This is a genomic window from Pseudoalteromonas sp. Z1A8, assembly GCF_011378855.1.
GTDB lineage: Bacteria > Pseudomonadota > Gammaproteobacteria > Enterobacterales > Alteromonadaceae > Pseudoalteromonas.
The window spans coordinates 57,672-173,014 of the sequence record NZ_WTLB01000002.1 but is presented as its reverse complement, the minus strand read 5'-3'; the positions used below and the strand labels follow the sequence as shown (position 1 = coordinate 173,014).

The following is a 115,343-nucleotide window of genomic DNA, read 5'->3' as shown; positions in this document are numbered from 1 at the left end:
ATCGCGAGCGGGCAATCCTGCACGCCATGTAGGTGGCACTGCTTTTAAACCTGCAATTGCGTAGTTATCTGGGCGTACAACCATATCTAAATTAAATGTTAAGTTTTTATTTTTACTTGCTGAAGCTTTAAAAATAGCTTCGCCGTAATAAGGAACTTCATGATTTAATTGGCATTGTAAGCGCGTTGTTTTAACGACTTCCCAGTTGGAGTTGTCTTGGGTTGCTGTGTATTGGCGCATAGCGGCTTGCGAGTGAGTACTGTAAAGCACCGCACTTATACTAAGGCTAATAAATAACAACTTATACTTCATGGTGCTCTCCAGCTATCCGGGAATGCCAATAATTTGGCAAATTAACGACTGCAATGATTAGTTTATTCTCTACGTAACTAACTTATAAGTTAAAGCAAGTTATGTGCCTACAATTTTAAAGCAATAAATACTTAAATCCCCTAGCCTAGGGGGCATCAATTTTGACATAATAGTCAGCTTACACGTATAAACAAAGAAGACTATGGCAAATACTGAGCAAACACCTTTCGCAAAACGCTTTCGTGGATTTTTTCCTGTTGTTATTGATGTTGAAACTGCAGGTTTTAACAAAGAAACAGACGCCTTACTAGAAATAGCAGCCTCTGTTTTAAAAATGGATGACGAAGGATTGCTCAGCATAGATCATACTGTTCATTTTCATGTTCAGCCATTCGAAGGCGCTAATATAGAACAAGCCGCCATCGACTTTAATGGTATAGACCCGTTTTCACCATTACGTGGCGCAGTACCTGAAGATGAAGTAATTAAAGAAATATGTAAAGTAGTACGCAAAGCGCAAAAGGCTGCTGGGTGCCAACGCTCAGTTATTGTGGCGCATAATGCCGCATTCGATCATGGCTTTTTAAATGCAGCAATAGAGCGTAATAACATTAAGCGTACGCCATTTCACCCGTTTGTAAGCTTCGATACAACGTCTTTAGCAGGTTTAGCGTTAGGGCAAACTGTATTAGCAAAAGCATGTAGAGCGGCTGGTATCGAGTTTGATAACAGCCAAGCGCATTCAGCGCTTTACGACACAGAACGTACAGCTGAGCTTTATTGTTTAATAGTAAACCGCTGGCAGCAATTAGGTGGTTGGCCATTAGCGCCGCTAGATGATTGCGACGCTGAAACTGAAACTGAAACTGAAACAAAAAATGACGAAGACGCTAAAACGTCTGAGTAATTTTACCCTCAGTTAGCTTAACTAGGTGGGGCGGGTAAATACGCGAAAATTGTTTAGAATCTTTCGCTATTTTAAGCTCCACACCAGGGTGCATTAATTCATTTACTTTTAAACGGCTACTGGCAAGTAATTGCACTATTTTTTGCTTAATAAGTAGTTTTTGACGATGAATATGCGCAGAGCGTATTTTTATATGCTTTTCATTTTCAGTTATTTTATTCATGAATTGCTGGCGCTGAGCAGCCCCCGCAATTTTACTCGCTTTTTCACGAGCCTGTTGTAAAGCGGTTACTTTAGTCGCAAGTACTTTTTCAAAATCGGTGATTTGTATTTGCTTTTGGCGAAGCTCAAACCAGAGCTGCGCTAAAAATACGCGTGTTTTAGTACCGGCTGGCGCGCCTAGTTCACCCGTTTCAATGCGCATAGCATCTAAAATATTACCGCCAATAATTTTACCTCGCGGGTCATTTGCTTTGCCTACACGTATTAATCGCCTAGCACTTAAATCACAATGCAGAGCTTGGCGTTCAATAAATAAATCTTGTTCGGATTTAATGTTGCAGTACTGGGCATAACCAATCGAAATAGTTCGCTGAGCGGTTATACAGCACGTAAATGCTTCCTCGCCTTCACGTTTTCGGCCAATTGCGCCAAGCATTATGGTTACCGCACTTTTACTTTCAACAGTTCCTGATTCTACAAAACCAAGTACCGTAATATCACCGTTGGCTTTTACACGCATGCCGTCTTTAATATCACCAGTAATAATTACGCTACCATCAAAATCAACATGGCCTGTACTTACATCTACGTTATCAAAGCATAAAACGTCATCTACACGCATACCACGGGGTAGGGCAACGGGCACACCTTTGCAGTCGGCAATAAGCATATTAGGATTATTAGGATCTACTTTTGTACCTTCGAAAGGCTGGAGTTGGTGATCTTTACCTGGTTTTGCACTAATTGAATCGCCAAATACCGTATAGCCTTCTTCTCCAGGTGTAGCTGCAATACGCTGCATTAAGGGAGTGCCAGGTTTTACGGTGATAATAGCGCCAAGGTTTTTCATATCAACCTTACCGCCTTCTTTAGCTTGTGGGCTAAGTACTCGGTCTTGAGCTGTTGAGCATAAACGTACAAATTTGGCATCGCTGCCTTCTTTTGGATTGCGCCCATGTGCAATTATGGCACTGTAAGAGCTTCCTGCTGGTTGCTCAAACTGCTGGCCCAAAAAGGTATCAAGCGCACGAGGACTTATTCCTTTTTTAACACCTGCATCAGCAAGTGCTTTTTGCGCGCCTTCCATAGACAAAAGTGCGCCACCTTTAGCGGTAGTTAATGTTGCTTCTGCGACCATGTTTTTTTCATCAATATTAATGATAAGCGACGCACCTACAGCTCTAGCAACGACAAGCGATACTTCCTGATAATTTTTAGTTGGCGCAAAAAGCTTTCCAATATTGGCAATGACAGCTTCGTACTCACTAAACTCAGATTGCTCTAGCATTTGCGTTAACTGAGTACTTGTAACAGGAAAACCACTATCAATAGGGTGACTTTCTAAAGAGACAAACCCTGTACTTTTATCAAATGAAAAAACCGACATTTATTAATTCCCTACTCTATGCCTGTTATTATTTTTATTTTTTACAACTAAAGGTTTAGAAATAGCAAAAACCTTAACTCCTCATTTGAACACAGGTTAAACACATTGTTAAGTAAATGTTTATATAGGCTTGCACAAACTAAATTTTGGTTACTTAATGCGCGATTGGCACATGCAATTAAAATAAAGCGTTACTAGGCCTTGAGTATCAGTACTTTACTCAGTTATACTGTTTGCACGCTCTGAATTGAGTTACTAATTCAGGGGCTGATTAGGATTCGACGGAATTCAAGAAGCCCAAGGTGCATGTCGAGGTGCGGTTTGCCTCGTTAAACAGCCGCAACCTAAAGTAATCGCAAACGACGATAACTACTCTCTAGCAGCTTAGGCTGGCTAGCGCTCCTTCCATGTATTCTTGTGGACTGGATTTTGGAGTGTCACCCTAACACCTGATCGCGACGGAAACCCTGGCCGGGGTTGAAGCGCTAAAACTAAGCGGCCTCGCCTTTATTTACCGTGTTTGTCCGGGACTTAAAGGTTAATTAAATGACAATACTAAACATGTAGTACCGACGGTCGAGGCTTTTCGGACGGGGGTTCAAATCCCCCCAGCTCCACCAATAAAGGTTTTTGAACTCGTTATTCGAAAACCATAAGAAACCCGCAAATTTGTTAATCCAAATTTGCGGGTTTTTTTATGGAATTTATAAAATAAAGTTTAAGAATGTCTTATAGCGCGTAGCTTCATTTTTATTGCAATCACAAACAGGCTAAATAACGACAGCATACTTATTAACAACGTTAGGTTAAGTATGGGGTTACTTGGCTCATCGGTGGTGACAGGAGAGTTGTTTGTAGTTTGCGAGTTTTGATGTTGCCTAATATAGCTTTGGCTGATCCAATCTACCGCGTTTATCCATTGTACTTTGGCGGGATCAGTATTGTTTAGCATCCCTATTGCGTGCTTATCGTTATCTAAGCTTTTTGAAAGTTGTATCAGTTGCTGCCAAAATTCATTTTTAGGGCCTAGGTCGTCTATTTCTTGTAGGTGCTGTTGTAATTTGTCACCCCCCATCGTTTTTATATCAGCTTGTCCTGTACTTTGCGCGTAGCTATTTATTAGCGATGAAAAGCGACTAAAGTATTCATTACTTTTTTGCTGTGTAGGGTTAGCTGTTCGCTCGTTTGTTACTTTTTGTGTTGGTTGATTTAGGCTATTTTGATCAATCAAATATTGTTTATAGTTTTGGTAACTTAAGTTGTTTGTAGTTGTGTTATTTAGAGTGCCAAAGTTGTTTTTAAGTGCATTAACACTGATCACTACGCCTACTAAGGTAATAATACAAAGTGCGCAATAGCAAAAGTACAATGCGCTTTTTAAAGTGTTACGCAGTAGTTTATATTTATTATAACTTTGCTTAATAGCTGCAGCTGTATTTGGGGCTTCGTCTGTATCTAGGCGTTCATTTTGTATTGAGATACTTTTGTCGTTAGTACTTTCACTAATGTGTTTATCTGTATTTTTACTGTGCTCAGTGAGTGCTATTTGATTATTTTGAGATTGAGAGATTACAGTAATGAGTTGAGGTTCTACTTTAGTAATCAAACCTAGCTTTTTAAGTGAGGATTCTGTTTTAACAGCATCAATACTCGATAAGTCTTTTTTTAAAGCGTAAGCTTTTCCATCAAATAACTGAACAACAATATTATGAGGAATATTAAGAAGTTGGCTGAGTTGTTCTTGGGCAGAGGTAAGGTCAGTATTTTGATATAACTGACCATTAAAAACAATTTTAAATGTAGCGCTCACGTTAGTACCTTGCTTGTGTAATTCCATTTTTGGAATTTTATTTTTATTATTTGATACACAAAGCTAACTTAACAGATAAAGGGTATGCTTTCTAATGATTTGCGATTAAAAAAGCCTTAACAAACAGCGTTAAGGCTTTGGCGTGTAGCTGTTACTTTATCGTTTAGCGAGTGATTTTACAGATTGCTTTTGATCACTTGCTGGTTGGGTTGCTTTGTCTATTAATGTTTCAAGTGGTTTATTTCGAACGCACATAAGTACTTTGTTCATTGCTTGGCATGTGCCTGTCGCTTTTCTATCATGGCTTGTGTAGCTGCAATCTTCATTAATGGCTTTTGCTTCACATGCTTCCCAAGGCGCATTTGAGCCGTGGCCTGCATGACTTAGCGCTGAGCATGAGGCAGCAATTAAAAAGCCAGTGGTTAGTGCTTTTATCACGTTAAATATTTTCATTAGTATCTCAGTTAATTGTTTGGCCAGAATGCGAGTTATCTTGCGGTAGCACCTTTAAAACAACCAATAAACATGTTTTCAGATACATCGGCTGCATGGTAGTGGTATCCGCGTGTATCGTCGGTGTGGCCTCTACATTCGTCTAAATCAGTGGGTTCTAATCCATCTTCGTTAAGCATGCCAAATATACCAAATCCATCGAGTGCATAACCCATCATGGCGGCATGACCGTCTGATTGAATTTGTGTTTGGCTACAACCTGCTTCACCGTGGTAGTGATAACCTGCTACTAAGTTAATATGGCCAGCGCAATCATCAAAGGCTGCAATAGTGTATGCGCCTAAAATAGCCTCAACAGGCGCGGGTGCAGCAAGTACAACACCATTGAGAGCAACACCTACATTGGCGTTACCAATACTGCTATTTTGAGTGGTTGCAACAGGCGTTATTGGAATTAAAAATGATTCTGATATACCGCCATCAACATAATCAATAGAGCATTCTACGCAGTGGTTTTGGTATTGTTCTTCTACGTTTGGACGTGCAGCGCCATCACACGATTCTTGTGTGTCGGTTACATTTACAAGGCCTGTACCTTCGTCGTATAGCTGCCAATGACTATCGTTATATAATGTAGGTAGATTTAAAATAAAGTCTCCGGTTATATCGTAAACCTCACCGGTGCCGTCAAACCAAATACCGGCTTCGTCAGCTGTTGAGGTGATATTTTGAGGGCAAAATACACCAATCTCGTAATTTGAAGGCGCACCGGCAATATCAATTTTGTAGCATGAGGCTTCATCGCCATTACTTAGCGTACATGTTTGAGTGGTAATTGATGAAATGAGCGCATCGCTTTCAAAGTTAAAAGGGTCGACTTCTACAACAAAATCGGTTGAAGTATCTGTTGTAGTTCCCTCATCGGTGGTTGTTTCAGTTACGACGGTACTTTCAGCATCGCTACCGTTACAGGCAGCTAAACCCAGTGCAAGTATACACACTGCAAGCGGTGTCAAAATTGGTGTGTTAATTCTTCTCATCAAAAATATCCGGTAATGAAGTTGAATGTATAATATTTGTTAAATGTGCAAACAAAGTGCAAAAACAACGCAACATAGTACATAGCACGAGATAGAGGCTGATAAAGTTGCTATAAATGTGTTTAGTACCTTTTTTACTATTAAATACTGCGACTTGAAAGTACTTAAATAGGCAGTGGAGTTTTATGGATTTTTTATTTCCTGACAGCATGTCTTTATTTTTGTTTTTATTGTTAATGATCACCGCTGGCTTTACTTCTTTTATATCTGCTGCATTTGGTGCTGGTGGCGGATTAATGCTGCTTGTTGTTATGGCGTCGTTTATGCCAATGGCAGTTGTTGTGCCTGTGCATGGTTTAGTACAGCTTGGCTCTAATGCAAATAGGTTTTTACTCAGCTTTAAGCATATTGATAAAAGCATGTTTGTATATTTTGCGTTAGGCGGCTTAGTAGGGGCGGGGTTATCTAGTTTTGTAATTAATGATATATCGCTTGATGCAATGAAGTTCGTGGTCGCTATTTTTGTTATTTATTTACTGTGGGGTAAAACGCCACCTATAAAATTAACCTCTAAGGTGTGGCGTATGGTCGCGGGTTGCATTACTACTTTTATTTCTATGTTTGTGGGGGCAAGTGGCCCATTAGTTGGTAGCTGTTTATATATAAATAACTATGAAAAGTTAAAATTTACGGCAACGTTTTCGAGCATTATGAGTGTGCAGCATTTATTAAAAGCGATAATTTATGGCGCTGTTGGCTTTAGTTTTTGGCAATGGATACCGCTTGTAATTGCCATGGTAATAAGTGGCGCAGTAGGAACTTGGTTCGGAATTAAATTACTTAAAAGGATGTCTGGGGATAAATTTAAGCATATTTTTAGGATAGTTTTAACGTTATTAACGCTACAACTTGGTTGGCAAGGTATAAAAATATTACTCCACTAATTTGCTTAGTGGAGTAAATTTAATTTTATTAAACATAAATTATTTAAGCGGATTAAATAATTCATTGCGCCAAAAAGTTACTGATATAGAGCGACTATACTGTAATTTTTTGCCTTATCGATGAATTACATATTCTTTGTAATAATTGTTCATATGTTTAATTAAATTGGTATTAAAGCTTATTTAACAGCGGCTTTAATTGGCTTGTCGCCATCAAATAACTCAAAAATTCGATTGCTAATAAATGAGTTAGTCGCAATATGTAATAAAGCATTGGCTACGTTTTCGCGGCTAATTTTAGCTTTTGAGCGGTCACTTGGTCGCTGCGTTGTTACTTGCATTGATGCGCTTTCGTCAGTCAATGTACCTGGGCGAACAATAGTGTAATTTAAGCCACTATTTATTAAGTGCTCGTCGGCCATGTGTTTTGCTACTAAGTAAGGTTTTAAATCACCTTGAATCGAATCTGGATCGTCTGCACCAATTGAACTGACCATAATAAAGTGATTAACGCCGTGCTCTTTTGCAAATGTAGCTGCTTTTGTTGCAGCCCATAAATCAATGAGTACAGTTTTATCATCGCCTGTACTTCCACCAGAACCAGCAGCAAAAATTACTTGGTCACAGCCTTTCATTGCATCGCCAAAATCGCCTTCAAGATCTTGCTCAACAATAGTTAAAAAAGAGCTGTTTAAATCGCTTAACTTATTTTTGTCGCGCACTAATGCCACAACATTTTGCTCATTTTCTAAAAGTAGCTCAGTTGTCATTTTACCTATTTGTCCGCTTGCGCCAATAATTAGGGTCTTACTCATAATTAACTCCTTCCAATAAATAGTAAAAGTAATGTGCTTACAAACAGACCTTGGGGTAGGGGATAATTTTTAAAGGGTAAAAATGAGTTTAAATGAGCTAATTTCAAAAAATACTTTAATAAAAATACGATGCTTAACTGAGCATTAAAATTAGTTGTTTTTATCGCGTTCTTTAGAACATTTTAGTCAATCATTATACTCACTTCGGTCACATAACTACGGCGGTATAGACTAATACGGACTTTACGTTCTTGGTAATTATAAAACAAAGTGCGATATGTACTATTGCCATTTGTTTTTAAAGGTTCACCTAATTTTTGCTGATAAAAGCGAGTGATATCAGAAATTGAATCGGTTAAATAACCAGTACGTACTATTGGGTATTCGCTTGCTACGTCCATCGTTGTAACAAACTCTTCAGGAAGTGGGATTTCAGTGACGTTTTGGCTGAGTACGTTAAACGATAGAGTGCATAGCAATATGATTAAACATGCTAAAGTTTTCATTAGAGTCCTTTGAGTAATAAATTCCTTTTATTGGTACTTATTTTACCTGAATAAGCACCAATGTCATTTAAATTTTATTACGAATTAAGTCTCGCACTATAAATCGTGCAGGATGAATCGCTTGGCTTACACGTTCGCTTAATGGGCGGGGTTCGTTATTTAAACAACTTACGAGGTGGTCTGCACTTAGCGGTGCGCTACACAACGCGCGAGCACCAAAACCGGTAAAGATATGCAGGCCTTGTTGTGGTTTATTAAGTTGCTCGTACCGATAGCGTTTACCTAAACGTAGATTAGCAAAAGCCATAGTGTAATCACTTTGCTCGCACCATTGCCCTGCCATTGGTAGGTGATCTATAAATGTGCAGCGAACAGCCGCTTTTGCCGAGGTTATATTGCCAAGAGTGGAGGCAAATTCACTTTGCTGATAAAAGCTAAGTAGTTGCTCTTGGTTTAATTGGTTGTCGAGCGCTGTAACCTGGCGGCTTTTAGTGTTTTTTTCAAATGTGGCACCCATACAGTGATGATCTAAATAAGCCGGTGTAAAATACCCTTTATGGCATAGCACTGTTTTAAGTTTGCGTGATTGCTCACTTGCCTCAATATGTGAAACCTGACCGCGAACGCCTACTATTGGCAGCGCTTTTGTTTGCTCAAATGCATCGCTGTGCTCGCCTGCACAAATAATTACATCGCTAAAAGGGCCTAACAGCTCATTATTCGTTAATAAAAACCAACCGCTATCAGTTTTTTTAAGCTGCTTTATATTGCAGTTAAATAGGCTTTTAAATGGGCTTATGCTATTTGCAGCGCTTAGCATAGCGTTTACTAATTGTGGCGGGTTAACCCAGCCGCCTTGTTCAAAAAACACGCCTGAATAACCTGTCGTTACGCCGGCTATTTCATCGCCTTGCTCTGCGGTTACGTTACGCATTAGCTGGGTTGGCCACAGTTGCTTTTGTGCTAAGTTTTCGTGCTTATCAGCGAGAGGTTTTTTTACTGCGTGTTGTAATACGCCGCACCAATCGTAATCAAAATTAAAACCGCTGCTAAGTAAATTGTTATATAGGCGTTTGGCGTATAAAAAACTATGTGCAAACAATTCGCTGTGCGGCGAGTTTTTAGCTTGTAGGTGAGGGTAAATAGCGCCTTGCACATTATGCGATGCACCCATAGCGGGCTTTTCATCTTGGCAGAATAATTGGCTTGTTATGCCACGTTTTGCCAAGCTATATAAAATACAGCTACTGGCAATACCGCCACCTATTACAGCTACGTTTTTTAATGCGCTGCTATCTTGATTGAAATAAGCGGGGGTTGATTGAGCGTTATTAGTCTGTTTAAGTTGGCCAATAAGCATATTTTCTTTTTGATTAAAATTTTTGGCTTTTTCAGCACTAAAGCCAGCTTCTATTAATCCTCGTTGAACAAAGTCAGCGGCAGTAAAAGTCGATAAGGTTGCATTAGCTCTTGTTATATCAGCCATGGAGTTAAATAAACTTTGCTGCCACATATCAGGATTTTTACTTGGCTCAAGCCCATTTAAATACCAGGCATCAACAATTCCTGTTTGCGGGTAGCTCATTGCCTGTATGGATTCTAAAGCATCCCCAAAATATAAATCGAGAACAACAGTGCCATTATTAAATTCGAGCCGGTGGCACCCCTCTAAGTTAATAGGGTAGTTTGCTGCTAATTGCTCGCTTAAATGACTTAAAGTAGGCCAAGCGGTTAATGCTTGTTTTAAGTCGTTCACGGTTAAAGGGTGTTTTTCAAACGAAATAAAGTGTAAGCGTTTTACACTTTTTTCACATTCATTTTGAACTTGCATCCGCTTAAGGTGGTCAGTAAAGCGTTGCCATGTATTTAAAAAGTTTAAACCTGTGCCAAAGCCGGTCTCGGCAATAACAAAATGTGCTTGGTCATGATTTTGTAATCGTGCATCTATATTATTTTGCTCATAGAACACATAATGCGATTGAGCTAAGCCATCGACATTAGAAAAATAAATATCACCGGAGTCATTAGTCAAAGGTTTACCTAAATTATTAAAGTGACTATGTGCGTTTTTAATCATGATTTTTTAAATTTATGGATATATTTTTTAATTATTTTACGGGTTTTCTTTGAAATAGTCTGGCGTTATTTATATGCTAGCAGTTCAGAGTACAAGTGTACGCTAGAAAGCTGACCACTTAGGTGATTAAATTCGCGTAAAATAGAATGCAATTAAGTATTAAGCTAAGGGAATTACCCATGAGAAGAGCTGTAATTACAGGTATCGGTGTTGTATCAAGTATCGGTAACAACAAAGAAGAAGTATTAGAATCGTTAAAAACGGGCAAAAGCGGTATCGCTTTTAACCAAGAATTTGCCGATTATAAGTTACGTAGTAACGTATCGGGTAAAATTGATATTGACGTTAAAGCACATGTTGACCGTAAAGCAATGCGCTTTATGGGTGATGCTGCTGCTTACTCTTATATTTCTATGACTCAAGCAATTGAAGACTCAGGTTTGACTGACGACCAAGTATCAAATGAGCGCACGGGTATTATTGTTGGCTCTGGCGGTGGTTCGTCTAAGTGGCAAGTAGAAGCAGCTGATATTTTACGTGAAAAAGGCGTAAAACGCGTAGGGCCTTATATGGTTCCACGTACTATGGCGAGCACTACATCTGCTTGTTTAGCAACACCCTTTAAAATTAAAGGTGTTAACTACTCGATTAGCTCTGCATGTGCAACATCTGCGCATTGTATTGGTAATGCAGTAGAACAAATTCAATTAGGTAAGCAAGATGTTGTTTTTGCTGGTGGCGGTGAAGAACTACACTGGACATTGGCAATGGAATTTGACGCTATGGGCGCACTTTCTACTAAGTACAACGAAACACCAGAAAAAGCGTCTCGTACATACGATGCAAACCGCGATGGTTTTGTTATCTCTGGCGGCGGCGGTATTGTTGTAGTTGAAGAACTTGAACATGCACTTGCACGTGGCGCGCACATTTACGCTGAAATTGTTGGCTACGGTGCAACATCAGATGGCTACGACATGGTTGCTCCATCTGGCGAAGGTGCAGCACGTTGTATGCGCCAAGCTATGCAAGATGTAGACAGCATTGATTACCTAAACACGCATGGTACATCTACACCTGTAGGCGACGTTAAAGAGCTTGGTGCGATTCAAGAAGTGTTTGGTGGTAAGTCACCAATGATCAGCGCAACTAAAGCAATGACGGGTCATGCTCTCGGTGCTGCAGGTGTTCACGAAGCTATCTTTTCATTATTAATGCTAGAGCACAGCTTTGTAGCGCCTTCAATTAATATTGATGAGCTAGATGAGCAAGCGGCAGGTTTAGATATTATTACTGAACGTCGTGATGTTGAGTTAAATACTGTAATGTCTAATAGCTTTGGCTTTGGTGGCACAAACGCGACTTTAGTTATGAGTAAGTACAAAGGTTAATTTGAGCTTATAAGCCCTAAATATGTAAACACATGTCAGGGCTAAACTGCTTAAAACAAAAAAGGAAAGCCGAGGCTTTCCTTTTTTATTATCGAAAGTTAAATTAACCTTCGTTATGTTCTTTACGCGCTTGCTCAATTTCGTCAGCAATTTCTTGCGCTTTCTGCTTAGTTTTTTCAGTTAACTCGCCAGCAGCTTCTTTGCTTTTAATCCATGCATCAACCGCAATCTCTTTGCCGTCGTCGTACATGTCTAAGCCCATTGTTTTACTTTGCTCTAATAGCTCGTTTAAAGACTCATCATTTTTAAGATCGTTAGTTGTCTCTTTAACGTCGTTCCATGCATCACCAAGCTTTTCTTGCATTTGTGCGCTTTTATCTTTTGCATCTTCTTTTACTTCGTTGGCATCTTCACAACCAGTTAATGTAATTAAAGTGCCTAATAAAGCTAAACCTGCTAATTTATTCATGTGCTATCTCCTTTAGAGACTGATAATTAATTCGAGGCAGACTATACAACAATGAAAATGAACGCCCCCGTAACAAAACGATTAAATTTTAAATTAATGAATGAGCACGATTGGCCTCAATTATTTGAACTCGACCAAGACCCCGCCGTAATGCAGTATTTAACGCGAGGTGTACCTACCTCTTTAGAACAAATAAAAAATGAGGGAGTGCCTCGTATGCTCGCATATCGAAATGAGCTAAAAGGCTGGGGGCTGTGGAGTATCACTCTAAAGCAAACCAATACATTTATTGGCTGGGTATTAATAAGACCTATGAATTTCTTTAGTGATGCACCAAATTACAGCGATATTGAAATAGGTTGGCGCTTTAAACAAGCGAGTTGGGGGCATGGTTATGCAACCGAGGCGGCTATAGCATTATGTGATGAACTCATTAAGCAAGATGACGTTAAGGCGATAAGCGCAACTGCACTAAAAGATAATACGGCCTCTATAACAATAATGAAAAAGTTAGGCCTGCAATTTATAAAAAATTATATACATACAGATGAGCAAGGCGACTTACCCGCGGTACTTTATTCAAAAAACGTTTGAAGATGATTAAATATCAACAGCATAAAGATTGACCTGTCCTTAAGTGACGTGCATTAATATGGGCAACAAAAATAATAAATTAAGGATGTTGTATGGGATTGTTTTTTTCACCACGTAAATTAATCGTCAAAAGTGTACTGGTTTTACAGTTCACTACTTTTAGTGTTTTGGCGCAGCCTTTAGCGCAAAGCGCGGTCGCAATGCCAGACTCGTTCAGTGCCGATGCTGCTAAAAGTATATTAGAGCAAGGCGGTAATGCTGTTGATGCAGCTATTACGGCACAATTTGTACTTGCAGTGACGCTTCCTGAAGCCGGAAATATTGGCGGCGGGGGATTTATGCTTATTCAAAAAGATGGCAAAGGCGATTTTATAGATTATCGCGAAACAGCGCCAACAGCGGCTCATCGTGATATGTATTTAGATGAGCAAGGTAATGTTATTGCAAACAAATCAATATACGGCATTCACGCAAGCGGTGTACCTGGCAGTGTAGCGGGTATGTGGCTTGCACATCAAAAGCATGGCACTTTAAAGTGGGAAACACTAGTACAGCCTGCTGTAACGTTGGCTGAGCAAGGGTTTGTAGTTCCGCCTAAGTTAGCAAAAGGTGTTAGCCATTATATAGCCCATCTAAAAGAGCAAAAAATAAATGTAAACTTCGAAAAATATTTTGCTGATGTAAAAGCCAATAAAGTCTTTAAGCAACCCGAGCTAGCGGCAACGCTAAAGCGTATTCGTGATAACGGCCAAGATGGATTTTATAAAGGCGAGACTGCAAATATTATTGCTAAATTTATGCACCTGCATGGTGGTATTATTAATCAAGATGATTTAAAAAATTATACCGCTAAATCACGTACACCCATTAAAGCAAGTTGGAATGGTTATGAAGTACTTACTTCGCCACCGCCGAGTTCAGGTGGTATTGCTATTTTACAGTGGCTCAAAATGTATGAGTTACAAAAACCAAATGCAGGCTTAGCGCATAACTCGACTCAGTATGTGCACTTACTTTCTGAAATAGGTAAACGTGTATTTGCAGATAGAGCAGAGTATTTAGGCGATCCTGATTTTTTTGATGTACCAGTAAACGCGTTAACTAATATTAACTACCTCAAAGAGCGCAGTAATGGCATTTCGTTAACCGCTATCTCGACTACCGAAAATATTAAACCGGGCCTTAAAGAAAGTGAGCAAACTACGCACTTTTCAATCGTTGATAAAATGGGTAACGCTGTCGCAAATACCACCACAATAAACTTAGGGTTTGGTAGCGGTGTAGTTGTTGAAGGTGCAGGGTTTATTTTAAATGATGAAATGGACGACTTTAGCGCCAAACCAGGCGTTATGAATGTGTTTGGTGCAATAGGCGGTAAAGCTAATGAAATACAGCCACACAAGCGTATGTTGAGTTCTATGACGCCTACAATACTACTTAAAGACAACACCGTTAAAATGGTGACAGGTTCGCCTGGTGGCACAACCATTATTAGCTCTGTGTACGAATCTATCTTAAATGCGATAGAGTTTGATATGAGTGCAGAGCAGGTTGTAAATAGTCCTCGTTTTCATCACCAACTATGGCCTAAAAATATAATTAGATCCCATAAAGGTTTAACCGATAGCGTAAAAGCAGAGCTTACAAAAATGGGTTACACCATAGACGAGAGACACTTTGGTGACTTACACGTTATTATTAATAAAGAGGGTAAATTAGATGCTGCTTCTGAAGCATCAGGGCGCGGTAAATCAATTGTTTTTTAAATAAAAAAACACCGCGCTAAAAAGCGCGGTGTTTTAAACGTTAACGCTTATTGCGTATCAATTAAATCTTCAACACCCACTATTAGCCATGGAGCATCATCTGAAATTAGGCGTTCTAAGTGCCAAATTTCTAAAATAGGCTCTTCTTTTTTATCGCTTAAATCACGGTATTTACCTTTAAAGCGAACACTAACCTGCCACGATTGCGCATTTGTATCTGCACGCACAAGTTCGGCATCAATAAACATTACTTCAGTGTCTACGCTTTGTATTGCTTCACGCTCAGCTTTAAATTCGGCAACAAGTTCAGAGCTCAAGTATTCAGCCATTGTGGTGTAATCGGCATTATTCCATGCAGTTTGTAGCGTATGGTAATGACTACGGGCACCTTGCAAAAAGCCATTAACGTCAAAGTTAGGTGGTAAATTAAATGGCACACTTTCACCTTGCGGTGCATTGCTTGCAAAGCCTGTACTCATTGGCTGCTCAATCGGTGTTTGTTTAAAAGCATTTTGTTGAGTACTTGTACCTGCACTGGCATTTGCAAGTTGTGGAGCACGATTAGCACGTAAAAAACCGGTTACTAGCTTAAATAAAATAAAGAGTCCGCCAGCTAATAAAATCATTTCCAATAGCTGAAAACCTTCAAAATCGTCGCCTAGCATTGCTGCAATTAAGCCACCAGCTAAAAGACCACCCAAAACGCCAGTCATAATCCCTTTTTTATTTGATTTAGCTTTAGGTGCTGTTGATGCAGGCACATCTGATTGTTTATTTTGTGTGGTTTGTTGTGTTGCAGGTGTTTGTCCACGTTTGCTGCTGCCAAACTTTTTACGTGCGTGTGCATCAAAACTGGCAGTACATAATAATGCCAATAATGAAAAAATAACGATGATGTTCTTCATGAAAACCCTTAATTTTAATCGAGCCGCGATTATAATTTACTTTAAGGGGAGATATAAATAATTACTTTTAAAATCAGATGGTTTGAGTGTAATTTAATCTATTTAATAGACACAAAAAAACCGCTTAATAAATATTAAGCGGTTTTTTAATTACGTAAAAATTATAACCAACGAATAGCGCCTGTAACGCGTTCGTTATAAGTATTTAGAGGTGCGCCAACACTTGCCACTAAAATAGTATCTGCTTGTGGACCACGATTAATATGACCTTCAAAGCGGTCATCGCGGAAGTTATCATCACCAAAACCAAATGATTTATTTTCAGATGGCACTATAAATACAGTCATTGGGCCAAAGTCAGACTCAAATATTAAGTGCAGCCCTTTTTCGCCTTCAAAATCGCAAAACATAGCGTACGTTACGGCACCTGGAAGTTCATCAAGATGACCTCCTAAAACTGCAAGCTTGTCGTTAACGCTTTGTAGGCTAATAGGCTCTTTTTTATCAAGGGCATTAATTTCGTAGTACACATGGGCTAGTGCATGTTCACCTGCTTCGTGCGCAATATTTTGCTCTGTACTAAAAAAGAAGGCACTAATAGCCACTACAAAAGATGCTGCTAATGCAAGATGCACGCGGTCAAACTTAAAACGCGATCGGGCATCAACTACATTTTTTCCTGTTGTTTGCTCTTCTTGTAGCGCTTTTTCTTTTAATGATGTGTTTAAAAGAATACGGTTTGCAAGATTTTCTGGCACAGGTATGTCTAAAGCATCTTGAATATACTTATCAAAATCTTTCATATCGTTAATAAAACTTTGTCGCTCTGGGTTACTGTTAGCAAACTCCATGAGCTCCTTGTCAATGTCGTTTGGCTGCGCAATAGTGCGGCGACGAAACTCAAGTTCATCCATTATTTTGATGCCCCTTTAAGTTGTTCATCATCACGGCTTAAAGCCTCTTTAAGTTGATTTCGGGCACGGTATAAACGAGTCATTACCGTGTTTTTATTTAAATTAAGTATGCCTGCAATCTCTTCACCAGAGCAGCCCATTACAACTTGTAGTAATAATGGCTCTCGGTATTCATCAGATAGCAGTGCAATCTGGCGTTGAATAACCGTTTGCTCCATTTCATCATCTAATGAATGGCTGGTTTCATCAACAAGCGTATCGTTTTCTACATCACTGTAATCAAACTGTTTACGCTCAAATCTGCGTGCGTTTTCTCTTCGTAATATAGTTAGCAGCCAGGGTTTAGCTGCTTTTTGATCAAGTAAAGAGTCGAGTGAACGCCAAGCGCGTAAAAACGTCTCTTGAACTAAATCATCTGCTATGTGCGGATCACGGCATAACCAATAAGCAAAGCGATAAAGCTCTTTATTGTAAACGTGGACCAAGGCTTCATAACGCTTTTGTTTCTCTGCCATATCGATTAAGACCTGATTGTTTGATTTTTTCTTTCCAAGCATAAGCACTTTTTTAATTTAAAATTATTATCTATTGCAAAAAAAGACCTGTTTATAGTCGTTATTAATCATAAAGATCTTTTAATACAGCTTGTTGCGACTTTAATGCTTGAGTTTGATAATTCTCAATAATTTTAATAATAGCATTAAGATCCGTGTTTGCGTCTTTATTGCTATAAAGTTGCGCCTGTAATTGGTTAATAAAACCATTTAGCTCACTACTATTTATGCGGCTACAAAGCTCATCAATAGCGCCCACATTTTTGTGGGTAACTTTTATAGCAAAGCTATTTAGTGCATTGTAAAAAGCTTTCACATCGTTCGTTTTAGCGAGCGCTTTAAGCTCATTTAAGTTTGGCTGAACAATACGCCCACTATTGATCTGTACTTTTTCAGTCGTATTTTTAGAAGAACGGGTAACTAGATAAAAAATTACAGTACCAATCCATAAAATATATCCTAAAACGGCAACTACAATTAACCAAAGAGAAGTACCTCTTTTAATTTCAATGCTTTGCGTGCCTAAATTTTCATTCGATATATTTTCAATAGGAGATGAATTATTTATATTTGGCTGCGGATTTGCCACCGCTGTATTAGGCGCAGTGCTACTAGGCGTTACCGTTATAGTGCGCTTTGGTAATGTAGCTACGCTAATACGGTTCATTTTAGTATTAAACCAAGGCAGCTGTATTTCAGGTAAAGTGTAAGTACCTGGTTTTTGCGGCAGTAATGCATACGATGCGGTTTGCTGCGATACAACGCGCCCGTCACGTACTGCATTGTTATTTTCTTTTTTATCAGGGTAGCTGCGTATGCCATCAATAGTAGGCATTGTAATTTCAGGCAGTTGCTCTTTGGTAACCCCAAGCGCGGTAAGTGTAATAGTACGTGTTATAGGCGTACCTACTTCTACGGTGTTATCGTTAGGTTGCCATTCTTCATCAAGACTAACCAGCTCGCTCGGTAACCATGCACCTTTATAATCACTTGGAATGGGTTTAATTTCTACTTGCTGATCGTCGCCAAGAGCAGATACCTCCAATTGGCGGTAATTTTGTTGTACTCGTCCTTGAAAAGCAGGGCCTGCAATAGTGTACGCACCACTTTTTTGTGGCTGAATTAAATATTCGCGAGTAATAACAAGATAGCGTTTACCATCAACAAGCTCATAACCTTCTGTTTGCTTACCCAATTGCGTAAGCTGAGCGTCTTCCATACTTGGTGTGCTTAAACTGCCATCAAGCAGTTCTTTTGCAAGATAAAGCTTAATAGTATAAACGCCGGCTTCTTGCACAAATAATGAATTACTCGATAGTGACGTTTTTAAAAATATTTCGTTATTTTTATCTGCATCAACAGAGCGTTTTGCTACTTTTAATTTAATAGGCTGTGAGGTTAACCCTGCAACGCTAAATGCCGGAATCGTGTATTCGCCCTCAGCACGGGTCATTAATTTAACCGACCACGTAGTTTGCTTATTAATGCTGCCATTAATAATGTTGGTACGAGAGCTTAAGCTTGTTGGGCCTACAACAAAGTCTTTTAACAGCGATGAGGTGTCTGGTTGCTCGCCTTTAACTGTATCGTCTACGGATATATTAAGCATAAAAAATTCACCCGCTAAAACAGGGTTTTTATCTACGCTGGCTTCTAATTTGGTGGCAGCCCACGAAGGCATCGCACTTAATAGCAATAAACAGCAAAATAATCGCATTACCATGATTTTTCGACTCCTGTAGGGCGACGTTTATATTGTCTTTTTTGGGCTTCTAATTGCATTTTATTCCGTAATAAAATAGCCGGGTCATCCGGAACTTTTCTAAGTAGTTGATTAAGTTGTTGAGCTTTTTCTTTCTCTTCATTAGTGAGCTCACTTGCTTGGGCTTGCATAGCTTGTTGCTGAGCATTTTGTTTTTGCTCATCACTAGCAGGTTGCTCGCTCATTGCTTGTGGCTTACTTTGTTGCTGCTCGTCTTTAGGTTGGTCAGCGTCTTTATTTTGCCCTTGCTCACTTTGTGGCTGAGCTTGCATATCAGGTTCATTTTGCTTGTCTGATTGCTCGCCAGGCTCACCTTGTTGATCTTTTGATTGTTCAGACTCTTTATCTGATTCTTTATCAGATTTTTCATCGCTGGGGCTTTGACTTTCGTTTTCGCCTTTTTCAGAATCGCTTTTATCACCATTTTGTTGCTGATCCTGTTTTGACTCATCAGAATTTTGCTCTTGGTTTTGCTCATCTTTTTTCTGACTATCATCTTGGTCTTGAGAGTCGTCGCCGTCGCTTTGCTGATCTTGCTGGTTTTGTTGCTCTTGTTGATTTAGTAATTGTTCAACTAAAGCTTGGTTGTCAGCTGCTTGCGTAAAGTCGTCTTGTAAGGTTTGGGCTTGTTTGTAGGCTTCAATTGCGTCCTCAAGCTTGCCAGCTTTGGCAAGGGCATTACCGTAGTTGTATAAACCGGTAGCCGACTTATCACTACTAAACTCATTAAGTGCAGCATCAAAACTACCTTGCTGGTAAAGCGCAGCGCCTTTTAACTCACTTGATTGAGCCTGTGTTGCAGCATCGTATTCTTTATTATTGTAAGCCTCTAATGCACGTTGATCTGCATTTTGCAAAAGAGTAGGGAGTTCTACGGCATACGCATTTTGCTGCGGTAAAAAGCTAAAGGCTAAAAAAGCCCCCAGCAAGGCAGCGCGTCTAAATAAATACAAGCCAAATGGCAATAACAGTAACAGTCCGTATATACCGGCATCTATTCGCCAAAGTGCATGGCTTTGTTTTTCGTCTTTTAACAATTCGCTTTGCGCGCTTGGAGCAAATGTATTTATGTCGTTATTACTAGGCTGATAGCTCGCAAATTTACCGCCGCTGCTTGATGCTAAATTTTTAAGCTGACTGGCATTAAGTGTAGGTACTACAATTTGGCCGTATCTGTCTTTCAAAAATCCACCTTCAGGTAATTTTATTGGTGCGCCTTGAGCTGTACCTACGCCATATATATTTAATCTATATTGGGTATTACTGGTAAAGCTACTCACGTCGCTTTGTTCTTGTTGGTCAATACCGTCGGTCACTAAAATAATGTCGCCATCAATATAACCCGCTTGTGTTAATAGCTCTTTGGCCATATCAAGACCCGCTAAAACGTTTGAGCCTTTATCTGGCATTATTTCAGGGCTTAAGCTTGGAATTAAATTACTGAGTGTTGTGGCATCGTTTGTTAGTGGTGAAATTACATAGGCCGTGCCTGCGTAAGCGACAAGCGCGGTATCACCTTCTTTAAATAGCTCAATCATATCAAGCGCTTTAAAGCGTGATTGCATTAAACGATTTGGCAAAATATCGGTGCTGTACATTGAGTACGACATATCCATAACAATTACGCGGGCACTTTTACTTTGAAATACGGGCACTTGTTTTTTCTCAAAACTAGGTCCTGCACTAAATAAAATGCCAAGGCTGCAAAACAAAGCAATAAGCCAAAGAGGTTGGCTGGCTTTAGTGTTTGATTCGCTCATTATAAATTGTGCTAAATGTGGTGCAATTAGCTGCTCACTGGTCGCTTTTTTATGCTTAATTAAGGCAATAAAAAATAATGCCACAGCAGGTATGAGTAACCATAAAAGAGCAGGGCGAATAAATTCAAAATCCATTAGTTTGGCTCCTTTAATGCACGCAGTGTACTAAGCATTACTTTTAAGCTAATAAGTAAAATAGCGATAAGTAATGGGTAGTAAAATAATGAGCTTTGTGGGCGAAATGTTTGTTCATCAGCGCTAATAGGTTCAAGCTTATCAAGCTCTGCGTAAATTTGTTGAAGGCCTGCTACATCTTTGGCTCTAAAGTATAATCCGCCAGTTTGCTCGGCAATCTTTTTAAGTAAGCTTTCATCTAAATTACTGCCGCTAGAGCCGCCCATATTAAAGAGGCTAAAACCACGTGGGTTATCTGAGCCAACACCAATGGTGTACACTTTAATACCTTCTTCGCGAGCTAGCAGTAGTGCATCTTCTGGGTTTAAATTACCAGCGGTATTTTGTCCGTCGGTTAATAGCACCACAATACGGTTACTTTCATCTTTATTGGCAAAGCGTTTTACCGAAAGACCCAATGCATCACCAATAGCTGTGGCGCGTCCCACTAGACCAATTTGGGCTTCGCTGAGCATTTTACTTACTGTTTTAACGTCGCGCGTTAGCGGGGTTTGTAAGAACGCGGTGTCGCCAAATAATATCAGCCCAAGCCTGTCGCCTTGACGCTGCTCTATAAAATCACTGAGTACGGCTTTTACCATGGTAAGGCGGTCAACATATTGGCCGTTGTAAGCCATGTCTTGTTCGGTCATTGAGCCTGATAAGTCAACAGCTAGCATTATATCGCGACCCTCATTTGGCAATGAGATTGGCTCATCTAGCCATGTTGGATTGGCAGCGGCAGTAACAAGTAATAACCAAATTATCCATTCGAAAGGATTTAAACGTTGTGCGTGTGGTTCAATACTTTGGCTGGTTAAATTGTGCTTTGCAAAACTGGGTATACGTAAACGCGTACTGGCATTACTTGCAGCAGGTTTTAATAGTAAAAGTAATAAAGGTAAGGGTAGTAATAAAAATAACCATGGCCAGCTAAATTCAAACATTTACTGACTCCTTTATTTTAAATTGTTTAATACCTTGGCGAAATTTTTCGCACAGGGTTGTATCTTTTTGGCTGGGGTTATACAAGCTTAGTATTTCTTGTTCTGTAAAGCTTAAGCCAGTAAGCGTATTAAGTGTTGTACACCATTTAGAGGTTGATTGCGCAGCAAGGCGCTTGTCGTAATATTCAATCACTAAACGTTTTAAAATAATATGCAGTTGCTGAGGGTTTTGCTCACTTTGGCTCAATTGTATTGCGTAGCGTTTAGGCTTTTTAAATTTATGTTTTTTATAAAATATATAAATAGCTGCGCACAGTGCTAAAAACAGCAGTGCAATAATAACCCACCAAGCAGGGGCAAGTGGCCACCAATTAACTTGGCTTGGCGCTATTATGTCGTGCAGGCCATCGAGTGGATTGGTTTGCATGGTTATTTTCTCACTAATTGCAGCTCAAGCGGTGTTGCTGCATTGAATGATATTAAGTTAAGACCCGATTTAGTTAGGCGATTAAAGCGCGTGCTAAATGCGTGTTCTGCATTTTTAGCAAAGCGTTCTCTAAAGCTGTTATCCATTAATGGTAGGGCAAAGTCTTGGCCATTTGCATTAACGGTAACGGCTTGCTTAAACGCAGGTAACTGATGCTCAAACGGATCGCTTATATGGCAACCAATAAGCTCGCAGTGGCGGCTTAATATTTCGAGTTGCTTAAAGCTGGCATCATCCAGAGCGTTAAAATCAGACACTAAATATACTAAGCTGCCAGGTTTTGCTAAATGATTAAGGCGCTTTAGATTATCACTAAAGTTGTTAGTGGCTGCTTTATCAATGTTGCTTAGCGCTTGCTGGTGGTTATCGCATAAATTATGACAAAGCTTAAGGACGGCTTTTTCGCGAGCACTGGGTTTTAGCTCCAAATGCGAGTGCTGATTAAACACAATACCGCCAATTCTATCGCCGCGCTGACACGCCGACCATGCAACAAGGGCGCTTATATGCGCTGCTTGAACCGACTTTAACAGTAACTTTGAGCCAAACAGCATCGAGTTTGAAAAATCAGTAAACACAAACACAGGGCGCTCTTTCTCTTCTTGAAAGAGCTTTGTGTGAGTTTCGCCGGTACGCGCAGTGACTCGCCAATCAATAGAGCGAATGTCGTCACCTTGCTGGTAATGTCGCACTTCGGCAAATTCCATTCCTCGGCCTTTGTGCGGTGCAAGGTATTGCCCTGTTAAGGTATTTTTTATTTTTACCTTAGGGGCAAGCTCAAGCAATTGCGCTTTGGCTTTGTAATACATCAGCTCTTTAAGTGCTAAATTAACACCGTTGCTATGACTCTCTTTGAGCCATGCTTGGGGATCTAATTGTTTTTGCATAACTTATGGTACGGCTACAAGTTCAACTATACGGCTTATTACTTGATCTTTAGTAATGCCATCGGCTTGGGCTTCGTAACTTAAAATAATGCGATGACGCAGTACGTTATGTACAACTGCTTGAATGTCATCAGGTGCTACAAAGTCACGGCCTTGAAGCCATGCATGAGCACGAGCACATTTATCAAGTGCTATTGTTGCACGCGGGCTTGCACCAAATTCAATCCAACTACCTAGTTGTGCATCTAATTTAGCGCCTTCACGGGTGGCAATAATAAGTTGTACTAGGTATTGCTCAAGCGGCTCTGCTAAATAAAGCCCTAGTATTTCTTTTCGGGCAGCAAATAAATCGCTTTGACTAATCTTTTGCAATACCGGCTGTTGTTCGTTAAGCGCTTCGCCGCGTGTTAAACGCAGTATATCAAGCTCATGCTCTGCGCCAGGGTAACCAATACTTAGGTGCAGTAAAAAACGATCCAGCTGGGCTTCTGGTAACGGGTAAGTCCCTTCTTGCTCTAGCGGGTTTTGTGTTGCCATAACTAAAAATAGTTCGCTAAGCGGATAAGTGTTTTTACCCACGGTCACTTGGCGCTCTGCCATGGCTTCTAATAGTGCTGATTGTACTTTGGCTGGTGCGCGGTTAATTTCATCGGCTAAAATTAGGTTGTGAAAAAGAGGGCCTTTTTCAAATACAAACTCGCTAGTTTGTTGGCGGTAAATATCGGTGCCTGTAACATCAGCCGGTAATAAGTCTGGCGTAAACTGTACGCGCTGAAACGAGCCTTCAATACCTTTTGCAAGTGCATTAACTGCACGTGTTTTTGCAAGCCCCGGAGGCCCTTCTACTAATAAATGACCATCAGCTAAAATTGCAATAAGTAGCGCTTGTGTAAGCTCTGGCTGGCCAATGATTTGTGTATCTAAGTACGTTTTTAATTGTGAAAATGCGTTAGCTGCCATAATAAGTGGACTGTCCTCGTCAGCTGGGTTTGTACCTAATAGTGTTAGGTGATAAATACAGACCTATTTATAAGGTTTATAATTGGGTAACTCAAGAGTTAGACTGTATTTTTTAAAATAGTTCGTTATTTTTTAACGATTTTTAGCGTACCACAAAACTTTGTAAATGCGTCTAAAAAAGCCTATTGTGATAGTCGTAATTAAACACTGTTTATATAAATTTGTGTTTTTCTATTGGCTTTAGCACACGGGTTGTTTAGAATCGAGGAAAACAAACAGGTCAGACCTGTCAGCGGGAGAGCATAAATGTCTGAGCAAAACATACTAAAAACACCAAAGGGCGACCGTATTGCCATAGTTAGCGGCTTACGTACACCTTTTGCAAAGCAAGCAACAGCGTTTCACCATGTACCTGCACTTGATATGGGTAAGTTGGTGGTTAACGAAATGCTTGAACGATTAAATTTCAATAAGTCAGAAATTGATCAACTTGTATTTGGTCAAGTAGTACAAATGCCAGAAGCGCCAAATATTGCACGTGAAATTGTATTGGGCACAGGTATGCCAGTATCGGTTGATGCATATTCTGTATCGCGCGCATGTGCTACCAGCTTTCAGGCAATTGCCAATGTAGCTGAGTCTATTATGGCAGGCTCTGTAAGTGTAGGTATTGCAGGCGGCGCAGATTCGTCATCAGTACTGCCAATTGGTGTTAGTAAAAAGCTAGCAGGCAGCTTAGTTGATTTAAATAAAGCGCGTACGCTTGGTCAACGCTTAAAAATATTTTCAAAACTGCGTTTAAAAGATTTATTACCAGTGCCTCCTGCAGTTGCAGAGTACTCAACAGGCCTTTCAATGGGGCAAACTGCTGAGCAAATGGCTAAAACACATAATATTAGCCGTGAAGATCAAGATGCATTAGCACATCGTTCTCACTCACTTGCAACGCAAGCATGGGCTGATGGAAAGTTAAAAGATGAAGTAATGACGGCGCATTTACCGCCATATAAAAGTTTTATTTCAGAAGATAACAACATTCGTAAAAACTCAACGGTTGAAGGCTACGCCAAGCTTAAACCGGTGTTTGACCGCCAGCACGGTACTGTTACCGCAGCAAATGCAACACCGTTAACAGATGGTGCAGCGGCCGTACTTATGATGAGCGAAAGCAAAGCAAAAGCACTTGGCTACGAAATATTAGGTTACGTACGTAGCTTTGCATTTTCGGCAATTGGTGTAGAAAAAGACATGCTAATGGGCCCAGCTCATTCAACGCCTATTGCACTAGATAGAGCGGGTATTACCCTTGCTGATTTAGACTTAATTGAAATGCACGAAGCGTTTGCATCGCAAACACTCGCCAATATGAAAATGTTTGCCTCAGACAAATTTGCACAAGAGCATTTAGGTCGCAGCAAAGCAATTGGCGAAATTAACATGGATAAGTTTAACGTTAACGGCGGCTCTTTAGCATATGGTCATCCATTTGCTGCAACAGGTGCTCGCTTAATTACGCAAAGCTTACACGAGCTTAAACGTCGTGGTGGCGGTTTAGCATTAACAACAGCGTGTGCTGCTGGTGGTTTAGGTGCAGCCTTTGTATTGGAGAGCGCGTAATGTCAGATTCAGTATTTAATTTAGCGGTAGACGAAAATAAAATTGCCGTAGTAACGATTGATGTGCCGGGTGAGAAAATGAATACCCTGCGCAGCAGTTTTGCCGATGATTTAAAAGCGTTACTAGAAGATGCTAAATCGCAAAACGTAAAAGGCATGGTATTTATAAGTGGTAAAAGCGATAACTTTATTGCTGGCGCCGACGTTAAAATGCTTGATAGCGTGCAAAAACGTGAAGATGCTTTAGCGATTAGTGAACTGTGTCATCAAGCGTTTTTTGATATGACAAAACTGCCATACACAACAGTAAGCGCTATTCATGGCGCTGCATTAGGTGGTGGTTTAGAGTTTGCGTTAGCGTGTGATTACCGTGTTGGTACCGACAGCGATTTAACAAAAATTGGCTTACCAGAAGTACAACTTGGTTTACTTCCTGGTGGCGGCGGCACGCAACGTTTAACTAAAATTGTTGGTATTCAAAAAGCACTAGAGTGGATGCTAACAGGTAAACAAATTCGCCCTAATCAAGCTAAAAAAGCAGGCGTGCTTGATGATTGCGTACCGCACAGTGTGCTGCTAAAAGTTGCAAAAGAATTTGCGACTAAGAAAAAGCCACAAGCAAAAGAGCCAAAGCTCGACAGTATTAGTAAATTATTAGAATCAAACCCTTTTGGTCGTAACTTTATCTTTAAAAAAGCAAAAGAAAACGTACTGAAAAAAACGGGCGGGCACTACCCAGCACCACTAGCTATTATTAAAGCAGTGCGAGCTAGTGTAGAGCTTGATGAGCTAAAAGCGTATAAAACAGAAGCTGAAAGCTTTGCAACACTTGTAATGAGTGATGAATCTAAAGCGCTTCGCGGTATTTTCTTTGCAACCACTGAAATGAAAAAAGAGTGGCGCAATGATGACGCGCCAGCAATTAGCAAAACCGCTGTTTTAGGTGGTGGGCTAATGGGCGCTGGTATTGCGCACGTAAGTGCTGTTAAAGCTAAAGTACCGGTACGTATTAAAGATGTAGCAGAGCAGGGCATTAGCAATGCAATGAGCTACACCTATAAAATTTTAGACAAGCGCCTTAAGCGTCGTATTATGTCTAAAGCTGATGTGCAGTTAACAATGAACCGTATTACAGGTACAACTGACTACAGTGGCTTTAAACACATTGATTTAGTAATAGAAGCGGTGTTTGAAGATCTTGCACTTAAGCAAGGTATGGTTGCAGACGTAGAGCAGCAATGCCAAGCAAATACAATTTTTGCAAGTAACACGTCGTCATTACCAATATCGCAAATTGCAGCGCAGGCAGCACGTCCTGAAAATGTAATTGGCTTGCATTACTTTTCACCAGTGGAAAAAATGCCATTAGTGGAAATTATTCCACACGAAGGTACATCTCAAGAAACAATTGCCCGCGTTGTTAACTTTGCACGTAAGCAAGGCAAAACGCCAATTGTTGTAAAAGACATGGCCGGTTTTTACGTAAACCGTATTTTAGCGCCTTATTTAAACGAGGCTGCTAATTTAATGTTAGCGGGTGAGCCAATCGAAAAGATTGATGCAGCGCTTGTTGAGTTTGGTTTTCCGGTAGGGCCGCTTGCTCTACTTGATGAAGTAGGTATTGATATTGGCTCTAAAATTGCTCCAATTCTTGAAAAAGAATTAGGTGATCGTTTTAAAGGCCCTGATGCATTTAGCCGTATGATTGATTCAAAACGCCTTGGCCGTAAATCGGGTCGTGGTTTTTATGAATACGATAAAAAAGGCAAAAAGGTTGATGAGTCAGTTTACGAACTCTTGGGTGTTACCCCGGCTCCACGTTTAAACAAAAGCGAAATTGCTAAGCGTTGTGTATCGCAAATGCTTAACGAAGCAGTACGTTGTTTAGATGATGGCATTATTGCCAGCCCACGTGATGGCGACATTGGTGCAATATTTGGTATTGGTTTTCCACCATTTTTAGGTGGCCCGTTCAGCTACATGGATAAATTAGGCGCAAGTAAAGTAAGCTCTGATATGTCTACATTAGCTAACAACAACGCTAACTTTGAGCCATGTGAATCACTGGTAACGATGGCAAGCTCTGGTGCTACTTTTTATAACGCAACACATGTTGAGATTGTAGCTCCTGAAGTACAAAGTACTGAACCACAAGAGCAAAGTGTAACTGAGCCTGAAGTTACTAAAGAGATTGAAACGAAAGAATAAAGTTTCTGCTATCTAAAAAAACCGCATTTAAATGCGGTTTTTTTATGATTTTTTATTATTTAAACGAGGAGCTTAATGATCTTATTTACACAAAGATTGAGCATGTACCAAATAGAAGAAGCTGATTGGCCTCTTTTTCTAGCGCTTCATCGCGATCCTCAAGTCCTTAAGTATTGTTTTGATATGCCAATGGAGTCACTTGTAAGAAATCGCTTTGAGATACGCTTGCCTAAGTGGAATGCTAAATCACGTCATCCACTGTGTTTACTCATTATTAATAATCAAACCAAACAACCTGTGGGTGTTACAGGCTTTGCCTATGACGGAGAAACCGCAGAGCTTGGTTATTTATTATTGCCAGAGTATTTTAATCAAGGCTACGCGACAGAGTCGCTAAGAGCTGTAATTGACTGGGCATGGAAAAAATGTGGAATAAGGCAATTTAAAGCAGTTGTAACTCGCGGTAATATTGGTTCTGAAAAGGTACTTAGTAAGTGCGGTTTAACCCATACTGATACACTTTTTAAAGTGCATACAATAGGCGAAAAGTTATATGACGATTTAATTTATACGCTTAAGGTGTAAGGTTTTAATGGGCTAGTAGCCTAGCCCAATAAATGCTTATAGATGAAGCGCAATTGCTTTGCGGTCTTTTTCTGGCATGTTTTCTACGACTAAATTAAATGAGTTATCAATCATTCTCTCAATTTCACCTTGTGGAATTGTGCCGTCTAAAATTACTGTGTTCCATAAGCGTTTATTCATATGGTAACCAGGGATCACTGCCGGGAAAATATCACGCAATGATATTGCTTCATCAGGATCGCACTTTAAGTTAAGCCACCAAATAACTTCTCCATCATCGTTTGTTTCGCCATCATTGCCAATAGCAAGAGTCGCAAACATTTTATGATTCACTTTATATACATCAACCTCTTGCGCAAATGGTTTTGTAACCTGAACAAGTGGTTTTTTAACTAAATACTCATGTACTTTTTTTTGGTCCATGATCCATTCCTTGAAGTCATACTCGGTAAAGCTACCATAGCAGTTTTTTTCACATTTGATTATATGTATTTTAGTATAAATTAAAATTTTACAAGCTAATACAACATGTAGCGTAAAACCAACGTAATTTTAGTTGAACAAAATCCAGTTCGTGGTATGTTTCTGGCAATCAAAAAAATAATAGGAATTCACACATGCCAAAGGCGAGTGATGTTAAAAAAGGTACTGCTATTGACTTTAATGGCCGCGTTTTAGTTGTAAAAGATATTGTGCGCTCTGTGCCACAAGGTCGTGCTGGTGGTAGTTTATACCGTATGCGTTTATACGATGTAGTAACAGGTAGTAAAGTAGACGAAACATTTAAAGACAGCGACATGCTAACGCTTGCCGATTTAACGCGCCGTGAAGTAATGCTCTCGTACATTGATGGCGATGAGTATGTGTTTATGGATAATGAAGATTACACGCCTTACAACTTGAATAAAGACGCGATTAGCGAAGAAATTCAGTTTGTTAATGAAGAAACGCAAGGTGTACACGTAATTGTTATTGATGGCGCGCCAGTAGGACTTGATTTACCGTCAAGTGTTGAACTTGTTGTGGAAGAAACAGACCCATCTATTAAAGGTGCTTCTGCAAGTGCGCGTTCAAAACCTGCACGTATGTCTACTGGTTTAAATATTTCTGTGCCAGAGCATATTTCAACAGGTGACCGTATCCGTATTAATACTGTTGAACACAAATTTATGGGCCGTGCTGAAAAGTAACGCGTAAATTATAATTTTAAAAGCCGAATCTGTGTTTAACAGGTTCGGCTTTTTTGTGCGCGGAGGATTTGTTGCTTTAAATTCAATCACGTTAGCGTTAAAATGAGCGCCGTATTTTTGAGCAACTTTAAGAGGTGACTTTGTTTATAGTTTTACTAAGCAGTGCTTTTATAGCTTTAATGTATTTAGAAGCTATTAAAAAAGGCATGCCAATTAAGCGATGGCTTATTTTAGGCGGTTTACTTGGGCCTGTGGCTTGGTGCTTGTTTAATCTACATTATCGTCGTGCCTTGGTTAGAAATGTAGGTATAAACGCATGTATATGGCGCCCCTAATTTATTGACGCCACTTTTTTATTTGCTCTAATTAAGCTTGGAGCTGCTTTAGTCTGTTGGCGTTTTAAAAATTCAGTAAACTCACTTTTTGAAAGTGGTTTAGAATAATAATAACCTTGTACTGTTTCGCAGTTTAGCTTTTTAAGTATATCAATTTGATGAGCCTGCTCAACGCCTTCTGCAACTACATGCAAATTAAGGTTATGTGCAATAGTAACTATTGAGTCGACCATGTTACGCCCACGTTCGTTGGTCATATCATCTATAAATGCTTTATCTACTTTTAGTGTATTAAGCGGAAATTGCTTTAAATACGCTAAGGAAGAATAACCCGTACCAAAATCATCCATTGCCAAATGAATACCTCGAGCACTTAACGAGCGCATAATGGCAATGGCTTCTTTAGGGTCGTCCATTACGGTACCTTCTGTTATTTCAAGTTCTAAAAAGTACGAAGGTAATTCGTTTTTTTGCAAAATAACGTCAATACGTGAGGTTAAATCGGGGAGGCTAAATTGCTTTGCTGATAAGTTGACAGCTACTCGGCCGCTAAATAAACCGCTATCTAGCCATTCTTTTACGTCTCGGCAGGCTTTGTTTAATACCACTTCACCAATTTCAATTATTTGGCCTGTTTCCTCGGCAATGGGTATAAATACACCAGGGCTAATAATACCTTTTTTAGGTGTAATAAAGCGAACTAATGCTTCCATGCCGGTTAGCTTGCCTGTGCGAATATTCATTTTTGGTTGGTAGTACACTTCAAAATGATCTTCTTTTAAGCCAAAGCGCATAAGGTTTTCTATTTGTAGTCGTTTTACTGCTTGGCGGTTCATTGTGTCGTTAAAAAATAAGTAGCTGTTACCTTTCTTTTTAGCATGATACATCGCGGTATCTGCATTTTTTAAGAGTAGTTCAGGCGTATTACCGTCTTCTGGGAACAATACAATGCCTACACTTGAGGTAATTGCCAGTTCGTGGCCAGCCATTTTAAATGGTGTAGCAATAGCTGCTAAAAACTGTTTTGCCATGCGTGTAATTACATGTATGTCGTTAGTGTCAGACATTACAAGGGCAAACTCATCGCCCCCTAAGCGATAAAATACATCATTTTCGCGGGTTAGTTTATTTAAGCGCATCGCTAATTTAGCTAATAAGCTGTCACCTAGTTGATGCCCTAACGAGTCATTTATTTTTTTAAAGTTATCTAAGTCGAACACAAGTAAGGCGTGGTGCGAGTTGAGTTTTACTAGTTTATGTAAATCGGTAAAAAATAAATTTCGGTTAGGAAGACTCGTTGTACGATCTCGGTTTGATAGATTATGCATTTGCGATTCGGCTTTTTTACGCTCTGTTAAATCGGAATAAACCACGACATAGTTGGTTATTTGATTTTGATCGTTTTTAATTTCATCTATCGAAATTTCTATAGGTAATAAAACGCGTTCACTATTACGAAGCTTCACTTCTTGTTGAATATGTTCGCGCTCTTTTACTATTTCAATAATTTTGTTTGTATAGCTTGGCTCATACCCTGATAGGTTGAAATCTTTCCCTAAGTATTGTTCGCGTACGCCACCAAATAAGGTTAAAAAGCTGGGATTTATATCAACCAGTTTAAAGTTTTTATCGTAAATTGCTAAGGCGTCGGTGAGCGACTCAACACACTTAGCAAAAAGGTTTAAGCGCTCCTCAGTCGATTTTAACTGTGATATATCGCGAACAGTACCTGTCATTCTAAGAGGTGATAAGTTAGCGTCTTTTTCAATTATTTTTCCGCGATCGAGCACCCAGTGCCAACGCCCAAATGTATCTTTGATTCGGTAGGTGGCTTCAAAAAAAGCAGACTGCTCTGCAAAATGCACTTTTAATAAGTGTTCAACGTTATTAATATCGTGAGGGTGAATCAGGCCTTTGTTTGGTGGGAACCCCATTAAGGTAGTCGAATCCATTAAGTACTTATCGTTAATACGAATAACTTCGCCTGTTTTTATGTTCCAATCCCATAGAGTATCGCCGCTACCTTCAACGGTGCTTTTTAAGCGTTTTTCAGAAAGACGGAGCTGGCGGCGCGAACGCCTAAGTTTGTGGATTACAAATAACAGGTAGGGCAAAGCAAGCGCTATAATGGCGCTTGCTAGTATGAGTATATTGTCGGAGTTGTAATTAAATGAAGACTCAAAGGCAAATAGCTCAAATGAGTAAGCAAGTACTACAAGCATGTTTAGCTTTATTATTATTTTTATCATTTTTTGATTACTTCTAATTTACAAATGATAATTTAAAACAAGCTAAACCTAGTGTCAAAGAGATTGAGAGTAAACGGGCATATTTTGAGATTTAGTGACTTTTGCCGAGCTTAAAAGCTCATATCTTGGTCTATTATCATCAAATAGGCTTAGTGCATAAATTTTAATTTCTTTTAGTGTTAGTGCGTTTAGGGCATCTAAAAGTCGTTGTTGCATATGAAATTCATGATCTCTGTTACCAATAGCAAGCCATAACCGTTGTGAGCGCAGGCGCAGATTTTTATCTTTTTCTGCAATATGAGTACTTAGGCCATGCTTTTGCTGTTGCCAATCGTTTTCATCAAGCGCATCAATGTTATCAAGATAATTTTTAATAAAGTGGTTGTGGCGGTGCAATAGTGTTTTTGCATCAAACTTAGGTGACTGCACGTAAAAGGCGATGCCAGCACGTGTATTAAAAGGCGCATAACCTGCGCCAACTAAATAACCTAGCTGTTGTGTAGTGCGTAATTCATTAAAATAATCTTGATTAATTAAATGATTAAGCGCCATCATTTTTACTTTTTCGGCCACGCAATCCGTTTGTGCTTGATAGTAAATAACCATTGCATGGTCGCTACAAGGAAGTTCTAACTCATAGCGAGTTACTTTTTTAATTTCAAAAAGAGGGCGTCTTAAGTCTTCAATTATAGCTGCGCTTTTTAAGTGATTTGCGACCTTTTTTTGAAAGGCTATTGCATCACTTTGCTGCCAATTACCATGCAAAAACGACTCAACGTGAAGGGCTTTAAAAAAGTCTTGTCTGAATTCATTAAATTGTTGAAAACAAGTGTTTTTTAACGCTGTTGCAAGTTCCCCAGGTTGTGGGTTCCAAGGCATTATTTTTGCGCCTAAAATGCTAAATAACTCACTGACTGGTTTGTTTTGGTTGCTATTGCGCCAATGCCTTACAAGTTGCTTTTTATACTCGGCAAAGCGCTTTGCACAAATTTCTACATTAAAGAGTGCATCAATTAATTGATCAACAAGTTCTAGCTGGCTAGACGAAAGCCCCGCGGTATGCAGTGTTAACCCACCTTGATGTGAGGTTAAGTGGTAGCTGAGCCCTGCAAGCTCCGCTGGATAAAATTGTTCGCCCACGCTATCCATAAATAAATCAGTAAATAAGCGGGTGAGTGCCATATGTTTTACGTCTTTTACGGCAAAATCAGAATCCATGGCTAAATAAAAATGACCTTTAGCTACGCGAAAAGTGTTGTCTTGTTTAAACCAAAAGTCAAAACCGGGCTCTTTTACTAATAACTCGGGTTTTGTTTGTGGTTTTATGACATCAAATAGCACCACTTCTTTTGTTAAATAAGGATTAGCGGTAGGCAGCAGCATTTCGCTTAGTGGCTTATTTATCTCGCTAAGAGCATCAAGCCAGCTAGGTGAAACATGCTCTACTTTATATGGCGTGTTGTACCAAGCCGTTTTATGTTCAGGCTCTACATCAGGGTGTATAAGTACGATACGCATATTATGGGGTGTTAACCATTGCATGGCCATTTCATGAGTCGCTTTTTTAAAGCCCTCCATTAAATAGTCGCCTTGCAGGTAGTTTACTTCGTCATAATGCTGCATATTAATGCTTAAGTTACTAACCCAATCAATTAAGCGTGACTTTTCTTGGTTATCAAATGCTATTTGTAGTAGATTTTTTTTATCTTGATATAGGCGCGGTAATTGCTCTGTGTTGGCATTAATTAAGCAAATGTATTCAAACACCATTTCAATAATATCTTCGAAGTATTCAATGCCTTCATCGGTAAGCGCTAAGCTAATATTAAAATCTTTAAAGTTGCTGCCATTAATACCACCACCAGCAGAAAGCGCGTTTATCCAGCCTTGTTCTTTTAAAATAGAATAAAGAGAGCCGGCGCCTTCATAGCCAAGTAAATGAGCTATAAAACTCACGGTTTTGTGACGATAGAAGTCATCAATATTAGGCATAGCAAAGCTAATAATAAGCTTTTGCATATGCTTATGCGGCTCAATATGGAGTATTTTCCCTATGTCTTGCTTGCGATAAAGTGGCTCACTGATCTCTGGCTTTTTAAGGTTTTTGTTGCCGTTAATTTCGCTAAAGTAAGTGTGCGTCCAACTTTGCAGAGTATCTAGCTCTTCATTAGCGCATATAACCAACGTCATCCACTGAGCTTGATAGTAGTTATTAAAAAAATCACGTAACTCGTCGCTAATACAGCGCTCTCTGTCAGCTAGAGTTTGTAGGTTACCCACAGAAAATTTAGCAAATGGATGAGCAGGGTTTACTGTTTCTTTATGGGCCTGATAAATACGGCGACCATCATCTTTTATTTTTAGTTTAAACTCGGCTTCAATTGCATTTCGTTCTTTTTCTGTTTCAGCTGAATTTAAAAGAGGCGCAATAAAAAAACGACTAAATTGCGTTAGCGCTTGTTCAAATTCTTGATTGTTAATATCAAAAAAGTAACAGGTATGCTCAGTGCCAGTCCATGCATTGGTGTTACCACCAGCTTGGGAAACAAAATTATTAAAACTGCCTGAATCTGGATATTGGTCTGTGCCTAAAAAAAGCATGTGCTCTAAAAAGTGTGCGAGGCCTTGCCTGTCAAGAGGGTCGTCAAAATGTCCGGCGTTAACTGCCATTGATGCCGCCGCTTTTGTAGAATCTTTATCTTGCACTAATAGTACTTTTAGACCATTGTCCAGTGTAAAGGCACGGTATGCTCTGTTATCATTGCGGCTGATATTCAAATGATGCTCCTGAAACTAAACGTTTACTTGTTAACAACAGATGATGGCTTCAGGAAAGCGAAATATAGCTTGAAAATTTACCTGAGTCTCATGAAAGAACTATTTTAGAAATAAATAGGTTTATGTTGTCAATATAGCTGACAAACGGGCAAACTGGCTACTGTTTTATATTCTTTAATTGGTTGATTTTTTATGAAAACAATCCTAATAATGCGCCACGGCGAAGCAACACCAATGCAGGCTGATGATGCAGGTAGAAATTTAACCCAAGCAGGGCATGATGAAGCTGAAAAAATGGGCCTTTGGCTCAATAAAACACATCACCCTGATGCACTGTTAGTTAGTCCTTACATTCGAGCGCAGCAAACGGCTGCAGGTGTTGCTAAAAATAACGAATTTAAATTTAGCGAAACCACATCCGATATAATCCCTGAGGGCAAACCTCAAATTGCCGCTGATTACATCGAAACACTTATAGCTACTCACCCCCAATGTAATACGTGGCTCATTGTAGCCCATATGCCTATTGTCAGTTATTTAGTGGATCAATTAAGCCCTGGCAATATGCCAATTTTTAATACGGGTGCCGTTGCTGTTATTAATTACGATGAGCAAACTCAGCGTAGTAGTTATTTAAGTATAAATGCCCCAGAAAACGTTTAAATATAAATAATTGAGTAAATTAAAATGACGATAGAACGCTTACAAACAGGTGCGCGCATGAGCCGCATAGTAAAACACAACGGTACAGTGTATTTATGTGGGCAAGTATGCGCCGACGCACAAAAAGATATCAAAGAACAAACTCAAACTATGCTCGATAAAGTAGAGGCGTTACTTGATGAAGCAGGCAGCTCAAAAGAACATATGCTTAGTGCGACTATTTACGTAAAAAGCATGGAATATTTTGCTGATATGAACGCAGTATGGGATGCGTGGGTAACCGAGGGTTGTGCACCAGCACGCGCTTGTGTAGAAGCTAAAATGGCACGTGATGCATTACTCGTCGAAATATCTGTTGTAGCGGCTTTAAAGTAATTTGATTAAACAACTATATAACTCATGGCAGTTTTGTTAGTTATATAGCTGTTTAAAGCAAAATAGCCAACCAAAAACTAAAACTCAACATGCACAATATAGTAGAAAGTACCACCGTTCCTGCAAGCGTTGCTTGATGCTGCTTTAACTCACTGGCAATTAAGTAAGCATTTACCCCTACAGGCGATGCACTCAATAGAACTAGCACATTTCTTATTTGCTCATCTAGCTCAAACACATAAGTTGCTGCAACAAATACCCCAGCCGGTAATATAATAATTTTTAATAATGAAGATATAAGCGCGGGCTGCCAGTTTGCCGCTATTTTATAAAATACTAAGTTTGCGCCAAGTACGAATAAAGCACACGCAATAGCGGGTTTGGCGAGTAAATCTATACTGCTTACTAAATTGTCATATAAGCTAAGCCCAGATACATTAATGATCAACCCGCAACCAATACTCAGTACGATAGGGTTTAGCACCATGCTCTTGCCAAAGTTGTACCATGAGAAGTTTTCAGCATTTCCTTTTGCCCCAATTAAAAAGGTGAGGGCAAATAGCAATGTGCTATGAAAGGTGATGATCATAAATGCAATAGCAATCATCTCTTTACCCAGTGACGCTATAACAATTGGGATACCTACCAACACCATATTTGAATAACTTCCAGCCAAACCAAATACGCTGTGTTGTTGATAATTTATGGCTTTATTATTAGAACATGGCTTATTTAAGTAAAAGCGGTCAATTAAAATGCCTAATCCAAACACACACAAAACCGGTATGTAAAAACTCATAAATGCAAAAAGGCTGATGCTTTGCTGCAGGTTTATTTGCGACATATTTAACACTAAAAAGGCCGGTAAACTCACATAAAAAGTAAATTTACTTAGACCCGCAATGTGTTGTTTGTTAAAAAATTTTAACTTACAACAGCTATAACCCAGTGCCACAATAAAAATGAGTGGAAAAATAATCGAAAAAATATACACGAAGTTACATCCTAGTAATAGCTAAAGTTAGCGTCTAAATTCATCACTTTGCGGTAAATTAATTAGTATGAGTACAGCGCCTCTGCCACCATATTCGAGGGGGGCTTGGTGCATTGCTATTACGTCTGGGTGCTGTACTAAGTACTGAGGCACTTTGTGCTTTAATACGCCGCCACCAATACCATGCACTACACATGCACAATAGTAATGCTGCTTTTTACATTCGTGAATCAGCCCAGCGAGTTCATCTTTAGCAAGCTCTTTATTTAAGCCATGTAAATCTAGCGTCAAGTCGGGTGCAAAGTCACCACGGCGAAGCTGTTTAGCTAAAAAGCTGTCTTGCCCTGGTTTTACATATTTAACCGTGCCGTGGGTGTCTATATCGGGAATATAAACGTCTGAGAAAAAAAATTCAGACTGAGCCTGCTTTTTTTGCTGGGCAAATTGCTTAGCTTGTGACACCTTAGGTTTTGTATCAAAACGATGAGTATCTTGTTTAAATACTTTAGCGCCTGTGATCGTTTGACGAAATAAGCTTATGTCGTCATTGCTTAGGGACGATTGTGATGGAGTGTCTTTTTTCATAACTATTACCTAAACAAAAAAACGTAAAAACGCAGCGCAAAAGGCGGTACAATACTTAAATGAGGGGCAATTGTAATTTGCCCAGCGCAGATAGGCAATGCAATCGTCTTAAAGACTCAAAACAGTCAGTAAGCTAATACAGGTAAAAATATATGAGCGATTTACAAATAGAAGAAGCAACACTCGAAGAAGCCGTTGCAGAACTGTCAACTTTACATGACTGGTTACGTTGGACTACAAGCCAATTTGCAAGTAGTAGTATATTTTTTGGACACGGTACAGATAACGCATGGGATGAAGCTGTAAGCTTATTATTGCCTGCGCTTAGCTTGCCTGTTGATGCGCCAAAAGAATTAATGCACGCGCGTTTAACAAGCACAGAAAAAAACCGACTTGCGGGTCTTATTGCAGAACGTATTAACGACTGCACACCAGTACCTTACTTAACTAACATTGCATGGTTTGCGGGTATGCCATTTTATGTGGATGAGCGTGTACTTATACCTCGCTCACCGTTTGCTGAGCTTATCAGTAATCGCTTTACGCCCTGGCTTGAAGAGCCACAATCGGTTAACCGCATATTAGATTTATGTACGGGGTCGGGCTGTATCGCAATTGCACTTGCACAAGCTTTTGAGCAAGCACAAGTTGATGCAGTAGATATATCGTATGAAGCGCTTGAAGTGACAGACATTAATATTAACGATTACATGTTAAGTGACCGTGTGCTGCCAATTCAGTCTGATGTATTTAGCGGTGTACCAGGTCAAAAATACGACCTAATAGTAGCAAACCCACCGTATGTTGATGCAGAAGATATGGCTGACCTGCCACGTGAGTTTCATCATGAGCCAGAGCTTGGGCTTGCATCAGGCCACGATGGTTTAGATGTAACCCGTACTATATTGAGTGAAGCGAGTGAACATCTAACTGATAACGGTTTGTTATTTGTAGAAGTTGGCAACTCTATGGTACATATGGATGCACTGTATCCGGGCGCGCCGTTTGAATGGGTTGAATTTGAACAAGGCGGTTTAGGTGTATTTGTAATTAGCAAAAAGCAGCTAGATGAGTATTTTGCAAAATAATACCAATTCCATTAAGTATGTGATCTAAATTTTACGCCGAAAAAATAATTCAGTTCTAGGCGTAAATTGATGTAAATGGTTGTTCCCTTTGCGAAATTTACAACAAAGAAATGGGTTGTTTTAGCAAGTAAAATAGATCAGCTATTTATTTGAATTGGTATAAGTAAAAAATGAATAGCCAAGCCCTGTGCTTGGCTATTGGTAGTCATTAGGAATGAGGAAAGTTAATGGCAGGTAATAGCATTGGACAGTTATTTAAAGTGTCCACCTTTGGTGAGAGCCACGGCGTTGCATTAGGCGGCGTTGTTGATGGTACTCCCGCAGGTCTTGAGATCACAGAGGCCGACTTACAAATTGATTTAGATCGCCGAAAACCAGGCCAAAGCCGTTATACAACGCAGCGCCGTGAAAGCGATCAAATAAAAATATTAGCAGGCGTTTTTGAAGGTAAAACCACAGGTACTAGCATTGGTTTATTAATTGAAAATACCGATCAACGCTCGCAAGATTACGGCAAAATTAAAGATGTATTTCGCCCAGGTCATGGCGATTACACGTATTGGCATAAGTACGGCTTGCGCGACTATCGCGGTGGTGGTCGTTCGTCTGCACGCGAAACCGCGATACGCGTAGCGGCAGGTGCTATTGCTAAAAAATACTTAAAGCAATTCCATGGTATTGAAGTTAAAGCATGCTTAAGTCAGCTAGGTCCTATTAAGGCAGAAACATTTGATTGGGACGAAGTTGAAAATAATTTATTCTTTTTCCCTGATGCAAGTAAGCTTGAAGCGCTTGACGAATATATGCGTGACCTTAAAAAGCAAGGCGACTCAGTCGGCGCTAAAGTAAAAGTAGTGGCAAGCAATGTACCGGTAGGCCTTGGTGAGCCAGTATTTGACCGTCTTGACGCCGAACTTGCACACTCATTAATGAGTATTAACGCAGTTAAAGGCGTGGAAATTGGTGATGGCTTTGATGTGGTTGAGCAAAAAGGCTCTGAGCATCGTGATGAACTAACCCCTGAAGGTTTTACATCAAACCATGCGGGTGGCGTACTTGCGGGTATTTCGACAGGGCAAGATATTATTGCTTCTATTGCGCTAAAACCAACGTCGAGCATTACCATCCCAGGTAACAGTATTAATACAAGCAACGAAGCGGTAGAGATGATTACCAAAGGTCGTCACGATCCGTGTGTGGGTATTCGCGCAATCCCGATTGCTGAGGCAATGATGGCTATTACATTAATGGACCATTTACTGCGTCAACGCGGACAAAATCCACATGTAAATCACGAACACGGACCAATTAACGGCTCAGTGTAAGTATTTATAATTATAAAAAACGCGGATTACCGCGTTTTTTTATGTCTGTAATTTAGTTTAAAGCCTTTCAGGAGTTGTTCAAGTAGGCCCTATATACTGTAAAAAGGAGGGTAGTAATCATGAACGATAATATTAATGAACACTCACAAATAAAAGCCCAAGCTGCAATAGCCCGCTTAGAGCGATTCAGTAAGTTAACTGATAGCAGCATTGGTATTCCTTTTACTAAATTTAATATAGGTTTGGAGGCTGTGATTGGTTTAATACCCGTTATAGGTGATGCCGCAGGGCTAATTTTATCAAGTTATGTGCTGATAGAAGCGCAGCGTTTAGGTGTGAGTAAACGTATAAAGACTAAGATGATTATCAATATGCTCATAGACTTTGTGGGCGGTTTAGTGCCATTTTTTGGCGATATATTTGATGCATTTTTTAAAGCTAACACGCGTAATACCCGTTTGTTAAAAAATTATATAGCTAAGCAGGTAAAAACAGAGGGCATTGAACACTAAGTAATACTAATGCCGAAAGTATTTAATGGGTTAAATTATTTAAAGTGTAGAAATTACTTATACCTAAATTCGGATAATAACTACGTATTATTGATTTTGCTTTAACTTGCTTTAACTTGCTTTTATTTAGCTTACTTTTAAGATGTAAGCTGTGAATTTAAAATAGGCAGATATATGTACCTTAACCACCCAAGGTATGGCAATAGACCAATAACTACAAATACCTCAGTGACAATAGAGGAGATAGAGAAAGGGCATTGGCGTTACTCGAGTCTTAAATACTTTCCTAATACGGCAATATTGGCTGATATAAAAAAGCAAAATTATGCCATTTTTCCTCGAACACTCTATGTAGATATTGAGGAGCAGTGCGAGACTTGCTCTAAGGCATTTATTTTTTTTGCTCAAGAGCAGCAATATTGGTTTGAAACATTAAGATTTTGGGTCGATTCGCACTGTACTCATTGCTTTGAATGCCGCAGGCATGCCAGATATATACTAACTCTACGTAAACGGTACGATATGTTAACTAGCTTAGCCAATAAAACCTCAAGTGAAAAAACGCAGCGTAAAGAACTTGCCAATACTCTTTACTGTTTAGGTATTATTAAAAATATCAATAAAGTGAAAGATTAGTCCGCTTATATTTTACTATCACGCCTTATTTTTACTTTAGCTGTAAAAGCCCGTACAATTCGTCTCGTTTTTACTGCGCACAATAGCGCTGCAACCGAGACAAATTAGCCCAATTTTATGCATCAAATAGCTGATCTAATTTCAATTTTTGAACGCACTTTTTATCAAAGTTATAATACACAGCTGATAAAAGGCGATTGTGAGCCTGTGTATCTGCCTGCAACAGAGCACGTGCCATATCACCAAGTTGTATTTGCGCATGGTTTTTATGCCAGTGCATTACATGAAATAGCGCATTGGCTGGTGGCCGGAGATGAACGTCGATTATTAGAAGATTATGGTTATTGGTATTGTCCTGATGGACGCGACAAACAAAAACAAGCTGAGTTTGAAAGCGTAGAAGTAAAGCCTCAAGCTATAGAGTGGTTATTAAGCACCGCAGCAGGGTTTAATTTTAATGTGTCGGTGGATAACTTAAACGGCGAGCAAACATGTCGGTTTGATTTTCAGCAGCGAGTACATGCACGTGTTTTATCGCTTATCGAAAATGGCTTTAATTCTCGTACAGAGTCACTTTTAAAAGCACTCTCTGATTTTTATAACACACCTTGGCCATTAACAGCGCAGCAATTTAATTGGCAACATCCGAAGGAGCTTTGTAATGGCGTTTAAATTAGGTTTAATTGTAAACCCAGTAGCGGGTTTAGGCGGAACAGTTGCTTTAAAAGGCAGTGATGGCGCGAAAACAGCCGCCAAAGCAATCGAATTAGGTGCAGAACCAAAAGCAAATAGCCGCACAAAAGCAGCGCTTGAAGTGCTATTGCCTTATAAAGAACGCTTAACCATTTACACCGTTAACGGTGACATGGGTGAGCAAACAGCCAAAGCTTTGGGCTTTAATGTAGAGGTTGTATACAACTCTGCAGTAATAACAACCCCAGATGACACAGAACAAGCAGCAAAAGTACTTAAAGATTCTGGCGTTGATTTAGTTTTATTTGCCGGAGGCGACGGCACAGCGCGTAATATTTGCCATGCAATAGAAGATACCATTCCCGTACTTGGTATTCCTGCAGGCTGTAAAATTCATTCTGGTGTGTACGCTATTACCCCAAAAGCTGCAGGGCGCGTAGTTGAAATGCTGGTTAATGGTGAGTTAGTTACCTTAGCTGATGCCGATGTAATGGATATAGATGAAGATGCTTTCAGACAAGGCACTGTAAAAGCAAAACGTTATGGTGAAATGCAAACACCAAGCGAAGTGCGTTATATGCAAGCTGTTAAAAATGGCGGCAAAGAAACCGACGAACTGGTACTTGCCGACATTGCTGCGCATGTTGTATCGCAAATGGATGAAGACACATTTTATATTATGGGTAGCGGCTCAACGGTTGAAGCCATAATGGAAGAAATGGGACTCGATAATACCTTACTTGGCGTCGATTTAATAAAAGATCAAACCTTAGTTGCCCAAGATTTAACGGCTAAGCAATTACTTGAGCTTACTAGCCAGCAAAATACTAAATTAGTTATTACCTTAATTGGTGGGCAAGGGCATATATTTGGCCGTGGTAATCAGCAATTGAGCCCTGCGCTTATACGTGCAATTGGCAAAGAAAATATTATTGTAGTAGCAACAAAAACAAAGCTACAAGCGCTTAACGGTCGCCCCCTTATTTGTGATACTGGCGACAGCGAATTAGATGATGAATTAACAGGTTATATTAAAGTAACCACCGGATTTAACGACCATATTATGTATGCAGTAGGGCACCAAAACCTTGAAAATACAGGTGCTCTGCAAAACCAGGAGATTTGTAAATGAGTTTAGTGAATTATATCGATGCAGCCCAGCAGTACTTCGATGATTTAGTAATAAAAGCAACTGACGATGAGTTATTTGCAGGCGGCTATTTACGAGGTCATTTTGATCTTGCAGTTGGTTATGCCGAAGTAGAAAAGCTGACAATCAGTATAGATGAGCTAAACGAAACGGTAGAGCAAAGCTTAGTTAAAGCATATCGCAATGGTGAGCTTAATGAAGAAGATAAAACATTAGTTGCACGCCTATGGGAAGAAGTTAAAGCACTCGCTTAACAGCTCTTTTAACACAATATAAAAACACGATTTGTTTATCCCTATCGTGTTTTTTTGTACCCTTACAAATATTTTTTATTATTAAAAATAAATTTTAGACACAAAAAAACCTTGCTCACTTACGTGGCAAGGTTTTTTATTAAAGAGTCGTTGCTTATTTCGGCGTTGTAAAGCTTACTGGGCGACGTTCTTTACGAGGACCGGTACGCTTATCACCGCGTGCACTGTCATCTTTATCTTTACTAAAGGTGCGCTTTTTGTCACCAGCTGGACGCTCAGAGCGCTCGCCGCGTGGCTCAGCAGGGCCTTGATCAGTTGTAATTGTTAAGCCCATAGGACGTTTACAAATAAACACTTTTTGGAAATGATCAAGTACATCTTTAGGCATGTTTTGCGGCAATTGAACCGTACTGTGATTGTCGTGTAAACGAATATCACCAATAAACTTGCTTGAGATGTCAGCTTCGTTAGCAATAGCGCCAACAATGTTCTTAACCTGAACACCATGTTCACGACCTACTTCGATACGGTAAGTATCCATAGGGCCTGCATCACGGCTGTTACGCTCGCGAGGTTTACGCTCAGCGCGTTCACCACCACGTTCGCCGCCACGTTCGTTACGACGTCCACGGTCACCGCCGCGGTCATTGCGGTCGTTACTGCGTGGGTTGCGGTCGTTACGCTCGTTACGTTCACGAGGTTGAATCTTAACTTCTTCAACTTTAATTGGAGACTGTTGCTGTGCTAAACACAGTAACGCACCCGCTAAGCTTTCAAGAGGAAGGTCAAGTTTTTCAGCCATGTTAGTAGCTATCTCGTTAAAGAATGTAATATCTTTGTTTTCAAGCGCAATAGTTAATTTTGCTTGTAACGCTTCGATACGTTTTTCTTCAACGATTTTTGCAGTTGGTAATTCAACTTGTGCAATTTCAGACTTCGTATGACGAATGATATTTTTAAGTAAATAACGTTCGTTATGTTTTACGAATAAAATTGCTTTACCAGTACGACCAGCACGACCTGTACGGCCTATACGGTGAACGTAGGCTTCAGAATCTTGTGGGATATCGTAGTTGATAACTAAGCTTAAGCGGTCAACATCTAGACCACGAGCAGCAACGTCTGTTGCAATAACAACATTTAGCATGCCGCTTTTTAAGCGTTCTACAGTGCGTTCACGTGCTTGCTGGTTCATGTCACCGTTAAGTGGAGCAGCAGAGAAACCTTCGCGCTCTAATAACTCAGCAAGTTGTACTGTATCGTTACGCGTACGTACGAAAACAATAGCACCTTCATACTGTTCAGCTTCTAAGAAGCGAACAATTGCTTTATTTTTATGTACGCTTGCATTCCAAAACACTTGCTCAACAGATGATACTGTAGAGTTACGCGCAGAAATATGAACCTGTTCAGGATTGTTCATATATTTGCTGCTGATGTTTTGAATTTGCTTAGGCATAGTCGCAGAGAAAAGACATGTTTGCTTTTCGCGCGGTGTTTTTTCCATGATGCTTTCTACATCATCGATAAAGCCCATACGTAACATTTCATCGGCTTCATCAAGTACAAGTGCTTGTAGAGCATCAAACTTGATAGTGCCACGGTTAATGTGATCGATTAAACGACCTGGAGTTGCAACAATAACCTGAGCGCCACGACGAAGTGCGCTTAATTGGATACTGTAGCTTTGGCCACCATATAGTGCCAATACTTCAATACCACGAACATGTTTAGCATATTGTTCGAATGCCTCAGCAACTTGGATCGCAAGCTCACGTGTTGGTGTGAGTACAAGGATCTGTGGCTGTTTCACAGACGGGTCAATATTATTTAGTAATGGCAGTGCAAATGCTGCGGTTTTACCTGTACCCGTTTGAGCTAGTCCCAGTACGTCCTTTCTTTCTAGCAATAACGGTATACATTGAGCTTGGATTTCAGATGGTGTCTTGTAACCCAACTCTTCAACTGCCTTCAAAATTGCAGGAGAAAGATTTAGAGATTCAAACGTGACTGGTTCTGACATTAATACGCCTCAACGAATTTAAAGAGGCGCGCATTATATAGGATTCGCGAGGCAAATGCTTGTATAAATTGAAACTAATTTGTATGTATTTGATGTTGGTCGAAATTTAACCAGCTCAATGTGGAGTTTATTAAACTGGTTAACATATTTAATACAAAGCTTATTTATACAGGCCTAGGTTTTCTTTTGCGTAAGCTTCAAATTCTGTAAACCCACCGATGTGTGTTTGGTCTACAAAAATTTGTGGGACTGTAGGGCAAGGCTTACCCGCTGACTTTTCAAGGTCGGCTTTACTAATACCTTCTTTAATTATGTCAATATAGCGAAATTTAAAGTCATCACGTTCATTTGATAGTTGCTCAGCAACGTCTTTCGCACGAACACAAAATGGACAGCCTTCACGGCCAAAAATTACAGTTAACATAGCTTTCTCCTCAATTTGATTAATATCAGTTTAAATGATTGAAAAATAATTTAAAGCGAAAAAAATCGATTGCAGCATTCTAATAAAACTATAAACCATATTATGCATAGCAATATGATTTGCAAAATGCGAATAGCAAACTAAAAAGTTATTCTCCTAATACTTAAGTCTATGAATGCAAGTGTGTTTACAAAAATTAATTTATGGCACATAACTTGATGATGTAGAGCTATACATTGGGTTAACGAGAGTACTTTATGAATATTAATAGTCACGTTTTAGAAATTATCCAAGGAGTAATAGGTAAATATTGTGAAACCCAAAATCGAACTTTTTCTATTACCTTAATTAATAAGTTGCATTGTAATTACGTCTGTTTACAAATTCCGCCTGAACAAATGATCGCGCAATGCGAAGAGTTTCTTATCCCGGCGTTGGCTTCTGTGAAAGAGAGTTTTTTACTCACGCTCGAAGCAAATATCCAAGGGGTTAGTTTTAATTGCCAAATTGATGATTCTGAGCAAGTGAACACATTTGATTTTCACGGACTTTTAGCAACAAAAGAATCTGTTAGTTTAGCGCTTGATATTAGCCAAAATGTAGACGTTTTAACTGATTGTGAGGCGTTACTTAAAAGCTGCTTAAAAATGTCGGCTAATACTCATGACCGCTTTGGTTTAAATTTCAAATTGTTTAATAGTAATTTTAGAGAATCGGTACAGCTAGAGGATTTACGTCATCTTAGTGGTGACGCGCTAACTGATAGATTAAACAGTGACAGCTTAAATACACACATAAAGCTGTGCACTATTAACGACATTAGTGAGCTTAGCCAGGATCATAAACTATCTAAAAAAATATTAGGCTGGCCGTTTTTTGATACTGACTTAATTACAATTTTAGCTACACTTCATACGCAGACACGTTTATCTATACTGGTTGCGGATGACAGTTTACCGAGTCAAATTGCTACAAAAGTAATGCTTGAAATGTTGGGCTGCTTAGTAACATGTGCAGAAAATGGAGCTAGTGCATTAACGCTCGCCCAAAATGAATCATTTGACTTACTACTCTTAGATGAGCGCATGCCAGGAATGTTTGGCAGTGACGTAGCGCAGCAATTAGTGAGTCAAAACACACCTAATAACAACACACCAAAAGTTATTTTAACGGGGCTAACCGGCGATGAACAAATAGCAGAGTTATTCGAAAAAGGTATTACTCACTATTTACAAAAGCCAGTGACAAAAGCAGTACTCGAAAAATTTATTAAACCTTGGCAGTTAGCGTCTTAAATTGATTAATAAGGAATAACGATGCCTGATTACTCTAAAACTGCGCTTATTTTGATTGGTTTTCAAAACGATTACTTTTCTCCAAAAGGCGTCCTGTATGAGGTGGTTGAAGAGTCATCAAGAATTACCGGCGTGGTAGAAAATACACTCTCTTTATTAACCTCTTTTGCAGAGCAATTTGCTTTAGTTGTTAATACGCCTATTCATTTTACGCAAAGCTACAGCGAGCTTAAAAATCCGATTGGTATATTAAAAGTCATTGCAGGTGTAGGTGCATTTAAAGCAGGTTTATACGGTGCTCAAACAATTGAGCAGCTAGACCCTTTTAGTAATGTTATAGAGGTGGTGCCAGGTAAAAGAGGTTTAAATGCTTTTACACATACAGCCTTAGCTGAAAAGCTTAAAAAACATAGCGTTACTAATATAATTTTAGCCGGTACAGTGACTTCTATCTGTATTGATTCAACTGCGCGAACGGCTGTTGAACTCGGTTTTAATGTCACTATTTTAAGCGACTGCACCTCGAGCCGCACTCCTTTTGAACAAACATTTTACTGTGAAGAGGTTTTCCCTCTTTATGCGCGAGTTTGTGATAGCAATACTTTTATAAAGCATTGGAGAGAGCATGAATAATAATGATGAACTACAAGTGCAAATCCAATATGCACTTGTTGAAAAACTCTCCAATAGTAATCGACGTCAGGCAAAGTTGTTAGCTATTTTAGATGAGTGTATTTTTGAGTGCGATAAACATTTAAATCTTACTTATATTAATGAGGCTTGGGAGAAAAAACTAGGTTACTCAAACGATTCGTTAATCGGTTCTAATATAACTAAGTTAATGAATTGCGATGATATTATGCATTTTGTTGCATACAGTTGTTGTTTGCTTGAAGGAAAGAAGGCTCCAAGTGTAGAAATACAAATAAAAAATAGTAGTGGGCTCGTAAACTGGTTTGAGCTGAGATTAGTTTATGATGATAAAAGCGGTTTTATAGGGTCCCTCTATGATATTCAGCGTCATAAAGACTCTCAATTTTTGCTAACGCAGCAGCAAAAATATGCTAAACGTTTATCTCTTGTTGCGAGTCATACAAATAACTTAGTGATTATTACAGATAGGTTTGGTGTGATTGAGTGGGTTAATAATAGTTTTGAAGTACTTACAGGTTACACCTGTGATGAAGTTATAGGTACTACACCAGGTGAATTATTACAGGGCCCAAAAACATGTAAAGAAAGTTGTAAGGTTATGTCTCATGCAATAAAAAATGGGCTTCCTTTTCAAGTAGAAACTATAAATTACGATAAAAATGGCAATGTTTATTGGGTTGCTATTGATGCAAGCCCAGTGCGAGATGATGCAGGGCAGGTGATGCACTTTATTGCCATAGAAACTAATATTACTCAGCGAGTTAAAGCTGAGCAAGCAATGGCTGAGATAGAATATAATTACCATTCTGTAGTTGATAATATTCCCGATATTGTTTTACGCCTGGATACACTCGGTAATTTATTATTTATAAATCAAGCGTGGCAGCATGTATTACATACTAAAGTAGATGAGAGCCTCGGATTACCTATAATTGAATTTATAGCAAAAGAAGATGTAGAGAAAGTCAGTAATACGCTGCTTGATTATAAACAAGGCAAGCGCGACATACGTCGCTTTGATATACGTTTGATTAATGCACAAGGTATAAATAACTGGGTTGAAATTACACTAACTCCCATTGTAGGTCGCTACGAAAGTGATTTATTGTCAATTGCAGCAACATTGGTTGATATACAAGAGCGTATAGAAAGTGAACAAATATTACTTGAAGCTAAACATCAGGCTGAAACACTAGCTGAGTCAAAAAGTCGATTTATGGCAAATATTAGCCATGAAATTCGCACGCCATTAAATGCTGTGATTGGATCTGCAGATATTTTACATCATACAGGTTTAACGTCTGAGCAAATGCGCTACACACAAATGATTAAAACGAGTTCGGATGCGTTGCTGAGTGTGCTTGACGACGTATTAACATATTCGCGTTTTGAAGCACAAGCTATAACGCTCGATAATCAACCATTTAGTATTGATACGTGTATTGAAGAAGCAATAGATATTATTACTCAAAGTGCTTTACAGAAAGGGCTTGAGGTTATTTTTGATTTCTATCCAGATGTTCCCACTCAAGTAATTGGCGATCATGCGCGTATAAGGCAAATAGCTATTAATTTATTAGCCAATGCAATTAAGTTTACGCAGCAGGGCGTAATAACGGTTACGGTTAGATGTACTCACAATAAGGGTAATAATTTAAATCTTCATTTATCTGTGAAAGACACAGGAATGGGAATAGCAAAAAATAAGATTGAAAGCATGTTTATGCCTTTCATCCAATCCGATAATTCAATTACCCGAAAACACGGTGGTAGTGGCTTAGGACTAGCTATATGTAAGCAGATTTGTGATGTAGTAGGTGGAGATATTTCGGTTAGTTCTGAGCTTAACAAGGGGAGTGAGTTTATCGTTAACTACCCACTACAAATAGACACAACCGACTCAATATTGAGAGAAGGATTTGCAGCTCGAAGTAAAAAACCAAAAGTATGGATAGTAGGAAGTAACCAAATTCTAAAAACAGCGTTAGAGCACACGGTAACTCGATTTTCTATCGCTTTTGAACACTATGAAATATGTCCAGATATACCTGAATATAATGATTTCCCAGATGCGATTATATTAACTGACCCTCAAATGTTAGCCCAAACGCGCGTGCGTATAAGTACATATAACTCCCTTAATTCACCGTGTTTATTCATTATAGACTTACATGGAGAAAGCTTATTACCGCAAAACCTTAACGACAGAGAGCTTAGGTTAAATGGCCCTTTTAAAGTATCGCATGTACCGCGAGCAATTAGTTTGCTGGAAGAGCAGCTGTTTCATTTGGATATTATATTTACTAATCGCGAACAAAAAGAGGTTTTAGAAAGCCCCTCAGGATTAACTCAGTTGAACGGAACCACTATATTGGTTGCTGAAGATAATACAAATAATCAAATTGTAATTAGGCAGTTTTTAGAACAAAAAGGATGCCAGGTACATATAGCTAGTGATGGGCAAGAGGCAATAGCCAAGGCTAAAAACTATAAAATTGATATTATTTTTATGGATATCCAAATGCCAATACTCGACGGGATCTCTGCAACCAAAGCAATTAGGCAGCTAGGTATAGTAACCCCAATAATAGCACTCACAGCAAATGCGATTCATGGTGATAAAGAGCGATTTATAGAAGCTGGGATGAATGATTATTTAGCTAAGCCAATTGTAAGTGAAACACTTTATTTATTACTTGATAAATATGCACCAAAACTGGCTATTGAATCTAAGCATTTAAAGCTCACTCGTTTAGCGCAAGCGTGGGAAATGTTGAGTTAAGCAATATAAAAGTAGATTTATGTTGCATAAAACTTGATAAACGAAGAAATTGACCTAGTATTTTAGGAGTAAGTTAAATTTGTTTTTTAGTATTTAATGAGTGTTTTTATTGTGGTTTTTTATTTTGATTCGCAAATTGCAATTCAAAATAAAAATGTAGTTTTACGAATTACTGTTGGATTTTGAATTTTATTTTTAACCTTTAATAATCAATTGATTTTATTACTTATTTTATTTTGTTCTTACTTTTATTTAGTTGGCACAAGTTTCGCAATGTATTACATATCAAATCAAGACGAATTTAGTTAAATTTTTAAGGGGTGCAATATGCAAACAAACACAAAAGCCGAACAACAGCCTAAAAGTAATAATTGGGTGCTTACACCAGAAATTATGGTTTTGTCTATTTTGCTCGTAGCTACCTTAGTAATAGGTATTACAGTTTTACGCGGTAGCGATTCTGTAGAAGCGTTAACGGAAATACAGCCGATTACTTTTACACAAGCTGACGTTGAAAATGCGCAGTCAATGAGTAACACGTTTGATCCGCAAAATACTAACTATGCACAACATGTAACAGCCCTTAAAAACGAAAATAACGACACCCTTTCAAACTAGAGACTTTTGCGCAGGTAACTATTTATAGTTGCCTGCGTTTTTTTGTTTTCTACCACAATTATTAACTTTTTTAAAACTAGCTTTAAAATTATCTGAACGCCTTCCAACTTAGGTCATGGGTAATCTAATCAGTTTTATAAAACCTCCCCTTTATGCTCACCTTTAATTACTAACTCTAACTTTTTGCCAATAATTGTTTGCTGATTTCTAAGCTTTTTAGGTTTAGTAAACGCTCACTTATTAATTTAAGTGCATTGCAATCTGAATTGCAAAATGCAAATAAAATGAAATAATTTAAAATTTCAAAAAAATAAATTTAACATACTGAATTTAATGATTTTTATTTTTATTCTTTAGCTTTTTAAATGGTCTATAACTTGCTCTTAAATGTATAAGTCACTAAGGGTGAAAATCGGAGCAAACCATGAATGCATTTAAATATCTAGAGTCGGAAAGTCCAGTCAATCTCGCAAGGTGGCATGAGTTAGAGAGAATCATGTCTGATGCGATGCAAAATAATTATTTTAAAATGGTTTATCAACCGCTTGTATCACTAGGGACAGGAAAGTTGGTCGGCTTTGAGTCGCTAGTAAGGTGTCAATCACCAAACTTTGATATTGTAGGTCCTGATGAATTTATCCCTCATGTAGAGCAATCGGGAATGATTTTAGAATTAGGTGATTGGATTTTTGAACAGTGTTTGTCTGATTTAAAACATATGCGGCAGTTTGGTATGACAGATATTGCTGTTTCATTAAATATTTCACCGGTACAAATTTTAGATGGTGATGTGTTTTCAAAAGTAATGTCTTTATTAGAAAAGTACCAAATACCACCCGAGGCTATCAAAGTAGAACTAACAGAAACTGCACTCATTCATAGTCCTGATAAAATAGCTAAGGCATTTGAAAACTTCCATAAAGAAGGCGTAAAAGTGTGGATAGATGATTTTGGTACTGGGTATGCATCTTTAGGTTTACTTCGTCAGTTTAATATTGATGGTTTAAAAATTGATCGTAGTTTTGTAAGTGGTATTTCAACTAATAATGAAGACTTTACGCTATGTAGTGCAATTATTGCCATGGCTCAGCGGTTGGGTTTACAAACGGTAGCTGAAGGTATTGAAGAGAATGAGCAGTTACAAATATTAGAACAACTTGGTTGCGATCTTGCTCAGGGCTACTTGCTTGATAGGCCGCAAACATTATCAAAAAGTATTGATACTTGGGCTCTGTAATTGTTTATATTCATTTTGATTTGCAAAATGCAAAAAACAAATTATTCTTAAACTACAATTCCTACATTTTATTAATGTACGAAGCTTTAACTTACACAAAGGTGGTTTATGCCTATATCAGAGCAGTTTGTCGATAAAAGTATTACCGAGCTAAATGTATTAACTCAACTCGAAAAGGATGTTGGGACAACCGTGTTAGCTCGATTAATTAACTTATTTATTGATGAATTAGTCACTATGGCTAACCAATTAGATACGGCAATTAGCAGTGAAGATATTATAAAAATTAAAGAAGTAATGCATGTTCTAAAAAACTCAGCCGCTTTATATGGAGCGTCTCCTTTAGCTGCATTAGCAACACAATTACATGATTCACCACCACTAACCACAGAAGAAAATTTGCACGCAGCGCTTGTTATTAAGCACAACTTGGATAAAACCCGAGATGCATATCAAATAATGAGTAATAGTATCGCTATTTAGGAGAAAGCCGTGTCAGATGTAATGGATAAAGGTCTTGTTTATATTGTTGAAGATAGCATCGCCAGTGGTGCTTTATATGCAAGTCAGCTTGAACAGGCAGGTTTTGAATGTAAGCATTTTACTGATGGTTATTCTGCCTTGGTCGGTATTAAAGAAAAAATGCCGGCGGTGATAGTACAAGATGTTTGCTTGCCAGATATAAGCGGGCTGGAGGTTTTACAATTTGTAAATAAACAAAAAAATCCTGCTAACGTAGTAATGATCACCTCAAATAGTTCTATTGATATAGCAGTAGAAGCGATGCGTTTAGGTGGCTTTGATTTTTTAGAGAAACCCTTCACAAGTCAGCGACTCATTAGCTCAGTAGAAAGTGCGTTAACACCAAAAGAGCAAGTTAAAGTACAGCCATTGGTTAAAAACAGAGATAAAAGCCAAGATTTTGTTGGTGAATCACTCGCCATGAAAACCGTTTTTAGATTGCTTGATAGTGCCGCTAGAAGTAAAGCATGTGTATTTATTACAGGTGAAAGTGGTACAGGTAAAGAAGTGTGTGCGCAGACCCTCCATGATGCAAGTCCCCGAAATAAAGGACCTTTTATTGCTATAAACTGTGCAGCAATTCCTACTGAGTTATTTGAATCAGAATTTTTTGGTCATGTTAAAGGGGCATTTAGTGGTGCGTTAAGCGATCGAAAGGGCGCAGTTGAAGTGGCCAACGGCGGCACGTTATTTTTAGACGAATTATGTGAAATGGAACTTAACTTACAAGCTAAATTGTTACGCTTTTTACAAACAGGCATATTTAGCAAAGTTGGCAGTAGTGAAGTATTACACAGCGATGTTCGATTAGTCTGTGCAACAAACAGAAACCCAATAATAGAGGTTGCTGAAGGGCGCTTTAGAGAAGATTTATATTATCGTTTAAATGTTATTCCCGTAAAACTACCTCCATTAAGAGAGCGCGGAAACGATATATTACTGCTCGCTGAGTATATTTTAAAACAAAAAAGCGATAGTAATTCAAAGCACTTTATTGGCTTTTCTGATGAAGTTAAGGCGCTTTTTTGTAATTACGATTGGCCAGGAAATATTCGCGAACTACAAAATGTAATTGAAAACACAGTCGTTATTAATGATGGCGATGTAATTGAAAAGGACATGCTACCAAACTCATTTGGATTAGGCGCTGTAAAGCATTCAAGCTCAACTAAGTCAATTCACAATACAAACGAGCAGAGTGTCCAACTATCCCCTATGTCTGTTCACGATATAGAACCTTTGTGGCAAGTTGAAAAAAGGGCGATTGAAAATGCAATTAAAAGCTGTGAAGACAACATTCCTCTTGCTGCTGCTTATTTAGGGGTAAGTGCATCCACCATTTATAGAAAAATAAAAGGATGGTCTTAAAGTTGTAATAGATTTTTAATTACATTTTTCAGGTTGAATTAATAAAAGTTACCCTAAGCTCTATGGGTAAGAGCAAATGAATTTTTAATCTGAAACAGTAAAAGGAGATCGCAATGAGTAACACTAGTTTAAAACCTGCGGATATTATGCCATCACTAGTAGTGAGTGATGTTGATGAGAAAAAGATAGATTTAGTCGACAGAATAAGTGACTCTCCGTGGAAAATGATTGTTGTTTATCGAGGCCAGCACTGCCCTAAGTGTACTACGCAACTCAACGAGCTTGCTAAAGTTCATAAAGACTTTAAAGATGCTGGTGTTGAAGTGGTTGCAGTAAGTGGTGATAGCCATGAGCAGCTCAATAAACATCTTGAAAAAATAGATATTAATTTCCCAATTTACTATGGTTTAACAATCGAACAAATGACCGATTTAGGGCTACATATTAGCGAGCCTCGCAGTGATGCAGAAACTGACCATCCATTTGCTGAGCCTGGGATTTTTGTCCTTAATGAAAAAAATCAGCTTCAAATGGTCGATATATCAAACAGCCCGTTTGTTCGTCCTGATTTAGAGCAACTGCTAGGTGGGATTAAGTTTTCAAGAGAAAACGACTATCCGATCCGAGGCACATTTATTAAATAACATTCGTTTTACATGGTTTCAAACAAGGCACTTTTTAGTGCCTTTTTTATTTATTTTTAATTTTTTTAAATTAATCTCTTGAAAACAATTTTATCGTCCATATATAGTTAAGTAGGACGCCTGATGGGTCCTAAATTAAACTTAAACAATTGAAATTTATATTATTAATTAAACTTTGCCTGAGCTTGTTCAATAGAAAAGCACATGCAAAATATCGCTTAAATATGAGGATATTATTATGCGTACAGTAGACTTATCACCACTTTATCGTTCATTTATCGGCTTCGAACATTTAGCATCACTTATGGATGCGGCAGCAAGTACAGACAAGCAGCCGAGTTTCCCTCCGTACAATATTGAAGCGCTTGATAAAGACAAATACAGAATTACTATGGCCGTAGCAGGTTTTAGCGATAGTGAATTGACCATTGAGTCAGAAAACAACACATTAAAAGTTGCAGGTATTAAGGCTAACAAAGATGAAAATAACGAACGTAAGTTTATTCATCAAGGTATAGCAGAGCGTAACTTTGAACGAAAATTCCAGCTTGGAGATCATGTAAAAGTACTTGGTGCAGATTTAGCTAACGGCTTGCTAAGCATAGAGTTACAGCGTGAAATTCCAGAAGCACTTAAACCACGAAAAATAGAAATTGGTAGTGGTAACTTACTAGAAGGTAAGTAAACCTATTTAACATTAGTTTCCCCTGATTATTTAACCGCCTCACATGAGGCGGTTTTTTGTTTAAAGAGCTTCTAAATTATCAAGGTAGTAGGTTGCTTGTTGCAGCGTTTGTTCTTGAAGTGCTTTATCTTGTTTATCCCAGTTTCTATAAACCATACCAATGCGTGGGTTCTTTTCTAGCTTATCTCTGTGTCTATCCATAAAATGCCAATATAAGCTATTGAGCGGGCAAGCTTTATCACCTACTTTTTGTTTAACATCGTACTGACAGCTTTTGCAGTAATCGCTCATTTTATTAATGTAGTTACCACTTGCTGCATAAGGCTTTGTTGCAATTATTCCATCATCGGCAAACTGACTCATACCACGGGTGTTGGGCATTTCTACCCATTCAATAGCATCTATGTAAACACCTAAATACCATTCATCCACTTCATCAGGATTGATTCCCGTGAGCATACAAAAATTACCAATAACCATTAATCGCTGAATATGATGAGCATAAGCAGTTTCAAGGCTTTGCTTAAGCGAGTGGCTAAGGCAATTCATTTTAGTAGAACTGTTCCAAAAATAAGATGGTAATTTATTTTTAGCTTGTAGTTGGTTTTTAGTTGCGTAGTCGGGCATATTTACCCAGTAAATAGCACGAACATACTCTCTCCAGCCTAGTATTTGTCTAGTAAATCCTTCTACTTGCGAGAGTGAAATTTCATCAGGTCTTTGTTCGTATTCTTTTATTACACGTTTAATTACATATAACGGGTGGAGTATTTTGGCATTTAAGGCAAACGATAAACGGCTATGGTACAGGCTGGTATTATTTTTACTTTGATCTGTCATCGCATCTTGAAAGTGACCAAAGCGACTAAGTAAGTGTTCACAAAAGTATTCGAGTACTTCAATTGCCTGTTTACGCGTTGTTGACCATTGTAATATTTGCCCATCTAGCTCACCCAAGTAAGCTACACTATGCCTATCTAAGCGGGCAATAATACTACTTACATCATTATTTAATAGTTTTGGTTTTGGGATATTTGCTAAGTCGGTTTTAGAAAACTTATTACGATTATTACTATCAAAATTCCATTTGCCACCTGTTGGCTTTTCGTCATCAATTAATATATTAAATTGTTTACGCATAGCACGATAAAAGTGTTCCATTGTTACATGCTTGTTTTTTGTAAAGCGCGTTTTTATATCGGTGAACGGTAATAAAAAATGTTCTGTGTCTGTGGCAATCACATTAAACGAACTTTCACTTTCAAACTGAGCTAATTGAGATTTAAGCCTAAACTCATCAGGGTATTGGTATTCAATAGTATCGCACTGGTATTTACTGGCGATTAGCTTAAGTAATTCAATTAGGTTTTTGTCATCAACGGTATCATCAAGTGTTAAATGCAAAACATTAAAACCTGCCGTTTTTAATGCGATAGCAAAGTTTTCCATAGCATTAAAAAAAGCACACAGTTTTTGAACGTGATGTTTGACGTAGTCAGTTTCTTGTTTTAGCTCTGCAATGAGATAAAGCGTATCGTCGTCTTTTTGCTTGTACCATGAATGAGATGGGTTTAGCTGATCGCCTAGTATTAGTCTGAGTGTTTTGTGATAGGTCATAGTAAAGCCAAATTTTTTTATACGGATATATTTAATTAAAGGATCGTTTTACTATTTAACCACGAGTGAATAGAGCAAAAAGGCTTAACCAATTATCAAGGCAATAAAGGCGTGTTAGACCATGGTGTTCAAATGAGTTTAATTAAGGGGGAAGTTAAGTAAGTTAAGTCGTCACCCCTAAAAATTGTATATTTAAATTTTATTACTCTGCTTTTGCTGCATTTTTTGTTGTAACGAAACCACATTAGATACACCAAATAGAGTACTACTGGCAAAACTTTCAAAGTACCTAAGGGCTTTTTTCCAAGCGAGCTGGCTCTCAGGAGTAAAGTGCCTACCAAGATGTTCCTTAAGGGTTTCGTAAAACGCGTCAGATAAAAGTACAATGTCACTTTGTGAAACACTGCTTTTTTTTAGGTACATTAAATGATGTGCTAAAAAAGGAGCTACCGATGCTGGTTTATCTAAATGCTTAACAATTCGCTCTAACACACAAAAGAGGGTGAAACTCTTTTCGTTAAACTGCAAGGCCGTTGGATAATTCATCTCAATACTAGATTCAGCCAATTTGCTATGAAATCGAGCCGTAAACGCATGAAAATTTGGCTTAATAATTGTTAAGTTATTTAACAATGCTGATTGTTGTTGCTTCATTTCTATCTCGCTGCAGTGAATAATAACTATTATTATCAAGTAGGATAAAATTGATTATAGCGGGCAGTTGAAATTCTGCACGTTTATTTAGTGTTAAAGTATGGGTTTTAGTTATATCAATTTATTTTCTAGTAAACAGTAAGCATCTGAAACATATTTTAAGCATATTAAAGTTATTCAGGTTCGGCTTGTTTGATTTTCGTCCAATGTAATAAGTTACTCTATTTATGACTTAAATATGAGTATTTTATAAAGTTGACTGATTACTTATGTTACTTACATATACATTAAATTAGCATCTTGACGAATTGGAAATTTTATAAACTAATTGCGTATTATAGTTGCTAATTACCCCACACATCCTTATAATAGCGGCCATTGTTTAGTATGTTGTAAAACAGCTAACAGCGATATTAAATTTAAGGTTTGATATCTATTGGCGCGGGATGGAGCAGTCTGGTAGCTCGTCGGGCTCATAACCCGAAGGTCGTCGGTTCAAATCCGGCTCCCGCAACCAATTCTACTAGTAAGTATTACCTTACTAATTTATATCGCGCATTCTAAGTAATGCGCGTTTTGCGTTTTAGGCTATTGTAGTTTAATTAGGTCAGTTTACTGACTCGTAACCAAGCTTGGCCCTAGGCCACACAGTTTTATGCTTTATTGGTGTGACGCCCCGCTTGGTTCGGGGCGTTGTTGTATCTGCACCTTACGATTTGTGGCAATTGTCATCAAATTAAAATTTAAACTTAGTATTTTAGGGCTATAAGCCCTTTTTTTGTTTGTATGGAGGATTTTCGTGACAAAACTTGAACAAGATTTAGTAACCATGTTAACGCCTGCGGTAGAAATGTTAGGCTTTGAGTTGCATGGTCTTGAATTTGTGCAAGCGGGTCGCCATTCTACCTTAAGAGTATATATTGCTCATGAGGATGGGATCTCAGTTGATAACTGTGCGGATGCAAGTCGCCAAATTAGTGCGATTTTAGACGTCGAAGACCCAATTACAAATGAATATGATTTGGAAGTGTCGTCTCCTGGTGTTGATCGTCTATTATTCAAACAAGATCACTACGAGCAGGCGCAAGGAGAGGAAGTACGCGTGCGTACTAAACTTCCACAGGATGGTCGTCGTAATTTTAAAGGCGACTTAGTAGCAGTTAGCAACGATATGATCACACTATCTAGCGATGGTGAAGAGCATCTGATCATGCTTAGTAACATCGAACGTGCGAATTTAATCGCGAAGTTTTAAATTCGAGTGCGAAGGAATAGGGCAAGCGAGGCATTACCCATGGCAAAAGAGATATTATTGGTTGCTGAAGCCGTTTCCAATGAGAAAGCGGTTCCAAAAGAAAAGATTTTTGAAGCTCTAGAGTTCGCTCTAGCGACAGCGACAAAGAAAAAACACGATGGCGAAATTGAAGTACGTGTAGCAATTGACCGTAAAACCGGTGATTACGATACGTTCCGTCGTTGGCAGATTGCCGCTGTATTAGAAGATGGTTCTTTAGAGAATCCATACAGCGAAATCACTCTAGAAGCAGCACAGGTTGAAGAACCTGATTTGCAAATGGGTGATTATGTTGAAGAACAAATCGACTCAATCAAATTTGACCGTATTACAACACAAATGGCTAAGCAAGTTATCGTACAAAAAGTACGTGAAGCTGAGCGTGCTTTAGTTGTTGATGCATACAAAGATCAAGTAGGCGAGTTAGTAACAGGTGTAGTTAAAAAAGCAACGCGTGACTCTATTGTTCTTGATTTAGGCAATAACGCAGAAGCAGTAATTTACCGTGATGACATGTTACCACGTGAAAACTTCCGCCCGGGTGACCGTATTCGTGGCCTTTTATATGAAGTTAAGCCTGAAGCACGCGGTGCACAATTATTTGTAACGCGCTCTAAACCTGAAATGCTAATGGAATTATTCCGCATTGAGGTGCCAGAAATCGGCGAAGAGATGATTGAGTTACGTGCCGCAGCACGTGATCCAGGTTCACGCGCTAAAATTGCTGTTAAATCTAACGACAAACGCATTGACCCGATTGGTGCATGTGTTGGTATGCGTGGCGCACGAGTTCAGGCTGTATCGTCAGAACTTGGCGGTGAGCGTGTTGATATCGTACTTTACGATGACAACCCAGCACAATTTGTTATTAACGCAATGGCGCCAGCAGAAGTTGCTTCAATCGTAATGGATGAAGACACTCACTCAATGGATATCGCTGTAGAAGCTGATAACCTAGCGCAAGCAATTGGTCGTAATGGTCAAAACGTTCGTTTAGCAAGCCAGTTAACTGGCTGGGAACTAAACGTAATGACTGTTGAGGACATGCGTACTAAAAATGAAGCTGAATCTGATAAGTTACTTAACTTATTCACTGAAAATTTAGAAATTGATGATGAGTTTGCATCATTACTTATTAACGAAGGTTTCTCGACACTTGAAGAAGTGGCGTATGTACCAGCGTCTGAATTTTTAGAAATTGATGGTCTTGATGAAGAGACTGTAGATTTACTGCGTTCACGCGCAAAAGATGCATTGACAACTAAAGCACTTAAAACGGAAGAAAGCTTAGATGGCGCAGAGCCAGCTGAAGACTTACTTGCGCTTGAAGGCTTAGAACGTCACTTAGCATTTGTGATGGCAAGCAAGGGTGTTGTTACACTTGAAGACTTGGCAGAACAAGGTATTGACGAATTAGTTGATATCACAGAAGTTTCATCTGAAAAAGCGGGTGAACTGATTATGGCTGCACGAAACATTTGTTGGTTTGCAGACGAGTAATTTATTAACGGAGGTATTACACACTATGGCAGAAGTAAATGTTGAAAAACTAGCCGGCGATATAGGTACGACTGTTGATAAATTGCTACAGCAGTTTTCACAAGCAGGTATCACTAAGCAAGCAACTGATAATGTAACAGAAGCTGAAAAAGCAACGTTACTTGATCATTTAAGTAAGCATCATGGCGGTACAGGTTCAGATGGCCCTGCGCGCATGACTTTACAACGTAAGAGCAAAAGCACACTAAGTGTGACTGGCTCTACGGGTAAAGCAAAAGATGTTCAAGTTGAAGTTCGCAAAACACGTACTTACGTGAAGAAAAGCGCAATGGAACAAGAGCAAGAGCAAGCTCGCTTAGCTGCTGAAGAAAAAGTGCGCCTTGAAGAGCAGCAAAAAGCTGACCAAGAAGCCGCAGAATTAAAAGCGAAACAAGAGGCAGAACGCAAAGCGAAAGAAGACGCTGACCGTAAAGCCAAAGAAGAAGCTAAACGCAAAGCTGATGCAGAGCGTAAAGCGAAACAAAAGCAGATGACCCCAGAGCAAAGTGCTAAGTCTGAGAAAGATCGCATAGAAGCTGAGCGTCTGCAAAAAGAAGCAGAAGAGGCCGCATTGAAGAAAGCTGAAGAAGAAGCGAAACGTCAAGCAGAAGAAGCAAGAAAGCTAGCTGAAGAGAACTCAGCACGCTGGAAGAAAGAAGAAGAAGAACGTAAGAAACGCGAAGAAACAGCGGATCACCATCTTACGACTTCTACTTATGCACGTGAAGCAGAAGATGTTGCCGATGCTCGTGATGAGCAAGGTACACGCCGTGCTAAGAAAAAGAAAAAAGCGCCAGCAAAAGATAAATTTGCAGCGTCAAGAGGCCGTAACAAGTCTAAGCTAAAAGCACCAGCATCATTACAACATGGTTTCCAAAAACCAACTGTTGATGTTAAAAATGAAGTGCGTATTAGCGAAACAATTACAGTAGCCGAGCTTGCATCACGCATGGCCGTTAAAGGCGCTGAAGTTGTTAAAACAATGATGAAAATGGGTGACATGGTTACTATTAACCAAGTGATTGACCAAGAAGCTGCACAACTAGTTGCAGAAGAAATGGGTCACAAAGTTATCATTGTTAAAGAAAACGAATTAGAGCAAACAGTACTTAATGACCGCCATGAAGATGGTAAGTCAGAGCCTCGTGCTCCAGTAGTAACTGTAATGGGTCACGTTGACCATGGTAAAACATCTACTCTTGATTACATTCGTTCTGCGAAGGTTGCTTCTGGCGAAGCCGGTGGTATTACACAGCATATTGGTGCATACCATGTTGATGTGAACGGTCACATGATCACGTTCTTAGATACACCAGGACATGCTGCATTTACATCAATGCGTGCTCGTGGTGCTAAAGCGACTGATATCGTAATCCTAGTGGTTGCAGCAGATGATGGTGTTATGCCACAAACTAAAGAAGCGGTACAGCATGCTCGTGCAGCTGGCGTTCCTTTAATTATTGCTGTAAACAAAATGGATAAAGAAGGCGCAGATCCAGATCGTGTTAAAAACGAACTTGCTGTACTAGACGTTATTCCAGAAGAATGGGGCGGCGATACGCAGTACGTTCATATCTCAGCTAAAACTGGCTTAGGTATTGACGACCTTCTTGAAGCAGTATTGAACCAATCTGAGCTTTTAGAGCTTTCGGCACCTACTGTAGGTATGGCGGCTGGTGTTGTTATTGAATCTCGTCTTGATAAAGGCCGTGGTCCAGTAGCATCAGTACTTGTTCAATCTGGTACGCTTAACCAAGGTGACATTGTATTATGTGGTCTTGAGTATGGCCGTGTTCGTGCAATGCGCGATGAAAACGGTAAAGACATTAAGTCAGCTGGTCCATCTATCCCAGTTGAGATTTTAGGTCTTTCTGGTATTCCTGCTGCAGGCGACGAAGCGACTGTAGTTAAAGATGAGCGTAAAGCGCGTGAAGTTGCTTTATACCGTCAAGGTAAGTTCCGCGATGTTAAACTAGCACGTCAACAAAAAGCTAAGCTTGAAAACATGTTTACTAACATGACTGAAGGCGATGTTTCTGAAGTTAACGTGGTACTTAAAGCAGACGTTCAAGGTTCTATCGAAGCAATCTCTGATTCACTAACTAAACTTTCTACTGATGAAGTAAAAGTGAAGATTGTTGGTTCAGGCGTTGGTGGTATTACCGAAACTGATGCAACACTAGCTGCAGCGTCTAACGCAATTGTAGTTGGCTTTAACGTTCGTGCTGACGCTTCAGCTCGTAAAGTTATCGAGACTGAGAACTTAGACCTACGTTACTACAGCGTAATCTACAGCTTGATTGACGAAGTTAAACAAGCAATGTCAGGTATGTTAGCGCCAGAGTTTAAACAAGAAATCATTGGTCTTGCCCAAGTTCGTGACGTATTCAAGTCTCCAAAAATTGGCGCAATCGCTGGTTGTATGGTTACTGAAGGTGTTATTAAACGTAGCGCTCCAATCCGTGTACTACGTGAAAATGTGGTTATCTATGAAGGTGAACTTGAGTCACTTCGTCGCTTTAAAGACGATGTTGCTGATGTTCGTAACGGCATGGAATGTGGTATCGGCGTTAAGAACTACAATGACGTACGTGTTGGTGACCAAATCGAAGTATTTGAAACAGTTGAAGTACAACGTACTCTATAATTGTTACTAGGGTGTATTGAACGCTTAAGGTTAACGCCCGAACGTTCTACACGCTCTACGCTAAGATTTTTAATGGGGGCTTAGCCCCCATTTGCATATCCATTATTTAGTTAACTTATTATTAAAATTCAATAAGTTATTATTTTAGGACAAGTATAATGAGAGAATTTTCTCGCACTGATCGTGTTGCACAGCAAATTCAGAAAGAAATAGCTGTAATTTTGCAACGCGAAATTAAAGATCCACGCTTAGGTATGGTGACAGTGTCAGCGGTAGAAGTATCGCGCGATTTATCTTATGCCAAAATTTTCATCACGGTGTTTAACACACAAGATGAAGACGCAGCAAAGCAAAGCGCAAAAGTACTTAATGAAGCAACGGGCTATATTCGCTCGTTACTTGGTAAGCGTATTCGTGCACGTATAATGCCTGAGTTAAAGTTTGTAGTTGATAACTCATTAATGGAAGGTATGCGTATTTCTAACTTAGTGGATTCTATTATCCGCGAAGATAACGCAAAGCATGTAGATGAAGACGTAGAAAGTGTTGATGCTGCTGATGTTTCAGATAGCGAAGAAGGTACTGAGCACGTAGACGATACAGATAGCGAAGAAGGCACTGATACAGATGGCAAAGCGCAGTAAAGGCCGTGCAGTTGACGGTATTTTGTTGTTAAACAAACCTGAAGGCATTTCATCAAATAAAGCATTACAGCAAACAAAAAGTGTTTATTTTGCGCAAAAAGCTGGGCATACAGGTGCTTTAGATCCACTTGCTACAGGTATGCTACCAATTTGTTTTGGTGAAGCGACTAAGTTTACGCAGTTTTTACTCGATACAGATAAAACCTATATCGTTCGAGCACAGCTGGGTGAACGTACAACAACATCAGATTCTGATGGCGAAATTGTTAGCACTAAAGATGTGAACGTAACGCGTGAACAGCTAACAAAAGAAATAGCTGCTTTTGTTGGTGAGTCTGATCAATATCCGTCAATGTACTCGGCACTTAAGTACCAAGGTAGACCGTTATATAAGTACGCGCGCGAAGGTATTGAAGTACCTCGTAAATGCAGAAAAATAAACGTGTTTAGTTTATCGTTTGACGAATTTGATGAACAAAGTAACGTATTACAAATGACAGCCCATGTATCTAAAGGGACCTACATTCGTACAATCGTTGATGATTTAGGCGAAAACCTAGGCTGTGGCGCACACGTTATTATGCTTCACAGAACCGCTGTTGGTCAGTATCCGGCAGATAAAATGGTCTCGCTTGATGAGATTGAAGCGCTGCTTGCTAAAGCGAAAGAAGAAGAGCTCGCGCCTTCAACTTATTTAGACTCGCTATTGCTACCAATTGATACTGCTTTAACTGATTTACCCGTTGTTGAAATTACAAAAGAACAAGGGGGAATTTTTAGTCACGGGCAAGCTGTAGAATTACCAATCACTTTACCTGATGGGGCTATTAAAGTAGTAGCAGATGGTGTGTTTATTGGTACTGGTGAGCGTAACTCAAACGGTCATTTAAAGGTTAAACGCGGTCTTGCTAGTCAGCAAGACGATTACGTAAAGCCTGAATAAGCAACTAATGTGCCTAGTAGTGGCTTATTAGTTGTAGATGGGGATAATTAACTTGTAGTTATTCCCACAGTTGGTAGAATACGCCCGCTTAATCGTTTTGGCTGAATTAGTGATCGGCTAAGACACCTTTTAAATTTAATTTTTGGAGTTACTATGTCACTAAGCAATCAAGAAAAAATCGATATCATTGCTAAATTTGCACGTGCAGAAGGCGATACAGGTTCATCAGAAGTACAAGTAGCATTACTTACTTATGATATCAACAAGCTTCAAGGTCACTTTGCTGATCACAAGCATGACTTCCACTCACGTCGTGGTCTGCTTCGTAAAGTAAGCACTCGCCGTAAACTACTTGATTACCTTAAAGGTAAAGACATCACTAGTTATACTGCGTTAATCAAAGAACTTGGCCTACGTCGCTAAGAACTAGATTATAGAAAAAGGAGCTTTTTAGCTCCTTTTTTTGTGCCTAAAATTTGTGTTTTCAAATTAAGAAAATTCTTAAACCTATTGAATTGCAATATAATAACAACCTGCATAAATCTTTGATCAATTTAACGAATTAAATTGCACTACAACGTTGTTAAAAATTTTTTATTTAGAACAACTAGATACAAAAATTTTTGCCTAGTTCTAGCGTAATTTCCTTAACGTTAAATAGACCCCATACATAAGCAGATTGGTATAACCCCCATTTCATAGCCTACCAGTAGCTGTTGTATTTATCCGCTAATTAGCCCAGCTTAAATCTAGTGGCTAGGTTGAACAAATTTCAATCCATAAAGATCAACACACCCTAGACTCGCATTTTGAAGTAGCTTTGGTATATACTATGCGCGTAGGTAAAAAGGTTTATCTATGCTTATTCACATCATTGCCAATTGTAGTACTTAATTGATTTCCAACTGAATACAATTATGTACTGTAATTGGTACTTTGATGACAACTTATTAGAATACATTTAAGGAATATTTTAAGTGCAAGCAATTATTAAAGAATTCAAACTAGGTCAACATACAGTGACTCTAGAAACTGGTGCAATCGCTCGTCAAGCTGACGGCGCTGTACTTGCAAGCATTGGCGACACTTCAGTTTTAGTAACTGTTGTTGGTAAGCGTGAAGCACAACCTGGCCAAGACTTTTTCCCACTAACAGTTAACTACCAAGAGCGTATGTACGCTGCTGGTCGTATCCCAGGTGGTTTCTTAAAGCGTGAAGGTCGTCCTAACGATGGCGAAACACTTATTGCACGTCTTATTGACCGTCCAATTCGTCCACTTTTCCCAAGCGGTTTTGTAAACGAAGTACAAGTTATTGCTACTGTTGTTTCTGTTAACCCTGAAATCCAACCTGATATGGTTGCGATGATCGGTACTTCAGCAGCACTTGCTATCTCTGGTATCCCGTTCAGTGGTCCAATTGGTGCATCTCGCGTTGGTTACATCAACGGCGAATACGTACTTAACCCTACATTAAAAGAGCTTGAAGAAAGCCAACTTGATTTAGTGGTAGCAGGTACAGATAAAGCTGTACTTATGGTTGAATCAGAAGCTAACGTACTTGCAGAAGACGTAATGCTTGGCGCTGTTGTATATGGTCATGAGCAATCTCAAGCGATCATCACTGCAATTGAGGAATTTAAAGCAGAAGCAGGCAAGCCTACTTGGGATTGGACTGCACCAGCTAAAAACGTTGCACTTGAAGATAAAGTAGCAGCAATTGCCGCTGATAAAGTAGGCGCAGCTTACTTAATTACTGATAAAGTAGCGCGTAAAGAAGCACTTGGCGTAGCTAAAGATGAAGTTGTTACAGTATTAACAGCTGAACTTGCTGAAGGCGAGTCTTTAGATAAGCAAGAAATTGGTAAAATCTTCGGTTCACTTGAGAAGAAAATCGTTCGTGGCCGTATCGCTTCTGGCGAAAAACGTATCGATGGTCGTGAACCAGATATGATTCGTGCACTAGACGTAATGACTGGCGTATTACCGCGTACTCACGGTTCTGCTATCTTTACTCGTGGCGAAACTCAAGCGTTAGTAACAGCTACACTTGGTACAGAACGTGATTCACAGTTAATCGACGATTTAACTGGTACTCATAAAAACCACTTTATGCTTAACTACAACTTCCCTCCATTCTGTGTAGGTGAAACTGGTTTTGTTGGTTCTCCTAAGCGTCGTGAAATCGGCCATGGTAACCTTGCTAAGCGTGGTATTGCTGCTGTAATGCCAACACTGACTGAATTCCCATATTCAATCCGTGTAGTATCTGAAATTACTGAATCAAACGGTTCATCTTCAATGGCTTCTGTGTGTGGTACTTCACTTGCACTTATGAATGCTGGTGTTCCAATTAAAGCGTCTGTTGCGGGTATCGCAATGGGTCTAGTTAAAGAAGACGATAAATTCGTTGTTCTTTCTGACATCTTAGGTGATGAAGATCACTTAGGTGACATGGACTTTAAAGTTGCTGGTACGGCTGCTGGTATTACAGCACTTCAAATGGATATCAAAATCGAAGGTATCACTCAAGAAATCATGCAAATTGCGCTTAAACAAGCAAAAGCTGCACGTTTACATATCTTAGAAGTGATGGACGAAGCGATTTCTGCTCCTTCTGAAGAGCTATCAATGTTTGCTCCTCGTATCTACACAATGAAGATCCCACAGAAGAAAATCGCTGAAGTTATCGGTAAAGGTGGCGCAACTATTCGTCAACTTACTGAAGAAACAGGTACAACGATTGAAATCGGTGATGACGGTACAATTAAAATTGCCGCTACAGATGGCGAAAGTGCAGCTAATGCAATTAGCCGTATTGAGCAATTAACAGCTGAACTTGAAGTAGGTACTATCTACGAAGGTAAAGTTGTACGTATCGTAGATTTTGGTGCGTTTGTAAACATTCTTCCTGGTAAAGATGGTCTAGTACATATTTCTCAAATTAGTACAGAGCGCGTTAACAACGTTGCTGATCACCTTTCTGAAGGTCAAGAAGTTAAAGTTAAAGTACTAGAAGTAGATCGCCAAGGCCGTGTACGTCTAAGTATTAAAGAAGCAATGGAATCAGCAGCACCTGCAGCTGACGCGCCAACTGACGCGTAATTGCTAACTTATTAATCTAGTTATATTAGCTAGATAGTAAAAAAGGGGCTGTTTAGCCCCTTTTTTTATGCTTTAATGAAACCTTATTAGACAAGGTCTGTCTTATATTAATCGCGATATATCTTGGTATTAAGGATTTTAATGATACTCAAACATTTAGCTTTGGCATCTTTTGCTATTTTGTCTTTAAGCGCTTGTCAAACTACAACAGAATCAGAACCAACCCCGATTGTTAATGTGCCTTTTACAGCACCGTTAGCTTCTGACTTTAGAAGTGAAATTGCTATTGCTCGTTACTCTGAATTATTAAACAGAGCCGACTTGAGCGAAGAACAACAAGCTAAGCTTTATTACGACCGAGGTGTACTTTTTGATAGCCTAGGTATGACTACTCTTTCGCGTATTGATTTTAATCGTGCAGTAAAACTCAAACCTGATTTAGCCGAAGTGTATAATTTTTTAGGTATTCAACACACGCTAATGCAGCAGTTCGAAAAAGCCTATGAGTTTTTTGATTCAGCTCTTGAGCTTGATGAAGAGCATGAATATGCTTATTTAAATAGAGGTATAGCCCTTTATTACGGTGATAGACCAAGCCTTGCTAAAAACGACTTTGATGAATTTTTAGCGCGCTCTCCAAATGATCCATACCGTGTGTTATGGGTTTATTTAGCAAGTGCACAAGAAGATAAAGTAGCAGCAATTGAGTCACTTAAAACGAATGCAACGGCACTTGATGAATCGCAATGGGCATATCAGTTAATCTCTCTTTATACGGGCGATATGACTGAGCATGCGTTTTTATCAGGCATTAGTGATGGTGTTAGGACTGAGCAAGAGTATGCGCAGCGTTTATGTGAAGCTTATTTTTACCTAGCTAAAATGCATCAAGCAGCGGGTGAACTGTATTTAGCATCCGATTATTTTAGGCTTGCGCTTGCGACTAACGTGCACGAGTTTATTGAATACAAATATGCGCGTTTAGAGCTTGAGTTGATGGAAGGTGTTGACGCAAGTTAAGCGTTTTAAATTAGTAGGTGTATTACTTTGTTGTTTGTTAATTACAGGCTCGAGTAATCATCTTGGCGCTATTGGCTTTTGGCATGTTTTAAATGCAAAAGCCAATGTGCTACAAAGTTACTGGAATTCACCCGTCTATTTCTCAGCTCATTTAGAGCAGTTACCAAATACCTCTTTAGCTGTACTCGCTCGCAATCAAATCTCTTCAGCACAATATATGTATTCTCTTAGGCTTATTAAAAAAGATCAGAGTGATACTGCAAAACAATTTTGGCTCTCTGGTATAAATGAGTTAACAATTTCAGAGCGTAAAATATTAGCAGCAAAGTTGTTTGAACAATCACGTTGGAGCGATCTAAAACTACTCGCTAGTAAAAATAAATTACCAGCAGGGGATGTGCTAAACCATCTGAAACTTCAATTAAAAGCACCTCAGAGTAAAATATCTACCGCGTTTATTAATGATCTTGGTTTTTCATCTTTAAAAAATATAAGTAAGCCTAATGCGCAATGTATGTTTAACGTGTTGACTATGAGCGACCACCGTAGTGGCTTATATAAACTTACTGAGTTTATTAATGCTTATAATAAACAACCAGAGCCTCGCGAAAATATTTTTTGCTTTTCAAAACCAGTTTACGTTGCAGGTATGCTTGAGTGCAAAAGTAATGTTAATCAGGTAGCAAAGTGTGACTGGCAATTATCTAAACTTAAAAACCAGCTTCCTAACAATTTTGATTTTATAGTGATGATGCCTAAAGACGGAACGGCTAATGTTACTAAGGGAACAATGTTAATAAACTCAAAAGCAAATTACAGTGTATTTTTGCATGAACTAATGCACTTTAACGGTTTTGAAGATGAATATGCATTACCTAAAACTAAACAAGCATGGCTGTGCACACAAAGTGGTTTTGTTGCACCTAACTTATTTGTTTCCCATGGTGAATCGCCGCCAGCCGGTTGGTATAGAGCAAAGAGTTGTCAGCTAGGTGGTATTGCTTATAAGCCTAGTGAAAAGTGGTCTATTATGCAGTATCAGCAGCTAGGGCTCTCGGTGCAGTATAGGAAGCTTTGGTTGAAGCATTTAGATATGACCAATGGTAATCCTTATCGCCATCCCAGCGCGCTTATATTTGCAAATAAGGCTACACTAAATTAAGTGTTATCAGTATTAATTAATTGTTCTTATGAGCTAAATAAAATGTTTGAAGTTGTATGAAAATCAGCCATGTGGAGTCGCTTTTTATAGACAAAATCAGTGTTTTTCAGTATAACTATAGTCATTAATGTCGTTTAAAAACAGGCAGTAAAAGCATCCCCTAGTTACCAAAATAGGGATGCCCTGATAAACTTATAATTATAAAAGGCCCTACACTATGACTTTGCTCTGGATACCCCTGTTATCCTTAATTGGCAGTGTTATTTCTGCATGCACCGGTAAGTTATCTCGTAATCAAAGCGCAGGCCTAACGGCTGTTGCTCCTTTGATTGCTTTGGGTATTACTTTATACCATGCACCTGCAGTTTTAGCGGGCGAAACCATTCGTTACTCATTATCATGGATCCCGTCATTAGGGCTCGATTTATCCTTGCGCTTAGATGGCCTCAGTTTATTGTTTATGTTTATGATTTTAGGCATAGGCTTGCTTGTCATCCTCTACACGCGTTACTACCTCAGTGCTAACGACTCAATGGCTAAGTTATATAGTTATTTAATGTTGTTTATGACCGCAATGCTCGGCATTGTTATGTCTAACAACGTTATTCAACTTTGGTTGTTTTGGGAATTAACTAGCATCAGCTCATTTTTATTAATTAGTTTTTGGTGGCATAAGTCAGAAGCACGCAAGGGCGCGCGTATGGCTCTGGCGGTTACCGGGGCAGGCGGCTTAGCATTACTTGCAGGCTTGATGCTCCTAGGTGATATTGTTGGTAGTTACGACTTAGATGTAATTTTAGTAAGCAAAGCAATAATTCAATCTCACGATTTATACGAACTTGCCTTGGTACTTGTATTACTCGGTGCGTTTACAAAGTCGGCACAATTCCCATTCCACTTTTGGCTACCACATGCAATGGCAGCACCTACGCCAGTGAGTGCGTATTTACATTCTGCAACCATGGTGAAAGCCGGTATATTTTTATTAGCGCGTTTTTATCCTGCATTGGCAGGCACCGATACGTGGTTTATTCTTGTAGGATTAACAGGGTTAGCTACATTGTTGTTTGGTGCTTATATAGCCTTATTTAAACATGATTTAAAAGGGCTGCTAGCCTATTCAACAATAAGTCACTTAGGTTTAATAACGCTATTATTAGGGCTTGATACTGAGCTTGCGACTGTTGCCGCTATTTTTCATATAATTAACCATGCAACCTTTAAAGCGTCGCTATTTATGGCTGTGGGTATTATTGACCATGAAACAGGCACCCGAGACATGCGCAAACTTAACGGCATGTGGCGATTCTTACCTTATACGGCCACACTTGCAATGGTCGCGGCTGCATCAATGGCAGGCGTGCCTTTACTTAACGGCTTTTTATCTAAAGAAATGTTTTTTGCAGAAACACTGCACCAACAAGTACTAGGCTCTATGTCATGGTTAATACCGGTATTGGCTACGATTGCGGGTGCATTTTCGGTCGCGTATTCTGCGCGCTTTATCCATGATGTGTTTTTTAATGGCGACCCAATTGATTTACCGCGTACTCCTCATGAACCTCCGCGTTACATGCGTGTACCGATAGAAATCCTTGTTGTAATTTGTTTGCTTGTGGGTATGTTCCCGCACTTTATCGTCGGCGGTATTTTATCTTCAGCATCTTCAGCTGTATTAGGCAAAGCAATGCCCGATTATGTAGTGGCTTTATGGCATGGCTTTAACTTACCGCTACTGATGAGTGCCATGGCTGTGGCAGGTGGTTTGTTTATTTATATTAATCGTCGATATTTATTTCAGTTCCAAGCTTCGTTACCGCCACTCAATGCTAAAAAAACCTTTGAGCGCGCTGTTTTATCGATGGTCGCGTGGTGCCAATCAAGAATCAGTCACATTGAAAATGGCTCTCTACAACGTTACTTAGTTATTATGTTAGGCGTTGTATTACTGTGTGCAGGTTGGCCATTATTTGAAATGCGAGAACTGGCAGGTACTATGCCGCGCACACCGGTAGATGTTCATAATGCAATTGGCGCAGGTTTATTAATAATAGGTGCAATAGCTACCGTTATTTGGCATCGTTCGCGAGTCGTTGCACTGCTAATGATTTCAATAGTGGGGTTAATGGTATCGGTGGCGTTTACACGTTTTTCGGCCCCTGATTTAGCCCTTACTCAATTAACAGTAGAAGTTGCTACCGTTATTTTACTTATGTTGGCGCTATTCTTTTTGCCGCAACATACCCCAAAAGAGTCAAGTTCATTACGTGTATTGCGCGACTTAGGCATTGCCTCAACATTAGGTGTTGTTATTGCAAGTATTTGCTATGCATTGCTTACTCGCCCACTTGATTCAATTTCTGACTTCTTTATTGCTAACGCTAAAACAGGCGGTGGTGGTACCAATGTGGTAAACGTTATTTTGGTTGATTTTAGGGGCTTTGATACGCTTGGAGAAATTACCGTTTTAGGTATTGCTGCACTGGGTATATTTAAAGTACTTTCGAGAATCCCACTATTTATGCCAGCCAGTGATGGAGAGGGCAGACCTTGGGCACGAGAGCGCCATCCTATTTTGTTAGCCAGTATTTCACACAGCTTATTACCACTTGCATTGTTGGTATCGGCTTATATTTTCTTACGTGGGCACAACCTTCCGGGCGGTGGCTTTATAGCAGGCTTGGTGACGTCTATTGCCTTTATTTTACAATATATGGCACATGGTTCGGCGTGGATCAGCGAACGTTTTGGTGTTAACTATCGAAAAATTATTGCGTCAGGTATTGGTATCGCACTATTTACTGGGGTAGGAAGTTGGTTCTTTGATAAGCCATTTTTAACCACATGGTTTGATTATTTTGATATTCCATTTATAGGTAAAACAGAGCTTGCCAGTGCCATTGTATTTGACCTAGGTGTTTACCTAACCGTGGTAGGTGCTACGTTAATGATTTTAGCAAGCTTAGGTAATATGACAGCAGATACCCAGAAAAAAGAGGTAAATATTTAATGGAATTATTGTACGCATCTTGCGTTGGAGTATTGGTCAGTTGCGGTATATTTTTACTGCTTAGAGCTCGTACGTTTCCTGTTGTACTTGGGCTTACTATGATTTCATACGCTGTTAACTTATTTTTGTTTTCAGCGGGTCGTCTTACTATAAATAAAGCGGTGGTATTGGGTACTGGTACAGATTATGCCGATCCTTTGCCACAAGCCTTAGTACTTACTGCAATAGTGATTGGCTTTGCAATGACCGCCTTTGTGGTTATTTTAGCAATACGTGGGCGCGCCGATTTAGGCAGTGACCATGTTGACGGCCATTTAGTAAAAAGTGCAGCTGAAAGTAAGGAGCAAAAATGATTCAACATTTAGCTTCTCTCCCTATTTTACTGCCTATGCTAGCAGCCGTTATTTTACTGCTACCACCATGTGGAAAAAGTTTACATATTCGTCGTATTGCGTCGTCCATTATGGCAATTATCACATTTGCTATTAGCGTACTTCTTTTAATACACGTACATAATACGGGTATTAACGTTTATGCAATCGGTAACTGGTCAGCACCATTTGGTATTGTGCTTGTAGCCGACATGCTTTCTACGCTTTTGGTTGCACTTACATCGTTACTTGGCCTAGGTGTTATTTTATATAGCTGTGCTGGTGATGATGCTAAGGGGAACTTTTTTCACCCACTTGTTCACTTTTTAGTGTTAGGCGTTAACGGTGCTTTTTTGACCGGTGATTTATTTAACGTATTTGTATTTTTTGAAGTATTACTTATAGCGTCTTATTCATTACTTATGCATGCGGGCGATAAACAAAATACACGCGCGGCGCTGCAATATGTAATATTAAACTTAGTTGGTTCAAGCGTATTTTTAATTGGCTTGGGTATTTTATACGGTGTACTTGGTACATTAAATATTGCGGATATGGCTCAAAAAGTCTCATTATTAACAGGTGACGACGTATATTTAGCTAAAGCAGGTGGTTTATTACTGTTAGTTGTATTTGCACTTAAGAGCGCACTATTACCACTACACTTATGGTTGCCAAATACTTATGCAAGCGCAAAACCTGTTGTCGCTGCGCTGTTTGCAATTATGACTAAGGTAGGCGTTTATGCCATGTTACGTGTATATACCGTAATATTTGGTGAGCAAGCGGGTTTGCTTGAGCACATGGCCCAGCCTTGGTTATGGGGCTTAGCAATTGCGACCATTATTGTAGGCGCTATAGGCGTTGTGGCAGCGCAAGACTTACGTAAGCTCACCGCAAATTTGGTTGTAGTATCGGTAGGAACTTTGGTTGCTCTTGTTGCACTACAAAACATAAATGCAACAGCTGCGCTTTTATACTATTTAGTACATTCAACGCTTGTATGTGCGGCGCTCTTTTTATTGGCCGATTTAATTGCAACTCAGCGAGGTAAAGCTGCCGACAGACTAGTTGGTGGACGCATGGTTAATCAGCCATTCCTGCTGGGAGGATGCTTTATTATTGCTGCGTTAACCGTAGCTGGCATGCCGCCTCTATCGGGTTTTATAGGCAAAATATGGATTCTTAAAACCACTTTAAATAGTGAGCAAGCCCAGTTGTTTTGGCCTGTTTATTTAATTATGAGCTTTGTATTACTCATTGCGCTTTCGCGCGCGGGTACTAGCTTGTTTTGGGAACGTAAAGACAGAAAAAATGAAAATTCAGATGGCGTAAATGCGCATCCACTGCAAGTAATAGTAATTATTGGATTACTGGCTTGTTCGCCATTGTTAGTTATTTTCGGCGGTCCAATAAGCGAATACATGCTTGATGCAGCCACGCAGTTGCACGATATAAGCGGTGGTATTAACGCTGTAATTAGAGGAGGTGTGTAATGAGATTACAAGCCCGTTATCGTTGGTTACCTACACCGTTTAGAAGTGTATTCTTATTTGTAATATGGTTATTACTAAATAATAGCGTATCGGCAGGGCATTTAGTGCTGGCAACTTTTTTTGCCATATTTATACCGCTGCTAAGTTTTTCGCTACGCGACCCTCAGCCACTTATTTTAAAGCCTGGTTTAGCGTTCAAGCAGTTGATTATAGTGCTTTACGATATTGTTGTGGCTAATTTACAAGTTGCTTTATTAATAATGGGGCCTGCAAAAAAGTTACGCCCTGCATTTATAAAAGTCCCTATAGATTTAATGCATGATATGCCAATTACAATACTCGCTAGCTGTGTTTCATTAACACCTGGTACGGTTAGCGCCGAGATTTACCCTATTCCAGAATCACTCGCGGAAGGGGAAGAACCAACTCAACGCTATTTATTAATACATGTGCTCGATTTAAAAGATGAAGAAGCACTAATTAAGCAGATTAAACAACGCTACGAAGCTCCACTAAAGGAGATATTTCAATGTTAGACACTGTATTACTCATTGTTTTTTCGATGATTGGCTTATCATTATTGCTTAATTTATGGCGATTGATCATTGGTCCATCAGTGCCTGATCGTGTTTTAGCGCTCGATACAATGTACATTAACGTCATTGCACTGATTATTTTATATAGCATTAGTATGGATACAGGGCTTTATTTTGAAGCTGCACTGCTTATTGCCATGCTAGGTTTCATAAGTACAGTTGCAGTGTGTAAGTATTTACTACGTGGCGATATAATTGAATAAGGTGAAAACATGATCAGCGAATGGGTTGTATCAATATTATTGTTATTTGGTGGTACGTTTATTTTAATTGGCTCAATAGGCTTAGTTAAACTACCTGACTTTTTTATGCGTTTGCATGGGCCAACTAAAGCAACAACGTTGGGCATGGCAAGTATGCTAATTGCAGCTATGGTTTATTTTGCAAATTCAGGGCATGGCCTAAGTGTTAAAGAAATACTCATTACTATATTTTTACTAATTACGGCACCGATTAGTGGTTACATGCTAATAAAGTCAGCTATTCATCATAAGCTAAAAGCCAAAGAAGGCACTAAAGGCCTAGATAATGTAGAAGACGATTAACATAAAAATATATTTATAAAAGGCCGAATAAATTCATTTTACTCGGCCTTTTTAGTGATTGCTTGTACCCTTTACAAGACTAATTAATAATGTAACTATAAAACGATTATTTATATGAAAGGATATTATTATGGGTAAGGTACTACTTTTATCATTACTGATTTTTTCTAGTAGTTTATATGCTGAACAAAATACTAAGCAGCAAAAAATAGATGAACTTATTAGTGTAATGAATTTAGATTCAATGGTTGACTCTATGTACGGCCAGGTTGAAGGTATGATGAAAGGCATGTCAGACCAAATGGGCGTTAAGCCTTCTGAGCAGCCAATTTTTGATAAATACTACGCAGATATGACAGCAGTATTAAAAACGCAAATGAGCTGGGCTAAAATGCAGCCAATGATGGTTAACGTGTACGACAAGCATTTTAATGAACAAGAAATTGCCGATATGTTAGCTTTTTATAAAACAGATACTGGGCAAAAAATACTCGCTAAAATGCCAGTTGTAATGCAAGAATCTATGCAAATGTCACAAAGCTTAATGCAAGATGCAATGCCTAAAATACAAGCTTTAGCGCAGCAACTAAGTGACGAATTAAAAGTATCTCGCGAGGGTGAAAATAAGTAAGGCTGATATTTATCTAAACTTTTATTTTTCATCACATGGGCAGGGTTTACCAATATGGTAGCCCTGTACATAGTTAACACCGATAGTCTCAAGTATTTGGTTAATCTGTTCATTCTCTACAAACTCTGCAATGGTCTGCATTCCCATCATATGGGCTATTTCATTAATAGATTTGACTATTTGTTGATCTACTTGGCTGCGTTCAATATTTTTAATTAAACTGCCATCTATTTTAAGATAATCAGCTGGTAGGTTTTTTAAATATTCGTAAGTAGACGCGCCACTGCCAAAATCATCGATTGCGAACTTAATACCAAGTACTTTCATCTCTCTTATAAAATTTTGAACTTTAGTTATCTGAGATATAGCAGCTGTTTCGGTGATTTCAAAACAAATATTCTTAGCATTGATATCACTTTTTTTTATGAGTTTAATTATGTGTTGTACAAACGCCTCATTACTTAGGCTAATCCCAGATAAGTTAATAGATACAAGGGTATTATTATCAGGGAAAAACTCTCTATATCTCACTAATAAAGTACTCACTACCCATTGATCTATTAATGTTATTAAGCCATTTTTTTCTGCAGCTGGAATAAATAAATCAGGGGGAATTAGTTTATTATCAAGCGCTTTAAAGCGAATTAAAATTTCGTAGTGGGCTTGTTCACTTATAGAAGAGCTTAGTGGAGCTATTTGCTGTTTAACTAAAAAAAACTGATTATTAGTAATAGCTTGGCTAATATTCGCAATATAGCCTATTTGAAGTGCTTCGTTGTATAAACTATTGTTACCGTGATCGGTAATATAAACACGACCTCGGCCTAGTTCTTTAGCTTTATAGCACGCTAGATCTGCTTTACTAAGTAACTCTGTCGCATTTAGTCCATATGTTATAGGCACCATACCTATACTAATACCTGAGTCAAAAATTCGTTCATTCCATATAAACTTATAGCTTCTAATCGTACTAATTATTTTTTCACAGGTGAGCTGAGCTTGCTCTAAAGTTGAATCATTAACTAATAAAGCAAATTCGTCCCCGCCTAAACGTGCAAGTAAGTCTTTATTAGTAATGCTTTGCTTTATAAGTGTCGCGACTTCACATAACATGGCATCACCAACTAGGTGACCTGCGCTGTCATTAACTAATTTGAAGCGGTCTAAATCGAGTATACATAAAAAGCGTGGAGCTTGATTATTTTGCTTATTAGATAAGTAAGCTTTCAGTTTTTCATTAAAGGTTTGGCGATTTATAAGCCCAGTAAGTTGGTCATAGCTTGCTTGATATACGACTCGTTCCGAAAGCTGATGTTGCTGTGTGATATCCTTAATTATTCCGCGGTAACCCGAAAAATTACTGTTTTGATCAAAGGTTGGCTTAGCCACGAGCATTAAAATTTTAAGATCTTTACTGGATAATTTTATTTTTATAATTAGGTTTTTTATTTTATTTTTTTTCTCAGTAGCTACTTTATAATTTTCCCAAGGAAACTCAATATTATTGTTATTTTTCAATAATGACTCAAAGGTATGATTAAGCATTTTTTGCTGAGATAAATTAAAAAATAACGTTGTATTACCAGAAATATAGCAAAGTTCACCTAATTGATTTGTTTCCCAAAATACATTTGCGCCAGCTTGAGCTAAGTCTTTATAACGCTGTTGATTTATATTTAATATTTTTTGGTTTTGCTTTGTACGTCGAATTATTTCAGCCATTAATATAATGATGCACAGTGCTGTGCTAAATGCTGTAATAGTAAGCCAAACGTAGGTTTTGTACTTTTTATAAAAGCTTGTTTTTTGATTAATAAGAACTTTAGGTGTGGGGGTTAAAGCTAAATTAATACCAATTTCTTCTAATTTTCCAACATCTAAAACCCATATGCTTTGCGCCTGTAAAATAGGCTGTAACAGTGAAGCCTCAGTACCATTTAATATTTTCTTAATGAGCTGACTCGTCTGCATTGCGTGCTGAATACCGTCAAGTTCGTGTGCGCCAGTTGCGCCATTATTTAACGTAACTTTTGCAATAGTGAATATGGGTCTAGTAGTATGCTTAGCTAGTAAAGAGCTACTCTCGCTCCAGCGAATAAGTTCATTTCTTTGATTGGGATTAATGAGTTGTCCGATCACCAGTATTGGAATGTTTTTAGAGTATGGGGTAAGTGTTGTTGCAATATCTATTTCATTTAAATCGATGACCTCATAAATATGTTTAGGTGCTTTTGGGTCCTTATTAATTGCTCTAATTTTATTTAAGTTTATTTTACCGGTTATACTGCTGTCGGAAATAACAATTAACTGTTCTTTCCCCGTCATTCTCTTTATATCGAATACTGTTTGGGCAAGGTTTCTATTTTCGAAAACACCTGTCATGTTTTTTTTTGCTAAAATTTCAGGTGTAACTTGGTTAATACCACTGTATACAATTGGTAATGAAGGGAAAAATGTAGCCCTGTGACCTGTCACCCACTCGAGTGCAGAGTCATCTGTTACAGCAATAAGGCTTAAATTAGTAGATATGTATTTGTGTTGGAGGTAGGTCAAAAATTGTTCTTTAAATTTTCCTTGAGGATAGCGCTTAGCATCCATAAATTCATGGAATAAATGCGTACTTTTTTCTTCTTTAAAAGAATCTTCAAATCCTTTTTTAAGCATACTGGTCCACTCATGCTCACTATGATAAGAATGAATGATCAGAATATTATTTTTAGCATTTTCTGCTATGCCTAGATTGCTATATAGGCAACCTATAAAAATGATAAGGTATTTTAGCAAAACATAAAATAATCAATTTGTTAGGGAGTTTATAGTATGCGTTTAATTGCACTATATCCAACTTTCGATTAAAAATACGAGTTAAGTTTATACTATTATATTTTTTGTAGGGAAAAGTCATTGCATTTTAATGATGCTATTGACCTATGTGTTGCACCTAGGTTTATTATGAAACTACTGAAACATGACGGAGCTAAATTATGTATGTTAAACAACTCGCCAAGTTAATGGGCGTGACTGCCGATACTGTTCGTCATTACACGCGTGTTGGGTTACTTAATCCAATACGCAGTGAAGAAAATGGCTATCAAGAATATACAAAGCGAGACCAGCAACGTTTAAAGTTTATTATTAGCTCTCGTCAACTTGGTTTTTCACTCAAAGATATTCAACAGATTATAGGCGAGTCAGAGCAGGGGAATTGTCCTTGTCCGTTAACGCGTAAACTCATTACTAAACGCCTAGAAGAAACCGAAGCACTATTTCAAGAAACATTAAAATTACGAAACAGAATGCATGCAGCTCTGGAGCAATGGGATACATCAGCCGATGGTGCAAATACCAGTGACGTGTGTAGTTTAATAGAATCTTTTGTTGATCCAATAAACGATTCTGCAAATAAGGAGCAGCGTAATGACGACTAATACAAAAGACACCGCGCAAAACTTTATTATTGAAGGTGCTAATTGTGGCAGTTGTGTGGCCAAAATTGAAAAAGCCCTCAATAGTGTTCAAGGTGCGCAAAGCGTAGAAATGAACTTTGCTGAGCGTACTGTACGTGTAGAAGGTAAAGCCGACGAAAGCACGCTTATTAAAGCAGTCGAAAACATTGGTTATTCAGCTAAGCCAATGAGTAACGAATCTGATCAAGATGCACTTGATGAAAAAGCAAAGTCAGACGAGGCACATTACAAAAAGCTAATGCGTAATATGATATTAGCGTTAGGAGTCGGTACACCGTTAATGATATACGGGCTTATTTTTGACATGAGTGTAACCACCGACACACAACGAATAGCGTGGTTTTTAGTGGGTATAGTCACGCTTGTAGTTATGGCTATATCAGGTAAACAATTTTACAACGGCGCATGGCAAGCATTTAAAAACCATGCGGCAAATATGGATACATTAATAGCGCTTGGTACAGGTACTGCGTGGTTGTATTCGATGTTTGTAGTAATCGCACCAAATTTATTACCAGAAGTCGCAAGACACGTATATTTTGAAGCGTCATCGATGATCATCGGTTTAATTAGTTTAGGGCTCGCTTTTGAAGTAAAAGCACGTGGGCGAACCTCACAGGCAATTAAACGCTTAATTGGTCTGCAACCAAAAACTGCACGCGTAATACGCGATGATCAAGAGCAAGACATCGACATTAGTGATGTTGTAAAAAATGATGAAGTACGTGTTCGCCCGGGTGAAAAAATCCCTGTAGATGGCGACGTTATTGAAGGCAGCAGTACGGTTGATGAGTCAATGCTTACTGGTGAGCCAATGCCTGCCCGCAAAAAAACGGGCGACAAAGTCGTTGCCGGAAGTATTAATAAAAGTGGCACTTTATTATTTAAAGCCACGCACATTGGTAGCGAAACCACACTTGCCAATATTATCAATATGGTAAAGCGTGCACAAAACTCTAAGCCATCAATAGGGCGCTTAGCTGATGTTATATCAGGGATATTTGTACCAACAGTCATGATTATAGCAGTACTTGCTGGCCTTGCATGGTTAAACTTTGGACCTGAGCCATCAATTGCTTATGCCGTTGTTGCTGTAACCACGGTACTTATTATTGCTTGTCCTTGTGCGCTGGGACTCGCAACCCCTATGTCGGTTATGGTGGGTATTGGTAAAGCCGCTGAGTCGGGAATATTAATTCGAAATGGCGAGTCGCTGCAAACTACATCTAAAATCACCACCATGATTTTAGATAAAACAGGCACTATTACTCAAGGCACACCGCAAGTTACCGATGTGGTTACATTTAACAACAGCGACGAAAATACAGTAATGCAATGTGTTGCAAGCCTTGAAAGTAGCTCAGAGCATCCACTGGCTGAAGCAATTACGGCATACGCTAAAAAGCATGGCTTAACACTGAGTAAAGTTACCGACTTTGATGCCATTACAGGTAAAGGCGTAACTGGCAGTGTTGACGGGCAAACATTGTTATTTGGCAACAAAGCGCTAATGGATAAATACAATGTGAGTGTTGATGATGCAACCGAGCAAGCTCAAACACTTGCCAGTGATGCTAAAACGCCCATGTATTTTGCAAGTAATAATAAGCTCCACGCTATTATTGCTGTAGCAGATCCTATTAAAGAGGATTCAGTAGAAGCGATTAAACGCCTGCAAAATAAAGGTATCCACCTAGTTATGCTAACTGGTGACAACAAAGCCACTGCACAAGCTGTTGCTAAGCAAGTTGGTATTGATGACTTTATTGCAGAAGTAATGCCCGATGACAAAGTAAACGAAGTAACAAAACGCCAAGCCAATGGTGAAATAGTGGGTATGACTGGTGACGGTATTAACGATGCTCCCGCACTTGCGCAAGCCGATGTAGGCTTTGCAATTGGTACAGGTACTGATGTAGCAATAGAAAGTGCAGACATTACCTTAATGCGTGGCTCGTTACATGGCCTTGCTGATGCAATTGCCGTGAGTAATGCAACTATTTCAAATATTAAACAAAACCTATTTGGTGCCTTTATTTATAACGTGGCGGGTATTCCGATTGCAGCCGGCGTGTTGTATCCATTTTTTGGCATATTACTTAACCCCGTTGTAGCAGGAGCTGCTATGGCACTTTCATCGCTTACTGTGGTAAGTAACGCTAATCGCTTACGTTTTTTCAAACCAAATAAATCGTAATTTAAGCTAAGGAGTACATTATGTTGATGATTAATATAGGTGGTGCACTGTTAATAGCCGCAATTATTTATTGGTTTTGGCTATACAAACCAGAGCAAACACAAAGTGATGACAATAAAGTAACGATAGTCGTTGATAACGGTATCTATAAGCCTGGCCATATTCAAGTGGCTGCCAACAAAGAGGTTGTACTTACCTTTGATAGAAAAGACAGCGCACCGTGCGCCGAAACAGTGATATTTCCACAGCTTGATATAAGTAAAGCTCTGGCAATGGGTGATGGTAATACAGTTAAACTACCTGCGCTTGAAGCTGGTGAATATGACTTTCATTGCCAAATGCAAATGTACAAAGGTAAGCTAGTTGCGCAGTAACCTGAACTAAGTAGGTGTTGGGGTCGTATAGTTGCTTTATATAAGCTGTGATATTAGCAGGAGTCGCTATATTAAATGAATAAATTAAACCCTAAAAAATTATTGAATAGTAAATGGACCGCAACACCTGCTATAAATAAAGAAAAGCACTTTATTATTGTTGAGGTGGAATTTGATGAAGACGGCAATGTAATTGAGTGTATTACCGAGGCTGTTATGTCAAAAAATCAATATCCAATTAGTTGGCGAGATTTAAAAGACAACCAAAAGTGGCTACAAGGGTGGAAGTAGTTTAAATCTATATAATTTACCTCCCTCAAATAGTGGCACTTTTAGCGGTACTTTTGCAGATGGCTGGCACACGATGTAGGTTTGCTTAACTCAAGCGAACCTATATTTTACGGCGCATTAAGTTATGAACTCAATGCTATAACTTAGCTTTCACATTGCAACCTTTCTAGATAAATTCGCCATTTGGCAACAAAACAGTTAATTTCAAAATATCACTTCACAATTTTTATAAAATACCTCAAAAAAATATAACTATCTAATTTTAAATAAGTTTATTTTTTAATAAACTTGAATAAATCCTATGTAATTTCCATGTTCATATTCAGTTTATTTTGAAGACGAACCTAAATGCTCCCGTCACTGGCTTTTTAGCTAAAGTGTGTCTTTTTAATTAAAGTTAACTTATTGATTTATATTGGCTTATTTTTTTTAGTTAAATGACTGTTGCTAAAAAGCAACAAAAGCATCTCCCCAAATTTAGCTTCTCTCGCTTTATATTGTTTAACCCATTGTTTTTAAATAACAAATAAAAAGTGGCATCGAAGTTGTAATACCAAGAGTGTATTAAGCAAAACGTGATGAAAGCCAAAGGCCTTAATCGCAACAACCCAATGAAGGAATACTATTATGAAAACATTTCAATCAACATTAGTACTAATGGCGCTAGCTTCTTCATCAGCGGCTTTTGCAGCAACAGATTTTGATACGCTAGACGTAGATGGTAATGGCGCAATCAGCCAAGCCGAAGCTTCAGTAGATGCTGAGCTTTTAAGCAAATTTGAAGAACTCGATACAAACCAAGATGGTGAGCTATCTGAAGATGAGTTTTCTAAGGCCTAAAATTAAAGCCTTAAGCAGTTAATGCTCTGTGATGTTATCTAAATTCTGAGTTGCCAAAGACAACCTAAGTAGGCAAGGGAGCCTACTAAAAAGAATAACCAGGAAGTGACTAGAGAACACTATTGAGCAAATTTATTTAGGACACCGCATACTTTTGAAGGATTAAATTATGAAAAAGCTACAATCAATATTTGTGCTCATAGCTATTGTTTCCTCGTCAGTTGTATTTGCAAACACAGACTTTGAAACACTTGATACAGGCGGCAATGCTTTAATTAATCGCTCTGAAAAATCGGCGCAAGTGATAGAGCAATTTGACGAGCTGAATGTTCAAAGTAGTGGTGGCCTTACAGAAAATGATTTTTTTGAATATTAATTTATTCAAACTTTACTCCTAAAGGATCTTTGAAAAGGACTTCTTACCTCTCTCTTATCAGGCACAAAGCCTAAGGAAACGCTTATGAAAACATTACACAAAACTTTAGGGCGTATTGATCTTTGTGGATTGAAATTTGTTCAATCTAGGAACGATTAAATCGCGGCGCGAGGTTTGTAACCTAGTGGGCTAAGTAAAAACCGAGCAACAAAGAGTTAATAGTCCCTAGAAAGAACCCAAAGGGCAGCGTATGTTTGGTATTTATGCTGCGTTATCGCCTATTTATGGGGAATAACCACACTACATAGGCTCTGCCTTGCCTAAAAACCAAACATACTGCTGCAAATTCACCCACCAAAGATCAACACGCCCTACCACTTGTAGCCCTAGCTTCTTCTTCAGCGGCGTTTGCTGCGGTAGATTTTGATTCTTTTGATACTGATGGCGACGGCGTAATTAGCAAATCAGAAGCACAAGTAAACTCGCAACTAGTACAGTTATTTGATCAATTAGATGCAGATGGAAATGGCGAGTTATCTAAAGAAGAGTTTTCAACGGTTCAGTAACAGGCTTTATATTTGAGTTAGTTGTAAAACCTTACCAGTCATACTCACAAAGCAACTAAGTATTTAATACTTAGTTGCTTTTTTCGTAAAAATTTTTATAGTTTGTCACTATAGACAGATTTACTGTGCTAACTATTTTATTAATAGGGTGCAGGTAATCATGTTTAAAGTGGTACTTGGGCAATAAAAGCATTTATATATGGCTTAATGAAAAAACCCTCCAACTAGGAGGGTTTTATATTACTCAGTAATAGCTATTACTACTTATCTTGTGCGCGCTTAGCTTTAAAGTCAGACTCGCTAGTCCACTTTGGCCAATCGCCATTGTTTGCAAGTTGAGCGGCTATATCAACAATAAGATCTATATCTTGCTTAACTCCCCCTAGCGACCAATCAGCAGAGTAGTCGTCAGCTTCTTTATGGTATTTATGCGCTATGTACTCAGGGTCGGTATCGCCCAGGCTCATAAATAATAAGCTTGGTACACCTTGCTTAGAAAGTGAGAAATGATCTGATCTAAAAAACAAACCATTTTGCGGGCGAGGATCCATTTTAACAACACGGCCTTGTGATTTTGCAGCCTTTGCTAAATAGTTTTCCATTGTCGATAAATCTTTACCGTATTGTAAAATGTAGTCAGTGCCATCAAGCACGTTCATGCCATCAATATTTAATAAACCGACCATTTTTTTTGTTGGTACAACCGCGCCCGATGCAAACTCTTCAGAACCAATTAATCCCGTTTCTTCTGCTGTAAAGTTAGCAAAAATAATTGAGCGTTTAAATGGTTTTTGCTTGTTCATTTCGCTCATGATGCGTGCAATTTCAAGGGTTGCTGCCGTGCCAGAAGCATTATCTACTGCGCCATTGTAAATTTTAGGGCCTGCATCGGTTTGCTTCGTACCAAAATGATCCCAATGTGCGCTTATAACCACGTACTCGTCAGGTGATTCGCTACCTGTAATTTGTGCAACGACGTTATGCGATTTGGCATGGGATATTTCGTTTTTAAAAACAAGGTTTGCTTTTAAGTTAAGTGGCGTCGCTTTAAAGTCATCACTTAATGCTGCTTGCTTTAAATCTTGATAGTTTAGCTTTGCAGCGTTAAACATTTGCTCGGTCGCATCAAGTGTTAGCCAGCCCATAACCGGTAATTTTGATGCGTTTAAGTTGTTATCCATTAACGTGTATTTAGTACCCGTGTTTGAGCTTTCAACTACGCCCCAAGGGTACGCTGCGGGTGCTGTTTCGTGGACAATAAATACAGCCTTTGCACCTTGGCGAGCCGCTTCTTCATATTTATAAGTCCAGCGACCGTAGTAGGTCATTGCATTGCCAGTAAATAGGGCATCATTTTGAGTCGCAAAGCCTGGATCGTTAACTAGCACAACCACTGTTTTACCCGTTACATCAATATTTTTATAATCATTCCAGTTATATTCTGGCGCATTAATACCATAGCCAACGAACACAACGTCAGAATTGCGTACATCAATTAATGGCTGAAGTTGCTCGGTACGTGCAGTGAAGTCTTTACCTGACTTAAAGCTTAAATCACCTACCTTTAACTGCATATCCTGATTAGCCGTCACCATTGCCATTTTTACAGGCTGTAAGTATTTACCCTTATAAGCTCCGGTTAAACCCAGCGCTTTATATTGCTCGCTTAAGTAGCCTACTGTTTTTACTTCGCCATGAGTAAGCGGGCCGCGGCCTTCAAAGTCATCCGAGGCTAGCGTTTTAATATGTTGTTTAATATTGCTAAGGCTTACACCGGCTGTATTTTCTAATGGAGTTTGTTCGCTTGCAGGCTCTGAGCAGCCAAATAGTGCAACTAGCAGGCTTAGGCTAGCGCTTTTTATAAGAGTAGATGCCATATTTTTCATATTGTTATTTAATTAGGCTTTCAATATAAAGGAAGCACCGCAGCGATGTCGAATTTTTATAGAGAACTTTTCATGCATTTGTAGATTAGTTTTATAAGGTGTATAAATAACGAACAACCTAAAGGGGCATATAATGAGCCAATGTAAAAAAAGTGGGTATTTATTTATAGCTAGTGGCATTGCATTTTTTGCTGCTGCAATATTAGCTGAGCAGGAGACATTTTTTGTGCTGTCAGCTTCTTTTATAATATTGGGCACTATAAGTATAAAAAAAGCGGCTTAATAGCCGCTTAGTTTTATTTAAATGATTGCAACCACCACTTATCGTGTATGGGGGCATCGTTTATTGTAAATATTTGACCAAACTGCGGTGTACTTAATGCAACGTTATTAGCTGTACTTGCTGCTGTCACTCGCTCAAGTGGGTCTATCCAGGTATGAAACGCTAAATCAAATGTACCATTATGAATAGGCACCATGGTTTTACCTTGTAAGTCCAAGTGTGCCTTAACAGACTCTTCCGGCGTCATATGAATATCGGCCCAGTCTTTATCATAAGCACCGGTTTCAATAAGCGTTAAATCAAATGGCCCGTACTTGTTACCTATTTCTTTAAAGCCAGCAAAGTAGCCTGAGTCACCACTGAAAAAGAGGCTTTGTTCCTTTGATTTAATAACCCACGACCCCCACAAGGTATTATTTGTATCACTAATACCTCGGCCAGAAAAATGCTGAGTAGGTGTAAAGGCAACTAATGCATGCTCAGTTTTTTGTTCTTGCCACCAATTAAATGAAGATATTTTACTTGGTTCAATCCCCCATTTTTGTAAATCAGTTTCAACACCTAAAGGAACATAAAACTGTTTTGTTTTTGTTGCTAGTTGTTTTACAGCTGCTTTATCAAGGTGATCGTAATGATTATGCGATATAAGCACTCTATCTATCTCAGGTAGATCAGTAATACTAATTGGAGTGGGCGAAAAGCGTTTTGGTCCTAAAAACGAAAATGGCGAAGCGCGCTCACTAAATACGGGATCAAGTAGCCAGTATTCACCATGCACTTTTAATAGCACCGTAGAGTGCCCTAATTTAACTACGTGAATTGTATTATTGCTTAATTTATCTAGCATATCTTTTGTTAATGAGTGCATAGGCACCGGACTAGAAGGGCTAATATTGGTACGTTTTTCTTTAATATAGCGCGCTATTAGTCCCAGTGTTTTTTTCAATGTAGTCGGCTCAACTTTGGCATCGTTGTGAAACTTACCATTATCAAAATGCTTAATATTAGCTGTATTTTCTAACCCATGAGCAACTAAACTTTTATTCACGCTATACACTCCACAAATAATGACGGCGATGATCACAACTAACCATTTAAAAAATGTCATCGTTAAACCTTAAAGTAAACTAGTGAGTGTAGTTTTTCATTATTTATATAAAAAGTAAACTACTTAGTGCATTTATTTATTGTTTGGTTAAAATACATGTATAAGTAATTGAAGATCCCATTATGAAATTATCAGAAAAAAAACGCATAGATATATTAGAAGCTGCAGAGCAATTATTTTATGAAAATGGTGTAGAGCATACCAGTATGGATCAAATTGCTGCTAAAGCGGGTGCATCAAAGCGTACTGTGTATAACCATTTTATGACTAAAGACGAACTGTTTCAGGCTATATTATCAACGATGCTGGCTAAAATTAATCATGGTGATGTTATTTCCTTTGATAAAAATAAGCCTATTGAGCAACAGCTTAGCGCTATTGCAGAGCAAGAAGTAGGGATGCTCACTTCCCCCGATTTTTTACGCATTGCTAAAATAGCTTTTATGCAAATGCTACAAGAGCCACAGTTAGCTAAATCTTTGAGCAATAATACAATGGGATGTATGAGCTACTTTGAAGGTTTTTTAAAAGAGGCTACTAAGGCTAATACTTTAAAAGTTGATGACTTAAACATTGCAGCAAAACAGTTTGTGTATCAGTTAAAGTCTTTTGTATTTTATCCGTTGCTTTATGGGTTTGAAAAAGCAGAAGAGCAGCAAAATAATAAAGTAATAGAGCAAACTGTTAGTTTGTTTTTAGCTAAATATAAAGCCTAAATGCAATACTGTGCACTAAAAGCAAAAAACCAGCATTAGCTGGTTTTTTAGCATAAGTTGCAGTTAGCTTTAAGCGTCTGCAAGTTTTACGCGGATCTTACTTTTATCAACAGTAGATTGGTTAAGTGCTTTAATAGCGCTTTTACTTTCTATGTCGTTTGGCATTTCTAAAAAGGCAAAACCTTTAGATTGGCCAGTTTCTTTATCAAGTACTAAGTTACAGGTAGTCACTTTACCGTGCTCTGCAAATAAAGTACGAAGCTCATGCTCAGTGGTAGCACGAGACAAGTTACGAACTAATAGTTTCATAATGAACCTAAATAATTATGTCAGTACTAATTATCTCAACTTAGATGGGTTTAACCTAATTTTATTTGATAAATGGTAAAAAAAATTTATCACATACAAAAATGCCGTTAGTTTAATTTATTAACTAACGGCATTTTTTACTATAAAAGTAGTTTAATACTTAAGTTTATTTATTTCACTTCTTTACCAGCGGCTTGTTGATCTGCGTGGTAGCTTGAGCGTACAAACGGACCAGAAGCCGCGTGAGTAAAGCCAATTTCGTCTGCATACGCTTTTAAGCCGTCAAACTCTACTGGTGGCACGTAGCGCTTAACCGGTAAGTGATGCTTAGAAGGTTGTAGGTATTGGCCTACAGTAAGCATATCTACGTTGTGAGCACGTAAATCGCGAAGTACTTCTTCAATTTCGCTAATTTCTTCACCTAAACCAACCATTAGGCCTGATTTAGTTTTTACTTCTGGGTGAGCTTCTTTAAAGCGACGAAGTAATTCTAATGACCATTTGTAGTCAGCACCTGGACGAGCTAGTTTGTATAAACGTGGCGCAGTTTCAAGATTGTGGTTAAACACATCTGGTGGCGTCTCGATTAGTATCTCTAGTGCGCGGTCCATACGGCCACGAAAATCTGGTACTAAAATTTCGATAGTGATTGTTGGATTGTGCTTACGAATTTCGCGAATACAATCAGCAAAGTGTTGTGCACCACCATCACGTAAATCATCACGGTCAACCGAAGTGATTACAACGTAGCTTAGCTTCATATCTTTAATAGTAAGTGCTAGCTTTTCAGGTTCAGTGGCATCAGGTTTTAATGGGCGACCATGGGCAACATCACAAAATGGGCAACGGCGAGTACATATTGCACCTAAAATCATAAAGGTAGCGGTACCGTGGTTAAAACATTCTGATAGGTTAGGGCACGAAGCCTCTTCACATACCGAGTGTAAGCCATGTTTACGTAGCGCTTTTTTAATGCCGTCAATGCGATCTGTTGATTTAGGTAAGCGAATTTTTAACCATTCTGGCTTACGTAACATTTCAGTTTTTTCTGTAGGTAAAACTTTTACTGGGATCAACGCCATTTTTTCTGCGTCGCGTAGTTTTACACCTGGTTCCATTTTGACTGGTTTATTCATTCGTTTTCAAACCCTTCAGTATGCTTAACCTGTGTTGCATTAAGCTTATTGATCATGTGTTTTACCAGTCCTTCACCCGCACTTTCTAGGTTTTGAGGACCATCTAATTCTTTAGTTTGCACCATATTCATGCCCGCATAACCACATGGGTTAATGCGTAAAAATGGACTTAGGTCCATATTAACATTTAATGCTAAGCCATGAAACGAGCAACCACGACGAACTCTTAACCCAAGAGATGCAATTTTGCTGTCGTTAACGTAAACACCTGGTGCATCAGCTTTAGCATACGCCTTGATACCGTATTCGGCGAGTGATTCAATAATGCACTCTTCAAGCCACGTAACTAGTTCACGTACACCAATTTTTAAACGACGTAGATTAAATAATACATACATCATTTGCTGGCCTGGACCGTGGTAAGTTACTTGCCCGCCACGGTCAACTTTAATCACCTCAATGTCGCCAGGAGCAAGTAAGTGTTCGTCCTTACCAGCTTGACCTTGGGTGAATACACTCTCGTGTTCTACAAGCCAAATTTCATCTGGCGTATTTTCATCACGGGTGTCGGTAAAGTCCTGCATTTTTTGCCAAATTGGCATATAACGCTGGCGACCCAGTTGGCGTACGATCAAAGTATTTTCGTTCACAACAAATCTCAACTATGGATTAAAGCATGTGGCGTACGTCATCAATATTGCTGATCACGTTGTAAATTTCTTCAATGTGTTTGCCACTAGTAACTGTTGCTACAAGGCTTACTGACTCGTAATTACCTTTGCTGCTTGGTTTTACTTTAGGGGCGTAATCGCCAGGTGCTATTGGTTGTAACTTAGCTAAAATTTGATCAGTTAAGTTTACATTAGCTAAACCCATTATTCTGAATGTAAATGGGCAAGGGTACTCTAGGTACTCATCAAATTTAGTATCTTTAACAGGTTGAACCACGACGGTGACTCCTCATACAAAAGTGTGGACTCTATGCAAGCTCGAAGCTTAATACAGATAGGCAATTAGCAGTCTTGCTTATATGGGGCGCATTCTAACATTTTTCAAGCAAAAAAAAACGCCTCACAGTGGAGACGTTTAAATTAGTTACCCACGTTAGTAGGGCAACTGTAAATTACTGCATTATCTGTAAACGTAAGTAATCATAAATTTTGCTAAAGAAGCTGCCTTCTTCCACTTCTTCAAGTGTTACTAGCGGGTATTGAGCAATATCTTCGCCCTCTAGTTGTAAGAATAACGTACCTACTTTAGTACCTTTAGCAAGTGGTGCTTCAAGCGTGTTATCTAGCTCAAAGTTAGCTTTAAGGTTTTTATGCTGACCACGTGGGATAGTAATCGGTGTATCTTCTAAAATACCTAACGATACGTTCTCTTTGTTACCCATCCAAATACGTTGTTCTGCAAAGCTGTCGCCTGCTTTGTACGGAGTAATTGTTTCATAAAAACGAAAACCATAGTTAAGTAGCTTTTTACTTTCTACTTTACGAGCACGTTCGCTGGTAGTACCCATAACAACAGCAATTAAACGCATATCGTTTTTAGTTGCTGAGGTAACTAGGCTGTAGCCTGCTTCTGATGTATGGCCAGTTTTAATACCGTCAACATCTAAGCTTTCGTCCCACAATAATGAGTTACGGTTATATTGCTTAATGCCGTTATACGTAAATGACTTTTGCTTATAAAGTGCGTATTCGTCTGGCACATCACGAATAAGTGCAGCACCAAGTGTCGCCATATCGCGCGGAGTTGTGAAGTGCTCGTCAGTATCAAGGCCGTGGCTGTTGATAAAGTGGCTGTTGCTCATACCTAATTTAGCAGCATGTGCATTCATTAAATCAGCAAATGCGCTTTCGCTTCCAGCAATATGCTCAGCCATTGCTACACATGCATCATTACCTGATTGAATAATAATACCGTGGTTAAGCTGATCAACACTAATTTGCTTACCTACTTCAATAAACATTTTAGAAGATTCAGGGAAGTTTTTAGCCCATGCTTTTTCGCTTACCGTTACCATATCGGTATTGGCAATGTTACCGGCTTTAATTTCAGTACCAATTACATAACTGGTCATCATTTTAGTTAAACTTGCTGGTGCTAGCTGTGTGTCAGCTTCACCTTCAGCAATTACTTTACCAGTTGTAAAGTCGACTAAAAAATAACCTTTCGCATTAACTTGAGGTGGTGCCGGAATAATTTGGGCGCTGGCTGAGAATACGGCGGCTGTACAAACGAGGCCGCATACACCTTTGAGGATTTTATGTTTAATAGATTTCATCATACTCATTAATGGTTAAAGTTAAAGATTCGCGTTACGCTATTTTATACCCAAACTACCCCGAGATGCGAGCATCTTGGGCTGGTTTGGGTATTAGTCTTACTGAGTGTAAAGCAAGAACGCGTTTTGAAATTGATCTTGTTTTAATTTTTGTAATACTTCTTTTGCATGCTGGGCATCTTTAATAGGGCCGAGGTGCAATCTATAAATAGCGTCCTTTTGAACGATATTTGTTGGTAATTTATACTGACTTCTTAACGTGCTTGCTAGCGCTTCAATGTTTGTTAGTGTACTACCTGCAGCTACTTGAATATAGGTTTGATTTACAGCAGAGCCAGCAATCGTAACGGCCTCTAGCTTAACCTTTGCTGTACCATGAGTGTAATAGCCAAGCTTATAAGCGGCAGCATACGAAAGGTCTATCACTCTATCGTCATGAAACGGGCCACGGTCGTTTACGCGCACTATTACCGATTTACCATTTGCGGTATTGGTTACTTTAACAAAGCTAGGTAGCGGCAGCGTTTTATGCGCTGCGGTCATGGCAAACATATCGTAAGTTTCACCATTTGAGGTGTGATAACCATGAAACTTACGGCCATACCACGAGGCAATACCTTCCTCAGCATAACCTGTTTCATCAAGCATCGGGGAATAGCTTTTACCAAGCACTGTGTATGGGCGGCTTGCGCTGGCACTTTTAGTGGTTTCAGTTACTATAGCGTCTTGCATCTCAAGTGTAGTCGGGGCTCTTAATGGCGCTGCATCATGACGCATACTATAACGGCTACTTGACCCGCTACTACAAGCACTTAAAAGTAAAATTAATAATGTAGTAAATATAAGCTGATTAGTGTGTCGCATTATTTTAAAAGCATCCTTTTATCTGTCGCAATTGACATAATAATGCCAAATCCTGCCATGAGCGTCACCATCGATGTACCACCATAACTTATAAGTGGTAAAGGTACGCCAACAACTGGTAATAAACCCGATACCATGCCTATGTTAACAAATACATATACAAAGAAGGTCAGGGTGAGTGCGCCTGCGAGCAACTTACCAAATGCATCTTGTGCATTAACAGCAATGTATAAACCACGGCCAATAATAAACAAATACAGGCTTAGTAAAACACATACACCAAATAAACCAAATTCTTCGCTTAAAACCGAAAATATAAAGTCGGTGTGGCGCTCGGGTAAAAATTCTAATTGCGATTGCGTGCCAAGCAGCCAGCCTTTACCTTCTATACCACCTGAGCCAATAGCAATTTTAGATTGAATAATATGATAACCCGAACCAAGCGGATCGCTCTCAGGGTCTAAAAAGGTAAGTACACGTTGTTTTTGGTAATCGTGCATACCGTAGTGCCAAAATGGCCATGCGGCAAGCGCTACAATTGAGCTTAAAAAGCCGATTAAACGCCAACTTAAGCCCGACAAAAACAATACAAATATACCTGAACTAGCAATAAGTATGGCGGTACCTAAATCGGGCTGTTCTTTAATTAATAATGTAGGGAGCATTACAATCATAAAACCAATAATTAAGTGCAATGGACGAGGAGGTAGGTGATTACGCCCTATATACCAAGCAACCATCATCGGTACTGCTAATTTCATTAGTTCAGCAGGTTGAAACCGTGTAACGCCTAAATCAAGCCAGCGCTGAGCGCCTTTTGAGCTTACACCAAACAAAAGTACACCCACTAGCATTAATAAACCAACGCAATAAAGTGGTATTACTAAACGCTTTAGTGTGGCAGGCGAAAACTGGGCTAAAATAACCATAGCAACAACCGCACCGCCCATACGGGTCATATGCCTAATCATCATTGCTGATTCTTGGCCACTGGCGCTGTATACAACCATTATGCTACCAGCCATCATTATAAGTAATGCGATAAGCAGTGGTAAATCTAGGTGCATGCGCATCCAAATAGAGCGTTTATCGTGCAAAGCGGTCATGGTGTATCGTTCCTTGCAAGATTAACAGGATTGGCTGCAAAGTAATAATCCATAAGTTGGCGAGCAATTTGAATACCGCCGTGGTTATTTTCTAATACAACAGAAACCACAATTTTTGGATCGTTATAAGGTGCAAAACCTACATAAATAGTGTTGTCACGTTGGCGCTCTTTAAGCGATTTAGCATCGTAACGTTCACCTTGTGCAATACTTACTACTTGCGCGGTACCGGTTTTACCCGCCGAATCGTAGTTAGTGCCTTTAAATGCTTTGTGCGCGGTACCAGATATTTTTTGAACCGTGTTATGCATAGCATCTAAAGATACCTGCCAATGACGTGGATCTTTTAAAATAACAGGGGGTTTTTCTTCGTTATTTATTTGCGTTACATCGCTATCTTTTTTAACCACTTGCACTAAATGAGGCGGGTGATTAATACCGCGATTAACTAATATATTAGTCGCATTTGCAATTTGAATCGGTGTAGCAGTCCAATAACCCTGTCCAATACCTACCGAAATAGTATCGCCGCGCCACCAAGACTCTTTAAAGCGACCTTCTTTCCATTCTTTTGAAGGTAGAATAGCAGTGGTTTCTTCGTGAATATCAATACCTGATAAATCGCCATAACCAAAACGCGCCATAAAGTCGCTTATTTTAGTTATGCCTAATCGATAAGCCGCATCGTAAAAATAAGTATCGCACGACTCTTCAATCGCTTTGTATACATCAACATGACCATGACCCCACCGTTTCCAGTCTCGCCATTTGTGTTCAACGTTTGGAATTTGAAAAAAGCCAGGATCCCATATCGATGTTGATTCATTAACTATGTTTTCTTCAAGCGCTAATACAGCCATTAACGGTTTTACAGTAGAGGCTGGTGCGTAACGCCCTTGCGTAGTACGGTTTATTAACGGACGATCTTGATTAAGCAATGCTTTATAATTTTTGCTGCTAATGCCGTGAACAAATAAGTTTGGGTCGTAACTTGGGTTTGAATAAAGCGCAAGCACGCCACCATCTTTAGCATCCATAACGACCACAGCGCCACGCATATTTTTAAGTCCATGCTGTGCAATTTGTTGTAAGCCAACGTCTAAGGTAAGCACTAAATCGCTACCGGGTTGTGGCTGGGTCATGCTTAGGGTACGAATTACGCGGCCACGGTTATTAACTTCTACTCGTTGTGAGCCCACTTTACCGTGCAATGTTTCTTCGTAGTATTTTTCTAATCCGAGCTTACCAATATCATACGTAGCGCGGTAATTGGTTGCTCGGTCTTCTTGTTCTAATTGGTTTAGCTCTTTTCTATTAAGCTTTGCAACATATCCAAGCGCATGCGTTAGTGTATCGCCAAATGGGTAGTAGCGAGCAAGGCGCGCCTCAATGCTAAAACCAGGGAATTTATGTTGATTAACCGAAAATTTCGCCACTTCTGTTTCGTCTAAGCGGGCTTTTAATACTTGTGATTTAAAACGACGCGTGTGTTTTATATCTTTTAAAAAATCTTGTTTATCTTGCTCTGTAATCGCAATTATTTTACTTATTTGATTAAGCGATTCGTCAAGGTCGTCTACTTCTTCGGGGATGACCTCAAGGTTGTAAACAGGTTTGTTTTCAGCAAGCAGTACGCCGTTACGGTCGTAAATTAAACCACGATTGGGTGCAATAGGAATAACTTTAATGCGGTTGTCGTTAGAGCGGGTTTGGTAGTCTTGGTGATCTTCTACTTGAATAGTATAAAGATTAGAAAGCAATACAGCGACTAATCCTAATACAAAAACAAAACCCACGAATGCTCGCCTAGCAAATAAGTTTGCTTCTGCGGAGTGGTCACGAATAGTGGGTCTATGTTTTAGCATGGCAAGGGGTTACTCGCGATGATAAGGATGATTGTTATTTAAGCTCCAGCCTCGGTAAAGGCTCTCTGCAACAATTATACGCACCAAAGGGTGCGGCAATGTTAAATTAGATAACGACCATTTTTGCTCAGAAGCTGCAATGCACTCTGGAGCAAGTCCTTCAGGTCCGCCAATAAGTAAACTTACATCGCGGCCATCGAGTTGCCATTTTTCCATATTTTTAGCAAGTTGGTGAGTATCCAGCGCTTTCCCTGTTACCTCTAACGTTACAATACGATTGCCTTTTGGAATAGCCGCTAATGTTTTTTCACCTTCAATGTGTAAAATACGCTTTATATCTGCATTTTTACCACGTTTCCCGGCTTGAATTTCAATTAACTCAAGGGCCATATCTTTAGGGAAACGGCGCTGATATTCTGCAAATCCCGTTTCTACCCATGCTGGCATTTTGGTACCAACAGCAATCATTTGTATTTTCACGTATTACTTCCAAGCATTGTCTAAAATAAGTGAGCGTTTAGCCCCACAGTTTTTCTAGATCGTAATAGATACGTGCTTCGCTTTGCATCACGTGTACAACCACATCACCTAAATCAACCAGTGCCCATTCGCCGTCGCCTTCACCTTCATAACCTAGTGGTTCTGAATCTGCATGACGCGCTTCTTTTGCTAAGTGATCAGCAATTGACTGTACGTGACGTTTAGAAGTACCAGAACAAATTACCATGTAATCTGTGATATCTGATGTCTTAGTTACGTCAATATGAACGATGTCACGCGCTTTCATATCGTCAATTTTATCCATTGCAAAGGCGAGTAGTTGTTTTGAATCCAAGGTTTTGTCTCAATTTAAAAATTTAATGGCGCGCATTTTAACACGCTAGGAGTTTTTAAGCATCAATTTGATAGAGCTGATGCATTTGTATGTAATGACTCACTGCATCGGGCAATAGTTCATTCTTTTTATTACTTATTTTTAGCTGCTTGCGAATAGTACTTGAGGCCGCATCGAGCATTTCACCAGGTAAAAAATAAAGTTTACCGGCAAGTGACTGTTTAAGTGTTGCTGTTTCGTCCACATTTGCGTGCTGCATATAGCTTTTTAGCTCGCCATTAACAGTGCAATGTTGAGCAGGGCGCTGGTACACCACAATATGACAAAGTTGGGTTATTGCTTGCCACTCAAACCATTTATCCAGATTATTAAATGAGTCCATACCAATTAAAAATAAAATAGGTGTAGTGGGGTGCTCCTTACGAAGTTCTTGCAAGCTCAGCAACGAGTACGATGGACCCGTTCGGTTAAGCTCTCTTAAATCGAGTTCAAAATGAGGATAAGGTGCAATAGCTGCGTTTAGCATATTAACTCGATGCTGCGTACTAATACCCGGCGCAGCTTTATGTGCAGGGAGTGCACACGGCATAAAATAAAGCGTATCTAAATTAAACGCATTAACGCATTGCTGCGCCATATTTATATGGCCTAAATGGACTGGGTCAAAGGTACCACCAAAAATTGCGATCATTTAACACCCATTAGCTATTTATTAATTAGCCGTGTGGCACGGCATAGGAATGTTAAGCGGCTGGCAAAATTTAATGCAAATATGTGCAAGCGCTTGGTAAGGTGCTATTAACTTACCTTGCTTATAACTGGCATCAAACAACGCTACATCACTATTTATTTGCTCTAGTGTGTGCATGTTTAACCGGTTAATAGCATTTTGAACAGGGCCTTGTTGGTTTTTCCAAATAGCCTTTTGTTTAAATAAATTAGCAATAGGCTCGCCATTTAGTAAACCAAGTTGCACGCTTATTAGTGTATTAAGCTCTTTGGTAATTGCCCACAAAATGCTCACCACTTCGGTGTTATCGCTCGCAAGTTTGTTTAATACTTTTATAGCTTGTTTAGCGTGACCATTTAATAGTGCATCACTTAAATCAAAAATATCAAACTTGGCTTGGTTTAAAAGCCCTTGCATCACTAATTGCTGAGTAATTAAAGCATTGCCGTGCAGTAGTGAGAGTTTTTCAAGCTCCTGAAAACACGCTAATAAGTTACCTTCAGTGGCATTAATTAAGCTTACTTTGGCGTCGTTTTGTACATTGAGCGATAAACGTTGGCATTGATCGTCAAGCCATCGTTTTACATGCGTGCCTGTAAGCGGGTAACAAGGAACAAATACACCTAGTTTATCAAGGGCTTTAAACCATGCACCACGTTGTACTTCTTGGCTGGCTTTAGCACCTTTAACAATTAAAATAGTATCGGGATTAACCAGTTCAACCACTTTTTTAAAGGTGTTGCTGCCAATAACGCCTGGTTTTTGTTGGTTTAAATCAAGCTCAATAATAGTGCGCGCGCTAAACAACGACATGCTTTGATACTGAGCTATAATTTCTTGCCAATCGAACCCTTGCATTAAAGTAAACTTAATTACCTCATCAAACCCTTGCTGCTTAGCAACGTCACGAATTTGCTGTACGCATTGCGCTTCTTGAAAAGGCTCTTCCCCAAATACTAAATAAAAGGGCTTTAGCCCTTTATTTAGTTCACTCGGTAGTTGATTAGCGTAGCAGCGCATTATAGTTGCGACAGCTCTCTAACAATACGACGACCAGCTTGCTCACGAATCTCGCTAATGAGTAGCTCAAGCTCTTTTGCTTTTGCTAATGCATGATCCGGATCGTCTTGGTAATTACGGTACAGTTCAAAGCGTTTTTCTATCGCTTTTTCACCTGGTCGTTTAACTACATACGATACGCCATAAGCGAGCTCGTATTCAGCAACCTGACCATTTTGAAACAACGAAAGTGTTTGGCGTTCGATAGTTTCTTTACGTAAATACAATTGAGCTTTATCTTTAGCTGACGATACTAGCTTTACGTTACTCGCTTTAAGTTCTTTTTTAAGCTCAGTAAATAAAGTCGATTTTTCGTCATCGCCTACAAGTGTTAGTTGTTTTAAGTTATCAGGCAAGCTAGAGGCTTTTTTCAAATGAAAGCCACAGCTTGATAACAAAAAACAGACTAGCACTAAGGCTAGTCCATTTTTAATGGCGTTAAATGCAGCCATATTAGTTAGCTACCACGTTAAGTAGTTTGCCTGGTACGTAAATAATTTTACGAATAGTTGAGCCATCTGTAAATTTAGTGACGTTAGATTCAGCAAACGCAAGGGCTTCTACTTGCTCTTGAGTTGCACCAGCGGCAACCGTTAACTTAGCGCGAAGTTTGCCATTTACTTGCACGATGATTAATTTTTCATCTTCAACAAGTGCCGACTCGTCAACTTTTGGCCACGCAGCATCTAAAATCTCGCCTTCTTTGCCAAGCTCTTTCCAAAGCTCATGCGATAAATGCGGAGTAATAGGGGCAAGCATAATAATAAGTGCTTCAAGCGCTTCGTTGGCAATAGCTACATCTTGCTTGTCGCTCAGTGGTGCTTTTAATAACTTATTAGAAAGCTCCATAATAGCGGCAATAGCGGTGTTAAAGGTTTGACGACGTTCAACATCATCAGTCACTTTAGCAATTGCTTTGTGTAAGTCACGACGTAATACTTTTTGTGGGTTTGTTAGCGCTGATTTATCAAGTGCTTGGTAACCTACTGTTTTAACATCTACCGCGTATTTCCATACACGTTTTAAGAAACGGTGTGCGCCTTCTACGCCCGAGTCTGACCATTCAAGCGTTTGCTCTGGTGGTGCTGTAAACATCATGAATAAACGCACTGTATCTGCACCATACTGGGCAATTACATGTTGTGGGTCTATCCCGTTGTTTTTAGACTTAGACATTTTGCTCATGCCTGATGAAAATACCGGCTCACCGTCTTCTTTATGCCATGCTTTAGTTACGCGGCCTTTATCGTCAGTTTCGGTATTTACATCAGTTGGCGAAATCCAAATGTCGCCGCCCTTTTCATCTTTACGATAAAATGTTTCAGCAAGTACCATACCTTGACAAAGTAAGCGGTCAAACGGCTCGTCTGAGTTTACTAAACCAAAGTCACGTAATAATTTATGGAAAAAACGCGAGTACAATAAATGTAAAATTGCATGCTCAATACCACCAATGTATTGGTTTACTGGTAACCAGTAGTTGGCAGCTGCAGGATCTAGCATACCTTCGTCGTAGCGTGGGCTACAGTAGCGTGCGTAGTACCAAGACGACTCCATAAAGGTGTCAAACGTATCAGTTTCGTGAAACGCAGGTGCGCCATTTACTGTTGTTTTAGCCCACTCTGGGTCTGCTTTAAGCGGTGACGTTACACCGTTCATTACTACATCTTCTGGTAAGCGAACAGGTAGCATATCTTCTGTTGCAGCAAGTTCTTTACCATCTTCATCGCTAAGCATTGGAATTGGAGAACCCCAATAGCGCTGACGGCTCACACCCCAGTCGCGTAGACGGAAGTTTACTTTACGCTCACCAACGCCTAGTGCTTCTAATTTGTCGGCAATGGCTTTAAAACCTGCTTCAAAATCTAGACCGTTAAATTCACCCGAATTTACAAGTACGCCTTTATCAGTAAACGCTTCTTCTTTTAGGTTTACTTCAAGGTCTGAACCTTCAGCAGGTGCAATAACTTGTTTTATATCTAGGCCATACGCCGTTGCAAATTCAAAATCGCGTTGGTCGTGTGCAGGTACTGCCATTACAGCGCCTGAGCCGTAATGCATTAATACAAAGTTAGCAACCCAAATTGGTACTTGCTCGCCCGTTAATGGGTGAGTGGCGTAAAAGCCTGTTGCTATGCCTTTTTTCTCCATGGTTGCCATGTCTGCTTCGGCAACTTTGGTGTTTTTGCATTCTTCAACAAACATTGCAATAGCATCGCTATTTTTAGCGGCTTCTTGTGCAATAGGGTGGCCACCGGCAACAGCAACATACGTAACACCCATAAAGGTATCTGGACGAGTTGTGTATACGCTAAATGTTTCGTCGTTATCGGTGCGTTTAAATTCAATATCACACCCTTCAGAGCGGCCAATCCAGTTGCGCTGCATTGTTTTAACTTGCTCTGGCCAATCTTCTAACTTGTCTAAATCGTCAAGTAGCTCTTGTGCGTAGTCAGTAATTTTAATAAACCACTGTGGAATTTCTTTTTGTTCAACCACAGCACCCGAACGCCAACCGCGACCGTCAATAACTTGCTCGTTAGCGAGTACTGTTTGATCCACTGGATCCCAGTTAACTGTCGACATTTTTTTATACACTAGGCCTTTTTCGTAAAGCTTAGTGAAAAACCACTGCTCCCACTTGTAGTATTCTGGATGACACGTCGCAATTTCGCGATCCCAGTCATAACCAAAACCTAATTGCTTAAGTTGGGTACGCATGTAATCAATATTTTCGTATGTCCACTTAGCGGGTGCTGTTTTGTTTTTAATAGCAGCGTTTTCTGCAGGTAAACCAAACGCATCCCAACCCATAGGTTGCATTACGTTTTTGCCTTGCAGGCGCTGGAAACGAGAAACAACATCACCAATGGTGTAGTTACGCACATGACCCATATGCAGTCGACCACTCGGATAAGGGAACATAGAAAGGCAGTAATACTTTTCTTTGCTCTCATCTTCAGTGACTTTAAATACCTGGTTTTCTTCCCAGTAGCTTTGTACTTTTGACTCTATATCTTGCGGGTTATATTGCTCTTGCATCTATGGTTCCAGACTTCTTGCAAACTAATAAAAAATTGCCGTTAGGATACCCCAAATAAAACACTATTCACAGCGTCAAAAACATGCTTTTATTAAATTGTAACTTTCAGTGCAGGTTAACCTGCTTTTTTATAGTGTGGTTAGCTAAAAACATAAGTTACAGACTGATTTAACAGCAATTTTGAAGGAGTAAAAAATGACTGATTACAAAACATGGCTTAGCAGTTTTACCCATTGGATAAAAGATGTGAAAGAGCATGGTTTAAAAGATGTGGTTTCTGGGTTTGTTGAATCTGAGCAGGCGCTTAAAGATTTAAGTCAAGAAAGATATGAGCTCTATAAAAGCTATTTAAAGAATGATATTGAACATATAGTAGAGAACGAATCACACTATAATTCGCTTGCATGGCAAGAGCTTAAAGAGTCTCTTTGGTTTGAACTTTCGCACATAGAAGATAAAACCCAGCTTGAGTGGCAATCTTTAAGTCAAGATTTTAAGCACAATGGTGTGTATCACGCAGGCGAATGGATAGCCATGGGCACATTAGTATGTAAGAATTGCACCCATAGTTACGATGTTTATCACGCTACACAAATTACACCGTGTATTGAATGTGATGGAATCTATTTTAGTCGTAAGGCACTGCACCCTTAAATATAAGTATTAAGTGGCTGCGGGCCACTTAATACGCCCAAAGGCCAGCGAATATGCTGGTAAAAAAAGAAGTTAGAATGACGAAAAAATTGCTGCCACTATCTGTTTCAAAGCTCGCACCGAGTATATCTACTAATCACGTAAACACGTGCATGAGCAATCCATACCCAGAGCAACTTACGTTTATAGGCCAACAACGCGCCCAAAGTGCTTTAGATTTTTCATTAGGGATGGAACTGCCGGGTTATAACGTTTATGTAATGGGCGAGGCTGCTCACGGGCGTTTTACGCTTGTTAAAGATAAACTTAAGCAACACGCAAAAGACCGCTCAACGCCAAACGAATGGTTATACGTAAATAATTACGATGATCACAGAGAGCCCATTGCATTGTTTATGCAACCAGGACAAAGCAAGCAACTTAGTGACGACATAGATTCATTTTTAGATGAAGTGCTCGACACCTTTCCTGCTGCATTTGATAACCCAGCGTATCAGCGTAAGAAAAAATCAATCGACCGTGAATTTAACGACGCCTACGACAGTGCTATTACCGCAGTAGAAATTGCGGCGTTTGAGCAAAGCGTTGCATTAGTAGAAGAAAAAAATTCAGTCGGGTTTGCACCACTTGTAGATGGTAAACAATTAAGCGACAGCGAATTTGGCGAACTTGAAGAAACGTTACGTGAAGAGTTTTTTGAAAAAATTGAAAAGCTAGAAGATGCATTAATAGAAGCGTTAATAGAGCTGCCACGTTGGAAACGCGAATCAAAAGAAAAACAACGTAACCTTAAAAAGTCGACAGCAGAGCAAGCCACTAAACCACTTTTAAAAGACTTAGAACATAAATACGCAACTCATATTGGCGTACTGCGTTACTTAAAAGATATTCGCGTTGAAATTATAGACGCGGTACTTGAATGGCTCGATGACGAAGACGAAAGTGAAGAAAGCAAAGAAGACTTTGACCGAAAAGGCATGCTTACCGACTTTTTTGCACCTAACATTTTAGTTGAGTTTAAAGAAGACGACGCAGCACCGGTTGTGTACGAGCCTAACCCAACGTTTGGCAATATATTTGGCAAAATTGAGTACTCAACATCGCAAGGCTCTTTAATTACTTGTTATCGCTCAATTCAGGCAGGTGCATTACACCGTGCTAATGGCGGCTATTTAATTATGGACGCTGAAAAAATCATGGCAAACCCACAAGTGTGGGATGGTTTAAAGCTCGCGTTAAAAACACACCAAATAAAAAACGATTTACCGTACCAAGACAGCACAGTAGGGACGAGCTTTACACTTCGCCCGCAGCTTATACCGCTTGATGTAAAAATTATTTTATTAGGTTCGCGTGAGTTGTACTACACCATAGGTGAATACGACGAAGAATTTGCAGAGCTATTTAGAGTATTAGCCGACTTTGATTACTACTTGCCAAGTAGTGATAAATTGCAATATCAGTTTATTACTAAAGTAACCGAGTATTGTGAGCAAACATTAAAGTGCACTGCAACGCAGGCTGCTATGGTGCGTTTACTTAAATTTAGTTACCGCCAAGCTGAGCATCAAAATAAATTGTCAGCGCGTTTTGCTGATGTACTTGAGCTTATTGCAGAAGCGAGTTACTACGCAAAACAAGATAAATTAACTGTTATTGATGCGCACCATATTGACGAGGCCATTGAGGGTAAGCAATACCGTACCGGCCAAATTAGCGAAAATATGCTAAGTGACATAAAAGAAGGTCACACACTTATTGCAACCGACGGCCAAGCCATTGGTAAAGTAAATGGCTTAACCGTATTACACATTGGCGATACCTCGTTTGGTACACCAGCGCGTATTACCGCAACGGTTTATGCTGGCGCCGATGGTGTAATAGATGTAGAGCGCGAAGCCGAGCTTGGTAAAGCAATTCACTCAAAAGGCGTTATGCTACTTACCGGCTACCTTGGTAATAAATATGCGCAGCACTTTAGCTTAACGCTTAGCGCTAATATTGCTATTGAGCAAAGCTATGGTTACATAGATGGCGATAGCGCATCTTTAGCAGAGTTGTGTGCGCTTATATCGTCTATTACAAGCCTACCTATTAGCCAATCTATTGCGCTTACCGGCTCTATTAACCAACACGGCGATGTACAAGCCATTGGTGGCGTAAACGAAAAAATAGAAGGCTTTTTTAAACTGTGTAAAATGCGTGGTTTAACAGGTTCGCAAGGCGTTATCATTCCTAAATCAAACCAAGTTAATTTAGTGCTTGATGACGAAATACTTAATGCGGTTGAATCGGGTAAATTTAATATTTATGCAGTAGAAACCGTAGACCAAGCGCTTAACTTGTTAATGGATATAGAAGCTGGCGATATTATTGATGACCAGTATCCAGAAAACTCAGTAAACGGGATTGCACTTGCTCGTCTTAAAGAAATTGCCGACATAGTTAATGGCGATGATGACGACGAAAAAGACGAAGAGTCAGATAACGAAAAGTAAAACAATGAAAAAGGTTAATGATGATCAATATAATTTTGGCGGTGGTTATCGCCATTTTTTGTTTTTTAATATTTCAAAATAGTAAAAAAGCAAAACAACAAGCAGGCATAAATGCACAAATAGGTGCAGATTACTTAGCCGCTAACGCAAAAGTAGAGGGCGTGGTCGAAACCGCATCTGGCCTACAGTATAAAGTAATCCATAAAGGCGATAGTGAAAACACACCAACCTCAAAAAGTATGGTTAACGTGCATTACCATGGCACACTAATCGACGGCACTGTGTTTGACAGCTCAGTAGAGCGTAAAACACCGATTAGCTTTGGTTTACACCAAGTTATTAAAGGCTGGACTGAAGGCTTACAACTGATGAGCCCAGGCGACAAATACACGTTATACGTACCGCATCAATTAGCGTACGGCGAAAAACGGGTAGGGAGTATTCCTCCTGCCTCAGTACTTATTTTTGAAGTAGAGTTACTGGCAATTGAGTCTTAGTAATTAAATTAAATAACAAGGAAGTAAATTATGAATAAAGATGAATTACTTAAAATAGCCAAAGGTGATATTAACTTTACCTTTCAATCTATTATTTATGCATTGGCGCTATGCTTACTCGTTGCAGCTGTTTTTTTACTAGAGATGAGCGTTAACCTACAAATGGGTTTAATAGTTTGTATTATCGGTGTGTTTGGCATGACTATTTATAATAATTTAAATACTCGCCTCAATGCAGCGCTTGCTCTTATTGCGCTCTCGCAAGATAGCCAGAGCACTAAGTAACGAGTTAGTTTAATAAATTGGTATAAGCCCTACTTTAATAAAGTGGGGCTTTTTGCTTTTAGCTAACAATAAAATTTACTTAAGGATTTTAATACGAGGTCGATACCTATAATAGTTACAAAGCTATTTTAGGGATAAAATAATGAAGATTTCACCGACTCCCATTCCATACCAAGTACACAACCCAAATACTCAACCTTTAGCGCAATCAGATAAACTATCTGTTGAAAAAGCGAGTGGAGAAAATAGCGAGGAAGAGAATGAAGAAGAGCCAAAATATGTGTTATCTAAGTTTCTAGATACCAAAGCGCAAGAATATAGTGAAGATAACGCTACGTTTAGCAATCAATATAAAAATCTAGAAAAAGTATACAAGCACTTTACTGGGCGAGTTATTGCGCTGCAAGAACAAATTAATAAACTTAAACAAAGCCCAGTACAGCGAAGTTTAACCATAGATAGCAGCGCCAATGAGATAAATAAAAGTGATGCCAATTTAACTTTAGATGCAGAGCACTTAGGCTCTAAAAAATATAAAAACACGCAACAACAAGAGCAAATAGACATGCTAGAGCTGCAACTTGGAGAGTTGAAATCAGAGCAAGCGGCAGTAAAACAACAAATGGTTGAGTTGGTTATTAGTGAAATGAAAAGGCGAGGCGACGACTATACTATTTAGCGCCACCAACATGCTGGTGGGTTAGCTTTTAAACTCAATTTTACTCACTTCTAGTTCAAACTCACCTTCTTGCTTACCTGCAATCATAAAGCCTAGTTGTTTAATATCATCAAAATCAATAGTTGGTTGTTGCTCAAGCATGCGACCGCGATACGTTAAAGTAAAATCACTTGGAGCAAAGTTTATATCTACCCATTCATTTTTTACTGTTTTAAATGAATGAGTGTACGCTGCGCCATCAAGAGAATTAGTTGTTCTGAGCCTAAGATGATAAGTTTGCCCGTCACCCTTAACACGCAGCGCTATAGCTTTAATATTTTGGCTTTGTGTATTTAGCTCTGTACGTATTGATGCAAAACCGCCGTTATTATCAAGCGAAACATTGCCTGTAAACAGCAAACTTTCTTGAGTTTGTGTGAATTGGCTATTAGATACACCGCCCATTACTGAGTCGTTAACAACGTACCAGCGCTGGTTTGCATTAGCTTGCGCACTTACAACTAATAAATTAAATACAAAAAGTGATGATAGTTGTTTGGTGATCATGGCTTACTCCTAAGTACTTTAAGCTTATCAATACGGATAAACATATTATTTGTTCACTTATTTAAAGCTAATTATTTTTACGACTCCATTTTTTCATGATTTTTTCAAACATAATTTCTTTATCAGTTTTATCCTCAGGGCAGGGTTTACCGCTACCTTGAGGCATGCCATTACTACCAAATACTGTTGAAGTATCAATTAAATAGCATTTACCATTAAATTTTTCTAATCGTCGTGTGCCTGTTGTATTTTGGCTAATAACTTCTGATTTATCAGACTTTACTGGTGTTTTAATAGTGGGCTTATTGTTTATCTCATCATTTTCAGAGCTTTTATTTTCATCAAAGGAGACCATTTTTTTATTAGTCATATTATTTACAGGAGAGCCAAATAGCGGCGCGTATGGATTTAGCTTTTTAAATGTTTGAGAAACTTTTGTTGTAGGCTCTGAAGGCGTGGCTAACTGGGATTCAACAGGTTTTACAGGCTCTTTTTTAAGCTCTGTTTGTGCCTTTTGTAACGTGGTGGTTTTGGCTTGCGTTTTTTTAGTCACCTTTACTTTGGCTTTTGTAGAATCTTTTTTTATAGGTGTAGTGTTAGAGGTCGCTGCATTTGGTGCATCAGTTTTAGTATTTACAGGTTCTATATCAGGCGCATTAGTTGTTGTAACAACTGAGCTTGGCTTAGGTAGGCTTGCTAAATTAACCGTAACATAGGCCTGTATTATTGCGCTTTTTTCCTCCTTTGGCGGCGCAACTTTAATAGATTGCGAAAACAAAAAGTACAACACAATAGCGTGTATACATAACGAGATAACCCACGGCCATGCATTCCCTTTATTCACATCAAACCCTCAACTTAATAGTGCTGTTAAGAGTCAATAAAATACATTTAGTTCACCTAAAGTTAATGTGTTTTACTTTGTAGCTTTATTGCAGATACAACAAAACTATTTTGCAGTTTTTGTTGTTTTTGCAGGTGCTTGGTTACGTTATTATGAGCGCAATCAAACTTAGGAGGCATTATGACATTACTTTTTGAACCAATAGAACTTGCAAGTAAAACATTAAAAAACCGTATCGTTATGCCCCCAATGACTCGCTCGCGTTCAACACAGCCTGGCGATATAGCTAACGACTTAATGGCAACATATTACGCACAGCGCGCAAGTGCCGGGCTAATTGTAAGCGAAGGCACGCAAATTAGTGAGCTTGGTAAAGGTTACGCTTGGACACCGGGTATTTATTCAAATGAGCAAGTTGCAGGTTGGAGTAAAGTAACAAGCGCAGTACATAGCGCTGGTGGCGTGATGTTTGCTCAGCTTTGGCATGTTGGCCGTGTTACCCACAGTGACAACACCGGTGGCGTGCAGCCTATTTCAGCCTCGGCTATTGCTGCAAAAGACGTAAAAGTATTTGTAGATACAAATGGCGCGCCGGGTTTTGTAGACACCCAACTACCACGCGAAATGAGCAAACAAGATATTACGCAAGCCATAGGCGAATTTCGTCAAGCTGCTAAAAATGCAGTTAATGCAGGATTTGATGGCATAGAGCTTCATGCTGCAAATGGTTACCTTATTAACCAATTTTTAGACTCAGAATCAAATGCTCGCACCGATGAATATGGTGGCAGCGTGCAAAACCGTATACGCTTTTTAATTGAAGTAGTAAATGCTGTTAGCGACGAAATTGGTAGCAGCAAAGTAGGCGTAAGACTAGCCCCGTTAACAACTCTTAATGGCACTGTAGACGAAAACCCTGAGGAAACTTATTTAGCGGTTTCTGAGGCATTAAATAAAGCCGGTGTAGGTTACATGCATATAGCTGAAGCCGATTGGGATGATGCACCTTTAATGAGTGTTGAGTTTAAATACGCTATTCGTAAAGCCTACAGGGGTATATTAATTTACGCAGGCAAGTACACCAAAGAGCGCGCAAACAAAGCACTTAGCGAAGGCTGGGCCGACATGATTGGCTTTGGTCGCCCGTTTGTATCAAACCCAGATTTACCAGCACGCCTAAAGCAAGGCAAGCCGCTTAATAGCCACAATCCAGACACTTTGTTTGGTGGTGCAGAGCAAGGCTATACCGATTATCCAACGGTATAATTGCTAGTAAGTAATAAACATTGAGTAAAAACATGAAGGGCTGCATTTTATGCAGCCCTTTTTTGTGCACTGATTCTATTAGCTTTACCTTGAGCAAAAAATAAAAAACGCGTAAGTTAACCGGGTTACCTATTTTAATAACAAGAAAACAAATGAAAGCCAAAGAGATAGAACAATTAGAATTATCAAATTCTGAAACCCGAGAAGTTGTTACCCCCTACGCCTTTAAAATAGACAGTGCTTTACTGGGCTTGCCTTTAGCTACGCCAATTCGGCGTGCACTAGCGATTATTATTGATGTTGCACTGATATTTTTAGCAGCCAAACTCAGCGCGGCTTTAATAGCATTTGTCGCTGCAATGGCTTTTTATAAAGGTACTGCACAGCAATACCTTCCTAAAATGTCGAATGTGTGGCGAAGAATCTTAAAAATAACGGCAGCAAGTATTTTATTTGTAAGCGCACTTACTGTGCTTTCAATTGGCATTGATTACCTAGAAGACGATAACGCCGATCAAGGTTTAGCTGTTCAGGGCGTAAAAATACAAGATGAAATTCAGCTTACCGCCACAGAAAAACAACACGTAAATACTTATTTAGCGCAAACAGCCGATGACAGCTGTGAGCAACCTTGCCAACAAAACGCGCTTGATAATTTAATTGGGCAAGTTCCCAAATTAGCAGAAATGGATGACCTACAAAACCCACAACTTGCTACCGTATTTTTACATCTATTAGTGCTCAGTGAAAATAACGAAATAAAGCCTGCACAGTTAATAGAAGAAAAGCCAGCACAAACAACTACAAACAGTATTTTGCAGTGGAGCAAAGGCATTATTCAAGATTTAGGTTTGGGTTTTGGCTGGGCTGCTGTTTACTTTACGTTGTTCTCGTTACTTTGGCGTGGCCAAACACCGGGTAAAAAAGCGTGTAATATCCGTGTTGTCGCCCTAAGCGGTGAGCCATTGGGTTTATTAGATTGTTTTGGTCGCTACGGCGGCTATGGTGCAGGCTTTGCCACCGGGCTGTTAGGGTTTTTGCAGATATATTGGGATCCAAACAGACAAGCTATTCAAGATAAAATATCAGCGACAGTGGTTATTAAAGGTAACCAGAATCAAGTTGTGGATGTTGAAACAGTTATAGATGCAGTGAAAGAGTAAAGTAATTATAAAAATATACAGATTGAGTTTAAAAACTTAAAATTAAGCACAGATTTAACTTTATCAGGTGTTTTATGAAAGCGTTATTAGCTGATTGTTCAGCAAGTATTTCAGAACTGAGGAAAAACCCAATTGCGCTCTTAAATAAAGCTGATGGAGAAGCTATCGAGATTTTAAAATATAATGAGCCAGTTGCTTATTTAGTTCCAGCACAATTGTATGAGTTACTAATGGATCAGCTTGACGATTTTGAATTAGCTAAAATTGTTGAAAGTCGTAGAGCTGATTTATCTCAGGAGATTGAAGTTAGCATTGATAACTTATAGCTCTTATCAATTGGATTACATTAATTAGAAAAAGCTAATGCTTAAAGTGACATAAAGTAGCTCAGACTATTTTTCTGTTTATTATTAGGGCGTGTTAGCATATAAAAAAGTAAATATTGAGTACATGGATGAATATGGTCACTTTTTCTCGTTATATAACATTAATTGTATATGGGGTTATTACCTATTTTTTATTTTCAATTTTGTCTTCGATAACGAGTATCCAAGCTCTTTGGTACAGTTGGGCTAATCTTCTCCACAAAACATTTAATACTTCAAATTTTGCACCTCTGTATGGTTACGCTACATTATTATTTTTAGCAGGCTTAGCCGTAAATAAAATTGCAGATAGTTTCTCTATCTATAATTCAAAAAGATATTGGCAATTTCATTGGCGGTATCCTTCGCTAATGCTATCTGTAACATGCACTATTGCTATTTGGTTCTTTTTTGAATCTAAAACGACCAGCATTTTATTTAGTTTAGATTTAGTGCCTATATACTTACCTATTTTAGGTGGATTAATATTTTTACCAGCATTAGAGTTTTTAAAAGTTCTTATTAGGCAAAAAATAACCCCCCTATGTATTGATGACCCAAAAAACAAGGCTTCAACGCGGCATATTGCTAAACAAATTCAAGAAACTTTATGCGATGAGAAAAGTAAAGCGAACAGTAAGCGAATTTTAATATGTGGAGCTTTTGGTGTCGGGAAAACAACGGCAATAAATTTAGCTGTTGATGAACTAAAAAATAAAAAAGAACTGCCTAAATTAGTTCACTGTAATATTGATCTATGGGGTGTTGAGGCTGAATCTATTATCCAATATGTATTGGATGAAGTGCTAATAGCACTTAGCACTGAGATTGACATGTGTAAATTTCGATCTTTACCATCGCACTATATTTCAGCTATGAATGCAGGTAATACGTCTTCTAAAATATTTGCAGCGTTTATGCATAAACCTACATCCCCTGATGCACTTTTAAAAAGCTTAAGTGATGTTATTAATGCAGCAAATTTGAGGTTATTAGTAACAGTTCAAGACCTCGATCGTAATGCAAAGGCGCTAGACAGTCTTCATGCGCTTGCTGGCCTGCTAGATAGATTAGAAGAGCTGCAAGGTATTGATTATATTTTTGCTGGTGAAAACCGCCCAGAGTTTTCTGATACTTTACTGCGTATTTGCCCAATACGATTTGATTTTTCTAAACCAAATTTTATTAAAGAAATAACCGAGTTAGAAAATAAGTTAATAGATAATGATACGCAAATGTATTATCAAAAAGTTCTTTTAAAGCCAGGTGTATCTAGGCGCCCACTACAACTTATAAATAAATTGTTACCTTCATTTAGAGCATTGCATACTCTTGAAGAGCAAATTAAATCTGCTTGGCTGGCATTGTGCGGTGAAGTGTTATTTTACGATCTTGTATTACTTCAGGTATTGAAAAATAATAACCCATCTATTTACGATGCACTGATAGTGTTACTAAATAATACAGCCTTTAAAAGCCAACCATTAGATGAATTTATTACAGATAACTTTTCTCGGGAAGATAATTTAGATAAAGAACTTATAAAAGCTTGTTTAGAGCACTTTCGCTTAATTGATCTTTTGTTAGGTATAAAAAGTAAAGAAACGAACATTTCAAAAGATAGAGTGCCAAATCATGTTTTATCATTTTATAAACACGAGCATATAAGTAGATCCTTAATAGGAGGCAGACTTGAAAATAGTAAGCTTAAACAAAGGCACGTTTTTAAAACGTTGAATGAAATTTCTAGTGGTGATAGCCGTATTATTAAAAACCAAGCAATTACTGACTTATGTGCTGCTGTGGAAAATGATGAGACTTCTAGCTTTTGGCTTGATTCCATTGAGCGCTATGGCTGGTGTATTCTTTACAATGAAATTGAAGATGAAACGACCGCTAAAAAATTATTTGAAAAAGCGATTAATGTCCGATCATCAAGAAAGTCTTTTGACCTTTTAACATCATTTGCAGTAAGGGATTACAAAGTAAACCCAAGTAGTGCATTTATGAACTATCTTTTTTCAGAAAGAATAATAAACGACTTATTTGAGCAACGTACCTCTTTTACATATGGTACTTTGTTTGCGATATTAAAGATCTATAGCAGTTTTAGCTCATTTGGGCGTTCTGGTAGTAAGCCCAAAAATTATAAAGTTCCTATGAATAATCTTATTCTACAATTTATTAATGGTAATGACTCGGTCAGCCAAGCTAACTTATTGTATCTATTCTCAAGCAATGCCGCAGATGTACCCGATTTAGTCCATGCTTTAGATAAAGCGACTTTAAATGAAGCAAAGTCTTTGATTAAAAATATTAAATCAGAAAACACCCGTGTGATTTATAGTCAAATAGCTGAAGCGCGAGAAGCGAATGATGATGAATTTGAAGGTATAAGAAGTGATGCATTAAAATTTATATTGCAAATGTTAAAGCTTTAGTTTCAATTAATTGAGGCGGCTATTTGAGCTTGAAATTAAAGCGCGATAATTATCTTACCGCGCTTTAATTTTAAATATTTCTTTTATCTTTTAGTTTTAGCCCAAAACCACCAACTCCTAGCAACAACACACATCCCCAAACAAACACATTGCCGTATTGACTGTACACGCTGTCGCCTTTTATAAGCTTAATGTTGGCTTTCAATGTAGTAGCTTCAAACTGAGGCATGGTTTGTTGTGTGTGGCTTATGGGGTCGTATACGGCGCTTACACCATTGTTAGTAACACGCACTAGGGGGCGTTGTAGTTCGAGCGAGCGCATGCGGGCTATTTGCATATGCTGCAAAGGCCCAATAGAGTCGCCAAACCAGGCATCGTTACTTACAGTAAAGAGTAGGTCGGAGTCGCTTTTGTAATTACCGCGTACTAAGTCTGCAAAAACAATTTCGTAGCAAATAGCGGGAAGTAAATTAAAGCCATTGGCGCGTAAGTTGTTTTGCACTTTGTCGCCACGCGTAAACGACGACATAGGTAAATCGAATAACGGGGCAATAGGGCGCAGTAAATCTTGAAACGGTACAAATTCGCCAATCGGTAATAGCTGGTGTTTTTGATAGCGGTTTTTATCAAGGTAATGATAATGCCCGTGCTCGTCGTCGCGTTCTTTATTACCGACCACAATAAGTGTATTGAATATGTTTTTGGTGTCGCGTTGGTAGTCAACAATACCGGTTACAAGGGCGGTTTTATTAAACGACGCTGCACTGTCTAAATTAGCTAGGTACGAGTCAGCAAGCATTTCTATTTCGGGCACTGCGGCTTCGGGCCATACTATTAAGTCGGCATCCCAATGTGGGCGCGTCATGTCTTGGTATTTGCTCATGGTGGTCCAAAACTCACTTGGCTCAAAACGAAGGTGTTGTTGTATGTTCCCTTGAACGAGTAATACCGACATGTTTTTATCTGTGTAATGAATACTGCCTGTGGTACTTGCGCCTGTAAAAATGAGCGCAACAGCAGTAGCGGTAACAACAGGGGTTTTAAAATCTTTTTGGGTTAAGCGATAAAGTGCAAAACCAATTGCGATGCATACGAGAGTTAAGCCAAACTCGCCAATATAAGGGGCAAGCAGCCTGAGTGGTCCGTCGGTTTGTGTGTAGCCAAAACTTAACCACGGAAAACCAGTAAGTACTGTTCCGCGTAAATACTCACTAATTGCAAAGCAAGCAATGAGTAATGCACCAAAGCTTTTAGGGCCAGTGGCAAAGCGTGTGGTTGCCCAAAAGGCAAGGGCTGGAAATAACGCTAAGTAGGCGCACAAAAATGCCATTAACGAGAGCGACGCTATAAGCGGCATTCCGCCAAAGGTGGCAATAGAAACATGGACCCAGCTTATACCTGCACCAAACCAACCTAGACCAAATATAAAGCCATATTTAGCAGCGGTTTTTGCGTGTGCTTTACCGGTATTATTAGGGTTAATGCAAAAAATTATGGCTCCAAGGCTAATAAATACAATGGGCCAAATTTTAAAGGGGGCATAGCCAAAAGTTAAAACAAGGCCCGCAACCAGTGCGAGCCATGCTTTTTTATCTTTTGCTAATAGGGTAAGTCTAGTTAGCAGTTTCTTCACTGTCGTTATCATCATCCTTAGGAACGGTGACTTGCAGTTGCAAAATACGACGATTGTCGGCGTTGGTTACTTTAAATTGGTAACCTTCTATGTCAATCGTTTCACCACGGCTTGGCATGTGGCCAAATGCGTGCAGTACAGTTCCACCAATAGTATCGGCTTCGTCTGTGCTGTAACCTGTTTTAAAATGCTCGTTAAAGTCATCAACAGGTGTGAGTGCTTGCACTACGTGAACATGTTTAGCAAGTCGACGAATATCTTGATGTTCTTCTTCTTCGTCGTGCTCATCTTCGATTTCGCCAACAATTATTTCAAGAATATCTTCAATCG

Annotated in this window: 109 protein-coding genes, 1 tRNA gene, 1 other RNA gene and 1 pseudogene (2 of these 112 cut by a window edge); 64 read left to right on the top strand and 48 right to left on the bottom strand. The window is 39.1% G+C overall.

Features of this window, described 5'->3' with window-relative positions; genetic code table 11:
• Positions 1-312, bottom strand: the beginning of a protein-coding gene (locus GQR55_RS01710) for an OmpA family protein (RefSeq protein ID WP_166419210.1). Its footprint begins 567 nt before the window's first position; the window shows 312 of its 879 coding nt (coding positions 1-312); its start codon is at positions 310-312; its stop codon lies off the left edge, out of view.
• A 202-nt stretch (positions 313-514) separates the two neighbouring features.
• Between GQR55_RS01710 and rnt the strand changes: the two genes are divergently transcribed.
• Complete coding sequence (gene rnt / locus GQR55_RS01705; protein ID WP_165729160.1) at positions 515-1,219, top strand: ribonuclease T; 705 nt, start codon at positions 515-517, stop codon at positions 1,217-1,219.
• Here rnt and GQR55_RS01700 read toward each other — a convergent pair.
• Positions 1,203-2,828, bottom strand: coding sequence for a FapA family protein (locus tag GQR55_RS01700; protein WP_166419209.1), 1,626 nt, complete (start codon positions 2,826-2,828; stop codon positions 1,203-1,205). The two genes, rnt and GQR55_RS01700, sit on opposite strands and share 17 nt — an antisense overlap.
• Before the next feature lie 263 nt (positions 2,829-3,091).
• On the opposite strand from GQR55_RS01700, the gene ssrA reads away from it, so the two are divergent.
• Positions 3,092-3,448, top strand: a transfer-messenger RNA (tmRNA) gene (gene ssrA / locus GQR55_RS01695).
• Between the two features lie 98 nt (positions 3,449-3,546).
• On the opposite strand, the gene GQR55_RS01690 is transcribed toward ssrA, so the two are convergent.
• From GQR55_RS01690 to GQR55_RS01680, 3 genes are all read right to left on the bottom strand, one after another.
• A complete protein-coding gene (locus GQR55_RS01690; RefSeq protein WP_346774249.1) occupies positions 3,547-4,638 on the bottom strand; it encodes a hypothetical protein in 1,092 nt (363 codons plus the stop codon).
• Positions 4,639-4,794: 156 nt separating this feature from the next.
• On the bottom strand, positions 4,795-5,091 hold the full coding sequence (locus GQR55_RS01685) for a hypothetical protein (protein ID WP_166419207.1): 297 nt from the start codon (positions 5,089-5,091) through the stop codon (positions 4,795-4,797).
• A 35-nt stretch (positions 5,092-5,126) separates the two neighbouring features.
• On the bottom strand, positions 5,127-6,131 hold the full coding sequence (locus GQR55_RS01680; protein ID WP_166419206.1) for a YHYH protein: 1,005 nt from the start codon (positions 6,129-6,131) through the stop codon (positions 5,127-5,129).
• 185 nt (positions 6,132-6,316) lie between these two features.
• Here GQR55_RS01680 and GQR55_RS01675 point away from each other — a divergent pair, with 185 nt between their 5' ends.
• Positions 6,317-7,075, top strand: a complete 759-nt coding sequence (locus GQR55_RS01675; protein WP_166419205.1) for a sulfite exporter TauE/SafE family protein — start codon at positions 6,317-6,319, stop codon at positions 7,073-7,075.
• A 179-nt stretch (positions 7,076-7,254) separates the two neighbouring features.
• Here the strand turns inward: GQR55_RS01675 and GQR55_RS01670 are convergent, their stop codons facing one another.
• The 3 genes from GQR55_RS01670 to mnmC form a co-directional block, all read right to left on the bottom strand.
• Positions 7,255-7,890, bottom strand: a complete 636-nt coding sequence (locus GQR55_RS01670; RefSeq protein WP_166419204.1) for an NAD(P)-binding oxidoreductase — start codon at positions 7,888-7,890, stop codon at positions 7,255-7,257.
• A gap of 182 nt (positions 7,891-8,072) precedes the next feature.
• Positions 8,073-8,396: a hypothetical protein gene (locus GQR55_RS01665; protein WP_166419203.1), complete on the bottom strand. Its 324-nt coding sequence runs from the start codon at positions 8,394-8,396 to the stop codon at positions 8,073-8,075.
• A 67-nt stretch (positions 8,397-8,463) separates the two neighbouring features.
• Positions 8,464-10,473, bottom strand: a complete 2,010-nt coding sequence (gene mnmC / locus GQR55_RS01660; protein ID WP_166419202.1) for a bifunctional tRNA (5-methylaminomethyl-2-thiouridine)(34)-methyltransferase MnmD/FAD-dependent 5-carboxymethylaminomethyl-2-thiouridine(34) oxidoreductase MnmC — start codon at positions 10,471-10,473, stop codon at positions 8,464-8,466.
• Positions 10,474-10,652: 179 nt separating this feature from the next.
• Between mnmC and fabB the strand changes: the two genes are divergently transcribed.
• On the top strand, positions 10,653-11,864 hold the full coding sequence (gene fabB, locus GQR55_RS01655) for a beta-ketoacyl-ACP synthase I (protein WP_166419201.1): 1,212 nt from the start codon (positions 10,653-10,655) through the stop codon (positions 11,862-11,864).
• A 103-nt stretch (positions 11,865-11,967) separates the two neighbouring features.
• Here fabB and GQR55_RS01650 read toward each other — a convergent pair whose 3' ends face one another.
• On the bottom strand, positions 11,968-12,333 hold the full coding sequence (locus GQR55_RS01650) for a hypothetical protein (RefSeq protein WP_008169794.1): 366 nt from the start codon (positions 12,331-12,333) through the stop codon (positions 11,968-11,970).
• 51 nt (positions 12,334-12,384) lie between these two features.
• Between GQR55_RS01650 and GQR55_RS01645 the strand changes: the two genes are divergently transcribed.
• Positions 12,385-12,927 (top strand): GNAT family N-acetyltransferase, encoded by a 543-nt coding sequence (locus GQR55_RS01645; RefSeq protein WP_166419200.1) that lies wholly within the window; start codon positions 12,385-12,387, stop codon positions 12,925-12,927.
• Between the two features lie 92 nt (positions 12,928-13,019).
• Positions 13,020-14,693: a gamma-glutamyltransferase gene (gene ggt, locus GQR55_RS01640; protein ID WP_166419199.1), complete on the top strand. Its 1,674-nt coding sequence runs from the start codon at positions 13,020-13,022 to the stop codon at positions 14,691-14,693.
• A 47-nt stretch (positions 14,694-14,740) separates the two neighbouring features.
• On the opposite strand, the gene GQR55_RS01635 is transcribed toward ggt, so the two are convergent.
• From GQR55_RS01635 to GQR55_RS01595, 9 genes are all read right to left on the bottom strand, one after another.
• Positions 14,741-15,598, bottom strand: a complete 858-nt coding sequence (locus GQR55_RS01635) for a Tim44-like domain-containing protein (protein WP_166419198.1) — start codon at positions 15,596-15,598, stop codon at positions 14,741-14,743.
• A gap of 161 nt (positions 15,599-15,759) precedes the next feature.
• The gene (locus GQR55_RS01630; RefSeq protein WP_166419197.1) at positions 15,760-16,512 is read right to left on the bottom strand and encodes a DUF3379 family protein; all 753 of its coding nucleotides are present in this window, start codon (positions 16,510-16,512) and stop codon (positions 15,760-15,762) included.
• Positions 16,512-17,069: a sigma-70 family RNA polymerase sigma factor gene (locus tag GQR55_RS01625; protein WP_032827217.1), complete on the bottom strand. Its 558-nt coding sequence runs from the start codon at positions 17,067-17,069 to the stop codon at positions 16,512-16,514. Before GQR55_RS01625 ends, GQR55_RS01630 begins: the two co-directional genes overlap by 1 nt.
• A gap of 61 nt (positions 17,070-17,130) precedes the next feature.
• Entirely contained in the window at positions 17,131-18,789 is a 1,659-nt protein-coding gene (locus GQR55_RS01620; RefSeq protein WP_166419196.1) for a BatD family protein, read from the bottom strand.
• Complete coding sequence (locus GQR55_RS01615) at positions 18,783-20,723, bottom strand: VWA domain-containing protein (RefSeq protein ID WP_166419195.1); 1,941 nt, start codon at positions 20,721-20,723, stop codon at positions 18,783-18,785. The genes GQR55_RS01620 and GQR55_RS01615 overlap by 7 nt, the downstream gene beginning before the upstream one ends.
• Entirely contained in the window at positions 20,723-21,709 is a 987-nt protein-coding gene (locus GQR55_RS01610; RefSeq protein WP_166419194.1) for a VWA domain-containing protein, read from the bottom strand. Before GQR55_RS01610 ends, GQR55_RS01615 begins: the two co-directional genes overlap by 1 nt.
• Positions 21,702-22,136: a DUF4381 domain-containing protein gene (locus tag GQR55_RS01605; protein ID WP_004335624.1), complete on the bottom strand. Its 435-nt coding sequence runs from the start codon at positions 22,134-22,136 to the stop codon at positions 21,702-21,704. Before GQR55_RS01605 ends, GQR55_RS01610 begins: the two co-directional genes overlap by 8 nt.
• Before the next feature lie 2 nt (positions 22,137-22,138).
• On the bottom strand, positions 22,139-23,083 hold the full coding sequence (locus tag GQR55_RS01600; RefSeq protein WP_166419193.1) for a DUF58 domain-containing protein: 945 nt from the start codon (positions 23,081-23,083) through the stop codon (positions 22,139-22,141).
• A 3-nt stretch (positions 23,084-23,086) separates the two neighbouring features.
• Positions 23,087-24,043: a MoxR family ATPase gene (locus tag GQR55_RS01595; RefSeq protein ID WP_024598407.1), complete on the bottom strand. Its 957-nt coding sequence runs from the start codon at positions 24,041-24,043 to the stop codon at positions 23,087-23,089.
• Positions 24,044-24,349: 306 nt separating this feature from the next.
• Between GQR55_RS01595 and fadI the strand changes: the two genes are divergently transcribed.
• The 3 genes from fadI to GQR55_RS01580 all read left to right on the top strand — a co-directional run bounded on the left by fadI (position 24,350) and on the right by GQR55_RS01580 (position 28,452).
• Positions 24,350-25,660 (top strand): acetyl-CoA C-acyltransferase FadI, encoded by a 1,311-nt coding sequence (gene fadI, locus GQR55_RS01590; RefSeq protein ID WP_004335629.1) that lies wholly within the window; start codon positions 24,350-24,352, stop codon positions 25,658-25,660.
• Positions 25,660-27,867, top strand: a complete 2,208-nt coding sequence (gene fadJ / locus GQR55_RS01585) for a fatty acid oxidation complex subunit alpha FadJ (protein WP_166419192.1) — start codon at positions 25,660-25,662, stop codon at positions 27,865-27,867. Before fadI ends, fadJ begins: the two co-directional genes overlap by 1 nt.
• 75 nt (positions 27,868-27,942) lie before the next feature.
• Positions 27,943-28,452, top strand: coding sequence for a GNAT family N-acetyltransferase (locus GQR55_RS01580; protein WP_166419191.1), 510 nt, complete (start codon positions 27,943-27,945; stop codon positions 28,450-28,452).
• A gap of 36 nt (positions 28,453-28,488) precedes the next feature.
• On the opposite strand, the gene GQR55_RS01575 is transcribed toward GQR55_RS01580, so the two are convergent.
• Positions 28,489-28,875, bottom strand: a complete 387-nt coding sequence (locus tag GQR55_RS01575; protein WP_166419190.1) for an MmcQ/YjbR family DNA-binding protein — start codon at positions 28,873-28,875, stop codon at positions 28,489-28,491.
• A 194-nt stretch (positions 28,876-29,069) separates the two neighbouring features.
• Here GQR55_RS01575 and yeiP point away from each other — a divergent pair, with 194 nt between their 5' ends.
• The gene (gene yeiP / locus GQR55_RS01570; RefSeq protein ID WP_166419189.1) at positions 29,070-29,642 is read left to right on the top strand and encodes an elongation factor P-like protein YeiP; all 573 of its coding nucleotides are present in this window, start codon (positions 29,070-29,072) and stop codon (positions 29,640-29,642) included.
• A 140-nt stretch (positions 29,643-29,782) separates the two neighbouring features.
• Positions 29,783-29,977 (top strand): hypothetical protein, encoded by a 195-nt coding sequence (locus GQR55_RS20140; protein ID WP_007580601.1) that lies wholly within the window; start codon positions 29,783-29,785, stop codon positions 29,975-29,977.
• On the opposite strand, the gene GQR55_RS01565 is transcribed toward GQR55_RS20140, so the two are convergent.
• Together GQR55_RS01565 and GQR55_RS01560 are read right to left on the bottom strand one after the other, a co-directional pair.
• Positions 29,974-32,226, bottom strand: a complete 2,253-nt coding sequence (locus GQR55_RS01565; protein ID WP_166419188.1) for an EAL domain-containing protein — start codon at positions 32,224-32,226, stop codon at positions 29,974-29,976. The two genes, GQR55_RS20140 and GQR55_RS01565, sit on opposite strands and share 4 nt — an antisense overlap.
• Before the next feature lie 54 nt (positions 32,227-32,280).
• On the bottom strand, positions 32,281-35,004 hold the full coding sequence (locus GQR55_RS01560) for an insulinase family protein (RefSeq protein ID WP_166419187.1): 2,724 nt from the start codon (positions 35,002-35,004) through the stop codon (positions 32,281-32,283).
• Between the two features lie 192 nt (positions 35,005-35,196).
• On the opposite strand from GQR55_RS01560, the gene sixA reads away from it, so the two are divergent.
• Complete coding sequence (gene sixA, locus GQR55_RS01555; protein ID WP_166419186.1) at positions 35,197-35,667, top strand: phosphohistidine phosphatase SixA; 471 nt, start codon at positions 35,197-35,199, stop codon at positions 35,665-35,667.
• A gap of 24 nt (positions 35,668-35,691) precedes the next feature.
• Complete coding sequence (locus GQR55_RS01550) at positions 35,692-36,042, top strand: RidA family protein (RefSeq protein ID WP_166419185.1); 351 nt, start codon at positions 35,692-35,694, stop codon at positions 36,040-36,042.
• 52 nt (positions 36,043-36,094) lie between these two features.
• On the opposite strand, the gene GQR55_RS01545 is transcribed toward GQR55_RS01550, so the two are convergent.
• Together GQR55_RS01545 and smrB are read right to left on the bottom strand one after the other, a co-directional pair.
• Positions 36,095-37,036 carry an AEC family transporter gene (locus tag GQR55_RS01545; RefSeq protein WP_166419184.1) on the bottom strand — a complete coding sequence of 314 codons (942 nt, stop codon included), beginning with the start codon at positions 37,034-37,036 and terminating at the stop codon, positions 36,095-36,097.
• A gap of 27 nt (positions 37,037-37,063) precedes the next feature.
• Entirely contained in the window at positions 37,064-37,621 is a 558-nt protein-coding gene (gene smrB, locus GQR55_RS01540) for an endonuclease SmrB (RefSeq protein ID WP_166419183.1), read from the bottom strand.
• A gap of 152 nt (positions 37,622-37,773) precedes the next feature.
• On the opposite strand from smrB, the gene prmB reads away from it, so the two are divergent.
• From prmB to GQR55_RS01505, 7 genes are all read left to right on the top strand, one after another.
• Positions 37,774-38,709, top strand: coding sequence for a 50S ribosomal protein L3 N(5)-glutamine methyltransferase (gene prmB / locus GQR55_RS01535; RefSeq protein ID WP_166419182.1), 936 nt, complete (start codon positions 37,774-37,776; stop codon positions 38,707-38,709).
• 227 nt (positions 38,710-38,936) lie between these two features.
• Positions 38,937-40,034 (top strand): chorismate synthase, encoded by a 1,098-nt coding sequence (gene aroC / locus GQR55_RS01530; RefSeq protein ID WP_008138551.1) that lies wholly within the window; start codon positions 38,937-38,939, stop codon positions 40,032-40,034.
• A 119-nt stretch (positions 40,035-40,153) separates the two neighbouring features.
• Positions 40,154-40,546 carry a DUF4112 domain-containing protein gene (locus GQR55_RS01525; RefSeq protein ID WP_166419181.1) on the top strand — a complete coding sequence of 131 codons (393 nt, stop codon included), beginning with the start codon at positions 40,154-40,156 and terminating at the stop codon, positions 40,544-40,546.
• Positions 40,547-40,720: 174 nt separating this feature from the next.
• On the top strand, positions 40,721-41,182 hold the full coding sequence (locus GQR55_RS01520; protein ID WP_166419180.1) for a zinc-ribbon domain containing protein: 462 nt from the start codon (positions 40,721-40,723) through the stop codon (positions 41,180-41,182).
• 117 nt (positions 41,183-41,299) lie between these two features.
• The gene (locus GQR55_RS01515) at positions 41,300-41,854 is read left to right on the top strand and encodes an elongation factor P hydroxylase (RefSeq protein ID WP_166419179.1); all 555 of its coding nucleotides are present in this window, start codon (positions 41,300-41,302) and stop codon (positions 41,852-41,854) included.
• Positions 41,844-43,007 carry an ATP-NAD kinase family protein gene (locus GQR55_RS01510; protein WP_166419178.1) on the top strand — a complete coding sequence of 388 codons (1,164 nt, stop codon included), beginning with the start codon at positions 41,844-41,846 and terminating at the stop codon, positions 43,005-43,007. Before GQR55_RS01515 ends, GQR55_RS01510 begins: the two co-directional genes overlap by 11 nt.
• Positions 43,004-43,279 carry a YfcL family protein gene (locus GQR55_RS01505; RefSeq protein ID WP_002962183.1) on the top strand — a complete coding sequence of 92 codons (276 nt, stop codon included), beginning with the start codon at positions 43,004-43,006 and terminating at the stop codon, positions 43,277-43,279. Before GQR55_RS01510 ends, GQR55_RS01505 begins: the two co-directional genes overlap by 4 nt.
• A 154-nt stretch (positions 43,280-43,433) precedes the next feature.
• On the opposite strand, the gene GQR55_RS01500 is transcribed toward GQR55_RS01505, so the two are convergent.
• Together GQR55_RS01500 and GQR55_RS01495 are read right to left on the bottom strand one after the other, a co-directional pair.
• Positions 43,434-45,302, bottom strand: coding sequence for a DEAD/DEAH box helicase (locus GQR55_RS01500; RefSeq protein WP_166419177.1), 1,869 nt, complete (start codon positions 45,300-45,302; stop codon positions 43,434-43,436).
• 160 nt (positions 45,303-45,462) lie between these two features.
• Positions 45,463-45,726 (bottom strand): GrxA family glutaredoxin, encoded by a 264-nt coding sequence (locus tag GQR55_RS01495; RefSeq protein ID WP_004587283.1) that lies wholly within the window; start codon positions 45,724-45,726, stop codon positions 45,463-45,465.
• A gap of 443 nt (positions 45,727-46,169) precedes the next feature.
• Between GQR55_RS01495 and GQR55_RS01490 the strand changes: the two genes are divergently transcribed.
• The 9 genes from GQR55_RS01490 to GQR55_RS01450 all read left to right on the top strand — a co-directional run bounded on the left by GQR55_RS01490 (position 46,170) and on the right by GQR55_RS01450 (position 55,531).
• The gene (locus tag GQR55_RS01490; RefSeq protein WP_346774248.1) at positions 46,170-47,021 is read left to right on the top strand and encodes a response regulator; all 852 of its coding nucleotides are present in this window, start codon (positions 46,170-46,172) and stop codon (positions 47,019-47,021) included.
• 21 nt (positions 47,022-47,042) lie between these two features.
• On the top strand, positions 47,043-47,654 hold the full coding sequence (locus GQR55_RS01485; protein ID WP_166419175.1) for an isochorismatase family cysteine hydrolase: 612 nt from the start codon (positions 47,043-47,045) through the stop codon (positions 47,652-47,654).
• Positions 47,647-50,457 carry a PAS domain-containing hybrid sensor histidine kinase/response regulator gene (locus GQR55_RS01480; protein WP_166419174.1) on the top strand — a complete coding sequence of 937 codons (2,811 nt, stop codon included), beginning with the start codon at positions 47,647-47,649 and terminating at the stop codon, positions 50,455-50,457. The genes GQR55_RS01485 and GQR55_RS01480 overlap by 8 nt, the downstream gene beginning before the upstream one ends.
• Before the next feature lie 327 nt (positions 50,458-50,784).
• On the top strand, positions 50,785-51,075 hold the full coding sequence (locus GQR55_RS01475; protein ID WP_166419173.1) for a hypothetical protein: 291 nt from the start codon (positions 50,785-50,787) through the stop codon (positions 51,073-51,075).
• Positions 51,076-51,571: 496 nt separating this feature from the next.
• The gene (locus GQR55_RS01470; RefSeq protein WP_166419172.1) at positions 51,572-52,312 is read left to right on the top strand and encodes an EAL domain-containing protein; all 741 of its coding nucleotides are present in this window, start codon (positions 51,572-51,574) and stop codon (positions 52,310-52,312) included.
• Between the two features lie 108 nt (positions 52,313-52,420).
• Entirely contained in the window at positions 52,421-52,795 is a 375-nt protein-coding gene (locus tag GQR55_RS01465; protein ID WP_166419171.1) for an Hpt domain-containing protein, read from the top strand.
• Positions 52,796-52,804: 9 nt separating this feature from the next.
• A complete protein-coding gene (locus GQR55_RS01460; protein WP_346774247.1) occupies positions 52,805-54,202 on the top strand; it encodes a sigma-54 dependent transcriptional regulator in 1,398 nt (465 codons plus the stop codon).
• A gap of 113 nt (positions 54,203-54,315) precedes the next feature.
• Positions 54,316-54,846, top strand: a complete 531-nt coding sequence (locus tag GQR55_RS01455) for a redoxin domain-containing protein (protein ID WP_166419170.1) — start codon at positions 54,316-54,318, stop codon at positions 54,844-54,846.
• Between the two features lie 238 nt (positions 54,847-55,084).
• Positions 55,085-55,531: an Hsp20 family protein gene (locus tag GQR55_RS01450; RefSeq protein ID WP_166419169.1), complete on the top strand. Its 447-nt coding sequence runs from the start codon at positions 55,085-55,087 to the stop codon at positions 55,529-55,531.
• Positions 55,532-55,591: 60 nt separating this feature from the next.
• On the opposite strand, the gene GQR55_RS01445 is transcribed toward GQR55_RS01450, so the two are convergent.
• On the bottom strand, positions 55,592-57,148 hold the full coding sequence (locus GQR55_RS01445) for a cryptochrome/photolyase family protein (protein ID WP_166419168.1): 1,557 nt from the start codon (positions 57,146-57,148) through the stop codon (positions 55,592-55,594).
• A gap of 192 nt (positions 57,149-57,340) precedes the next feature.
• Complete coding sequence (locus GQR55_RS01440) at positions 57,341-57,802, bottom strand: globin (RefSeq protein WP_166419167.1); 462 nt, start codon at positions 57,800-57,802, stop codon at positions 57,341-57,343.
• A gap of 440 nt (positions 57,803-58,242) precedes the next feature.
• Between GQR55_RS01440 and GQR55_RS01435 the strand changes: the two genes are divergently transcribed.
• The 17 genes from GQR55_RS01435 to GQR55_RS01355 all read left to right on the top strand — a co-directional run bounded on the left by GQR55_RS01435 (position 58,243) and on the right by GQR55_RS01355 (position 76,804).
• Positions 58,243-58,319: transfer RNA gene (locus GQR55_RS01435), tRNA-Met, on the top strand.
• 282 nt (positions 58,320-58,601) lie between these two features.
• Positions 58,602-59,057, top strand: coding sequence for a ribosome maturation factor RimP (gene rimP, locus GQR55_RS01430; protein WP_149594524.1), 456 nt, complete (start codon positions 58,602-58,604; stop codon positions 59,055-59,057).
• Positions 59,058-59,096: 39 nt separating this feature from the next.
• Positions 59,097-60,596, top strand: coding sequence for a transcription termination factor NusA (gene nusA / locus GQR55_RS01425; protein ID WP_166419166.1), 1,500 nt, complete (start codon positions 59,097-59,099; stop codon positions 60,594-60,596).
• A 25-nt stretch (positions 60,597-60,621) separates the two neighbouring features.
• Positions 60,622-63,282 (top strand): translation initiation factor IF-2, encoded by a 2,661-nt coding sequence (gene infB / locus GQR55_RS01420; RefSeq protein ID WP_166419165.1) that lies wholly within the window; start codon positions 60,622-60,624, stop codon positions 63,280-63,282.
• Between the two features lie 158 nt (positions 63,283-63,440).
• Positions 63,441-63,926 carry a 30S ribosome-binding factor RbfA gene (gene rbfA / locus GQR55_RS01415; RefSeq protein WP_166419164.1) on the top strand — a complete coding sequence of 162 codons (486 nt, stop codon included), beginning with the start codon at positions 63,441-63,443 and terminating at the stop codon, positions 63,924-63,926.
• Entirely contained in the window at positions 63,910-64,869 is a 960-nt protein-coding gene (gene truB, locus GQR55_RS01410) for a tRNA pseudouridine(55) synthase TruB (protein ID WP_166419163.1), read from the top strand. The genes rbfA and truB overlap by 17 nt, the downstream gene beginning before the upstream one ends.
• A 153-nt stretch (positions 64,870-65,022) precedes the next feature.
• Complete coding sequence (rpsO, locus tag GQR55_RS01405) at positions 65,023-65,292, top strand: 30S ribosomal protein S15 (protein WP_002958490.1); 270 nt, start codon at positions 65,023-65,025, stop codon at positions 65,290-65,292.
• A 554-nt stretch (positions 65,293-65,846) separates the two neighbouring features.
• Positions 65,847-67,973 carry a polyribonucleotide nucleotidyltransferase gene (pnp, locus tag GQR55_RS01400; protein WP_121954717.1) on the top strand — a complete coding sequence of 709 codons (2,127 nt, stop codon included), beginning with the start codon at positions 65,847-65,849 and terminating at the stop codon, positions 67,971-67,973.
• Between the two features lie 141 nt (positions 67,974-68,114).
• Positions 68,115-68,993: a lipoprotein NlpI gene (gene nlpI / locus GQR55_RS01395; RefSeq protein WP_166419162.1), complete on the top strand. Its 879-nt coding sequence runs from the start codon at positions 68,115-68,117 to the stop codon at positions 68,991-68,993.
• Positions 68,980-70,155, top strand: coding sequence for a hypothetical protein (locus tag GQR55_RS01390; RefSeq protein ID WP_166419161.1), 1,176 nt, complete (start codon positions 68,980-68,982; stop codon positions 70,153-70,155). The genes nlpI and GQR55_RS01390 overlap by 14 nt, the downstream gene beginning before the upstream one ends.
• Before the next feature lie 217 nt (positions 70,156-70,372).
• On the top strand, positions 70,373-73,165 hold the full coding sequence (locus GQR55_RS01385; RefSeq protein WP_166419160.1) for a monovalent cation/H+ antiporter subunit A: 2,793 nt from the start codon (positions 70,373-70,375) through the stop codon (positions 73,163-73,165).
• Positions 73,165-73,518: a Na+/H+ antiporter subunit C gene (locus GQR55_RS01380; RefSeq protein ID WP_149594532.1), complete on the top strand. Its 354-nt coding sequence runs from the start codon at positions 73,165-73,167 to the stop codon at positions 73,516-73,518. Before GQR55_RS01385 ends, GQR55_RS01380 begins: the two co-directional genes overlap by 1 nt.
• Entirely contained in the window at positions 73,515-75,032 is a 1,518-nt protein-coding gene (locus GQR55_RS01375; protein WP_166419159.1) for a monovalent cation/H+ antiporter subunit D, read from the top strand. The genes GQR55_RS01380 and GQR55_RS01375 overlap by 4 nt, the downstream gene beginning before the upstream one ends.
• Positions 75,032-75,568: a Na+/H+ antiporter subunit E gene (locus GQR55_RS01370; RefSeq protein ID WP_166419158.1), complete on the top strand. Its 537-nt coding sequence runs from the start codon at positions 75,032-75,034 to the stop codon at positions 75,566-75,568. The genes GQR55_RS01375 and GQR55_RS01370 overlap by 1 nt, the downstream gene beginning before the upstream one ends.
• Positions 75,562-75,831, top strand: coding sequence for a K+/H+ antiporter subunit F (locus GQR55_RS01365; RefSeq protein WP_007378493.1), 270 nt, complete (start codon positions 75,562-75,564; stop codon positions 75,829-75,831). The genes GQR55_RS01370 and GQR55_RS01365 overlap by 7 nt, the downstream gene beginning before the upstream one ends.
• A gap of 9 nt (positions 75,832-75,840) precedes the next feature.
• Positions 75,841-76,173 carry a Na+/H+ antiporter subunit G gene (locus GQR55_RS01360; protein WP_007585525.1) on the top strand — a complete coding sequence of 111 codons (333 nt, stop codon included), beginning with the start codon at positions 75,841-75,843 and terminating at the stop codon, positions 76,171-76,173.
• Positions 76,174-76,303: 130 nt separating this feature from the next.
• Positions 76,304-76,804 (top strand): DUF2059 domain-containing protein, encoded by a 501-nt coding sequence (locus GQR55_RS01355; RefSeq protein ID WP_165742258.1) that lies wholly within the window; start codon positions 76,304-76,306, stop codon positions 76,802-76,804.
• A 21-nt stretch (positions 76,805-76,825) separates the two neighbouring features.
• Here GQR55_RS01355 and GQR55_RS01350 read toward each other — a convergent pair whose 3' ends face one another.
• Positions 76,826-79,468: an EAL domain-containing protein gene (locus GQR55_RS01350; RefSeq protein WP_166419157.1), complete on the bottom strand. Its 2,643-nt coding sequence runs from the start codon at positions 79,466-79,468 to the stop codon at positions 76,826-76,828.
• A 320-nt stretch (positions 79,469-79,788) separates the two neighbouring features.
• Here GQR55_RS01350 and GQR55_RS01345 point away from each other — a divergent pair, with 320 nt between their 5' ends.
• The 7 genes and pseudogenes from GQR55_RS01345 to GQR55_RS01315 form a co-directional block, all read left to right on the top strand.
• Positions 79,789-80,232: a MerR family transcriptional regulator gene (locus tag GQR55_RS01345; RefSeq protein ID WP_165741484.1), complete on the top strand. Its 444-nt coding sequence runs from the start codon at positions 79,789-79,791 to the stop codon at positions 80,230-80,232.
• Positions 80,222-82,468, top strand: a complete 2,247-nt coding sequence (locus GQR55_RS01340; protein ID WP_165741482.1) for a heavy metal translocating P-type ATPase — start codon at positions 80,222-80,224, stop codon at positions 82,466-82,468. The genes GQR55_RS01345 and GQR55_RS01340 overlap by 11 nt, the downstream gene beginning before the upstream one ends.
• A 20-nt stretch (positions 82,469-82,488) precedes the next feature.
• The gene (locus GQR55_RS01335) at positions 82,489-82,842 is read left to right on the top strand and encodes a cupredoxin domain-containing protein (protein WP_165728929.1); all 354 of its coding nucleotides are present in this window, start codon (positions 82,489-82,491) and stop codon (positions 82,840-82,842) included.
• 75 nt (positions 82,843-82,917) lie between these two features.
• On the top strand, positions 82,918-83,133 hold the full coding sequence (locus GQR55_RS01330; protein WP_002958506.1) for a TIGR02450 family Trp-rich protein: 216 nt from the start codon (positions 82,918-82,920) through the stop codon (positions 83,131-83,133).
• A gap of 627 nt (positions 83,134-83,760) precedes the next feature.
• Complete coding sequence (locus tag GQR55_RS01325; RefSeq protein WP_007585535.1) at positions 83,761-83,973, top strand: calmodulin; 213 nt, start codon at positions 83,761-83,763, stop codon at positions 83,971-83,973.
• A 169-nt stretch (positions 83,974-84,142) separates the two neighbouring features.
• A complete protein-coding gene (locus tag GQR55_RS01320; protein ID WP_166419156.1) occupies positions 84,143-84,349 on the top strand; it encodes a calmodulin in 207 nt (68 codons plus the stop codon).
• Positions 84,350-84,726: 377 nt separating this feature from the next.
• Positions 84,727-84,915 (top strand): annotated as a pseudogene (locus GQR55_RS01315) (calmodulin); the annotation flags it as partial.
• 260 nt (positions 84,916-85,175) lie between these two features.
• Here GQR55_RS01315 and GQR55_RS01310 read toward each other — a convergent pair.
• Positions 85,176-86,792 (bottom strand): M28 family metallopeptidase, encoded by a 1,617-nt coding sequence (locus tag GQR55_RS01310; protein WP_166419155.1) that lies wholly within the window; start codon positions 86,790-86,792, stop codon positions 85,176-85,178.
• Between the two features lie 142 nt (positions 86,793-86,934).
• Here GQR55_RS01310 and GQR55_RS01305 point away from each other — a divergent pair, with 142 nt between their 5' ends.
• Positions 86,935-87,084, top strand: coding sequence for a hypothetical protein (locus tag GQR55_RS01305; protein WP_007585545.1), 150 nt, complete (start codon positions 86,935-86,937; stop codon positions 87,082-87,084).
• A gap of 13 nt (positions 87,085-87,097) precedes the next feature.
• Here the strand turns inward: GQR55_RS01305 and GQR55_RS01300 are convergent, their stop codons facing one another.
• The gene (locus GQR55_RS01300) at positions 87,098-88,192 is read right to left on the bottom strand and encodes an MBL fold metallo-hydrolase (protein WP_166419154.1); all 1,095 of its coding nucleotides are present in this window, start codon (positions 88,190-88,192) and stop codon (positions 87,098-87,100) included.
• A 122-nt stretch (positions 88,193-88,314) separates the two neighbouring features.
• Here GQR55_RS01300 and GQR55_RS01295 point away from each other — a divergent pair, with 122 nt between their 5' ends.
• Positions 88,315-88,908, top strand: coding sequence for a TetR/AcrR family transcriptional regulator (locus GQR55_RS01295; RefSeq protein WP_166419153.1), 594 nt, complete (start codon positions 88,315-88,317; stop codon positions 88,906-88,908).
• 69 nt (positions 88,909-88,977) lie between these two features.
• Here the strand turns inward: GQR55_RS01295 and GQR55_RS01290 are convergent, their stop codons facing one another.
• The 14 genes from GQR55_RS01290 to leuS form a co-directional block, all read right to left on the bottom strand.
• Positions 88,978-89,217: an RNA-binding protein gene (locus tag GQR55_RS01290; protein WP_007585551.1), complete on the bottom strand. Its 240-nt coding sequence runs from the start codon at positions 89,215-89,217 to the stop codon at positions 88,978-88,980.
• 170 nt (positions 89,218-89,387) lie between these two features.
• Positions 89,388-90,353, bottom strand: a complete 966-nt coding sequence (lipA, locus tag GQR55_RS01285; RefSeq protein ID WP_002958515.1) for a lipoyl synthase — start codon at positions 90,351-90,353, stop codon at positions 89,388-89,390.
• On the bottom strand, positions 90,350-91,003 hold the full coding sequence (lipB, locus tag GQR55_RS01280) for a lipoyl(octanoyl) transferase LipB (RefSeq protein ID WP_166419152.1): 654 nt from the start codon (positions 91,001-91,003) through the stop codon (positions 90,350-90,352). The genes lipA and lipB overlap by 4 nt, the downstream gene beginning before the upstream one ends.
• A gap of 19 nt (positions 91,004-91,022) precedes the next feature.
• A complete protein-coding gene (gene ybeD, locus GQR55_RS01275) occupies positions 91,023-91,301 on the bottom strand; it encodes a DUF493 family protein YbeD (RefSeq protein ID WP_002958517.1) in 279 nt (92 codons plus the stop codon).
• Between the two features lie 175 nt (positions 91,302-91,476).
• The gene (locus GQR55_RS01270) at positions 91,477-92,640 is read right to left on the bottom strand and encodes a serine hydrolase (RefSeq protein WP_165728924.1); all 1,164 of its coding nucleotides are present in this window, start codon (positions 92,638-92,640) and stop codon (positions 91,477-91,479) included.
• A 99-nt stretch (positions 92,641-92,739) separates the two neighbouring features.
• Positions 92,740-93,504, bottom strand: coding sequence for a septal ring lytic transglycosylase RlpA family protein (locus GQR55_RS01265; protein WP_166419151.1), 765 nt, complete (start codon positions 93,502-93,504; stop codon positions 92,740-92,742).
• Complete coding sequence (gene rodA / locus GQR55_RS01260) at positions 93,504-94,610, bottom strand: rod shape-determining protein RodA (protein ID WP_166419150.1); 1,107 nt, start codon at positions 94,608-94,610, stop codon at positions 93,504-93,506. The genes GQR55_RS01265 and rodA overlap by 1 nt, the downstream gene beginning before the upstream one ends.
• The gene (gene mrdA, locus GQR55_RS01255; RefSeq protein WP_166419149.1) at positions 94,607-96,475 is read right to left on the bottom strand and encodes a penicillin-binding protein 2; all 1,869 of its coding nucleotides are present in this window, start codon (positions 96,473-96,475) and stop codon (positions 94,607-94,609) included. The genes rodA and mrdA overlap by 4 nt, the downstream gene beginning before the upstream one ends.
• Positions 96,476-96,484: 9 nt before the next feature.
• On the bottom strand, positions 96,485-96,955 hold the full coding sequence (gene rlmH, locus GQR55_RS01250) for a 23S rRNA (pseudouridine(1915)-N(3))-methyltransferase RlmH (protein ID WP_007585562.1): 471 nt from the start codon (positions 96,953-96,955) through the stop codon (positions 96,485-96,487).
• A gap of 37 nt (positions 96,956-96,992) precedes the next feature.
• Positions 96,993-97,310 carry a ribosome silencing factor gene (rsfS, locus tag GQR55_RS01245; RefSeq protein WP_165728920.1) on the bottom strand — a complete coding sequence of 106 codons (318 nt, stop codon included), beginning with the start codon at positions 97,308-97,310 and terminating at the stop codon, positions 96,993-96,995.
• A 55-nt stretch (positions 97,311-97,365) separates the two neighbouring features.
• A complete protein-coding gene (gene nadD, locus GQR55_RS01240; protein WP_166419148.1) occupies positions 97,366-98,001 on the bottom strand; it encodes a nicotinate-nucleotide adenylyltransferase in 636 nt (211 codons plus the stop codon).
• Between the two features lie 21 nt (positions 98,002-98,022).
• The gene (gene holA / locus GQR55_RS01235) at positions 98,023-99,060 is read right to left on the bottom strand and encodes a DNA polymerase III subunit delta (RefSeq protein ID WP_166419147.1); all 1,038 of its coding nucleotides are present in this window, start codon (positions 99,058-99,060) and stop codon (positions 98,023-98,025) included.
• Positions 99,060-99,551, bottom strand: coding sequence for an LPS assembly lipoprotein LptE (gene lptE, locus GQR55_RS01230; protein WP_165739920.1), 492 nt, complete (start codon positions 99,549-99,551; stop codon positions 99,060-99,062). Before lptE ends, holA begins: the two co-directional genes overlap by 1 nt.
• A 1-nt stretch (position 99,552) precedes the next feature.
• Positions 99,553-102,141: a leucine--tRNA ligase gene (leuS, locus tag GQR55_RS01225; RefSeq protein WP_166419146.1), complete on the bottom strand. Its 2,589-nt coding sequence runs from the start codon at positions 102,139-102,141 to the stop codon at positions 99,553-99,555.
• A gap of 196 nt (positions 102,142-102,337) precedes the next feature.
• Between leuS and GQR55_RS01220 the strand changes: the two genes are divergently transcribed.
• The 5 genes from GQR55_RS01220 to GQR55_RS01200 all read left to right on the top strand — a co-directional run bounded on the left by GQR55_RS01220 (position 102,338) and on the right by GQR55_RS01200 (position 106,755).
• Entirely contained in the window at positions 102,338-102,796 is a 459-nt protein-coding gene (locus GQR55_RS01220) for a zinc ribbon-containing protein (protein ID WP_007585575.1), read from the top strand.
• 77 nt (positions 102,797-102,873) lie between these two features.
• The gene (locus GQR55_RS01215) at positions 102,874-105,294 is read left to right on the top strand and encodes an AAA family ATPase (RefSeq protein ID WP_240916822.1); all 2,421 of its coding nucleotides are present in this window, start codon (positions 102,874-102,876) and stop codon (positions 105,292-105,294) included.
• A gap of 20 nt (positions 105,295-105,314) precedes the next feature.
• A complete protein-coding gene (locus GQR55_RS01210; RefSeq protein ID WP_166419228.1) occupies positions 105,315-105,791 on the top strand; it encodes an FKBP-type peptidyl-prolyl cis-trans isomerase in 477 nt (158 codons plus the stop codon).
• Positions 105,792-105,821: 30 nt separating this feature from the next.
• Complete coding sequence (locus tag GQR55_RS01205; RefSeq protein WP_166419144.1) at positions 105,822-106,076, top strand: hypothetical protein; 255 nt, start codon at positions 105,822-105,824, stop codon at positions 106,074-106,076.
• Positions 106,077-106,218: 142 nt separating this feature from the next.
• Positions 106,219-106,755 (top strand): hypothetical protein, encoded by a 537-nt coding sequence (locus tag GQR55_RS01200; RefSeq protein ID WP_166419143.1) that lies wholly within the window; start codon positions 106,219-106,221, stop codon positions 106,753-106,755.
• Between the two features lie 21 nt (positions 106,756-106,776).
• Here the strand turns inward: GQR55_RS01200 and GQR55_RS01195 are convergent, their stop codons facing one another.
• On the bottom strand, positions 106,777-107,301 hold the full coding sequence (locus tag GQR55_RS01195; protein WP_166419142.1) for a CIA30 family protein: 525 nt from the start codon (positions 107,299-107,301) through the stop codon (positions 106,777-106,779).
• Positions 107,302-107,368: 67 nt separating this feature from the next.
• Positions 107,369-108,145, bottom strand: coding sequence for a hypothetical protein (locus tag GQR55_RS01190; RefSeq protein ID WP_166419141.1), 777 nt, complete (start codon positions 108,143-108,145; stop codon positions 107,369-107,371).
• A gap of 180 nt (positions 108,146-108,325) precedes the next feature.
• Between GQR55_RS01190 and GQR55_RS01185 the strand changes: the two genes are divergently transcribed.
• The 4 genes from GQR55_RS01185 to GQR55_RS01170 all read left to right on the top strand — a co-directional run bounded on the left by GQR55_RS01185 (position 108,326) and on the right by GQR55_RS01170 (position 113,380).
• The gene (locus tag GQR55_RS01185; RefSeq protein WP_166419140.1) at positions 108,326-109,411 is read left to right on the top strand and encodes an alkene reductase; all 1,086 of its coding nucleotides are present in this window, start codon (positions 108,326-108,328) and stop codon (positions 109,409-109,411) included.
• A gap of 152 nt (positions 109,412-109,563) precedes the next feature.
• A complete protein-coding gene (locus GQR55_RS01180) occupies positions 109,564-110,574 on the top strand; it encodes an RDD family protein (protein ID WP_166419139.1) in 1,011 nt (336 codons plus the stop codon).
• Between the two features lie 74 nt (positions 110,575-110,648).
• Positions 110,649-110,900: a type II toxin-antitoxin system Phd/YefM family antitoxin gene (locus GQR55_RS01175; RefSeq protein WP_166419138.1), complete on the top strand. Its 252-nt coding sequence runs from the start codon at positions 110,649-110,651 to the stop codon at positions 110,898-110,900.
• A 134-nt stretch (positions 110,901-111,034) separates the two neighbouring features.
• A complete protein-coding gene (locus GQR55_RS01170; RefSeq protein ID WP_166419137.1) occupies positions 111,035-113,380 on the top strand; it encodes a P-loop NTPase fold protein in 2,346 nt (781 codons plus the stop codon).
• A 70-nt stretch (positions 113,381-113,450) separates the two neighbouring features.
• Here GQR55_RS01170 and lnt read toward each other — a convergent pair whose 3' ends face one another.
• Positions 113,451-115,013 carry an apolipoprotein N-acyltransferase gene (lnt, locus tag GQR55_RS01165; protein ID WP_346774246.1) on the bottom strand — a complete coding sequence of 521 codons (1,563 nt, stop codon included), beginning with the start codon at positions 115,011-115,013 and terminating at the stop codon, positions 113,451-113,453.
• On the bottom strand, positions 114,994-115,343 hold the end of the coding sequence (gene corC / locus GQR55_RS01160) for a CNNM family magnesium/cobalt transport protein CorC (RefSeq protein ID WP_165728904.1). 535 nt of this gene lie beyond the right edge of the window; 350 of the gene's 885 nt are visible here — the last part of the coding sequence; its start codon lies beyond the right edge, outside the window; its stop codon occupies positions 114,994-114,996. The genes lnt and corC overlap by 20 nt, the downstream gene beginning before the upstream one ends.

Coding starts and splice junctions, on each gene's coding strand:
- rpsO (WP_002958490.1), top strand. CDS start 65,023: ATGTCACTAAGCAATCAAGAAAAAATCGATATCATTGCTAAATTTGCA.
- GQR55_RS01665 (WP_166419203.1), bottom strand. CDS start 8,396: ATGAAAACTTTAGCATGTTTAATCATATTGCTATGCACTCTATCGTTT.
- GQR55_RS01300 (WP_166419154.1), bottom strand. CDS start 88,192: ATGACATTTTTTAAATGGTTAGTTGTGATCATCGCCGTCATTATTTGT.
- GQR55_RS01500 (WP_166419177.1), bottom strand. CDS start 45,302: ATGTCAGAACCAGTCACGTTTGAATCTCTAAATCTTTCTCCTGCAATT.
- ggt (WP_166419199.1), top strand. CDS start 13,020: ATGGGATTGTTTTTTTCACCACGTAAATTAATCGTCAAAAGTGTACTG.
- nusA (WP_166419166.1), top strand. CDS start 59,097: ATGGCAAAAGAGATATTATTGGTTGCTGAAGCCGTTTCCAATGAGAAA.
- GQR55_RS01565 (WP_166419188.1), bottom strand. CDS start 32,226: ATGATAAAAATAATAATAAAGCTAAACATGCTTGTAGTACTTGCTTAC.
- GQR55_RS01470 (WP_166419172.1), top strand. CDS start 51,572: ATGTCTGATGCGATGCAAAATAATTATTTTAAAATGGTTTATCAACCG.
- GQR55_RS01195 (WP_166419142.1), bottom strand. CDS start 107,301: ATGATCACCAAACAACTATCATCACTTTTTGTATTTAATTTATTAGTT.
- GQR55_RS01465 (WP_166419171.1), top strand. CDS start 52,421: ATGCCTATATCAGAGCAGTTTGTCGATAAAAGTATTACCGAGCTAAAT.
- GQR55_RS01365 (WP_007378493.1), top strand. CDS start 75,562: ATGTTAGACACTGTATTACTCATTGTTTTTTCGATGATTGGCTTATCA.
- GQR55_RS01220 (WP_007585575.1), top strand. CDS start 102,338: ATGACTGATTACAAAACATGGCTTAGCAGTTTTACCCATTGGATAAAA.
- aroC (WP_008138551.1), top strand. CDS start 38,937: ATGGCAGGTAATAGCATTGGACAGTTATTTAAAGTGTCCACCTTTGGT.
- mrdA (WP_166419149.1), bottom strand. CDS start 96,475: ATGCTAAAACATAGACCCACTATTCGTGACCACTCCGCAGAAGCAAAC.
- nlpI (WP_166419162.1), top strand. CDS start 68,115: ATGATACTCAAACATTTAGCTTTGGCATCTTTTGCTATTTTGTCTTTA.
- holA (WP_166419147.1), bottom strand. CDS start 99,060: ATGCGCTGCTACGCTAATCAACTACCGAGTGAACTAAATAAAGGGCTA.
- infB (WP_166419165.1), top strand. CDS start 60,622: ATGGCAGAAGTAAATGTTGAAAAACTAGCCGGCGATATAGGTACGACT.
- GQR55_RS01210 (WP_166419228.1), top strand. CDS start 105,315: ATGATCAATATAATTTTGGCGGTGGTTATCGCCATTTTTTGTTTTTTA.
- GQR55_RS01440 (WP_166419167.1), bottom strand. CDS start 57,802: ATGAAGCAACAACAATCAGCATTGTTAAATAACTTAACAATTATTAAG.
- GQR55_RS01635 (WP_166419198.1), bottom strand. CDS start 15,598: ATGAAGAACATCATCGTTATTTTTTCATTATTGGCATTATTATGTACT.
- GQR55_RS01450 (WP_166419169.1), top strand. CDS start 55,085: ATGCGTACAGTAGACTTATCACCACTTTATCGTTCATTTATCGGCTTC.
- GQR55_RS01615 (WP_166419195.1), bottom strand. CDS start 20,723: ATGGATTTTGAATTTATTCGCCCTGCTCTTTTATGGTTACTCATACCT.
- GQR55_RS01305 (WP_007585545.1), top strand. CDS start 86,935: ATGAGCCAATGTAAAAAAAGTGGGTATTTATTTATAGCTAGTGGCATT.
- GQR55_RS01380 (WP_149594532.1), top strand. CDS start 73,165: ATGGAATTATTGTACGCATCTTGCGTTGGAGTATTGGTCAGTTGCGGT.
- GQR55_RS01600 (WP_166419193.1), bottom strand. CDS start 23,083: ATGCAAAAACAATTAGATCCCCAAGCATGGCTCAAAGAGAGTCATAGC.
- GQR55_RS01335 (WP_165728929.1), top strand. CDS start 82,489: ATGTTGATGATTAATATAGGTGGTGCACTGTTAATAGCCGCAATTATT.
- GQR55_RS01215 (WP_240916822.1), top strand. CDS start 102,874: ATGACGAAAAAATTGCTGCCACTATCTGTTTCAAAGCTCGCACCGAGT.
- GQR55_RS01685 (WP_166419207.1), bottom strand. CDS start 5,091: ATGAAAATATTTAACGTGATAAAAGCACTAACCACTGGCTTTTTAATT.
- GQR55_RS01330 (WP_002958506.1), top strand. CDS start 82,918: ATGAATAAATTAAACCCTAAAAAATTATTGAATAGTAAATGGACCGCA.
- GQR55_RS01620 (WP_166419196.1), bottom strand. CDS start 18,789: ATGGTAATGCGATTATTTTGCTGTTTATTGCTATTAAGTGCGATGCCT.
- smrB (WP_166419183.1), bottom strand. CDS start 37,621: ATGAAAAAAGACACTCCATCACAATCGTCCCTAAGCAATGACGACATA.
- GQR55_RS01180 (WP_166419139.1), top strand. CDS start 109,564: ATGAAAGCCAAAGAGATAGAACAATTAGAATTATCAAATTCTGAAACC.
- sixA (WP_166419186.1), top strand. CDS start 35,197: ATGAAAACAATCCTAATAATGCGCCACGGCGAAGCAACACCAATGCAG.
- GQR55_RS01170 (WP_166419137.1), top strand. CDS start 111,035: ATGGTCACTTTTTCTCGTTATATAACATTAATTGTATATGGGGTTATT.
- rnt (WP_165729160.1), top strand. CDS start 515: ATGGCAAATACTGAGCAAACACCTTTCGCAAAACGCTTTCGTGGATTT.
- GQR55_RS01485 (WP_166419175.1), top strand. CDS start 47,043: ATGCCTGATTACTCTAAAACTGCGCTTATTTTGATTGGTTTTCAAAAC.
- GQR55_RS01360 (WP_007585525.1), top strand. CDS start 75,841: ATGATCAGCGAATGGGTTGTATCAATATTATTGTTATTTGGTGGTACG.
- GQR55_RS01175 (WP_166419138.1), top strand. CDS start 110,649: ATGAAAGCGTTATTAGCTGATTGTTCAGCAAGTATTTCAGAACTGAGG.
- fadJ (WP_166419192.1), top strand. CDS start 25,660: ATGTCAGATTCAGTATTTAATTTAGCGGTAGACGAAAATAAAATTGCC.
- lptE (WP_165739920.1), bottom strand. CDS start 99,551: ATGGCTGCATTTAACGCCATTAAAAATGGACTAGCCTTAGTGCTAGTC.
- GQR55_RS01515 (WP_166419179.1), top strand. CDS start 41,300: ATGCATCAAATAGCTGATCTAATTTCAATTTTTGAACGCACTTTTTAT.
- GQR55_RS01595 (WP_024598407.1), bottom strand. CDS start 24,043: ATGGCAGCTAACGCATTTTCACAATTAAAAACGTACTTAGATACACAA.
- GQR55_RS01625 (WP_032827217.1), bottom strand. CDS start 17,069: ATGCTTGGAAAGAAAAAATCAAACAATCAGGTCTTAATCGATATGGCA.
- GQR55_RS01480 (WP_166419174.1), top strand. CDS start 47,647: ATGAATAATAATGATGAACTACAAGTGCAAATCCAATATGCACTTGTT.
- GQR55_RS01630 (WP_166419197.1), bottom strand. CDS start 16,512: ATGGATGAACTTGAGTTTCGTCGCCGCACTATTGCGCAGCCAAACGAC.
- GQR55_RS01265 (WP_166419151.1), bottom strand. CDS start 93,504: ATGCGACACACTAATCAGCTTATATTTACTACATTATTAATTTTACTT.
- yeiP (WP_166419189.1), top strand. CDS start 29,070: ATGCCAAAGGCGAGTGATGTTAAAAAAGGTACTGCTATTGACTTTAAT.
- GQR55_RS01680 (WP_166419206.1), bottom strand. CDS start 6,131: ATGAGAAGAATTAACACACCAATTTTGACACCGCTTGCAGTGTGTATA.
- truB (WP_166419163.1), top strand. CDS start 63,910: ATGGCAAAGCGCAGTAAAGGCCGTGCAGTTGACGGTATTTTGTTGTTA.
- GQR55_RS01205 (WP_166419144.1), top strand. CDS start 105,822: ATGAATAAAGATGAATTACTTAAAATAGCCAAAGGTGATATTAACTTT.
- GQR55_RS01510 (WP_166419178.1), top strand. CDS start 41,844: ATGGCGTTTAAATTAGGTTTAATTGTAAACCCAGTAGCGGGTTTAGGC.
- rodA (WP_166419150.1), bottom strand. CDS start 94,610: ATGACCGCTTTGCACGATAAACGCTCTATTTGGATGCGCATGCACCTA.
- GQR55_RS01340 (WP_165741482.1), top strand. CDS start 80,222: ATGACGACTAATACAAAAGACACCGCGCAAAACTTTATTATTGAAGGT.
- nadD (WP_166419148.1), bottom strand. CDS start 98,001: ATGATCGCAATTTTTGGTGGTACCTTTGACCCAGTCCATTTAGGCCAT.
- GQR55_RS01505 (WP_002962183.1), top strand. CDS start 43,004: ATGAGTTTAGTGAATTATATCGATGCAGCCCAGCAGTACTTCGATGAT.
- prmB (WP_166419182.1), top strand. CDS start 37,774: ATGAGCGATTTACAAATAGAAGAAGCAACACTCGAAGAAGCCGTTGCA.
- lipA (WP_002958515.1), bottom strand. CDS start 90,353: ATGAATAAACCAGTCAAAATGGAACCAGGTGTAAAACTACGCGACGCA.
- GQR55_RS01290 (WP_007585551.1), bottom strand. CDS start 89,217: ATGAAACTATTAGTTCGTAACTTGTCTCGTGCTACCACTGAGCATGAG.
- GQR55_RS01700 (WP_166419209.1), bottom strand. CDS start 2,828: ATGTCGGTTTTTTCATTTGATAAAAGTACAGGGTTTGTCTCTTTAGAA.
- GQR55_RS01580 (WP_166419191.1), top strand. CDS start 27,943: ATGATCTTATTTACACAAAGATTGAGCATGTACCAAATAGAAGAAGCT.
- GQR55_RS01670 (WP_166419204.1), bottom strand. CDS start 7,890: ATGAGTAAGACCCTAATTATTGGCGCAAGCGGACAAATAGGTAAAATG.
- GQR55_RS01445 (WP_166419168.1), bottom strand. CDS start 57,148: ATGACCTATCACAAAACACTCAGACTAATACTAGGCGATCAGCTAAAC.
- fabB (WP_166419201.1), top strand. CDS start 10,653: ATGAGAAGAGCTGTAATTACAGGTATCGGTGTTGTATCAAGTATCGGT.
- rbfA (WP_166419164.1), top strand. CDS start 63,441: ATGAGAGAATTTTCTCGCACTGATCGTGTTGCACAGCAAATTCAGAAA.
- GQR55_RS01325 (WP_007585535.1), top strand. CDS start 83,761: ATGAAAACATTTCAATCAACATTAGTACTAATGGCGCTAGCTTCTTCA.
- GQR55_RS01185 (WP_166419140.1), top strand. CDS start 108,326: ATGACATTACTTTTTGAACCAATAGAACTTGCAAGTAAAACATTAAAA.
- GQR55_RS01650 (WP_008169794.1), bottom strand. CDS start 12,333: ATGAATAAATTAGCAGGTTTAGCTTTATTAGGCACTTTAATTACATTA.
- GQR55_RS01525 (WP_166419181.1), top strand. CDS start 40,154: ATGAACGATAATATTAATGAACACTCACAAATAAAAGCCCAAGCTGCA.
- leuS (WP_166419146.1), bottom strand. CDS start 102,141: ATGCAAGAGCAATATAACCCGCAAGATATAGAGTCAAAAGTACAAAGC.
- GQR55_RS01675 (WP_166419205.1), top strand. CDS start 6,317: ATGGATTTTTTATTTCCTGACAGCATGTCTTTATTTTTGTTTTTATTG.
- GQR55_RS01355 (WP_165742258.1), top strand. CDS start 76,304: ATGGGTAAGGTACTACTTTTATCATTACTGATTTTTTCTAGTAGTTTA.
- GQR55_RS01385 (WP_166419160.1), top strand. CDS start 70,373: ATGACTTTGCTCTGGATACCCCTGTTATCCTTAATTGGCAGTGTTATT.
- GQR55_RS01520 (WP_166419180.1), top strand. CDS start 40,721: ATGTACCTTAACCACCCAAGGTATGGCAATAGACCAATAACTACAAAT.
- GQR55_RS01575 (WP_166419190.1), bottom strand. CDS start 28,875: ATGGACCAAAAAAAAGTACATGAGTATTTAGTTAAAAAACCACTTGTT.
- GQR55_RS01295 (WP_166419153.1), top strand. CDS start 88,315: ATGAAATTATCAGAAAAAAAACGCATAGATATATTAGAAGCTGCAGAG.
- GQR55_RS01455 (WP_166419170.1), top strand. CDS start 54,316: ATGAGTAACACTAGTTTAAAACCTGCGGATATTATGCCATCACTAGTA.
- GQR55_RS01610 (WP_166419194.1), bottom strand. CDS start 21,709: ATGTTTGAATTTAGCTGGCCATGGTTATTTTTATTACTACCCTTACCT.
- GQR55_RS01350 (WP_166419157.1), bottom strand. CDS start 79,468: ATGCTTAAAAAAGGATTTGAAGATTCTTTTAAAGAAGAAAAAAGTACG.
- GQR55_RS01550 (WP_166419185.1), top strand. CDS start 35,692: ATGACGATAGAACGCTTACAAACAGGTGCGCGCATGAGCCGCATAGTA.
- GQR55_RS01200 (WP_166419143.1), top strand. CDS start 106,219: ATGAAGATTTCACCGACTCCCATTCCATACCAAGTACACAACCCAAAT.
- GQR55_RS01495 (WP_004587283.1), bottom strand. CDS start 45,726: ATGTTAACTGTAATTTTTGGCCGTGAAGGCTGTCCATTTTGTGTTCGT.
- GQR55_RS01310 (WP_166419155.1), bottom strand. CDS start 86,792: ATGGCATCTACTCTTATAAAAAGCGCTAGCCTAAGCCTGCTAGTTGCA.
- fadI (WP_004335629.1), top strand. CDS start 24,350: ATGTCTGAGCAAAACATACTAAAAACACCAAAGGGCGACCGTATTGCC.
- GQR55_RS01645 (WP_166419200.1), top strand. CDS start 12,385: ATGAAAATGAACGCCCCCGTAACAAAACGATTAAATTTTAAATTAATG.
- GQR55_RS01270 (WP_165728924.1), bottom strand. CDS start 92,640: ATGAAATCTATTAAACATAAAATCCTCAAAGGTGTATGCGGCCTCGTT.
- GQR55_RS01375 (WP_166419159.1), top strand. CDS start 73,515: ATGATTCAACATTTAGCTTCTCTCCCTATTTTACTGCCTATGCTAGCA.
- GQR55_RS01370 (WP_166419158.1), top strand. CDS start 75,032: ATGAGATTACAAGCCCGTTATCGTTGGTTACCTACACCGTTTAGAAGT.
- GQR55_RS01320 (WP_166419156.1), top strand. CDS start 84,143: ATGAAAAAGCTACAATCAATATTTGTGCTCATAGCTATTGTTTCCTCG.
- GQR55_RS01345 (WP_165741484.1), top strand. CDS start 79,789: ATGTATGTTAAACAACTCGCCAAGTTAATGGGCGTGACTGCCGATACT.
- mnmC (WP_166419202.1), bottom strand. CDS start 10,473: ATGATTAAAAACGCACATAGTCACTTTAATAATTTAGGTAAACCTTTG.
- GQR55_RS01475 (WP_166419173.1), top strand. CDS start 50,785: ATGCAAACAAACACAAAAGCCGAACAACAGCCTAAAAGTAATAATTGG.
- GQR55_RS01605 (WP_004335624.1), bottom strand. CDS start 22,136: ATGCAAACCAATCCACTCGATGGCCTGCACGACATAATAGCGCCAAGC.